This window comes from Modicisalibacter sp. MOD 31.J (assembly GCF_020147985.1).
Classification (GTDB): domain Bacteria; phylum Pseudomonadota; class Gammaproteobacteria; order Pseudomonadales; family Halomonadaceae; genus Modicisalibacter; species Modicisalibacter coralii.
On record NZ_JAGXFF010000001.1, the window covers coordinates 667,183 to 779,262 of the forward strand.

The following is a 112,080-nucleotide window of genomic DNA, read 5'->3' on the forward strand; positions in this document are numbered from 1 at the left end:
CACGAAGAAGGCGAGCTTGTACATGGCAGACTCCTTGTCATGACGATTTTCGCCACGGCACGACGGCCGTCGGCAAGTCGGCTGTCATGATGGCATAATGCGCTCCTTCGCCTCGACTGGAAGGGATGTCCCCCGATGCTCAAGTGGCTCGCCGTGGTCCTGGTCGCGCTGCTCGGCCTGCTGCAGTACAGCCTGTGGCTGGGTGAGGGCGGGGTGGGCGAACTCGCCCACATCCGCTCGCGCGCCGACGCCATGGCCGATCAGAATCAGACCCTGCGGGCGCGCAACCAGCGCCTGGCCGCCGAGGTCGTCGATCTCAAGAACGGTCTGGATGCGATCGAGGAGCGCGCGCGCAGCGACATCGGCATGGTCCGCCGGGACGAGCAGTTCTTCTGGGTGCCCGGCGTCGCGGTGCCCGACGGCGACGCCCCCTCGGGTGAGCGCCAGCCCGAGCCGGATACGGAGAGCGCGCCATGAGCGAGCGTCTCTGGCTGGTGGTACCGGCGGCCGGTCGCGGCCGGCGCATGGGGGGCGCGTGTCCCAAGCAGTATCTCACCCTGGGCGGGCGCACGATCATGGCCCGGACCCTGTCACGGCTGCACGCGGCCTTTCCCGAGGCCCGCCTGCTGCTCTGCCTGGACAGCGACGACAAGCGCGTCGACGCGGCGACGGTGCCCTTCGCCGGCTGGCGGCGGGTGGACGGTGGTGCCGAGCGCGCCGATACCGTCTCCCGGGCGCTGGCGGCGATCGCCGACGAGGCCGATGCCGAGGACCTGGTGCTGGTCCACGACGTCGCCCGTCCCTGTGTCCATCCCGACGACCTGACGCGGCTGCGCGAGGCGCTCGTCGACGAGCCGGTGGGCGCGCTGCTGGCGGCGCCGGTGGCCGACACCATGAAGCGTGCCGATGGCGTCGGGCGCGTCGCCGCCACCGAGCCCCGCGAGGGCCTGTGGCACGCACTGACCCCGCAGGGCTTCCGCTTCGGCCTGCTGCAGCGCGCCTTGGCGCATGCCCGCCGCGAGGGTCTGGCGGTCACCGACGAGTCCTCGGCCGTCGAGGCACTGGGCCTCTCGCCGCGACTGGTCGCCGGACGGCGCGACAATCTCAAGATCACCCATCCCGAAGACCTCGGCCTGGCGGCGCTGATTCTCGCCGCCCAGGATGACGAGGCCTCACGGACTCTCGGAGAGACCCCCGCATGATGCGAATCGGCCATGGCTTCGACGTGCACCGCTTCGGCGACGGCGACCATCTGATGATCGGCGGCGTGCGCATCCCCCACGCGCAGGGATTCGTCGCCCATTCCGACGGCGACGTGCTGCTGCACGCGCTGTGCGATGCGTTGCTCGGGGCCTGCGCGCTCGGCGACATCGGCCACCACTTTCCGGACGACGACCCACGCTGGGCCGGCGCCGACAGTCGCGAGCTGCTGCGCGACGTGCTCGGCCACGTCGCGGCCGCCGGCTATCGGGTGGGCAACGTCGATGCCACGGTGATCGCCCAGGCGCCCAGGCTCGCCGGGCACATCGCGGCGATGCGCGAGACCATCGCCGGCGATCTGGGCGTGACGCGCGACGCGGTCAACGTCAAGGCCACCACTACCGAGCGACTGGGCTTTACCGGACGTGGCGAGGGCATCGCCGCCGAAGCGGTGGTATTGCTCGAGCGGGAATCGGCGCATGACTGAAGCGCCCGCCATCGCCACGCCGGCCTGGCCCCCCGACTGGCCCCGCGCCCACGGCGCGCCGCTGGCCCCGGGCGACTACCGCGCCGCGGCCGAGGACTTTCTCGTCGAGGAGTGCCTGGGTTTCGAGCCGGAAGGGCAGGGCGAGCACCTGTGGCTGTGGGTGGAGAAGCGCGACCTGACCACCGTCGAGCTGGCGCGGCGGCTGGCCCGCGCCTGTGACGTATCGCCGCGGGACATCGGCTATGCCGGCATGAAGGATCGCCTCGCCGTCACCCGCCAGTGGCTGTCGGTCCACCTGCCGGGGCGCGAGGCGCCCGCCGATCTCGAGACCCGTCTGGGCGACACGCCGGCGCGTGTGCTGGCGATCTCGCGCCATCCGCGCAAGCTCAAGCGCGGCGTGCATCGCGGCAACCGCTTTCGCCTGCGCATCGGCGGGGCGGTCGTCGATCACCCGGGGTTGGCCGAGCGCTGGGCGGTGCTGTGCCGCGAGGGCGTACCCAACTATTTCGGCCCCCAGCGCTTCGGCCCCGAGGGCCGCAATCTGTTCCGGGCGTGTGGCATACTCGCCAGGGGCTGGCGCAAGCGCGACGACCGTCAGGGCGTGCTGTTGTCCTGCGCACGCAGCTACCTGTTCAACGAGCTGCTGGCCAGGCGCCTGCGGCAGGGCGACTGGCCCCGGGCCGTGCCGGGCGACGTGATGATGCTCGACGGCACGCGCAGCCAGTTCGTCGCCGACACGGTGGACGACCCGCTGCGTTCGCGGATCGCGCGACTCGACGTCCATCCCACCGGGGTGCTGTGGGGCGAGGGCCGGAGCGTCGCGGCGGATGACGCGGCGGCCTACGAGCGCTGGCTGGTCGAAACGCACCCGGGGCTCTGTGCGGCGCTGACGCGCAGCGGCGTGCGCCTGGCGCGACGGGCGTTGCGGGTGGCGCCCACCGAGGCATCGCTGGAGGTAGTGGATGATGGCGTGGTGCTGGGCTTCGCGCTGCCGCGCGGGGCCTTTGCCACCGCGGTGCTGCGTGAGCTGATCGCTCACCCGACGCTCTAGGCGCTTTCGACGGCCCCGGGAGCCGGGTTGCGGCTACCCCGGCCGCGGATGGACGAGTCTCGACCAACCAGGAGGAACGATGCGCAAACTGCTGCTCTCCAACGACGACGGCGTGCACGCGCCGGGGCTCGCCGCGCTCTACCAGGCGCTCAGCGTCCACGCCCGGCTGCGCGTGGTGGCCCCCGACCGCGACAAGAGCGGTGCCAGCAACTCGCTGACGCTGTCGCGCCCGCTGGCGCTGACCGCCCTCGACAACGGCTTTTACAGCGTCGACGGCACCCCGGCGGACTGCGTCTATCTGGGCGTCAACGGGGTCTGGGACGAGAAGCCCGACCTGGTGATCTCGGGCATCAACCACGGCGGCAACCTGGGCGACGACGTGCTCTATTCGGGGACCGTGGCCGCCGCCATGGAAGGGCGCAACCTGGGCATGCCGGCCATCGCCGTGTCGCTGGTCGGCACCCACCACTTCGAGACCGCCGGGCGCGTCGCCGCCAGCCTGGTGGGCGCGGCGGACTCGCTGTCCCTGCCGCCGCGCAGCCTGCTCAACGTCAACGTGCCCGACCTGCCCTGGGAATCGATCCGCGGCTTCCGGGTCACCCGCATGGGCTATCGCGGTCCGGCGCAGCGCCCGCTGGAGGTCAGGGATCCGCGCGGGCGCGTGCGCTACTGGATCGCCCCGGTCGGCGAGAACGCCGACGACGGGCCGGACACCGATTTCGCCGCGGTCGAGGCGGGTTACGTCTCGATCACCCCGCTGCACACCGACCTGACTCGCCACACGGCGCTGAACGATGTACAAGGCTGGCTGGATGCGCTGTCACGACTCGCATGAACTGAGCGGCATCGGCATGACCTCGCAGCGCACCCGCGACCGCATGGCGGGTCGGCTGGCCGAGGCGGGCATCACCGACGCCCGGGTGCTCGACGTGATGGCCCGCGAACCGCGCCATCTGTTCCTCGACGAGGCGCTGGCGCATCGTGCCTACGAAGACACCTCGCTGCCCATCGGCCACGGTCAGACCCTGTCGCAGCCGTGGATGGTCGCGCGGATGAGCGAGCTGGTGGTGGCCAGCGGGGCACGTCGGGTGCTGGAGATCGGCACCGGCTCCGGCTACCAGACGCTGGTCCTGTCGCGGCTGGTCGAGGCGGTGTGGTCGCTGGAGCGGATCCGGATCCTGCAGAACCGGGCGCGCATGCGACTGGCCCGGCTCGGGGTGCGCAACGTGCGCCTGCGACTGACCGACGGCGCTCACGGCTGGCCCGAGGCGGCGCCCTTCGACACCATCCTGCTGACCGCTTGTGCCAGTGAACTTCCCGTCGCGCTGTTGTCGCAATTGAGCGATTCGGGAACCCTGATCGCCCCGCTCGAGGACGCCGACGGCAACCAGTGGCTGACGCGGGTCGTGCGGCGTGGCGACGGGTACGATCATCAACGCCTCGAGCGCGTGCGTTTCGTGCCATTGCTCGAGGGCGTCATTCGATGAAAGGAATCATATCGGTGAAAGGAGTCGATCGTTGAAGCGAGGGCTGTCGCTGTTCTTCAAGGGCGCGGGCATGGGCGCCGCCGACGCCGTGCCGGGCGTTTCCGGAGGCACCATCGCCTTCGTCACCGGCATTTACGAGGAATTGATCCACTCCATTCGCCGCTTCGGCCCCGACGCCTGGGGCGCCTGGCGCGATGGCGGCTGGCGGGGGCTGGCGATCCACCTCAATCTGAGCTTTCTGCTGCCGCTGCTCGCGGGGATCGCCGCCAGTCTGGTCAGCGTCGCGCATCTGGTCACCTACCTGCTGGCGGCCTACCCGATGCTGCTCAACGCCTTCTTCTTCGGGCTGGTGGTCGCCTCGGCCGTGGTGGTGATGCGCCACATCAGCGGCTGGCGGCTCTGGCACGTACTGCCGCTGGCCGCCGGCATGCTGCTCGCCCAATGGCTGCCCGGACTGATGCCGGCGCTGGCGGGGCTGGGCGGGCTCAAGCTGACGGTGGCCGGGGCGATCGCGATCAGCGCCATGCTGCTGCCCGGCGTCTCGGGCAGTTTCCTGCTGCTGACCATGGGCCTCTACGGCACCGTGATGGAGGGCATCAAGGGGCTGGACCTGGCATTGATCGCCCAGTTCGGCATCGGCTGTCTGTTCGGGCTGATGACCTTCTCGCGGGTGCTGTCCTGGCTGTTTCGCCACTATCACGGCGCGACCCTGCAACTGTTGATCGGCTTCATCGTCGGCTCGTTGCCGCAACTCTGGCCCTGGCGGGAGATGACCCGCTATCAGTTGGGGCCCGATCAGCAGGTGATCCCCCTCGACTATCGCTATCTGCTGCCCGGCGACTACACCGCATTGACCGGCCAGCCCGCGCAGATCTGGGCCGTGATGGCGCTGATGGCCGTGGGCCTGGTGCTGGTGCTGGTCGTCAGCGAGCGTTCCACGACCTCTTTCAAGGAGCAATGAACATGCGCAAGGTCTTTCTGATTTCCGCGCTGTCGCTGGCAGTGGCGGGGTGCGCCTCCTCCGGCGGGGCGCCCCAGGTCAACGATCTGTCCATCAGCCGCAACCAGAACCCGCCCCAGACGGTCACCGTGGAAAAGGGCGATACCCTCTACGGTATCGCCTGGCGCAACAACATGGACTTTCGCGAGCTGGCGCGCCTCAACGGCATCACCCCGCCGTATCGCATCCAGCCCGGCGAGACCCTGCGGCTCGACCCCGATGCGGATGTCCGCCAGGCCGCCGGCACGAAGGCCAGCGCCATGGGTAACCAGGCCGCCGTGGCCACGACCGAGGATGGCGCCGCCACGGCGGGGACGCAGAATCCCGACTGGCTGGTGCCGGACAATCAGACGATCCAGCGCAACCAGCGCCTGACCGGCGATCAGCCGGGGGACGCCGGTACGCCCAGCGGCCAGTCGCTGGCGGCGGCCGCGACCGCCGGCGGCAGCGAAGGCCCGGGCCCGATCTACAATTACGGCAGCCCGGGCGCCGACGGCTCGCTCAGTGCGCACGATCGCGCCGAATCCAAGGCGCTCGCCGAACAGCGGGCCAAGACCCAGGCCGGGCAAGAGGCCGGCGCGGCGGAAGAACCCCGGGGCCAGTCATCGGCGGCGCAGCCGGCCCAGGAAACCGCCCCGACTGACACGGTTTCGTCATCGACGCCGAGCGACAATGCGCCCCAGGCGGGGGATGCCGACAAGACCGGTTCGAACACTCGATCGACCGATGCCGGTACCGCGGTGGCCGGCGGGGCGAGCGCGCCGACGCAGTCGCAGCGCACGTACAAGCCGGTGTCCGACATCCCCTGGCAGTGGCCGGTGGATGGCAAGGTCGTTGGACGTTTTAGTGATGAATCTAACCTCACGGCCGGCATTGATATCGCCGGACAAAAGGGGCAACCTGTCAGGGCGGCCGGGCCCGGGATCGTGGTCTACGCCGGAGACGGCGTCCGCGGCTACGGCAATCTCATCCTCCTCAAGCACAACGATCACTTCCTCAGTGCCTACGCCCACAACGACAGCCTGAGAGTCAAGGAAAACGATGTGGTCAAGGCCGGAGAAGTGATTGCCACGATGGGCAATTCCGATGCCGACAGCGTCAAATTGCATTTCGAGGTTCGCAAGGATGGCCAACCTCAGGACCCCCTCGATTACCTGCCATCGCGCTGATGAGAGCGGCTTCCGGGCTGACGCCTCGGAGCCGCCCTTCGAGGGGCCGATCGCTAGGGGAGTCGCGTTTCCGCCGTGCCACGTCTCGGCGGTTGGTGGATGACGTGTGCGGGAGCTGACGACTCGCCGATATTCAGGGACGGACGACCGACGCGTTCGGTCGCCCCAGACAGGTCGATAACAATAACTACGAGCCGGTCAACGGCTGCATTTTCGAGCAGCAGACTAACGGGGTAGCGATATGAGCATGCTTGAACGGGACCTTCAGGATGTGGATCTCAATGAGACCGACGACGGTGTCGAGGTCATTGACGATTCGGCGGATACCAAGGAAGAGGAAGCCTTCGAAAAGGCGCTGAACCGCGAGGAGAACAACTACCACCAGAGTCTGGATGCTACCCAGATCTATCTCAACGAGATCGGGTTCTCCCCCCTGCTGACGCCGGAAGAGGAAGTCCATTTCGGGCGTCTCGCCCAGAAGGGCGATCCGGCCGGACGCCAGCGAATGATCGAGTCCAACCTGCGACTGGTGGTCAAGATCGCCCGGCGCTATCTGAATCGCGGCCTGTCGCTGCTGGATTTGATCGAGGAGGGCAATCTCGGCCTGATCCGGGCGGTCGAGAAGTTCGATCCCGAGCGTGGGTTCCGTTTCTCCACCTACGCGACCTGGTGGATTCGCCAGACCATCGAGCGGGCGCTGATGAACCAGACGCGCACCATCCGCTTGCCGATCCACGTGGTCAAGGAACTCAACATCTACCTGCGCGCGGCACGGGAGTTGACCCAGAAGCTCGATCACGAGGCGACCGCCGAGGAGATCGCCGAATTCCTCGACAAGCCGGTGAACACGGTCAAAAAGATGCTGGGGCTCAACGAACGTATCTCCTCGGTCGACTATCCGCTGGGCGGCGAGAGCGACAAGCCGCTGATCGAGACCCTGGCCGACGAGAATGAAAGCGGTCCCGAGTCCTCGCTGGTGGATGTCGACGTCAAGCAGCACGTCGACGACTGGCTGGCCGAGTTGACCGACAAGCAGATGGAAGTGGTGATCCGCCGCTTCGGGCTGCGCGGGCACGAGGCGGCGACCCTGGAGGAGGTCGGCGAGGAGATCGGTCTGACCCGGGAGCGGGTGCGTCAGATCCAGGTCGAGGCGCTGAAGAAGCTGCGGCGCGTGCTCGAGAAGCAGGGCCTCTCGCTGGACGCCATATTCGAGTGAGACGGCTTCCGCGAGGTCGTACCCGCGCGCCAGGCGCGGGTATCTTTTAGACAGCGCACAACGCGGGCCGAGCGCCCGCGTTCGTCGTTGGGGCCTATACTCGGTTTTGCATTTGATTCGCAAGCTAACATGCGGCATCGTATGTATAATGCCTGCATCCCTGCTTGCCCGTAGAAAGGAAAATTCGATGTCGTCTCGAAACGCTATCCTGGCGGGTGCCCGCCGCGTACCGGGCGCTCGTTTGCGCCTCCTGCCGTTGCTGGTGGCCGCCGCGCTGTCCTCCCAGGCCCAGGCCGCCGATCTGTGGTCGATCGCCCGCGACGCCCTCGACAACAACGCCGATCTGGCGTCCTCCCGCGCCACCTACCAGAGCGTCGAGGAAGCCCGCAACGTCGAGCGTGGCGACCTGCTGCCGCAGATCGACGCCACCGCCACCGCCGCCAACCATCGAACCTTCGAGAGTCAGTCGAGTGCCGCGGGTGGTGGTGGCGGCGCCGCTGGCGGGATCAGCGACGACGACTACAACTCGGCGAGCATCGGTGTCGAGGCGACCCAGGCCTTGTTCGACGCCACCAACTGGTATCAGCTCAAGCGCAGCGAGAACCAGATCGACCAGCAGGCACTGACGCTGGAACAGACCCGGCAGCAGACGCTCTACGACGTCGCCAACGCCTATTTCCAGATCCTCCAGGCGCGTGACATCCTCGCCGCGCGAGTCGCCCAGGAAAAGGCCATCGGCCGCCAGCTCGAGCAGGCCAAGGAGCAGTTCCAGGTAGGCCTGATCGCGATCACCGACGTCCACGAGGCGCAGGCGTCCTTTGACCTGGCCCGTGCCCAGCGCATCGCCGCCGAGAGCGACCTGCAGGTCAGCTTCGAGGCCCTCGAGCGCCTCACCGGCAAGCGCTACGACTCCATCGAAGGGCTGTCCGACGATCTGCCCATCGAATCGCCCGAGCCCGGCAACCGTAACGCCTGGGTCTCGCTGGCCATGGAGAACAACCCCACTCTGCTGGCGACCCGCGAGGGCATCGACATCGCCCAGGACAGCGTCGACATCGCCCGCTCCGGGCACCTGCCGACCCTCGGCGCCTATGCCGACTACAACTACTCGGACAACGACGTCGATTACCTCGAGGGCCACAATTCCGGGGCGGAAATCGGCCTGCGCGCCAACCTGCCGATCTTCCACGGTGGCAGCACCAGCGCCCAGGTCCGCAGCAACAGCTATCAGCTCGAGGCCGCCCAGTACGACTTCGAGTCGCAACGCCGTCAGACCACCCAGCAGGTGCGTTCGCTCTATACCCAGGTGGTTAACGACGTGCAGAGCGTCGAGGCCCAGCGTCAGGCGATCGTCTCCAACCGCAGTGCTCTCGAGGCGACCCGCTCCGGTTACGAGGTGGGCACGCGCAACATCGTCGACGTGCTGCAGGCCGAGCAGAACCTCTACGACGCCCAGGCCAGCTACGCCGAATCGCGCTACACCTACGTCACCGACCTGCTCGCGCTGCGTCGCGAATCGGGGATCCTCGACATCGGCGCGCTGCGCACGCTCAACGACTGGCTCAAGGCCGACCAGACCGTGCGCCTCAACCTCCCCGAAGGGGCGGGCAGTGACGACGCCATGATGGATATCGGCGAGCCGCCGGTGCCGCCCTCCGAGCAATAACGGCGTTTCCCGCCGGCATTCCGGAAGACGTACCGCCAAGGCGTGTGAAACCAGTGGGTATTGCTGGTTTTGCGCGCCTTTTTGGTGGTTCCTTGGGTGAAATCGCCGGGCGTTTTGCCAATAATGGGCTTTTCATTCAGGGAGTCACCGACCATGGCCCGGCCGCTGGAAGCCGTCATCGATCTCGAGGCGTTGCGCCACAACTATCGTCTGGCCCGGGATCTCGCCCCGGCGAGCCGGGCGCTCGCCGTGATTAAGGCCGATGCCTACGGGCACGGCGCGGTTGCCTGCGCGCAAGCGCTCGAGGGTCTGGCGCCGGCCTTCGCCGTGGCCTGCCTCGAGGAGGCCGAGCGGCTGCGCGAGGCGGGAATCGCCACGCCGATCGTGCTGCTCGAGGGGATCTTCAGCGCCGACGAGCTGGCGCGCGTCGACGCGCTGGGCCTGTGGACCGCGGTGCACAGCGACTGGCAGGTCGAGGCGCTGCTCGCTCATCGCCCGCGTCGCCCCATCCCCACCTGGCTCAAGGTGGATACGGGCATGCATCGGTTGGGCTTTGCGCCCGAACGCGCTGCGGCGGTCTGGGAACGCCTGGCTGCCGCGCCGGCGCACGTCACCGACCTGCATCTGATGACCCATTTTGCCACCGCCGATGCCCTCGACCCCGACTATTTCGCCCGCCAGATGCGGGACGTCGACGGCCTGGCCGAGCGGCTCGGCGCGCCGACCTGCCTGGCCAACTCCCCCGCCACGCTGGCCTGGCCCCGGGCGCATGGCGCCTGGAACCGGCCCGGGGTGATGCTCTACGGCAGCAATCCGCTCGAGGGCGACAACGACGCCGCCCGGGAGCTGCAGCCGGTGATGACCCTGCGCTCGCAGATCATTGCCGTGCGCGAGATCGAACGCGGCGAACCGGTCGGCTATGGAGGGCGCTGGGTCGCGCCGCGGCGCTCGAGGATCGGCGTGATCGCGGTGGGCTACGGCGACGGTTACGACCGTCATGCCGCCGACGGCACGCCGGTACTGGTCGACGGGCAGCGCTGCGGCCTGGCCGGCAAGGTATCGATGGACATGGCGACCGTCGATCTCACCGACCTGCCCGAGGCGGGCATCGGTAGCCGGGTGGTATTGTGGGGCCGCGACGACGGCGGCGAGGTGCTGTCGGTGGACGAGGTCGCCACCCACTGCGACACCATCAGCTACACGCTGCTGACCGGCATCCTGCCGCGCGTGCCGCGCCACTATCGAGCAGTATGAAAGCCCAGCGCGGCGGGAGTGGCTGGCCCCGTCAGCGGGGCCGTGGGGCTGGTTCATCGCGAACGAGTTCGCTCCCACAGTAGCCAGCCAACCTGGCGGGAGGGAACTTGTTCCCGACGCCATCCCGCTGCGCTGACGCCTTTCGTCTCGATGGGTAAACTAGGCCTTTTTCCAGCAGGACATCCGCGTTTCCATGACCGATTCCACGTCACCGCCGTCGTTCGCCCACCCGCGTTACTGGCCCACCTGGCTGGCCATCGGCCTGATGCGTCTCGGCGCCTGGCTGCCGTGGCGGCTCAAGCTCGTGGTGGGGCGGACGATCGGCTGGCTGGCCTGGCGCTTCGGCAAGCGGCGCCGACAGATCACCGAGATCAATCTGCGGCTGTGCTTTCCCGAACTGAGCGAGGCCGAGCGCGACCGGCTGGTCAAGCGCACCTTCCTCGCCAACGGCATCGGCATCCTCGAGACGGCCACCGGCTGGTGTCGCGATCCCGAGCATCTGCGTCACCGGGTCACCTTTCGCGGCGAGGAGCACATGCACCAGGCGCTGGCCCGTGGCAAGGGCGCGCTGATCATCGGTATCCACTTCTCGACGCTCGATCTCGGCGGGGCGCTGCATTCGCTGTATTTCCCGGCCGACGTGGTCTATCGCCCCCACGACAACCCGCTCTTCGAGCGCTTCATGACCCGGGCGCGTTCGCACATCTTCGGTCGCGCCATCGATCGTCGCGACCTGCGTGGCGTGGTGCGACGCATCAAGGCCGGCCACGCGGTGTGGTATTCGCCGGATCAGGACTTCGGCCGCGAGGCCAGCGTCTTCGCGCCGTTCTTCGGCGTCGAGGCGGCGACCATCAAGCTCACCGCCAAGATCGCGCGGATGACCGGCGCCCCGGTGATGCCGCTGATTTTCCACCGCAATCCGGACGATCGCACCTACACCCTGGAATACCTGCCGGCGCTGGAAGACTTTCCCAGTGGCGACGAGGTCGCCGACGCCACGCGCATCAACGCGGTGATCGAGGCGGCGATCCGTCGTCATCCCGAGCAGTATCTGTGGCTGCACCGCCGCTTCAAGACCCGGCCGCGCGGCGAGGCCAAGTTCTACTGAAACGCCCATCGCCTTGACGTATCGGTATTTCCTGACGATTCTCATGTAGCGTGACCGGCCCTTTCGGTCACAGGGATCATCCACTCGCTACAAGGACGAACGAGCATGCTCAACTACGCGATCATCTTCCTGGTCATTGCCATCATCGCCGCCGTGCTGGGCTTCGGGGGTATCGCCGGCGCCGCCGCCACCATCGCCAAGGTCCTGTTCTTCGTGTTCCTGATCCTGTTCATCGTGTCGCTGATCCGCAGCCGGCGCTGACTGGCCTCACTCGGAGGGTGCCGACAACAAGGCCGGCAAGACCAGTCGATGGTCGCCGGCCTGCAGCCTTGTCGTGATGAAGTGACGGTCCAGCGCGTCCTTGGCGGCCGTTTCGAGAGCCAGGACGACGCGGTCCGCATGGGCCTGAATGGCCGCATGCTCCTTGTCTTCCGCAAACAGCGACAAGGTTTTCAAGGCCTTGAGCAGGGCGAGGCAGATACTCACGTCATCGCGACCGTAATGGAGGATCGGCGAGAACAGCCGGTACAGCAGGCTGTCGAAGGACTCGATCTCCCAGGTGACGAGCGCACGCCCCTCGGCGTTGGTCAGGGTATTGCAGGGCACCAGTTTCAGGCGCCGGCAGAGCAGTTCGGTCAATTGATGAAGACATAGCCGAGCTGTCCCGGGGTCATTGATGCCGGGCGACAGTGCCTTGATGGCGATCTCCATCAATTGTGTCAGACCATTGATATACAGATCCTTGACCGACTCCCCCTGCACATAGACCAGCTCGCCGAGCACCGCTTCGTCGAAGGCCTCGGAAGGCTGGGCGATATCGATCCGGAACAGTGGAAACGCCTCGACGGTGTAGTCGCCGAAGGTGAAGTTGAGGTGGATGCACGCGCCATGGCGATCGGCGAGCTTGGCAAGGGCCTCGAGATCGGCGTTCTGGATATAGCCGCTCTGGCGTGCCTGTATCCAGTGCCCGTGCGTGGCGACCGGCAGTCGCTCGCGATACTGCCAGTGCGATCTTTCCTGCAGTGTCTCCAAGCGCTGGAGGGAATGGCGCGTGGCCTGGTGCAGGCCCTGTAGGATGGCATTGATCTGCACCGACTGTGACGCGTTGTGGATGAAATACACGAACAGCGCCAGGCAGTGGATGACCATGGCCACACCCAGATAGGTCCCCATGGAGCGCCACAGGCTCGGCGTTTCTCCCTTGAAGGGCACCATCAGCAGAATCAGGATGAACAGAATGGTGCCGAGATAATGGCCCAGTACGCGCTGATGGTGGCGTTCGGTGATCAGGCCGAACACCAGCTTGTGGGAAAAGTTGCCCCCGGCCTGGGAGAGCACCGTCATGACCATCGAGAAGCTGAACACCATCATCGAGATCATGCCGGCGATGAGTGTCGAGAGCAGGGCGCGGGCGGTCTCCGGCTCCTTGAAGCCGAGCCATTCCAGGGCTTCGGGCAAGGCGGCCTCCGGCACCCTGGGGCCCACCGCGATGACCCCCAGCACCAGATAGATCAGGGCCAGCTGGCTCGGCAGGTAGGCGATGCTCTGTCGGAAGCGCATGAAGAGCCTGAAGGGCCCGGTGAGCATGGCATGCATCGGTACGTCCTTGCGGTAAGGGGCGGCCTGGTGGTGCCTCGTGGGCCCCCCGGCCAGTCAAAAAAGGCCCCGACGCGATGCGCCGGGGCCTGTTTCTCGGGGTCGAGCGTCTCTCAGGCGTCGATGCGCTTGTACTTCATGCGGTGCGGCGTGTCGTTGCCCACGCGCTTCTTGTGATCGGCCTCGTAGTCGCTGTAGTTGCCCTCGAAGAACACCACCTCGGATTCACCCTCGTAGGCGAGGATGTGGGTGGCGATACGGTCGAGGAACCAGCGATCGTGCGAGATCACCAGGGCGCAGCCGGGGAAGGCCAGCAGGGCCTCCTCGAGGGCGCGCAGGGTCTCGATGTCGAGATCGTTGGAGGGTTCGTCGAGCAGCAGCACGTTGGCGCCCTGCTTGAGGGTCTGGGCCAGCTGCAGGCGACCGCGCTCGCCGCCGGAAAGGTCCGCCAGGCGCTTCTGCTGGTCGTTGCCCTTGAAGTTGAAGCGGCCCACGTAGGCCCGCGACGACACCTCGTAGCCGTTGATGTTGAGGATGTCCTGGCCGTCGGACACCGCCTCCCAGACGGTCTGCTTGTTGTCGAGGGCGTCACGCAACTGCTCGACGTAGGCGATATCGACGGTGTCACCGATCACCACCTCGCCGCTGTCCGGCTGCTCGCTGCCGTTGATCATGCGGAACAGCGAGGACTTGCCGGCGCCGTTGCCGCCGATGATGCCGACGATCGCCCCCTTGGGGATCTGGAACGACAGGTTCTCGAACAGCAGCTTGTCGCCGTAACGCTTGGTGACGTCATGCAGCTCGATCACCTTGTCGCCGAGCCGCGGGCCGGGCGGAATGTAGATCTCGTTGGTCTCGTTGCGCTTCTGGAAATCGCCGGACTGCATCTCCTCGAAGCGGTTGAGGCGCGCCTTGCTCTTGGCCTGGCGGCCCTTGGCATTGCTGCGTACCCACTCGAGCTCCTGCTTGATCGCCTTCTGGCGGGAGGCTTCCTGCTTGGCTTCCTGCTCGAGGCGTTTCTCCTTGGCTTCCAGCCAGTTGGAGTAGTTGCCCTCGAAGGGGATGCCCTGGCCGCGGTCGAGCTCGAGGATCCAGCCGGCGACGTTGTCGAGGAAGTAGCGGTCGTGGGTGATCGCCACCACGGTGCCGGGGTAGTCGTGCAGGAAGCGCTCCAGCCAGGCCACCGATTCGGCGTCGAGGTGGTTGGTCGGCTCGTCGAGCAGCAGCATGTCGGGGTTGGACAGCAGCAGCCGGCAGAGTGCCACGCGGCGGCGCTCGCCCCCGGAGAGCACGCCCACGTTGGCGTCCCAGGGCGGCAGGCGCAGCGCTTCGGCGGCGACCTCGAGCTTGCGCTCCAGGTTGTGGGCGTCGGCGGCCTCGATCAGGTTTTCCAGGCGTGCCTGCTCGGCGGCCAGGGCGTCGAAGTCGGCGTCGGGCTCGGCGTAGGCGGCATAGACGCCATCCAGTTTTTCCTGGGCGTCCTTGATGGCGCTGACCGCTTCCTCGACGGTCTCGCGCACGCTCTTGCTGTCGTCGAGTTCCGGTTCCTGCGGCAGATAGCCGATGTTGAGTCCCGGCATCGGCCGGGCCTCGCCGGTGTACTCGGTGTCGACACCGGCCATGATCCGCAGCAGCGTCGACTTGCCCGCGCCGTTCAGGCCGAGCACGCCGATCTTCGCGCCGGGGAAGAAGGACAGCGAGATATCCTTGAGGATCTCGCGCTTGGGGGGCACGACCTTGCCCACCCGATTCATGGTGAAGACGTATTGCGCCATGGAAATCCGGTCAGTTGGGGATGAACGATGGTCCCCGATGATAGTGGGGGCAAACCGGAAAGGCCAGTGGTGGCTCGGGGAGGCATCCGTTGCCGCCCCGGTCCGGGAGGATTACTCCTCCTCTTCTTCCTCGTCGTCGACGAGCCAGTCGTCCTCGATGGCGCGTTTCAGGCGGCGCTCCTCGAGCAGTGCCTCGACCTGACGGCGGACGCGCAGCGTATCGCCGCGGCTGGCACGCGGACGGGAAAAGTGCTCGTCGTTGACGGCGTCCAGGAATTCCTGTTCTTCGATGAAGGATTCACGGCTCATGATGACCTCCCATGACCGCCGGGCTAGCGGAATGACATCTCGATGATGCCTGCTCGCTATATAGCGTCAGTCGCCGCTGGGTACAAGAGGGGAGGGCTATTTAATTCAGGGGGCCGCGAGGCCCCCTGAACGTCGGTCAGCCGGCGTCGCGCCCGCTTTTGAGTGCCTCGAGTTCGTCGAGTGTCTCGACGAGCTGGGTGACGTCCTTCTGAACGCCGATGAAGTAGGTCAACTGGTCCTGCTCGTCGAACATCGGGGTGATCGACAGCTCGTTGTAGAACAGCGAACCGTCCTTGCGGTAGTTGCGCAGGATCTCGCGGCAGGGGCGTCTTGCCGCCAGCGCCTCGCGGATGCGCCCCAGCGCCGGCTGGTCGCGGTCGTCGCTCTGCAGGAAGCGACAGTCACGGTAGAGGATCTCATCGGCGCTGTAGCCGGTGAGCCGCTCGAACCCCTGGTTGACGTAGATCAGGATGTTCTCGTCGCCCTCCTGCTCGGCGACCACGATGCCATCGGCCGAGGCATCGACGATCCGTTCGAGCAGTCTGGCGTCGATCATCGGGGGTCTTTTCATGCGTGGTGCTGTCCTTGGGCTGCTGGCGGGGGCGACTCGCCCCGATTCGAGTTTTTCACAATCATGGGCATAGCGCCGCGCGATTTCAACGCGCCAGGCTCGCCGACGCCGCTCTCTCAGGCGGCTTCGACCTCGGGCAGACGATGCGCGCAGAGACCGGCGGCCAGCGCGCACAGTGCCAGGATCGTCAGCAGGCCGTCGCTGCCCAGCCACTGGGCCAGCACGCCGAAGAGGCCGCCGACGATCAGCATCAGCACGCCGGTCAGGGTGTTGGACAGGGCCACGTAGAGCGCCCGGTTCTCGGCGCCGGCGAGATCGACCACATAGGTCTTGCGGCCCAGGCGGACTCCGTCATGAGCGATCACCAGCGCCCCGTAGGCCAGGGCATAGGGCCACACCGTCTCGCTCCATGCCCCCGGCGCCCAGGCGATCGCCGCGGCGGCCAGGCAGCACACGGCGGCGCCCAGCCCTGCGTCGCGCATCACCTGCCGGCTCGAGGCATCGGCGCGCTTGCCCCACACCGGGCTGGCCAGCATCCCGGCGATACCCGAGACCACGATCAGCACGCCCAGGCCGCCCAGGTCGGTGCCGCTCTGGCGCTGGCCGAGCAGGGCGATGTAGGGCAGCGCCAGGGCGCTCGACAGCAACAGTGCGCGGGCCAGGTTGAACTGCAGGAAGGCGCGATCCTGGCGCAGACGGGCGATCCCCTCGCCGAGACTCTTCCAGGCGTTCTTGCCGCCCTCGGTGGCGCCGAGTTCCTCGCGAATCATCGCCGCCGCGCCGGCGTTCACCAGCCAGCCCAGGGCGGCGACCGCCAGCAGCACGGCCAGCGCGGTCTGGCTGGGTCGGTCGTCGAACAGCATCAGTACCGCCCCGGCCAGCAGCGTGACGCCACCGGCGACGCTGCCGCTCCAGCCCATCAGGTTGCCGCGGCGCTGCTTGGCGATGGTCTTGCCCATCACGTCCTTGGTGGCGATGGAGGACAGCCCGCGAGCCAGTGACAGGGCGACCAGCACCGCCAGCACCAGCGCCCCGCCGAGCCCGCCCCGGCCGAGCAGTGCCAGCACGGCGAGCAGGGCCGCGCAGAAGGCCTGGAGCAAGGCGCCGATCACCCAGATCCATTTGCGCTGGGGCAGGCCCCGGGCGACCCCGGCGATCAGCACCTGCGGCAGCAGGGCGCCGGCCTCGCGGATCGGCACCAGCAGGCCGACCATCCACACCGGGGCGCCGATCGCCCCCAGCAGCCAGGGCAGCACCAGTCTGGCGCTGGCCAGTTCGTCGGCCAGCTTGTTGCCGAGCGACGCCAGCAGGTGGCGAAAGAAGTTGCCCGGCTGCTCCCGGCAGGCCGTGTCGGAAATGTCCTTGCACATCCGGCTGTCTTCGTCGCCGGTCAGCCATTCGTAGAGACGGGTCTGGCTGATGGGGGGTTCTGCCATGTCACGGTTCCCTCGTCCAAAGGATTCGTCGCGTCGTGGACGACGCTTGTTATCATCGGGCCATCGATCACACGGGAGTGCCACCATGGCCAGAATCCGCATCCATTATTGCACGCAATGCCACTGGCTTCTGCGCGCGGCCTGGTATGCCCAGGAACTGCTGTCCACCTTCGGCGAGGATCTCGAGGAAGTCGCTCTGGCGCCCAGCCACGGCGGGCATTTCGAGGTCCTCTACGACGACGCGACGCTCTGGGAGCGCAAGCGCGACGGCGGCTTCCCCGACATCAAGGAACTCAAGCGCCGGGTCCGCGACCGGCTCGATCCCGAGCGGGATCTAGGACATACCGATCGCCCCAGAAGCTGACAGATGTAAGCGTTGAGCGGTAAGAAAACGCCAAAACCCTAGGTTCGATTCTCTCCAAGCCGTTTGCGATCTGGCTTACGGCTTACGGCTTACGGCTTACGGCTGCTCTTACCACCACCGCTTGCGCTTGAGCAGCGCCATCACGCCGACGCCCAGGACCAGGGTGAGCAGGATGAACACCGCGAAGCCGTAGGGGCTGTTGGCGCCGGGGATGCCGCCGACGTTGACGCCGAGCAGGCCGGTCAGAAAGCTCAACGGCAGGAACACCGTGGTGATGATGGCGAGCATGTACATGCGCTGGTTGAGCTGTTCGTTGTGCTGGCTCCACAACTGCTCCTGGATGATCAGCGCCCGCTCCTGCATGGCGTTGAAGTCCTCGACGTAGCGCGACAACTGGTTGGCGCTCTCGCGGATCGAGACCTTGCTTTCCTCGTCGAGCCACAGTGGCCCCTGGGCGAGCTGCGCCAGGCAGTCGCGCTGCGGACCCATGAAGCGTCGCAGGGTGATCAGCGGCCGGCGGATGCGCGTCAGGTCGTCGGCGTTGAGGCTGTCATCGTCGGACAACTGGGTGTCCTCCAGCTCGGCCATGCGCTCCTCGAGCTGATGGGTGACGTCGCCCACCTGGTCGACCAGCGTCTCGACCAGCCAGGCGAGCAGGTCGGGGATCGATATGGCGCCTTCGCCGGCGTTGATCTGCTCGCGCACCACGTTGACCGCGTGCAGCGAGCGGCGGCGCAGGGTGATCAGCCGCTTGGGGGTCACCCAGACGCGCAGCGAAATCAGGTCGTCCGGGGCGGCGCCGGGATTGAAGTTGATGCCGCGCAGGGTGGTCACCACGCCGCGCCCGAAGCGGGCCACGCGCGGCCGGGTGTCGGCTTCGAGCAGCGCCTCGACTACCGCCTCCTCGAGCCCGGCCACCGCCTCCAGATAATCGGTGACATCGCCCTGGCGAAAGTCCAGGTGCATCCATAGCGGCGCGTTGTCGCTGTCCCAGGCACGCCGCAGGGCGTCATCGTCGAGTTGCTCGCCGCCACCACGGCCGTCGAGCCGGTAGGCGGTGACGAGCGCGCTGGCACTGGCGGGGACGGGGGGCGTCGATGTCGCCATGGGCACTCCTCTGGCCGGGGGCGAAGGGGTCGTCAGCGGCGAACGGCCCGGTTAGTCTGTCCGGCTCATCCTAATGGACATTCAGTCCTAGGCGGAACAGAGGAGTGGCCATGACCCGGGATCAACGAGCGATGCTCTACGGCGTGGGGGCGGTGGGCCTGTGGTCGACGGTGGCCACCGCCTTCAAGCTGGCGCTGGCGCGGATGACGCCGGCCGAGCTGATGTGGATCGCCGCGCTGGTCTCCTGGGCCTTGATCGGCGCACTGGTGATCCATCGCGGTCAGTTGATGACGGCGTTGCGTGGCGGCTGGCGCACCGCGCTGTGGGCCGGATTGATGAACCCGGTGGCCTACTACCTAGTGCTGTTCGCCGCCTACGACCGGCTGCCCGGTCAGGAGGCGATGGCGCTCAACTACACCTGGGCGCTCGCCATGGCGTTCCTCGCGGTGCCGATCCTCGGCCAGCGCCTGACCCGCCGCGACGTGCTCGCCGGGCTCGTCGCCTACGCCGGGGTGTGGACCATCGCCACCCGGGGGCGGGTACTCGACGTGGCCTTCGCCGACCCGCTGGGCGTACTGCTGGCACTGGCCTCGACGCTGCTCTGGGCGCTCTACTGGCTGCTCAACGCCCGCGACCACCGCGAGCCGCTGGTCGCCCAGTGGCAGAACTTCAGCGTCGGGCTGCCGGTACTCACCGCCGTGGTCGCGCTGGGGCCGGGCTTTGCCTGGCACGGCTGGGCCAGTCTCGGCGCCGGCGTCTACGTGGGGCTGTTCGAGATGGGCTTCGCCTTCGTGCTCTGGCAGATGGCGGTGCACCAGGTCTCGCGTACCGCCAAGGTCTCCAACCTGATCTTTCTCTCGCCGCCGGTGTCGCTGCTGCTGCTGCACCTGGTGGTCGGCGAACCGATCCTGATCTCGACCCTGGTCGGGCTGGTGCTGATCCTCGTCGGGCTGGGGCTGCAGCAGATGCAGCGTGCCCCCGCCGAGCCGTCGCCGGGCGAGCGTCAGTAGTGGTAGGCCACGAAGAACTCGAGCGCACTGAACGGATCGTCGTCGGCGAAGACGTCCCGCGCCCCGGCGCGCGGCGAGACCCGGCTGTAGGCCAGGGAGGCGTACCAGTGCGGGTCGGGCAGCCAGTCGAGATAGAGCGTGGTCTCGTCGGCGAAGCGCCGGTCCGCCACGGGCCGCCCCTGGTAGTTGGCCTCGTCGAGCCAGAACTGATAGTGAATGGCACCCAGGGTCCAGTGCGGGTCGAGCGCCAGCGTGGCCGAGAATTGCTGGACGTTCTCGTTGGTGTTGAACAGCAGGTAGTTGCCGACCACATCGCCCACCAGCCAGGTGCCCCAGTCGGTATAGCCCTTGCTCAGCGCGTCCCAGGCGCTGCGGGTGCCGTCGCCGGGGGTGGCGTCGCCGGAGAAGTGGGTGTAGCGGTAGCCCAGGGTCGGGGTCAGTGGCGCCGCGGCAAAGCGGTAATCCGCCTGCGCGTACCAGGCCGTGGCATCGTAGTCGACGCCATGGCCGTCGCCGAGCTGGCGGGCGTATTCGCCGGAGACGCGCAGTGATGGCAGGCCGGGGAAGGGGATGTCCATCGCGCGCAGGTTGTAGACGCGCATGCCGTCGCGATCGAGGCTGGCGGCGGGGCGATCCAGGGTCTCCACCGCCATGACCATGGCGCCCAGGGTGGCGCCGCTGGCGCCCAGGCGATAGTCGGCATTGATCCCGCGCAGCCGGTAGTCGCCCTGATCGTCGTCGCTCTCGAGGCTGAACAGCGCCGCCGACAACGGCTCGGCGTTCCAGCGCAGCACGGCGCTGTCGCGAAAGGCGGTGCGCGCGCCCATCCAGTAACCGCCGTCGTCGAACAGGTCCAGATTGCCGTCCATGACGATGAAGCCGTTGCCCACCCGGTAGTTCTGTCGGCCCAGCGTCAGGCGCCAGTCGCGCCATTCGACGCCGGCGTAGGCTTCTTCCACGGCGGTTCGGCCGTCGCCGCCATGGGTGAAACCACCGGCATCGCCGTCACCGAAGGTCCGGCTGCTCATCAGCGATCCGCTGGCCAGCAGCGCCCAGTCGCCATCGAGGGCGTAGCGCAGGCTCGCCCCGGGCTTGAGGTAGGCTTCCTGCCAGTCGGCGGCGTCGCCGGTGTTTTCCTGCCGGCGAAGGTCGACCCGGCCGTCGCCGAAGTTGACGTTGCGGCTCCACAGGGCGGCGCCGGCCGCGTCGAAGGTGACGTCGCCGCTCAATGCACCGCGTTCGAAAGTCGCGCCGGCCAGGGCACTGCTCACGGGCAGCGTCGTCAGCACAGCGGTGAAGGCCAGCCTGGTGGCCAGTGGGGTATCGATGGTCGTCATGTCGGTGGTCTCTCGGTGGTTGGCGTTGTTGTCGAAGACACGGGGGTTCGGCCCCGCTCCGGGGAGCGGGGAACATCGAATCGGCAGGGTTAAGAACCCTTTCATGACCGGTAGATGGAGTGAGATTCTCCGGCGGCAGGACGTCGCGAGGGCGCTGTAAACCCCTCCCTGGGCGCTACCTTTGCCATCCATGGCAAAGGACCCTCGCTTTGTCCTGCCACCGGCGCTCACCATCAGAGGGTTTGGAAATGAGCTCTTAGGAGCGTCGGTGCGCGAAGTCGGGGCGCTGGCCCGCCATGATCGGCGTGGGAGAGCGGGTTTCCAGCGCGGCGGCGATGCGAAACGCCACCGCGTCCGCGTAACGCGGCGCCACGATCTGCATGCCGATGGGCACGCCGTTGGCGGCCATGCCGATCGGCATGTTGAGCACCGGGTGACGATTGAGCACATTGAACGGGTAGGTCAGCGTGCACTGGGTCAGGCCCTGCCGGGCTCGCCCATCGACCGTCAGGGTGTCCCGGCTGTGGTCGTGGTCGGCGGGGATGTCGGCGGTGACCAGGGTGGGGCAGATCAGCGCCTCGAAGCCGGCGCCGTAGACCCGTTCGTGCAGCGTCGCGTGCAGGCGGTCGGCCTGATGCCAGTTGTCGAGTTCGTGGCCCATATCCAGTTCGTGGCCCTCGTCGAGCAGTTCCAGCAGGTAGGGCGAAATCGCCTCGCGCGGGATGTCGGCGTACAGCCGCCGCAGCAGGTGGCCCGACTGGTAGCGGTAGTGCTGCATGGCGATGTCGCCGATGGCCGCCGTGAAACCGATATCGACGCTTTCCACCTCGGCACCCAGGGCGCGCAGATCGTCGGCCGCGGTCGCCAGCGCGCGGCGCATCTCGGCGTCCACCTCGAGATAGCCCAGGTCCGGCGACAGCGCGATGCGCATGCCGGCGAGCCCCGCCTGGCGTTGCGGGATGGTGTAGGCGGGCAGGGCGTTCATGTCCTGCGGGTGGGGGCCGGCGAGCAGGTTCTGGATCAGGATCAGATCGTCCACGCTGCGGGCCAGGGCACCGCCCTGGGCATACTGCTCCTGGTTCCAGGGCGAGACTTCCGGCACCCGGCCCCAGGGTGGCTTGAAGCCCACGTTGCCGGTCATCGCCGAGGGAATGCGGATCGAACCGCCGATGTCGCTGCCGGTGGCCACCACCGTGGTGCCGGCGGCCAGCGCGGCGCCACTGCCCCCCGAGGAGCCGCCGGGGGTGATCGCCGGGTTCCACGGATTGCGGGTCACGCCCCATTGCTTCGACCAGGTGACGAAGGCCATCGACATCTCCGGCGTCGCCGTACGGGCGTGGATGATGGCGCCGGCATCGAGCAGCCGCTGCACCAGCGGGTCGGTGTAGTCGGCGACGAAGCCGTCGAGCGCGGGGGAGGCGTTGGAGGTGCGCTGACCCGCGACCATCTGTTCGTCCTTGACCGCCACCGGCAGGCCCTCGAGCGGCCGCGCGGTGCCGTCGCGCCAGGCGCGTTCGGCCTGCCGGGCCTGCTCGCGGGCCTCGTCGAAGTAGGTGAAGGTGAAGGCGTTGATCAGCGGCTCGACCTCCCGGGCGCGCTCGATCAGCGCGTCCAGCAGGGTCACCGGGGAGAGGCTGCCGTCGGCGAAGCGGGTCAGGCAGTCACGGGCCGAAAGGTAGTGGAGTTCGTCGTGCATTGGAATACCTGCGATCGGAAGGTGGATAAGCGGGCGGGTTAGACGTTACGGCGGCTGGGATCCAGCTCGCGCGTCGCCCAGGTGGTCGGCAGGGCGATGGCGAGACAGCCGGCGAAGGCGACCATGACCACCACCAGCCCCAGGTGCAGCCCGCCCGTGGCGATGCCGAACCCGATCAGTGAAGGGCCGAAGGAAAGGCTGCTCATGATCACCACGCCGCCGATGGTGGTCAGCTCGCCGTGCGGATCCATGCGCGCCAGCACCCCCTGCAGGTAGGGCAGCGTGAACGCCCACAGGAAGTTCAGGAGCAGGGTCGACAGGATGTAGGTCGTCGCCGAGTTCAGCGGCAGCAGCAGCGCGACGGCGGCCAGCGAGCCGAACAGGCCGATGCACAGTGGCTTGGTGTGGCCGAAGCGCGGCCCCAGCAGCATCACCGCCAGGGCGCCGGGCGCGCCGACGGCGCCGGTCAGGGCAATGACGTACTGGATGGTGTCCGCGCTGATGAGATGCTCGCCGAAGGGCTGCATGAACGCCCAGACGCCACCGTTGGCGAGTTCGAACAGGCCGATCGCCAGCAGCGCGCTCCATACCCGCCAGTCCGCGAACAGGGCCAGCATCGAGGTAGCCTTGCCGTCACCCGCATCGCCATCCGGCAGCGTCTGGTGCGCCATGAACGGCACCCCGAGCAGGGAGACCAGCGAACAGCCCACCAGGCACAGGTAGATGACTTCGGTGCCGTGGGCGGCCACCGGGTCGGCGAGCAGCGAGATCAGCCCGCCGGTGCCCAGGAACTGCATCATCAGCAGCATGGCGTAGCCGCGCTCGGGAAAGCGCTGCTTGGCCGACCACGCATAGGCCGTGCCCGCCAGCAACCCGGCACCGGCGCCGCCGACCCCCTGCACGATCATCAACCCGTGGAGGCTGTCGACGAACAACGAGACCAGATTGGCGATCAGCAGGATGGCGATGCCGGCCAGGGCGATCCGCACCCGGGACCGGCGTCGGATCAGCCAGGCCAGGAAGATCATGCCCACCGCCGTGCCCAGCAGGTTGAAGGATGCCACCTGACCGGCACTGGAAGGCGAATAGTGGCCGTTGTCGATCAGCGACGAGACCCACAGCGGCAGGACCGCCAGCAGGGTGAGTCCGGCGAAGCCGGAGAGCGCGACCATGAAGGTGGCGACGTAGCCGTCCACCTCGAGCTTGCGGCCGGGCCAGCGATCCGTGAAGGACAGATCACGCATGGTGAAACCTCACTGTTGTTATTGGCGTTCGCTCGAGGTTAGCAAGGGCGTCATGGGGAAAGTTCTGCGCGCGGCCAGAAGAGTTTTGCGATCGGACAGGCGCCGGATGCGTCCGGCGACCCGGGGGCGTGGCGGGAGATCAGCGGTGGCGGCGGCGATAGCTGGCGGGTGTCGTGCCCATCGAGCGCTTGAAGAAGGTGATGAAGTTGCCGGTGTGCTCGTAGCCGAGCTCGGCGGCGATCCGGTCGGTACTCAGATCGGTGAGGGTCAGCAGTGCCTCCGCGCGGCGGCACTTGAGGTGCTGGACGTGCTGCGAGATGGGCATCCCGTAACGGCGCTTGAACAGTGCCTTGAGCTTGCTTTCGCTCATCCCCGCCAGGCGGGCCAGTTCAGCCAATCGCGGCGGGTCGGCGACACGCTGTTCGAGATGCTCGCACAACCGTGCCAGCGCCTCCTCGTCGCGCTGGCGGAGGCCCGGCGTCAGCGGCAGGGCGGTGTCGAACGCGCCGATCGCCAGGCACAGGTACTCGACCGCCTTGGCGAACAGATAGGGGCGCAGCAGGTGCGGGGGCGTGGGCGGCTGCAGCATGTCGTTGACGCAGCGCCGGGTGCGCGCGTCGAGCGGCGCCGAGCACAGCGCGATGGGGTCGGCCTGATGCGTCATGCGTGCCATGAAGCCCGGAAGGGCGGTCGAGGCGCTGTCGTTCAGCAGGCGGGTCAGGGCCGCTTCGGTCATCACCAGTATCGCCATCACGTAGCGCTCGTGACTCGGGCAGGTATCGACGCAGGTCAGGGGCGCGGTGTGATAACTCAACACCAGCTGGTTGGGCGGCAGGGACTGGGTGCGTTCGCCGAGGGTGATCCGGTTGGCGCCCAGCAGCTTGCAACTGACGTAGAAATACCCCCCCGGCAGCGAGAAGGTTTCGCTGCCGGCCGACTCATCGAGGTTGATCAGTCGCAGCCAGACGCCCTGATCGAGGCGGTGCAGGGCCTCCCAGCCGCGATTGCCGGCCGTGTCCCAGCGCAACCGGAACGCCTCGTAGCGATGCTGCAACGTCCACCAGTCGTTGCCGCTGGTGCCGGTCAGCTCGGGAATCGCGGGCAGAGAGTGAGACATGGGCCTTCATCGCAGCGCAACCGAGTTCGATAGTGCGACGATAGCGTGGCGTGACGCAAGCCGGCAGGCTCGTCAATACAATAGCTGGTACTCGAACAGCAGTTGCTTGAAGTCCTGGCGCTGATGGGCGAAGAGATGAACGGCGACCTGGTTCTCGTCGGGCCGATAACGGTAGATGACGCGATAGCCGTCGATCAGCAGCTCACGGTAATGGCTGATGCCCATTTCCAGCGCCAGGCGACAGACGGGATAGGTGCCGGGCCGCTGAGATAACCGCTCCATGGTGGTCGTGAGCAATCTCAGGGAAAGCGCCTGCGCCTGCTCGAGGGGCATGTCCAATTGGTCGATCAAGAAGTGTTCGCAGGCTTCGAGAGAGGCTTCGGCCGTGGTCTCGAAGCTGACGACGACAGCAGTACTCACATCGACTCGCCTCGTTCGGCCGCGTGGCGAGCCTTGACTCGGGCCGTGAACTCCTCGGCGCTCAGGGTCTTGCCTTCCTCGCGGCTCTTCTCGCCGAGGCTCAGCAGCTTGAGCAGGGCGATGGCCTGTTCCCGGCGCTCGTGGGCGGCGTAGGATTCGACGACATAGGTCGGCTTGCCCTTCTGGGTGATGACCAGCGGCTCCTCGACGTCGAGGCTGGCGGCGTTCTGCTTCAGGTAGCTGATGGTTTCGGTGCGCATGGCTTGCCTCCGGATCGGGCTATGGCTCGGTGCAGTGGTCCAAGTTTGGTCCTTTTTTGGACTGCCGGCAATTCCCGAGGCCGCGATCACTCCTGGGCGGCGACAGCCGGCTTTGGCAACAGCGGCTCCAGCACCGGCCAGACATTGTCGAGCAGTCGCGGCTGAGCCTCGGCGGTGGGGTGGATGCCGTCGTCCTGCATCAGCGAGTCGTTCAGCGCGACGCCCTCGAGCAGGAAGGGCACCAGCGGCACGTCGTAGCGATCGGCCAGGCGGTGGTAGACCCGACGAAAGGCGTCGGCGTAGGCTTGACCGTAATTGGGTGGAATCTCGATGCCCAGCAGCGCCACCTTGGCGCCGGCCTGCTGGCTGGCCTCGATCATGCGCGCCAGATTGGTCTGCATCTGCTGCGGTGGCAGCCCGCGCAGGCCGTCGTTGCCGCCGAGTTCGAGCAGAACGATGTCCGGGTGGTGCTGTCGGAGCAGATCGGGCAGGCGCGTCGCGCCGCCGGCGGTGGTCTCGCCGCTGATGCTGGCGTTGACGACCTTGACCGAATCGTCGAGGCGCGCATCGAGCAGCGCCACCCAGCCCTGGTCGCGATCGATGCCGTAACCGGCGCTGATGCTGTCGCCCATTACCAGCACCGTGGTCGGGGCGTTCGCCGCAACCGCCTGGGCGGCCCCCAGCCACAACCCGAGCCACGCCAGCAGCACCAACCGTGAAACCACAGGGAAAGCATGTCTCATGTCCGACTCCCATGCGCGTGAATCCGCCTCGCAACAGTCCCCGATTCTACAGGCACGCGGGCTGTCCAAGCACGTCGCCAGCGGCGATCGCCGGCTGACCATTCTCGACGGGCTCGATCTGTCCGTCATGCCGGGCGAGAGCGTGGCGATCCTGGGCAGCTCCGGGGCCGGCAAGTCGACCCTGCTGGCGTTGCTGGCGGGGCTTGATGCCCCCAGCCACGGCGAACTCGAGCTGTTCGGATCCTCGCTGCCGTCGCTCGACGAGGACGGCCGGGCCGCGCTGCGTGCCGGCCGGGTCGGTTTCGTGTTCCAGAATTTCCAGCTGTTGCCCACGCTGACCGCGCAGGAAAACGTGCTGCTGCCGCTGGAGCTGCTGCCCGGCCGCGATCACCAGGAACGCGCCCGCGAATGGCTGACCCGGGTGGGGCTGGGCGAGCGTCTCGATCACCTGCCCAAGCAGCTCTCCGGCGGCGAACAGCAGCGGGTGGCCGTGGCGCGTGCCTTCGTCACCCGGCCCGAGCTGGTGTTCGCCGACGAGCCCACCGGCAACCTCGACCGCGACACCGGAGCCGCGATCATCGAACTGCTGTTCGAGATCAACCGCGAGGCCGGCACCACGCTGGTGCTGGTCACCCACGACCCCCATCTGGCGCGGCGCTGCGAGCGCTGCCTGCGTCTCGAGGGCGGTCGTCTCGAGGTGCTCGACCGCGACGAGGTGCAGGCATGACCTCGCCGGGGGCCATGCTGGCGCTGTCGCTCAAGGGGCTCAGGCGCGACCTGCGCGCCGGCGACGTGCGCGCGCTGTTCGTCGCCCTGGCCCTGGCCGTGGCCGCGACGACCATGATCGGCTTCTTCCTCGACCGCCTGGATCGCGGTCTGACGCGTCAGGCCGGGCAACTGATGGGCGGCGACATCAAGCTCGAACAGGGCAGCCCGTTCGGCGACGAGCTGCGCGACACCCTGCACGGGGCGGGGCTGACCCTCTCCGATCAGGTCGACACCGTGTCCATGGTCAGCCGTGGCGAGGCCTTCCAGCTCGCCAGCCTCAAGGTGGTCGACGGCGCCTACCCGCTCTATGGCCAGGTGCATGTCGATCTCGGCGACGGCATCACGCTGGTCTCGCGCGGCCCCGAGCCGGGCAGCGTGTGGATCGCGCCGCGGCTCGCGCAACTGCTCGACGTGGCGATCGGTGACCGCGTGCGGGTCGGCCAGAGCGAACTGACGGTTTCCGGCATCATCGACCGCGAGCCGGACCAGTCGGCGGGCTTTTCGAGCTTCAGCCCGCGGTTGATGATGCGTCTGGCCGATCTCGACGCTACCGGCCTGGTGCGCCCCGGCTCGCGCATCGAGTACGAACTGCTGGCCAAGGGCCCGCCCGAGGCGGTGAGCGCGATGGACGCCACGCTCGAACGATTGCGCGGCGAGGGCGTCGAGATCGAGAACGTCCGCGACGACCGCCCGCAACTGGGAAGCGCCCTGGAGCGCGCCGAGAAATACCTGAGCCTGGCGGGGCTGGCGGCGGTGCTGCTCGCCGGGGTCGCGGTGGCGATGGCCACCCGGCGTTACGTCGATCGTCACCTGGATACCGCCGCGCTGCTGCGCTGCTTCGGGGCCAGTCAGCGCCAGCTCGCCCGGCTGTTCGCCTGGCAGTTGCTGTGGCTGGCACTGGCGGCCTCGGTGACCGGCGCGCTGCTGGGACTGGCGGGCCAGGCCGGGCTGCTGGCGCTGTTGACCCGCTTTCTGCCGCTGGAACTGCCGCCGCCCGGCGTGCTGCCGCTGCTGCTCGGCGTGCTCACCGCGCTGGCGGTACTGGTGGGCTTCGCCGGGCCGACGCTGTTGCGGCTCAAGCGCGTCAGCGCGTTGAAGGTGCTGCGCCGCGAGCTCGATCCGCTGCCCGCCTCGGCGTGGCTGGTGGTGGCCGTGGCCAGCCTGGTGTTCGGCGCCTTGCTGTGGCTCTACTCGGGGGATTTCGGCCTCTCGGCGGCCTTGCTCGGCGGCGGGCTGATCGCCCTCGCGGCGCTCTGGGCCCTGGGCTGGGCGCTGCTCGCGCTGGTGCTGCGGCTGGCCGCGCGGGTCGGACGTGATGACGCCACCTCGCGCCCCGGCGGGCTGGCACAAGCCCTGCGCCTGGGCGCCAGCCAGCTGGCGCGTCGCCGTCACGCCAGTCTCGGCCAGTTGCTGGCCTTCTCGGTGACCTTCGCGGCCATGGCGATCATCACCCTGGTGCGCGGCGATCTGCTCACCACCTGGCAGACACAGCTGCCCGCCGATACGCCCAACTACTTCGCCATCAACATCCAGCCCGGCGAGCGCCAGGGCTTCGTCGACATCCTCGACGAGGTCGCCGAGACCCGCACCGCGCTCTACCCCATGGTGCGCGGGCGGATCACCGCCATCGACGGCCGGCCGCCGCGTCAGGCGGTTCCCGAGGAGCACCGCGGCGACAACGCCCTGCAACGCGAGCTCAACCTGACCTGGCGCGAGGAAGTGCCCGACGGCAACCGCGTGGTGGCCGGGCAGTGGTTCGACGCCGATACCCAGGTGGCGCCGGGCAGCGTGCCCATCTCCTTCGAGAGCGGCCTGGCCGAACGCCTCGGCGTGGGCCTCGGCGACACCCTGACCTTCACCATCGGCAGCGATACCGTCACCGGCGAGATCACCAGTCTGCGCGATCTCGACTGGGACAGCTTCCGGCCCAACTTCTTCGTGATCTTCCCGCCCGGGGTACTCGAAGGCTACGGCCACAGCTACATCACCGCCTTTCATCTCGACGCCGCCGCCCACGGCGACGTACTGGGGCGGCTGGTCTCGGCCTATCCCGGGGTGTCGCTGCTCAACGTCGACGCCATCCTCGGCCGGGTGCGCGATCTGCTCGCCCAGGTCACCCGCGCGGTGGAGCTGGTGCTGGGCTTCGTCCTGCTCGCCGGCATCAGCGTGCTCTACGCCGCGCTCACCGCCAGCCATACGCTGCGCACCCACGAAAGCGGCCTGCTGCGGGTGTTCGGCGCCGGCAACCGGCTGATCTCCCGGGTCCAGGGCGTGGAGTTCGCGCTGCTTGGCTTCACCAGCGGGCTGATGGGGGCGCTGCTCGCCGAACTCGCCGCGCTGGGCATCTATGCCGGCTTCCTGGATCTCGCGCCGCGCCTGCACCTCTGGTTGTGGCTGGTGTTGCCGCTCGGCGGCGCGCTGCTCATCGGCGTGATCGGCCATGGACTGTCCCGCGGCGTGCGGCGCCAGGCCCCGGTCGAGAGCCTCGGTCTGCTGGGGGAGGGCTAAGCCTGTGACCAGGCGCTGGCAAAATAGCCGTCCAAGTAATAACATAGTTATTACTTGGCATGTCTGGAGGAGCCATGAGAACGACACTACGCAAGATCGGCAATTCACGTGGCGTACTGATTCCCGCGCTATTGCTCGATGAGTGCGGTATCGATGGCGAGATCGAGCTGCACCAGGAAAACGGACGTATCGTCATCGAGCCGGTAAAACCGGCGCGACAGGGTTGGTTCGAGGGCTACCAGGCAGAGCACGATACCGATGCCTGGCAAGGCTTGCCCCCCGAAACCGATAGTGACGATTGGGAATGGTGAAGCGACCAAAATCCGTCCGGCGCGGCGATGTCTACTGGGTGAACCTGGACCCGACCCTGGGCAGCGAGATACGCAAGACTCGGCCCGCACTGGTCGTTTCTCCCGATGACATGAACGCCGCCTTGCCACGTGTCATCGTGGCGCCCATTACCAGCAAGGGCCAGCCGTTGGGTTGTCGGCCCGAGCTGACCTTCCAGGGTAAGCAAGCCCGCATCCTGCTGGATCAAGTGCGTTGTATCGATAAGGCCCGCTTGCTGGGCCGGCTGGGCGAGATCGACAAGGCGATATGGCATCCGCTGCTACTGGAAATGTTCGAATAGCGGGAGGCGGGCCTCCAGGCCTCTCAAAGCCAGTTTTCCACCCGTAATCCCTCGACACGATCGAACTCGCCAGTGTTGGCGGTGACCACGATGCGCTGTTCCGCCAGTGCCTGAGCGGCGATCAGCAGGTCGTTGGGGCCGATCGGCGTCCCGGCGCGTTCCAGTTGCCGGCGGATTCGGGCGTAATGTCGATCGGCGGGTGGCTCGAACGGGCGCACGTCCAACACATCGAGCAGTGTTTCCACCTGGCGCGTCAGACGCTCGGAGCCCCGCCTGCCGGCACCAAAGCGAAGCTCCGCCGCGACGATGACGCTGGTCGCGATGGCATCCTCACCGACCTCGGCGATCCGCCGTGCCACGGCACCGTGCGGGTCGCGAACGAGTGCGGAGACGATATTGGTATCCAGAAGATAGCCGTGGCGACTCATAACTCGACATCATCGAGCGGCATCATCCCCTCATCGACATCGCCCAGGGGCTCATCGACCGGCTCTAGACGCTGCAGGGTCTCCAGCAGCCCGGCCTTTTTGATCGGCTCGATGATCAGGGTGTCGCCCTCGCGGCGAATGATGGCCTCGTTTCCGGCCAGCTCGAATTCGCGGGGAATGCGCAGGGCCTGATTACGGCCATTGCGGAAGAGACGGACGTGACGTTCGCTCGACATGGCTACCTCGCTTTTGGCCTATGCTAAAGCATAGGTCTCGCATTGTGTCATGTCCACTCGCTGAGTTGTCTGATCCTGACTTCAGCCTCACTAAACCCCGCGTGAGAAATTCTCGGGCAGCCTTGACCGCCTTTCATGTGAAAGGGGGGAGGGGCTGGGGTATCATGCCGGCCTGGATTCACCCCTTGATCCGAGGATTCTCGCCGATGTTCACCCGTGATATGCAGATTGCCGGTTTCGATGACGCGCTCTGGAAAGCGATGCAGCAGGAAGACGCTCGCCAGGAAGCGCACATCGAGCTGATCGCCTCCGAGAATTACGCCAGCCCGCGCGTGATGCAGGCCCAGGGCACCCAACTGACCAACAAGTACGCGGAAGGCTACCCCGGCAAGCGCTATTACGGCGGCTGCGAGCACGTCGATGTCGTCGAGCAACTGGCGATCGACTACGCCAAGCAGCTGTTCAACGCCACCTACGCCAACGTCCAGCCGCACTCCGGCTCCCAGGCCAACGGCGCGGTCTTCCAGGCGCTGGTCAAGCCGGGCGACACCGTGCTGGGCATGAGTCTCGACGCCGGCGGTCACCTGACCCACGGCGCCAAGCCCAACTTCTCCGGCAAGCACTACAACGCCGTGCAGTACGGCATCGACGAGCGCGGCCACATCGATTACGACGACGTCGCCAAGCTGGCTCGCGAGCATAAGCCGAAGATGATCATCGCCGGCTTCTCCGCCTACTCGCAGATCATCGACTGGGCCCGGTTCCGCGAGATCGCCGACGAGGTGGGTGCCTACCTGCTGGTCGACATGGCGCACATCGCCGGGCTGGTCGCCGCCGGCGTCTATCCGAGCCCGCTGCCGCACGCCCACGTGGTCACCACCACCACCCACAAGACCCTGCGCGGCCCGCGTGGCGGCCTGATCCTCTCCGCCGAGGACGACGCCGACATCGAGAAGAAGCTGCAGTCCGCGGTCTTCCCCGGTGGCCAGGGCGGTCCGCTGATGCACGTCATCGCCGCCAAGGCGATCTGCTTCAAGGAAGCCATGGACCCCGCGTTCAAGAGCTACCAGCAGCAGGTGGTCAAGAATGCCCAGGCAATGGCCGGCGTGTTCCTCGAGCGCGGCTACGACGTGGTCTCCGGCGGCACCGAGGATCACCTCTTCCTGCTCTCGCTGATCAAGCAGGGCCTGACCGGCAAGGACGCGGACGCCGCCCTGGGCCGCGCCCACATCACCGTCAACAAGAACGCCGTGCCGGGCGACCCGCAGAGCCCGTTCGTCACCTCCGGCCTGCGCATCGGCACCCCGGCGGTCACCACCCGCGGCTTCGGTGAGGCCGAGTGTCGCGACCTGGCCGGCTGGATCTGCGACATCCTCGACGCCATGCAGCAGGGCGACTCCTCGAAAGCCGAGGCCGACGTCAAGGCCAAGGTCGAGGCCGTCTGCGCGCGCTTGCCGGTGTACCGCCAGGGTTGACCCCAAACGGCGGAATAGCTGCCGCCCGTAGAGGCTGATCGAGGCGCCGTCCAACGGCGCCTCGTTCTATTTTGTGAAGACGCCCCTCATGCTGGCGTCGCGATTCTGATATCCTTGGCGGCCTCGCTTAAGGAGCAGGACCGCCGAGCGAAGCGCCGACAGTTCGAGAGCCGTGAGCACGGACATCCAGGTGTCGCCCATCGGTGCCTGCAACCCCTTGTTACCCAACCATTTAGTGAGTGAGCGCATGGCCACCCGTCAAGAAGCCACCGACTTGCAACGTGCCTTGAAGGCATGTCGGGGATCGTTCGTTTCGGTGGGGTTCTTCAGCATGTTCATCAATCTTTTGATGCTGGTGCCCCCCCTCTACATGCTGCAGGTCTACGACCGCGTCATTTCCTCGCGCAGCGCTGACACCCTGCTCATGCTGACCCTGGTGGTGATCTTCCTGTTCGCCGTCATGGGGCTGCTCGAACTGGTGCGTTCGCGGATCCTGATCCGCGTCGGCAACCGCCTGGACACCATGGTCAACCAGCGCCTCTACAGCGCCATGTTCCGGCGCAGCGTCATGTCACAGGGCCAGCAGTCCGCCCAGCCGCTCAACGACCTGACCAGCCTGCGCCAGTTTCTCACCGGCAATGGCCTGTTCGCCTTCTTCGACGCGCCCTGGGTGCCCATCTACCTGGCCGTGCTGTTTCTCTTCCACCCCTGGCTGGGGGTCTTCGCCACCTGCGCGGGCATCGTCCTGCTGACCCTGGCGATCGCCAACGAAAAGGCCACCAAGGGGCTGCTCTCCGAAGCCAATTCGGAAAACATCAAGGCCCAGGAGCTGGCCAACTCCAACCTGCGCAACTCCGAAGTCCTGCACGCCATGGGCATGCTGCCCGGCATCATGGGCCGCTGGGCGAGCAAGCATCACGAATTCCTCGCCAAGCAGTCCCAGGCCAGCGATCGCGCCGGTGCGCTCGCCAACGCCTCCAAGGTGCTACGCATGCTGTTCCAGTCGATGATCCTCGGTCTGGGTGCCTTCCTGGTGCTCGAGGGCGAGATGACACCCGGCATGATGATCGCCGGCTCGATCCTCATGGGCCGGGCGCTGTCGCCGATCGACCAGATGATCGGCAGCTGGAAGGGCTTCGTCGCCTCGCGCAGCGCCTACAAGCGTCTCAACGAACTGCTCGAACAGATTCCCGAGGAGCAGCGGCGCATGTCGCTGCCGGCGCCCAAGGGCGACATCGACGTCGAGACGGTCGCCGCCGCGCCTCCGGGGGTACGCATGGCGACCATTCGCGGCATCAACTTCTCGGTGGGCAGCGGCGAGCACATCGGCATCATCGGCCCCAGTGCGGCCGGCAAGTCGACCCTGGCGCGCGTGCTGCTGGGCATCTGGCCCACCCAGGTCGGCAGCGTGCGCCTCGACGGCGCCGAGATCATTCACTGGAATCGTGACGAACTCGGCCCGCACATCGGCTATCTGCCCCAGGACATCGAACTCTTCGACGGTACCATCAGCGAGAACATCGCCCGCTTCGGCCAGGTCGATGCCCAGAAAGTCGTCGCCGCCGCCCAGAAGGCCGGCGTGCACGAGATGATCCTGCAATTGCCCAACGGCTACGACACCGTCATCAGCGGTTCCGGCGGGGCGCTCTCCGGCGGCCAGCGCCAGCGCATCGGCCTGGCCCGGGCGCTCTACGGCAACCCGGTACTGGTGGTGCTCGACGAGCCCAACTCCAACCTCGACGACAGCGGCGAGCGCGCACTGGGCGAAGCGATCCGCCAGCTCAAGGCCGAAGGCACCACGCTGTTCGTCATCAGCCATCGCCAGAGCGTGCTCAAGCACGTCGATCAGTTGCTGGTCCTCAAGGAAGGCCAGGTCAGCATGTTCGGCCCGCGCGATCAGGTGCTGGCGCAGTTCGCCAAGCCCGCCGGCAGCGGCCGGTCGAGCCTGGCCGGCAGCAGCAAGTCGGGCAGCCGTCTCACCGCCGTGCAGGGCGGTGGCAACCAACCGGGCAGCGATTCGCAATCCTCGGAGCAGAACTGAGCATGGCAGGCGACAACTCCACCAGTCACGACATCACCCCCTACGAGGAATCCATCGAAGGGGAATCGGTCTCCCGCGAACCGGGCAAGAAGACGCTGCCGATCAACGACCGCGGCTATCGGCGTCTGGGCCTGCTGATCCTGCTGATCGCCTTCGGCGGCTTCGGCGGCTGGGCGGCGACCGCCGACCTGGCCGTCTCCGTGGTCGCGCCGGGCTCGGTCTCGGTCGAATCGTTCAAGAAGACCGTGCAGCACCTGGAAGGCGGTATCGTCAAGGACATCCTCGTCGAGGACGGCGACCATGTCGACGCCGGCCAGACCCTGATGGTCCTCGACAAGACCCAGGCGCGCTCGCAGCTCGAGATCGCCCGCTCGCAGTACCTGATCAATCGCGCCGCCGAAGTGCGCCTGATGGCCGAGCAGAAGGGCGCCGATGCGCTCGACTTCCCCGAGGAACTGCTCGACAGCGACGCGCCGCGCGTCAAGGAAGTGCTCGCCGTGCAGCGCGCGCTGTTCCAGGCGCGCCGCGAATCGCTCCAGGGTACCCTCGACGCCCTCGACGAGCAGGCCAACCAGATGCGCGAACAGATCGACGGCCTGCAGAAGATGATCAAGGTCAACCAGTCGCGTATGGCCTCCCTGCAGAGCGAGGCGCGCGATTACCGGGCGCTGTTCAAGGAAGGCCTGGGCGACAACCAGCGCCTGCGCGAACTCGAGCGTCAGGTGCTGCAGTTCAAGGGCGAGATCGCCCAGCACCGTTCCGAGATCGCCAAGCTCAAGTCGCAGATCAGCGAGAACAAGGTCCAGCAGCAGGTCAAGCAGCAGGAGTTCCAGAAGGAGGTCGGCGAGCAGCTGCGCGAGGCCCAGGCCAACATCGCCGACGCCGAGGAGCGCATGACCGCGCTCAGCGACCAGGTCAAGCGCACCACCGTCACCGCGCCGGTCGCCGGCACCGTGGTCGGCATGACGATCCACACCATCGGCGCCGTCGTCAAACCCGGCGAGCCGATCATGAACATCGTGCCCTCCGGTGACGACTTCGTGGTCGAGGCCCGCATCCCCAGCAAGGACATCGACAACATCTATCCGGGGCAGTACGCCGAGATCCGCTTCAGCGCCTTCAATCAGCGCCTGACCAATGTCATCGAAGGCGAGGTGACCAACGTCAGCGCCGACACCTTCAAGGACGAGGCCACCGGTACCCAGTACTACAAGGCCCGGGTCAAGGTGACGCCGAAAGGCAAGCGCGAGATGACCGAGAACATGCAGTTGCTGGCCGGCATGCCCGCCGAAGTGATGATTCGCACCGGCGAGCGCACCTTCGCCAGCTACGTGGCCAAACCCATCACCGACATGCTGGCACGCGCCATGCGTGAGGAATGACCATGGTCAAGCGATTCAAGCGACTCCCCCTGTACGGCCTGCTGGTCTCGGCGCCACTGGCCGCCCCGCTGGCCATGGCCCAGGGCGATGGCGGCATGCACTGGACCGACGAGCTGCCGGTCATGAACGGCCAGCCGGCGCCGGGTGACGTGGCCAGCGTTGCCGTCGGCGAGGCCGGCGCGAGCGTCGCCGAGGGTGACGCGTCGGCGTTGGGCAACGAACACGCGCTGCCCTCGCTGCCACGGCTGTTCGAACTCGCGCTGAGCAACGACGCCAAGCTGGCCAGCCAGCGCTACAACGCCGAAGCCACCCAGCAGAACGTGCCGATGACCCAGGCCGGGCTCAAGCCGCAGGTCAGCGCCAGTGCCAGCTATCTCTATCAGCATTCGGACAACTACTACACCGACAATCCCGAGTACAACCCGGACAACGAGCTCAGTACCGTCAGCGACGACTACGAGGCGCGCTACCAGGGCGTGACCCGGGACAAGACCTGGCAGGTCCAGGTCACCCAGCCGCTGTTCAGCCTCGAGCGCTGGCGCAAGGTGGGCAAGGCGGAAGCGCAGAGCGACGCCGCCACCCTCAAGGTGGCGGTGGGCGAGCGCGATCTCGCCCTCGACGTCGCCAAGGCCTACCTGGACGCCTTTCTCGCCTCGCGCAAGCTCGGCCTACTCGACTCCAAGGAGAAGTCGCTGGAGTTGCAGGTCAAGCAGGCGCAGCGCGCCTACGATCTCGGCGTCGGCGACCGCATCAACCTGCTCGAGTCGCGTTCGCGGCTCGACCAGGCCGTCTCCGACAAGCTGCAGGCCGAGAACGAGCTGGACAACGCCCTGAGCGTGCTCGAGCGTTTCACCGGCCAACTGCCCGAATTCACCGGCAGCCGGCTCGGCGACCTGGGCACGGTCGACCTCACCGGCGATTTCGGCGATGAGCAAGAGTGGCTCGACCGCGTCGTCAACAACGTCGAGGTCAAGCTGGGCAAGCAGCAGGAAGCGGTCGCCAAGGCCGAAACCGGGGTGCGCCGCGCCGGCCACTACCCCGAGCTGAACCTGAGCATGTCCTATTCCGACCGCGACTCCAACGACCCCTACCGCGAGAGCAAGGACGCCTCGGCCAGCCTGCGGCTCAACGTGCCCATCTACGAGGGCGGCTATACCACCGCCAGCGTGCGCCAGGGCGAACTCTCGCTGAAGGCCAGCCGCTCCACCTACGTCAACGCCCTCAAGATGGCGCGTCAGGAAGTGCGAACGCGGCTGCGCAGCCTCAAGGGCGACGCCCGGCAGATCGAGGCCCTGCAGCGCTCCGTCGACTCCAGCAACCTGTTCCTGGAAGCGGCCGAGAAGGGCGAGAAACTCGGGCTGCGCGATCTCGTCGACGTGCTCGACGCCCGCGCCGATCTCTACGACCAGCGCATCAAGCTCGTCGAGACCATTCGTCAGTACCTGCTCGATCGCCTCAACCTCAAGGCCGCGGTGGGCGACCTGGACACCCAGGATCTCGTCGATACCATGCAGGTACTGCGTCAGGTGACCGGGTGAGCGCCGGCCGCGCGGCGCAGCGTGCCGGGTCGTGCCGGCCCGGCCACGCCGCGGCGTGACGGCCGCGACGACACGGACGCGCCACCCACGAGGCAAGCACGCCGATGATGCCAAGACGGCCCGGTAACGACCTCCTGCGCATGGTCATGCGCGGCTTCGACGCCGCCACCGCCATGCTGGTCAGCGCCTTCTACTTCTGGTGCCTGCCCGATCTCGCCTTCGGTTTCGGCACCGAATACCCGCTGCTGATCGTTGCCGGCTCCCTGCTGCTGCCCGCCACCGGCGAGATATTCGGGCTCTACGAGCCCTGGCGCGGACGCAGCGTGTTCAGCATGTTCGGCACCTACTTCGCCAGCTGGCTGACCACCGTGCTGCTGATCAGCGCCTTCCTGGTCGTCACCCAGAGCGGCTATATCTATTCCCGGCTGTGGATGGGGCTCTCCGCGCTCAGCGTGCTGGCGGTCGGCCTGCTCGCCCGCGGCCTGCTCTACGGCTACCTGCGGCGGCTGCGTGCCCGCGGCCGCAACATCAAGTCGATCCTGTTCATCGGCCCCGCCGCCAACGCCGAGCAGACCCGCCAGCGCCTCGCCGGCATGCCCTACATCGGCTATCGCATCGACCGCACCATCGACTACGACCGCGACGACCAGGTCCTCGAGGCAGTCGTGCAACTGGCCAGGGAATCGGTCTTTCAGCGCGACTTCGACGAGATCTGGCTGAGCTTTCCGCTCAGTTGCGGGAACACCGTCAAGGCACTGGCCGACCGGCTGATCGGCGTGCCGGTCAACGTGCGCTACTTCCCCGATCTTTCCGACGTGCGCCTGCTCAACCACCGTGCCGCCCAGGTCGCCGACATGTTCTCCATCGACCTCAACTACAGTCCGCTCCACGGCCCGGCACGCATCGTCAAGAGCATCGAGGACTACCTGCTCGGCACCTTGCTGTTCGTCGGCTTTCTGCCGGTCATGCTGCTCGTCGCGCTGGCCGTCCGGCTGTCGATGGGGCGGCCGGTGCTGTTCAAGCAGTATCGCCACGGCCTCGACGGCAAACGCTTCAAGATCTACAAGTTCCGCACCATGCGCGCTCATTCCGCGACGGACGGCACCCGCCAGGCTCAACGCAACGACCCGCGCATCACCCCGCTGGGCCGCTGGCTGCGCCGCACCAGCCTCGACGAGCTGCCGCAGCTCTACAACGTGCTCCAGGGGCGCATGTCGCTGGTCGGGCCGCGCCCCCACGCCCTGGATCACAACGCCTTCTACAAGGACATGATCGTCAAGTACATGCAGCGCCACCGGGTCAAGCCCGGGATCACCGGCTGGGCGCAGATCTACGGCCTGCGCGGCGAGACCCGCGATGTCGGCGACATGGAACGGCGGGTCGACCACGACCTCTACTACATCAACAACTGGACGCTGGGCATGGACCTCAAGATCCTCGCGCTCACCGTCAAGCGCGGCTTCTTCAACCCCCAGCCCTGAACCGCGGCGCGCGTCAGGCGTTGCGGCGCCAGTAGCCGGCGTGCATCGACAGCCCCGGCTTGCAGCGCTTGGGCAGCCGTTGGTGATGGCGGCCCAGCGAATAGCCCAGGTACTTCAAGCCGTTGCGCACGGTAGCCATGGGCAGCAGCCAAGGCGCGCGGTGCAGCAGATAGCGGGCCTCGGAGGCCACGAAGCGCCGCCCCTCGCCCTCGGCGCGGCCTGTCATCTCCAGCAGCCACGGCTCGTTGGCGTGCAGCACGCCGATATCGAAGTAGCGGCGGAACTCCTGGAACAGCGAATAGTTGTGCGAGTGATAGACTTGCGCCTCGGCGCAGTAGTGCAGCCGCCAGCCGTTCTTCAACAGCCGCGCGCCGGCGATCATGTCCTCGCTGAGGATGGTCCCGCAGGGGAAGCCGCCGGCCGCGATCAGCGCCTCGCGCCGGTAGGCGGTGAACGAGTTGGACAGGAAGGCCGCACGAATGCCGTAGCGTGTGACATCCTCGGCGGCCATGGTGTGCGAGTGGGGCGGGTAGTTGAACAGTCGGGCGTGGGCGGCCACCGGCGTCGCCCAGTCATAGGGCAACTGGCGACCGTAGGCGGCGCCGATGCTCGGGTCGTCGAAGGCCGCGACCAGTCGCGTGAACGCTTCCGGCGAGGCGACCAGCGCATCCTGGGTGACGAAGATCACGATGTCGCAATCCGCCAACAGCTCCAGCGCCCAGCCACGGGTACCGCCGTGGTCGAAGTCACCGCGCGCGATGCGCCGCACCTCGCAGCCCTCGGCCTCGGCCAGCGTCGCCGTGGCATCGTCGGACATCGAATCGATGACCAGCAAGCGATAGCCGTTCGCCGCCTGCCGCGTCGCCGCCAGCCATGCCGCCCAGTCGGCGCCCGCATTCAGGGTTGGTACACAGATACCGACTCGACGCAACGCTGTTCTCCCTCGTTCATCCATGACCTGTCGCTTACCGGCGACACTGCAGGGCCGCCGGCGCACCTCCGGTGCCACGACCCGCGTCAGCCGGCGGCCCCGCGCCGGGTTCCGGATCGGCGACAATTCTCAACATAACCCGACTACTGTAATATGCCCGACCAAATGGCCGTCAGCGGCACGGATGTCGATCATACACGGCTCGAGTCGTAGTTGATAAAGAGGGACGATGAATCCTCACGCTTACCAATCGGTTTCGCTTCCGGCGATGCTACAGCGCCTGTGGCGCTACCGGAACCTGACACGGCAGATGATTCAGCGGGACGTCGTCGGGCGCTACAAGGGCTCGGTGCTGGGTCTCGCCTGGTCGTTCTTCAATCCCATCATCATGCTGGGTGTCTACACCTTCGTCTTCACCGTGGTGTTCGAGGCGCGCTGGGGCATGACCCCGGAAGGCGGCCAGGCGCACTTCGCCCTGCAACTGTTCGCCGGGCTGATCGTGCACAGCCTGTTCGCCGAAGTGCTCAACCGCGCCCCGGGACTGATCCTGGCCAACGAGAACTACGTCAAGAAGGTGGTCTTCCCGCTGGAGATCCTGCCCCTGGTGCCGCTCGGTTCGGCGCTGTTCCACGCCATGGTCAGCCTCGTCGTGCTGGTGCTGGCGCAGCTCGCGATCGACCACGACATACCCGCGACCCTGCCGCTCGCGCCGCTGGTCGCCTTGCCGCTGTGCCTGCTGGCGCTGGGCCTGGGCTGGATGCTGGCCTCGCTGGGTGTCTTCCTGCGCGACATCGGCCAGACCATGTCGCTGGTCACCACCATGCTGCTGTTCCTCTCGCCGGTGTTCTACCCGCTCTCCGCGCTGCCCGAGACGTTCCGCCCGTTCATTCTCGCCAACCCGCTGACCTTCATCATCGAACAGATGCGCCGGGTGGTGATCGCCGGGCAGATGCCCGACTGGCTGGGGCTGACGGCCTACGGCCTGGCGGCACTGGTCGTCGCCTGGCTGGGCTTCGCCTGGTTCCAGAAGACACGCAAGGGGTTCGCCGATGTGCTCTGACAGCGTGCACGCCGCCGAGCGCGTGGCAGCGGAAAGCGCCGGAGCCGGGGAGGGCGCCGCCCGCGGCGACGTGGCCATTCGGGTCGCCGACGTCGCCAAGTACTACCGGGTCTACGCCACCCCCCGCGACCGGCTCAAGCAGTTCATCGTGCCGCGCCTGCAGCGCCTGATCGGTCGGCCGCCGCGCGAATACGGCCGCGACTTCCACGCCCTCGACGGCATCAGCTTCGAGATCGCCCGGGGCGAGACGGTCGGCATCATCGGCCGCAATGGCTCCGGCAAGTCGACCCTGCTGCAGATGATCTGCGGCACGCTCGCGCCGACCCGCGGCGAGGTCGGCACCCGCGGGCGCGTCGCCGCGCTGCTCGAACTCGGCGCCGGTTTCGACCCCGAGTTCACCGGCCGCGAGAACGTCTACATGAACGCCACGGTGCTCGGCCTGAGCCGCGAGGAGATCGACGCGCGCTTCGACGACATCCTGGCCTTCTCCGAGATCGGCGATTTCATCGACCAGCCGGTCAAGACCTACTCCAGTGGCATGTACGTGCGTCTGGCGTTCGCCGTCATCGCCCACGTCGACGCCGACATCCTGGTCATCGACGAAGCGCTCGCCGTGGGCGACGCCTTCTTCGTCCAGAAGTGCATGCGCTTTCTGCGCGACTTCATGAAGCGCGGCACCGTGCTGTTCGTCAGCCACGACACCGCCGCGGTGCTCAATCTCTGCCAGCGGGCCATCTGGCTCGACGGCGGCAAGGTGGTCGCCGAGGGTGAGCCCAAGGATGTCGCCGACGCCTACCTGCAGGCCTTCTTCGAGTCCAACCAGGGCAGCGGTAGCGCCGGGCGCGCCTCGGCCGGCACTCGCCAGGCCGAGCCGGCGCCCCGCGAACGCCGCGACATGCGCCAGGACCTGATCAACGCCTCGCCGTATCGCAACGACCTGGAAATCTTCGAGTTCGACCCCTCCGCCAGCGGTTTCGGCAAGGGGCACGCCACCATCGAGCACGTCGAACTCACCGACGCCGACGGCCAGCCGCTGTCGTGGATCGTCGGCGGCGAGACCGTCACGCTGCGGATTCGCGCCCGCGCCCAGAGCGGCGAGCCGCTGACACGCCCGATCATCGGCTTCTACGTCAAGGACCGCCTGGGCCAGACCCTGTTCGGCGACAACAGCTTCCTGACGTACCGCGACGACCCCGTCGGCACCGCGCCCGGCCAGGCGCTGAATGCCGCCTTCACCTTCCGCATGCCGATTCTGCCCCGGGGCGACTACAGCATCAGCACCGCCATTGCCGACGGCACCCAGGACGAGCACGTGCAGCATCACTGGATCCATGATGCGCTGTTCTTCAAGTCGCACTCCAGCAGCCAGAGCCACGGCCTCGTCGGCATTCCCATGCACGCCATTTCGCTAGAGGTTGATAGCCCGCATGAAGTCCAGTGATTCCAACGCCTTGCCCACGACGGGAGAACGTTTCCTGCCGGAGTTCGATGGCGGCATCGTCGCCGAGCACCAGCATCGCTACCGCCTGGCGCAACGCTATGTCGAGGATCGGGTCGTGCTGGATATCGCCTGCGGCGAGGGCTACGGCTCGCATCTGCTGGCCGAGAGCGCGGCGCGGGTCATCGGCGTCGACATCGACGCCGACACCGTGGCCCATGCTCGGGCCGCCTACCCGGGCGACAACCTCGAATTCCTCATCGGCGACTGCGCCGCGATCCCCCTGGACGACGCCTCGGTGGATGTGGTGGTCAGCTTCGAGACCATCGAGCACCACGACCGCCATCAGGAGATGCTCGCCGAGATCCGCCGCGTGCTGCGCCCCGGCGGCCTGCTGATCATCTCCAGCCCTGACCATCACGAATACAGCGTGGTGCGCGATTTCGACAACCCCTACCACGTGCGCGAACTGAGCCGCGACGAGTTCGCGACCCTGCTCGGCGAACACTTCGCCCACCACGCCCTGTTCGGGCAGCGCGTGGTCTACGGCTCGCTGGTGGTGCCCGAAAGCCGCGAGCCCACCGCCATGGTCACCTACGGCGGCGAGCGTGGTGGCAACGCCGGTGGTGCCGTCATCAACGGCCTCGACGACCCCATGTACTGGATCGCCCTGGCCAGCGACGCCGAACTGCCGACGCTGCCGGCGAGCTGCTACCGCCAGGACATCGCCCACGCCGACGCCGTGATCGAACGCCAGCAGGCCCTGGATGCCGCCCGTGCCGCCCTGGAAGGCTACCAGGCCGCCGTCGACGAGCGCGATGCGCGCATCGCCGGCATGAACGAGGCCATCGACGAGCAATCCCGCGCGATCGAGGCCCGCGATGTCCAGCTCGAGACCCTACAGGCCGAGCGTGAGCGCCTCATCGCCGAGTGTGAGCGCCTCATCGCCGAACGCGACGGCTTGAGCGCCGAACAGGCCCGCCTGGAAGACGAGATCGCCCGACTTGCCGATGACCTCGCCGAGGCCCGGGCCGAGCGCGACCGCGCCGTCGACGAGCGCCAGACCCTGGAAAGCCAGCTGGTCGACCTCAACGGCCACTACTTCCGGCTGCAGGCCCGCGCCCAGTCGCCTGGCTGGCTGCTCAAGCGCCTGGTCAAGCGTGCCTGGCAATGGCCGAGCGAGGCCCGCCGCGCCCGTGACGAACGCCGTCAGATCGCCGAATCCGGCCTGTTCGACGCCGAGTGGTACCGCCAGCACAACCCCGACGTGCACAGCCGCGGCCTCGACCCGCTGGCGCATTACCAGCGACACGGCGGCTACGAAGGGCGTGCCGCCTCGGCGGATTTCGACACCGCCAGCTACCTGCGCCAGCACCCCGAGCTGATCGACCGCCGCGAACACCCGCTGCTACATTACCTGCGCAGCCGGCCGGGGCAGGGCGGCGAAGCCACGCACCACGCGGCCAGCGGCGACCGGCTGTTCCCGATCCTCTTCGAGGGCGCCGCCAAGCCCAGCGAACAGTATGTCGCGCCCACCGAGTACGCCCTCGACGGCGATACCCGCATGCGCGCCATCGCCTTCTACCTGCCGCAGTTCCACCCCATCGCCGAGAACGACCGCTGGTGGGGCAAGGGCTTCACCGAGTGGACCAACGTCAGCAAGGCGGTGCCGCAGTTCGTCGGCCACGAACAGCCGCGCCTGCCCGGCGAACTGGGCTTCTACGACCTGCGCATCCCCGAGGTCCAGGAACGCCAGGTCGAACTGGCCCGCCAGCACGGCATCGAAGCCTTCTGCTTTCACTACTACTGGTTCAGCGGCCGCAAGCGCCTGCTCGAACGGCCCATCGACCAGTACGTCGCCAACCCCAACATCGACTTCCCGTTCTGCCTGTGCTGGGCCAACGAGAACTGGACGCGGCGCTGGGACGGCCAGGAAAACGACGTGCTCATGGAGCAGCGTCACGAGCCCCAGGACGACCTGGAGTTCATCGAGGACATCGCCCCGCTGCTCGAGGACCCGCGCTACCTGCGTGTTGACGGCAAGCCCGTGCTGATCGTCTACCGGGTCGACATCATCCCCGACGCCGCGCGCACCGCGCGCACCTGGCGCGAGTTCTGCCGCGAGCGCGGCATCGGCGAGCTGCACCTGGTCTGTGCCCAGAGCTTCGGCATCGGCGACCCCGAGCCCTACGGCTTCGACGCCGCCGTGGAATTCCCCCCGCACGCCCTGCAGGCCCGCCAGATCGAAGGCGAGCTGGAATTCCTCAACCCCGAGTTCGCCGGGCGCGTCTACGATTACCGCGACGTGGTCGCCAGCCAGATCGCCAAGCCCCGCCCCGAATACCGCCTCTACCCGACGGTCTTCCCCGCCTGGGACAACGAGGCCAGAAAGCCCGGCCGCGGGCACATCTTCCACGGCGCCAACCCCGGCGACTACCGGCGCTGGCTCGACGACGCCTGCCGCCGCAGCGACGCCAACGCCGGCGACGGCCAACTGGTGTTCATCAACGCCTGGAACGAATGGGCCGAGGGCGCCTACCTGGAGCCCGACCGTCGCCACGGCTACGCCTTCCTGCGCGCCACCCAGGAAGTGCTCGCCCACTACCCGGCGGCCCACGCAGCGCCCCGGGGCATCGCCGACATGGCCGCCACGCCGCGCGCCCATGACACCGCCGTGATTCTGCATCTGTACTACCCCGAAATGTGGCAGACGGTACTGCCCTGGCTCCGACACATACCCGACGGCCATGACCTCTTCGTGACGCTGGCCGAGGATGCCCCTGCCGACACCGAGCAGCGCCTCGCCGCCGACGTGCCCGGCGTGCGCACCGCCCGGGTGCCCAACCGCGGCCGCGACATCGCCCCCTTCCTGGAAGTGCTGCGCGCGATCCGCCCGCTCGGCTACGCGGCGGTGTGCAAGGTCCACGCCAAGAAGAGCCTGCACCGCAGCGACGGCGAAGGCTGGCGCGACGAGATGTTCCAGGCCTTGCTGGGTGACGCCGGGCGCATCGCCGAGATCCAGCGTGCCTTCGCCGACAACCCCGAGCTGGGGCTGGTCGGCCCCGCCGGCCACTGGCTGGCCTACCCGCGCTACTGGGGCATTCATCCGGAAAGCCCGGCCCATGTTCACCGCCTGCTCGAGACCCTGGGCGACGCCGAGCCGCTGGACACCATGCACTTCTTCGCCGGCTCGATGTTCTGGTGCCGCCCCGAGGCCCTGGACCCGCTGCTGAAGGCCGTGCACTGGGGCGACTTCGAACACGAGCTGGCGCAGACCGACGGCGCCCTCGGCCACGCCGTGGAGCGCATCCTCGCCCGTGCCGTGCAGACCGCGGGCTTCCGCGTCACCGACAGCGACGCCCCGGCGCGGCTCGACCGCGCGCCCAGGGTGAATGACCGCTACGGCTACGCCGCCCCGTGCCCGCCGCCGGCGGACACCAGCGCCGACTATGCCCCGCGCCAGTGGTCGGGGGCCAAGGCTCGGCTGCGACAAATTGCCCGGCAGAGCCCTTTGGCCCGACGTTTGCGGCGGGAAATCCTCAGCCGAATCGGTTGAATTGCGCTAGTAAATCCTCACTATTCTCGGCCAACGCCACCCGCCCAGGGTGGCGTTTTCATGACAGATACCGAAATATCAGGCTTTCCTTGATAGTGAGCATTAACTTACATTCAGAAAGGTGTCGTAAAGCGTTGGTGGGCAACGCTGACCCGCCCTTTACTGACGCTTGCATTGCGCATGCGAAGTATCTAGCATCCAGCAGGGTGAAGCTCATGCTCATTAGAAATGAGCCTTGCGGTAATATCCGGGACGACGGTCTCGGAGACCGGTTTCACCGGCATTGGGAACAACGGCACGAATAACGTCAGAGCCCCATGTCGCAGCGCTGAGCGCCACCGTTGCCTGTGTGCACGGGTGCGCAGGCGACAGCGCAAGGCGCCGAATTGGAAACATGTTGGATCCAATAGCGGTGTTTTTACCGCAACCCATGGAAAAAAAGCCGCATATGCAAGGAGATTGCCAGTATGGCAACGATTAATTTCGATTCGCAGTTCTATCTCGAACAAAAGCTGGCACAGCTTCAGAAGCAGGACAGCGCCGAGTACGGCGACTGGACCACTGAAAACGTGCAGCAGGCGTTCGACGATGCCGGCCTGACCGCCGAACAGCACTACGAAATGTACGGCTACATCGAAGGTCTGAGCCCGAACATCGAGTTCGATAGCACCGAATACCTGAAGGACAAGCTGGCCCAACTGCAGGAATCCGGCGCGACCCAGGCCAACGGCGAAGCTTACGAAACCATCGCCGACGTCGCCAACGCCTTCCAGGCGGCTGGTCTTTCTCCGCTCGAGCATTACAACCAGTACGGCCAGGACGAAGGGCTGACCGCCACGCCCGTTACCGTCAATCCGCCGCCGCCCCGTCCGGATTACACCATCGACTTCGATTCTTCCGAGAAGGACGGCACCGTCGTTACCGTTGACGACAGTGGCAACCTGCAGTTGACTCAGGAAGACCAGGGCGACCTCGTCAAGCACGTCGGCAAGGCGCAATATGACGAGACCGGCAGCTACAACACCACGGCCGACTACCAGTTCACCCTGAGCAACCAGCTCAACTACGGTGTGGACGATACTACTGGTGAAACTGTCCCCGACCTCTACCAGGCGACCTTCCTGAGCCCGCTGATGGTCGAGAGCGGTGGTCAGGATCAGGGTTCCGTACTGGACCTGCGCTTCGCCGATCGTCTGGCCCCGGCCGACGACACCACCGAAACGCTGAACAACACCCAGATCAACTACTTCGAGTTCACCGTCAACGGAACCAAGTACCAGATCAACGACGAGGTCACCGACGGTGCACTGAGCCAGGCCCGTGATTATCCGGAACTGCTCCAGGCCATCCAGGCCGGTGTCGCCAGCCTGAAAGCCGCCAATCCGGACCTCTCCGGCCTGAGCGTGCGTCAGGGCAACACCTTCTCCGTCGACCAGTACGACGAAGCCGATAACCTGACCGGCGAACAGGTCAAGGGTATCTCCGTCGTCCTGAGCCTCCAGGAAGGCGAACTCGGCGGCTTCACCGCCAACGTCTCCAGCGCCGATGAAGGCGGTGTCGACTCCTACGCCCGTGCCTTCAACGAAATCACCGATGGCGTGGACGGCATGATCCAGACCTCCCTGGCGCTGGACAACGTCGGTTACGGCTCTCAGGGTGGCAGCGTCAACCTCGCCGGTGAGTCCAACACCAACGTGGGCATCGAGAAGTTCGTCGTCACCACCAAGAACGGTGCCTGGCTGACCGAGCTGTCCTCTTCTGACACCGACAACAACGGTGAGTACAACCACCTGAAGGTTGTCGAAGTCACCGGCAGCAGCTACTTCCGCGTCGGCCAGCAGAGCGCGACCTGGGGTCACAGCACCACTGCCGGTGAATACTTCACCGCCAATGGCCAGACCGCCAACTGGGTCAGCCCGTTCGTTGCCGACGAGACCGGTGGTAACCAGGGTCTGAACGACGTTCAGGACCTCGACCTGACCGGCGTTAGCGGCAGCTCCGCGATCAACGCCGCCATCTCTGATGCCGTCATCGACCGCGACCTCAACCTGGTCGACGTCAACGGCGACCCGGCCGACGACAACGTCGTCTACGAGTACGACCTGACCGGCGGCGACGACGTGCTGAACCTGAACGTCTCTGCCAACGTCCTCGAGCATGAAGATTTCGAACTCGAAATCGACACCGGTACCGGCAACGACGTCGTTCACTTCAGCAACGGTCTGGCCGACGGCGCTTCCAGCGCGCTGGTCAACCAGCAGCTCAACGACAACGTCTCCATCGAGACGGGCGCTGGCAACGACCGCGTGTGGAGCGAAGGTGCCGGTAACGCCAACATCTCTACCGGTGTGGGCGACGACCTGGTGCTGGCCGACAACAGCGGTGCACAACTGCTGACAGGTGACATTACCGACGCTGAAGGTAACGTCATTGCGGCAACTGGTTCTGCTGCTGGCTTGAATGAAGGTCGTGCTCAGTTCGTCTTCAACAACGCGACGACGAACATTCGCGATCTCGAGTCCAACAGCGACGCGGATCTGTCCGACGGCGCCAACGGCAACGCCCAGAGCTTCACCGTGGGTGGCTTCGCTGCTAACGCTAGCTCCAACACGTTCAGCATCGCCGTCAACTTCATGGGCTATGAAGCCACCACCGATATCAACATCGCGACTAGCAACATCAATGGCGGCAATGCCACCATCACCGCGCTGCAGATCAATCAGGCGATCAAGGAAGCCATCAACGGCGACGACGTCCTGAAGGAACTGCTGCTGGCGAAGGATGGCAACGGCAACTCGCTGATCGTCGATTCCAAGATCGACGGTGCCATGGAACTGAGCGATCTGAACATCGAGTTCACCAGCACCAATGTGGTCAACGGTACCTCTACCGAGACCGCGATCACGCTGGCCGCGCAAGCTGATACTGATGGTTACTACGAGACTCAGTTCGCAACAGATGACCTGAATGGTGACGGCACCGTTGCCACTGATGGTTCTGAGGATCTGACTGGCGCCGACAGCGGTGCGGAAAGCGACAACGTTATCAACGTGGGCGCTGGCACCGACGAGATCGTTCTCGGTACTGGTGCGGTGAGCAACGATACCGTCGAGTTCACTGGCTACAACAACGGTGTCAACACCATCGTCAACTTCACTGATGGTGTGGTTGAGGGCGGTTCAGGCTCTACTGCGGCCACTCCCGAACAGCAGACCATCGACTTCACCGGCGTCACTGTTGCTGCAACAGGTGGCGGCGGCGACATTACTGTTGGCGGTGTCAACGTGACTGTTGCCGATGGTGATAACGCCGCGACTATCGCTGGCAAAGTCCAGGCGGCAGTGAATGGCGCGATTACAGACAACGCTACTCAGCCTGTTACAGCTACCGTCAACAACAATGTCGTGACGATTGAATACGACACCGATGATGGCAATGCTGCTCAGATTGCTCTGGCTGACGGCACTGCGACCTTTGATAACGCTGGTGGCGTAGGTGACGCAAGCGTTACCGATAATGCCCAGGCGTACAACGCCGGTGGCGGTGCCAACGCGGGTAACGATGGTGATATCCTCGACTTCACCAGCTACCTGGGTGGAGATGCAGGCACAGTCACCACGGCTGTCGGCGCTTATGCTAATGATGGTGATGTCAGCGTGATCAGCGACTTCAACACCGTTGGTACTGGGGATAATGCAGTCTCCTTCGACGATCTGAGCGGCAGCAACATGCTGGCGGCCCTCAACGGCGATAACTCTACGCCGCTGGGTACAGCGTTCTCCGGCTTCAGTGCTGTTAACGGTGCAGCTGGTGATGGTGCCACCGACTACATCCTGATGGTCGAGAATGGTGCCAATGACGGCGAATACAAGGCGTTCCATCTGACGTCCAACGCCGAAAGCACGGATTTCTCTTCCGTGCAACTGATCGGTACTCTGGACTTTGGTGCTGAGCAGACCTTCGACGCTACCAACTTTGCCTAATCATCTGATTCAGGTAGAGAGCTAAGCTCGACTTAACCCCTCGGCCTTCGGGCCGGGGGGTTTCTCGTTGGTGGGGTATCGCTGGCGATGCCAGGGCCGGTTCGCCGGCCCGATCCGGCACCTTGCCTGGCACCGGGCGCGTTGGTGGCCTGGCAGCCGGTCAACGGGGCGTCGCGGTAGCATGAGGCGTTGTGGCGCCGAGGGGGTGCCATCCAGGCCAGCAAGCACGCTACACAAGTAAAGGAGGGAACATGACCAGCCCGATCAACATCGACTTCGACAAGCCTTATTACCTCCAGCAGAAGCTGGAACAGCTTCGTTGGGAGAATCCCGATCAGTATGGTGACTGGACCACCGAGGACGTCGAGCAGGCCTTCGACGATGCGGGTCTGTCCGCCTGGGAGCATTACGGGACCTATGGCTTCCTGGAAGGCATCGATCCGAGCCCCGAGTTCGACACCTTCGGCTATCTCGACGCGAAGCTGGATCAGCTCCAGGAAATCGGCGAAACCCAGGCCAATGGCGAGCCCTACGAGCACATCGGGGATGTCGGCAGCGCCTTCATCGCCGCTGGGCTGTCTCCACTCGAGCATTTCAACTATTACGGCGTTTTCGAGGGGATCACCCCGCCCGAGTCCGATGGGTTCGTCGACATCATTGTGGATCCTGCCGAGCCGTATGGCAGCGAGGTTTCCGAGACCTATGTGTTCCCCACCGAGTCCAGTGGCGAAGGTGCGGAGCAGCCCGCCCCGACGCTTGCCGAGCCGGCGAATGACGCCGTGGCCCTGGTGGGTGTCGCCGGTTCCCCGGCGGTGAGTCTAGACGATGGCAATATCGCCTGATTGTGGGCACTGAAGGCGTTCCTGTCGTTGACGCCCCTCGGCCCCCGGGCCGGGGGGCGTCTCGTTTGGTAGGATGGGCACCGGCCAACGATTCGAGAGGAGTGTCATGCCACGCTTTATTCCCCTGAGTACCGAACGTCACCGCGCCGATGGCTGGGCGAAGACGCCGGATTACGCCTTCGCCGTCGACCGGCCGGTCGCCGAGCTGGTGGCCGAGGAGATTCCCCGCGCGCTGCCCACGCTGCCGCTGGCCTTCATGCCCGAGGGGGAGCAGTGGGCGCTGGTCGCGCTGCTCTCGCTGGACTCGCAACGCAACCTGTTCGTGCACCCGGACGGGCGCTGGATGGGCGGCTACATTCCCGCCGCGTTTCGCGGCTATCCGTTCGCGTTGCTGCACGACACCGAGGGCGGTCGCCGCATGCTGGGCTTCGATGCGGACAGCGGCCTGTGGGTGGAAGGCGCCGAGGAGGAGCGCCGCTTCTTCGATGACGAGGGCAAGCTGACCCAGCCGGTGGAGCGGGTGATGACCTTCCTGCGCCAGTACGACGATCAGCGCCGCGCCACGCGGCGTGCCGTCACCGCGCTGGCCGAGGCCGGGGTGGTGGTGCCCTGGGCGTTCTCGGTCAAGGACGAGGCGGGCAATGCCCGGCGTGTCGATGGGGTCTACCGCATCGACGAGGCGGCGCTCAAGGCGCTGCCCGGCGAGACCCTGAGCGAGCTGGCCGCCAGCGGCGCCCTGGCCATCGCCTACGCCCAGCTCTATGCCCAGCATCGCCTGCCCGGGCTGACGCGGCTGGCCGAGCTGCAGGCCAAGGTGGGCGAACACCGCCAGACCGGCGAGTCGGTGGACGTGGAGCGGCTGTTCGACGGCGACGACGAGGAACTGACCTTCGATTTCGGCGACTGAACGTAGCGACCGGCGCCCGCCGAGGCGGCCGGTCGTCGCTCGCCTAGGAAGACAGGCCCACAACGGCTAGAATACCGGCTCGATTTACCAGTACCCAAGGATCGATCGACCATGGCCGACAACGACCAGACCGTCACCATCGACGGCAAGGATTATCAGCTGGACCAGCTCAGCGAGGAGGCTCGCAAGCAGTTGGCCAACCTGCGCCTCTGCGACGAGGAAATCGCCCGCATCCAGCGTCAGTACGGCATCGCCCAGGCGGCGCGGGTCACCTACTCCAACCTGCTAGAGCGTGCGCTGCCCGATGACAAGGCGCCCGCCAAGCGCGCCACCAAGAGCACGGCACGCAACGGCACGGCCAAGAAGACGACCGCCAGCCGGAGCAAGAAAAGCGGCGAGTGAACCGACGCGCGGCGTCTCAGCGAACCGGCCCATGTGGCCGGTTTTTTTGTCCGTGCGGTGCCGCGCCGGGGTGGATCGGGCGCCCGACGTGTCAGCCAGAACCTCGATCCTTGTCAGCGATATCGGACATTGTCTGTCAGCGAAACCTGCGACTTTGGTCGGTTTTTTTACGTTTCATTGCGTTTTTATAACCTGGGTTACTTTGTTTACAGAATGATACTGCTAGGGTGATGCCGCGAACGGGATGTTCGCCCTCCTTTGGCCAGCGGGCAGGAGTGCCCGACGGCCAAGACGAGGATACATGGCCAACGGCCGATCGCGGCAACACCAAAGGAGCAGGACAGATGGCCTTACAGGGTTTCGATAAGGACTATTACCTCAACGCCAAACTCGACGCGCTTCAGAATGATCCCGATGCCGATGCGGCATGGCAGGGACGCACCACCGCCGATCTGGAGAACATCCTCCAGGACGATTACGGCCTCACCCCGGAACAGCACTACGCCCGTTACGGGTATCAGGAAGACCTGGCCCCCAACGCCTATTTCAACGCCGAGGAATACGTTCAGGCCAAGGCACGCGACATGGTCGACAAGACCGACCTCACCACCGTGACCGAGGCCCGTGGTGAATTCGAGGCGCGCTGGCAGGGCAACCCCTACGAACATTATCTCCAGTACGGTGCCAGCGAAGGCATCAACCCCTCCAATGCCTTCGATGCCTCCGCCTACTACGCGGAAAAGCTGGACGCGCTCCAGAACGACCCCGAAACGGCCGACGAATGGTCCGGCAAGAGCGTTGACGACGTTCAGCAGGCGTTCGCCGATGCCGGGCTGACGCCGCTGGGCCATTTCGTCGCTTATGGTGACGAGGAGAACCTGACCGCGCCGGAAGTGCCGGCGGGCGAGGATGTGCCGGGCGAGGGCGATGAGCAGCCGCCCACGGACGGCGGCGGCGAAGAACCGCCCACGGACGGCGGTGGCGAGGAGCCGCCCACGGACGGCGGCGGCGAAGAACCGCCCACGGACGGCGGTGGCGAAGAACCGCCCACGGATGGCGGCGGCGAGGAACCGCCCACCGACGGCGGCGATGACACCATCACCGACGACGAGATCCTCGAGGTCGATGGCCAGAATCTCGCAAGCTCCTACGATTTCAATGCCGCCGAGCTGGATGGCTACCGCGCGATCCGCTTCTCCAATGTCGACACGACCGACACGGTCAACATCGACAACCTGGGCGCCGACAATCGCCTGTATACCGTCGACAGTGCCCTGGCGCTGAATATCGCTGCCGCGTCGGCCGCGCAACTGGACCTCACCAACAGCGACGTGACCCTGTTCGGTCAGCAGGACACACCGGTGCTCGAGACCCTGGATGTCGTCACCCAGGCGGGCGATGACTCGGGTTCGACGCTGGATCTGGGTGGCTCGGCGGCGGATGCCCTGACGGGCATGACCCTGTCGGGGGCCGGTGATCTGACCCTGGCGGGTAGCACGATCGGCTCGCAGGCCGCTGAAGCGAGCGCCATCGACGCCTCGGCGATGACCGGCTCGCTGACCGCGGGTGACGGCATTCTGGACGCGGTGGCCAGCGTTCAGGCGGGCAGCGGCGACGACGCCCTGACGGTCGACAGCGTGGCGGCGCCCGTCGATGGCACGGCGCCGATGCTCGACGGCGGCGCCGGCAACGATACGCTGACCGTGACCGGTAGCGACGACATCGGTACCAGCGATGTCAGCGGCTTCGAGACGCTCGAACTCGGCAGCTATGTCGATGTCGATGCCAACGCCGTCGACGGCGTCACGAACTTCGTCGTCGGTGCCGCGGGCAGCGAGGTCCAGAACCTGGCCGCCGACCAGACCGTCACCTCGCGGGTCGACCAGGCGCCCGGTGAGGCTCCCGAGCTGAACCTGCGTGACGCGGCGGAGAGCGTTTCGGTGGTCACGGACTTTGCCGGACCGGCCCAGGGCGAGACACTGCAACTGGGGGTCTATACCACCGACACCGGTGTCGAGGGCGGCACGCTGTCCCTCTCGGGTAACGGTGGCGTGGCCTACACCGAGGCCGGGCGCAAGTTCGACAGTGTCGATGCGTCGTCGCTGGATGCCGGCCTGGACTTCACCGGGGCGGATTACGTGCAGGAAACCGTCACGCTGGGTGAAGGCGATGCGGCCGACACCATCGCGGTGAGCGCGACCAACTCCACGGGTGAGACCATCCCGACGTCCTCCTACGGCGAAGAGGACATGGATGCCATCGTCAACTTCGATGTCGCCAGCGACCAGATCGTGAACGGCGATGGCACCTCGGCCGTGGACTTCACGGCGGACTACCTGGATGTCTCCGCTGCCGGCGACCTGACCGGCGCCTTCGAGGCGGCGGCCACCGAATCCACCCGCGAAGACGACTATGTCGCCTTCCAGTTCCAGGACAACGCCTACGTCTATGCCGACAGCGAAGCGGCGGTCGACGGCGGCCCCGAGCTGTCGGATGGCGACTTCGCCATCGAGCTGACCGGCATCACGCTGCCCGCCTCGGAAGAGACGCAGCCGACGGTCTGACGCCATGCGCACCGGGCGCCGCCCGGTGCGAAGGTGTCTGTGGCTGTTGATAGAGAAGCGCCGGCGCAAGCCGGCGCTTTTTTCGTCGTGAGGACGAGGCGCCGAGCGCCGCCGCTAGTCGACGCTGAAAGGCAGCCAGCCGCGATGCTCGCCCAGCTTGACGATCATCACCCCGTCGTGGCGCTGGATGGCATTGGGGTTGGGCCAGGTGGGCATGGCCTCGACGTGACTCAGGGCGCGGCGGGTCTCGTCGCGGTCGGCGTTGCGCCACTCGCCGATGCCGTAGTAGCGGAAGAACAGCCGCAGGCGGATGTTGTTGCCGCCGTCCCAGGCGAAGAAGGAGCTGCCGAAGACGTCCGAGTCGGGCAGCTTGTGCACGCTGTCGTTGGCGATGCCGCCGTGGAAGTAGACCGGCGTGCGGCTCGGGTCGAAGTCCGGGTATTGCTGATACAGCGTGGTGGCGATGCGATTGGCCATCAGCACGTCGGCCTGGCGGACGGCGGCGTCGGAGGCGAACAGCTGCGAGACCCGAGCGCCGTGCACCAACAGCAGTAGCGCGGCAAGCCCCGCCAGCCAGCGCGGGTCGCAGCGGCGCAGCGCCAGCGTCACCAGCAGCGCCAGAGCCAGGTTGGTGCCGACCAGGATGCGTGGCGGCAGGGCGTAGCGGCTGGTCAGGCAGAAGGCGAACGGCAGCAGCAGGATGCCCAGTATCAGCAGCACCCGGTAGCCGGTCCGGGCCGGGCCGAGCGTGCCCAGGCGGGCCAGGGCCAGCACGACGAGCAGGGCGCTCGCGGCACTGGCCAGCGCGAAGCTGCCCAGGCCGAAGTTCTGCCGGCCGGTGAGGCCGAGAGCGAACTGCCCGGCCACTGCGTGCAGGTAGTCCTGCAGGCCGATGTCGAGATTGACGAAGCCGGCCAGGTAGCTCGACCCATCGACCGCGAAGTGGGCCTGGGTCCAACGGGTGACGAGCAGGTACACGCCGACGGCGCATACCGCGATCAGGGCGAAACCGGCCAACTGCGCCAGGCCCTGGCGCGGGGTGGCGTCGGGATCGCTCTCGGCGGCGAACGCCAGCCTGCCCAGCAGCATTAGCGGCGGCACCACCACCAGGCTCTGATAGATGCCGATGGCATAGGCGTAGCAGCCGGTGGCCAGCACCAGAGCGGCCCAGCGTGGCGCCCCCCGCCGCGCCACGGCATGCACGAACAGCCCGGTGGCGGCGATCGCCAGCAGGTAGCCGATGGCCAGGGTGTCGGCCTGGTTGATGAACTCGAACTGGTAGGCCAGTTGCGGGAAGCCGACCATCAGCGAGGTGAAGGCCAGCGCGGGCAACCCGGCGAGATCGAGCAGCCGGGCGGCCAGCACCGCCGCGAGACTCAGCGCCAGCAGCGCCACCAGCAGGGTGAAGAAGGGCACGAAGGGTTCGGGCAGCAGCCAGGCCCGCAGCAGGCTGTGTCCCCAGCGGCCGAAGGCGATGGTCTGGTCGAAGTTGTCGGGGAACTCGCCGTCGATGGGCAGGCTGAAGTGCGTCAGCGGGTAGCCGTAGACGAGCAGGCCGGCCACGACGGTCAACAGCAGCAAGCGGCCGGACTCGCCGAGCGACAGCGGCCAGGCACCGGGGGTGTGATCAACGCGGGTCATCAGGGCCTCGTGAAAAGCGATACACCGGGCAGGGCGGGCGTCGTGGCGGGGGCTGTGCCGGCACCACCGCGGCGTGGCGATGGGCCGGCGCGGGCGTCACTCCTCGCAGGTCTCGCCGACCCATTCACCCTCGGTGGTCATGGCCAACTCGGTGTCGTTGCCGACGTAGCTGGAGGTCATGGTGGAACTCAGGTGGCGCGAGTCCTGGATGGTCGTCGAACCCCGGGCCTCCATGGCGCCGCCCTGACCCTGGCAGCTGAATTGGTAGCTGATGGTGTCGCCGTCCCGTGATGACTGCACGACTTCGCATCCTTCATCGGTAAAGTTCTGACGCACGGCCGCTTCCAGGTCCCGGGCCTCTTCGGCGGTGAAGCACTGGGTCTCGGTCCTCTCGCGCGGCATGCCCGGCGGTATGTTGTCGCCCTGGATGGTGGTCGTGGTCTTCCACTGGCCGGGCTCGATGTCGCCGGCCCAGGCCGGGACGGCCGTCATGCCCAGCATGGCGGCAATCAGCAGGTGGCGTGTTTGCATGCCGTGTCTCCCTTGAGGTGGTGTGTGGGTATCAGCCGCCGTCTAACCGGCGTCGCGGGACCTAAGAAAACACTGCATAAATGGCTGTGCGGGCAAAGCACTTCGTTGTGCGGTGCTCGGAATCCTCACCTATACCCCATAGGCTCCGGTTCCTGTGCTCCGTACGCCTCGTGCTTTACGCCGCTCGCCGATTTATTCAGCGCTTCCCTAAGAACGCCTTTTACAACTGGTAGATGAAATGGGCTTCTCCGGCGGCAGGGCGTCGCGAGGGCGCTGTAAACCCCTCCTTGGGCGCTACCTTTGCCATCCATGGCAAAGGACCCTCGCTTTGCCCTGCCTCCGGCGCCCATCATCAGAGGGTTTGAAAATGAACTCTAACACCTGATCAGCCCTCGCAGGTGTCGTCGATCCAGCGGGCCTCGGTAGTGACGTGAGTGGCGTCTTCGCCTTCGCCGATGTGGGTCTCGCTGGTGAAATGACGCGCGTCGTGAAGCGTCATCGATCCCTCGACGCTGGCCATGCCGCGTCCGGCCCTGGGGCAACTCGCGCTGTGGGTGATGGTGTCGCCGTCACGGGAGACCTGCGAGTCCTGACAGTCGTCCTCTTCCGCGGTGGATTTCAGCGTTCGTACCAGGTCGCGGCTATCCTCGGGCGTGAAGCAGCGTGTCCGCGTGACTTCCTGCGTCTTTCCCGACGCCAGGGGGCCGCCTTCCAGGGTTATCGTCAGTTCCCACTGGCCGGGTTCGATGTCGCCGGCGAAGGCGGGGCTGGCGATGCTGCCTGCCAGGGCGGCAACGATGATGGCTGCTGTTTTCATGATCATGACTCTTCGGGCAATGTATTGACGATCCGGGCCTCAGTTTACCGAGCCATGGCATGAAAGCCAGTCGTCGCGGCATGGCGCCGCCCTGTCGGCATTTGTCGACTGGTGTGTCTGGGACGTAAGTCGTATCCTTCGTCGCCTGACCATACACCAGGGGGGGCACGTGGCCAGTCTTCGTCGGGTCTATCAGGGCGTCTTCGTCGCTTGCGCGGCGCTGAGCGTGGCCGTCTATGCGGCGGTTTTCTGGCGCATGCCGCTGATGGGCGAGGACTTTGCCTTTCCCCGCCATTACGGCGAGGTCGGCTGGGGCGAGCGGCTGGCGTGGATCGCTCACAAGATCCCCGAGCAGACGGCGAGCTGGAACGCCCGCCTGGGCGAGCAACTGGCCATCGTCTGGCTGAACCTGCCGGCGTGGCTGTTCTGGCTGGTGGCGTTGGCGGCCTTCGTGGCCTTCTGCACGTTGATCGCCCTGGTCTGGTCGGGGCGGCGCGATCTGCCGCTCAAGCTGACCCTGACGCTGGGGTTGATGTTCGCCCTGTGGCCGGGGCTGGAAATCTTCTTCTGGAAGACGGCCAACGCCGGCTATCTGCAGCCGATCGTGCTGTCGCTGGTCTGCATCGTGGCCTATCGCAGCGACGCCTCGGTAACGGCACTGGCCGGGCGCCCGTGGCGGCTGGCCGGGCTGTGCCTGGTGGCGGCGGGTGCGGGCTACTCGTTCGAGAACGTGCCGATGGCACTGGCGCTCTACATGGCCCTGGCGTGGTGGTTGTCGCCGCGCCGACGCGTCGCGTGGCCGGCGCTGTTGCCGGTGGGCGCGATGCTGGCCGGCTGGGCGACGCTGATGGCGATGCCCTCGACCGCGCACCGGCGCGCCTTCTATCTCGACGCCAACGATGTCCACGACATGGGGCCGGCCTATTACTGGCAGCGGGCGGGGGAGGTCACCGATACCTTCTTCGATACCACGGGCCTGCTGTTCGCGCTGGTGGTGGTGTCGCTGGTGTTCCTGGCGGTTCAGCAACGTCGTGGCCGGCTCGCCTACGATCGGCGGGTATGGTGGACCATCCTGCCGGCGGTGCTGGTGGTGGGGTCGATGCTGGCCGCGCCCTATACCGAACCGCGTGCCTTCTCGCTGGCCTGGGCGCTGATGTTCGCCGTGGTCATCGAGGCCGCCGGCGTGGCCTGCCGTCGCTGGCGCTGGGCAGGTGCCCTGTGTGCGCTGGCGCTGCTGGTGTCGGCGGGGCTGGCGATCAAGACCCTGACGATCTACGAAGACGTGTCGCGCAGCTTCGATGCGCGCGAGGCACGTATCCTCGAGCGCCTGGGCACCCCGGCCTGCGAGACTGGCGTGGCAGTGCGGGAGCGCCATTTCGATTATCCGTACCGTTATTTCAACAACCGCGACGACTGGTATCGGTGGTCGCTGTGGCACGTCGGCAACTATTACGGCTGCAAGCTGGTGCCGGCCGACGGCCAATGAGTGATCATTGGAGCAAGTGATGAAGGGATTCACGACGAGCGGCCCCAGGCCCGAACATCGCCCGGCTTCGGTCGTCATCGCCGGCACCGCGCTGCTGCTCGGCTTTCTCGCCTATCTGTTGGTGCAGCACTGGCAGGTGTTCCCCTACAACGACGATTGGGGCTACGCCACGCTGACCTATATCAGCGAGCAGAAGGGCTTTCATGGTCAGGGATTCAGCCAGTGGCAACTGGTGAGCTTTCTGCATGACGAGTACCTGCGTTGGTCGGGTCGTTTCTTTCCGTTCTTCCTGCAGATCAATCTGTTCAAGCTGGGGCTGGATGCGGTGCGTCTGGTGCAGGCCTTCGTGATCCTGCTCATCGTCTGCCTGAGCGTGAAACTGACCCCGGTCGGGCGCTTGCGCACGCCCTGGCTGCTGGTGCCGATGCTCTATTTCATGGCGCTGCCGGAGTTCAGCGTGCTCGGCGGCCTCTACTGGTTTTCGGCATCGATCGCCTATGTCTGGGGGATCGCGGTATTCATGCTGGCGCTGTGGCGTCTGCGCGTCGCGGGCCGCCTGGATGGGATGGCCGGCCTTCTGCTGGGTATCGCGGCGCTGTTTCACGAACAGATGGCTGTCGCCATGGTCGCCTTCGCCGGCGGGCTGGCGCTACTGGCGCTGTGGGACGCGGAACGTCCGCGCGCCCTGCTGCTGCTGCTGGCGCTGCGCTGTGTGCCGGTGCTGGTCGGGGCGTGCCTGGTGATTCTGGCGCCGGGCAATTTTGCCCGAAAGGCACAGTCGTCCTATATCTCGGACGATATGCTGACCAATGTGCTGACCAGTGCACGGTCCCTGGCGCATTTCCTGCTCGACGAGAACGGCGGCCACTGGGTGTTGGGCTTCATGGCGGTGTCGCTGCTGGTGTTCGCCGGGCAGGGCATGGCCCGGGCGGGCTGGAGCGGCCGGGCCCGGCTCGCCGCCTGGCTGGGCGTGCCGCTGGTACTGGGTGTGGCCTGGCTGGTCTCCTTCCTGCTGTTCACGCTGCTGCTGATGGCACTGTACGGCGTGGTGCTGCTGCTCAGCCGGCGCCAGCGCGACGACGGCGACCTGCTGGTCTGTACCTATCTGGCGGCGCTGGCTTCGCTGGTATTGCTGCTGCTGGCGCCGGTAGTGGCCGGGCGCTCGCTGTTGATCTTCTATTTCCTGATGATGTGGCCGGTGACCCGGGCCTTCGTGGCGCTGGCCGATCTGCCCCGGGGCAGGACTCTGGTCGTCCTGGCGCTGCTGGTGGCCGCCCCGGCGGCGCTGGACAACGCCGCGGATATCCTCGCCGGCTATCTCGCCAATCGCGAGGCGAACCTGGCCAATGACGCCAAGCTACGCGCCTACCACAACGACCTGTATGCGGGCCGCAATCCCGGGGAAAGCGTGGTGCTTGAGAAGCTGCCGGCCCCGCGCTATGCCGAGACGATGCCCTATGATCGCCCGCTGATCGAAACCTGGATGAAGAAGTATTACGACATCCCGCTGGAGACGCGTTTCGTGTGGGAAAACAGCGGTAACTGACCGGGCCGCTCGTCAAGGTCTGTCAGAGCGAAGTTTGGGTGGGATCCAGGTGTGAAGGGCGTTCTTGGTTGCTGGCGTTGCCCGTGTTTGGCGGGGCGTTTTTCGATTTCTCGATTTTCACGCTTCAGATGTCACCACCGCTGCCGATACCCTTAATTATAGTTATGTATTGGTAGCGTGGCTCCTGCATGGCGTGTGCGGGGTTATCGCTCGCATGAGTCGCTTTGCTGATGCATGGACGGTGTCTCGCTGTCGGTCGCCGGCGTTTGGCCAGTGTTCCGCAATACGTGATCGACGAACAATAGTCAGCATCGAGTCGGGGAAGACATGTCATTTTTGGGCTATGAAGAAAAAACGGGCACACACGGCGACGATCATATTTCGGCGGCCGGTTATGTGATCGCTTACGGTCTCGACGGCGACGATACGTTTTTCGCCGAGTCGTATACAGAGCAAAACTTCCTGTTGGGCGGCCGGGGTGACGACGTCTATCGGCTCGAGACTCACGGCATCATGTCGATCATCGACGAGGGCGGGCAAGACCGTATCGATGCGCCGAGCATCGACCTGGATAGCGCGCTGACCTATATCTTCACGCTGGAAGAGCGGTATCTCTGGGTTTATGACAGCGCCACCCGCGGGCAATTCTTCATCAGTGACTGGGAGAGCCAGGAGGGCCGAATCGAGGAGTACCGGGTTGCCGACGGGACCCTGGATTTCTCCCGGTTCCGCGACGAGATCCATGAGAGCCCTGGCTATCAGGGCAATCTCTCGAGTGATGAATTCGCAGATCTGGTTCGCTCTCCCGTGTTCGATACTGACGCTATCGACAGCCTCGTCGAGGGGATGCGCGAGCGCTCGGTCGAGCGAGCCGACGAGATCAAGGGCTTGGACGACGCCTATTATCTGGCCCATAACCCGGATCTGGTCGCGGCAGGTGTCGACCCCGTCGAGCACTACGCGAACTATGGCTGGAAAGAAGGCCGAGCCCCCAATACCTGGTTCGATCGCGATTTCTATCTCGACCAGAACCCGTCGCTGCGCGATTCGGGCGCCATTCCCGTGGAGCAGTATGCGACCTCTGGCTGGCAGGAGGGGCAAGACCCCAACCCCTGGTTCGATGTCGACTGGTATCTCGAGCATAACCGCGATATCGCTGCGGCAGGTATCGAGCCGGTTAGCCATTTCGTCGACCATGGCTGGAAGGAAGGACGCGACCCCAACCCGTGGTTCGATGTCGACTGGTACCTGAGCCAGAACCCGGATATCGCCAGCGCGGGGATCGAGCCGGTGGAGCACTACTGGGATTACGGTTGGCAGGAGGGGCGCCAGCCGTCCGAAGCGTTCGACCCCGGCGCCTATCTGGCGGCCAACCCGGATGTTGCACTGGCCGGCGTCAATCCCCTGGAGCACTGGATGCTCTACGGCCAGGACGAAGGGTGTCTTATCGGCTAGACGCACATGCTGCTTTTTTCTTCGCGCTCGAGAGAGGTGTCCCTTCCCCTCAGGCGCGGGAATGGCCATCATGGCGCTGGTAGTAATAAAGCGTAATGTAGCGTCATCTTGAGTAAGAGCGGTGAGCCGGTGGCCGCTGTGTCGAGTCAAGACGATGCCCGACCAGGGGCGAGTATGCGAGGGTACATCACTCCAGGGCGGACGATACCGTGGCTTGCGGCGTCGTTCGCCCTGGTCGTTTATGGCGTCATCTTCTGGATGGCGCCATTGCAGGGGGAGGATTTCGCTTTCGCGCGGCGCTTCGCGGAAGGTGACTTCGGGGCGCGGCTGGCGTGGATGCTGCAGAAATGGCCGGATCAGTTCCTGCACTGGAATGCCCGGCTGGGCGAGCAGATGACCATCCTCTGGCTGAACGTGCCCCCCTTGGCGTATCTGGTGGCGGCGTGCCTGGCATTCGTCGGCCTGCATGCCCTGGTAGCGGCGCTGTTTCCGCTGCGGCCGGGCTGGCGCCTGCGCCTGGCGTTGTCGGCGGGGCTGACGTTCCTGTTATGGCCGGCATTCGAGGTCTTCTTCTGGAAGACCGCCAATGCCGGCTATCTGCATCCCTTGTTGCTCAATCTGCTGTGCGTGGCCGCCTTCACATCGGCCGCCCGCGTACGCCGGGTGGCCGTTCGTGGTGGCTATTGCGCGGGGCTGTGCCTGGCGGGATTGCTGGCCGGCTTCTCGTTCGAGAACGTGCCCTTGGCGGTGGCCGCGTACATGCTGGTCAGCTGGGCGCTGCTGCCGGATCGTCGGCACCACTGGCGGGCCTTGTTGCCGGTGGCGGCGGTGGTCGTAGGCTGGGTCGCGCTGATGCTGGTGCCGTCCACGGCCTACCGGCGCTCGGTGTATCGCCAGATCTACAGCGTCGGCGACACCGACCTGGCCTACTACCTGGGGCGTGCTTCCGAGGTCTCGCTGACGTTCCTCGAGACCGCCTGGCCGCTGCTGGTCGCCTCGCTGGTGGCGCTGGCGCTGCTGGTTCACTGGCATCGTCGCTCACGGGTGCGCCAGGACCCGCGAGTCTGGTGGCTGATTCTGCCGGCGGTGCTTGTGGTCGGCTCGGTGTCCGCGGCGCCCTATACCGAACCACGCGCCTTCCTGCTGGCCTGGGTGCTGATGCTGGCGATCGTGGTCGAGGCGGCCTATCGGCTGTGGTGTGGCGGCGTCCTGGGGCGGGTGCTGGTGGCCGTCCTTCTGGCGGGGTCGCTGGGCATGGCGCTCAAGACCCTGAGTATCTACCGGGACGTCGCCGCGCAGTTCGACACCCGGGAACAGCGCATTCTCGACCACCTGGGTACCAGCGAATGCGGCAGCAAGCCGGGCTTGACCATCGAGCCGGTGACGCCAGGCTATTCGGCCCGCTATTTCAACGGGCGCGATGCCTGGACGATGCAGAACATGCTGGTCTTCGAGAGCTATTACGGCTGCTGGTTGACGCTCGACGGCGCGGATGGCTGAGCCGGGGACTCGTGGCGCTGGCCGCTGCGGTTCAGGCGCTTGGCGGTGTCGGACCGGCGTCATTTTGACATGCGTAACGTTACGCATTACGCTGTTGATATGCAGAATAGTGCAGGGCCCGAAGAATGCGATGATAAAGAAGATAAAAAACAAGAAACTCAAAGCGCTCTATGAGGGGGGAAACGGCCGAGGCTTGAATCCGAACCATGTAGAAGATCTCGAGGAGATACTGCAGGCCCTGGACGAAGCCACCGCGCCACAGCAAATGGATTTACCAGGCTTCGGTTTCCACGAGTTGAGCGGTGATCGAAGAGGCTACTATTCGGTCCACGTTAATGGTCCTTGGTGCGTGACTTTCACTTTCGATGGTGCTGATGCCGATCAGGTGAACTATGAGCAGTATCACGACAAGAAAGTGAAGCGCTAGAAGGCTGAAAGCGTCACCGGGAGTGTGTTGCGATGCACAGTCCCGGGGCACCGAGCCGGTCCCTAACCCATGTATCGAATCAAGCATGAGGCTTTCTTATGGCGATGAAGAACCCACCGCATCCGGGCAGGATGCTGAGGCGCCGCATCGTACCTGCCCTGAATCTGAGCGTAACGGAGCTGGCCGAGAAACTGGGCATGTCTCGAAACTCCGTGTCCCGCGTGCTGAACGAGCACGCGGCGATCTCTCCGGATTTTGCCGTGCGCCTGGAATTTGGCGGTATTGGCGAGGCTGCGCACTGGCTTCGCATGCAGGCAGCACATGACTTGGCCGAAGCCCAGTCCAAGGCACAGAATCATATTGAGCGGTTCGTAACTCCAGCCTGACCCGCCTGAACAGCGAAGCCGCATCGAGTAAGGCCATAGCGTATGGTGACGCTGGGGCCTTCTTGCCAGGCAAGCTGTTCCGGCAGGCACGGGAGTCGAGCTTCGTGTCGGGGCCTCGTTGCAAGGCTCGATACCGGGTGACTGCGAATGCGGCAGCAAGCCGGGCTTGACCATCGAGCCGGTGACGCCAGGCTATCCGGCTCGCTATTTTAACGCGCGCGATGCCTGGACGATGCAGAACATGCTGGTCTTCGAGAGCTATTACGGCTGCTGGTTGACGCTCGACGGCGCGGATGGCTGAGCCGGGGACTCGTGGCGCTGGCCGCCGCGGGTCAGGCGCTTGACGATGTAGCGCGGGCGCTGCTTGCTCTCCATGTAGATGCGGCCGATGTATTCGCCGAGCACGCCGATGCCCATGAGCTGGACGCCGCCCAGGAAGAGGATCGCCGTCATCAGCGAGGGGTAGCCCGGCACCGGGTTGCCCCAGGCCAGCTTGTCGATGATCAGCCAGGCGGCATAGGCGAAGGCGAAGGCGGCGACGCCGAAGCCCAGATAGGTCCAGATGCGCAGCGGTACGGTCGAGAACGAGGTGATCCCTTCAAGGGCCAGGTTCCAGAGCTTCCAGCCGTTGAACTTGCTCTTGCCGGCCGAACGTTCCACACGGGTGTATTCGACGACGGCGGTTTCGAAACCCACCCAACTGAGAATGCCCTTCATGAACAGCTTGCGTTCCGGCATGCGGATGATGGCGTCCACCACGCGCCGTGACATCAGCCGGAAGTCGCCGACGTTTTCCTCGATGGTGGTCTCGCTGATCCAGTTGTTGAGCTTGTAGAACCATTCGGCGGAGCGCCGCTTGAGGTAGCCGTCGCTGCCCCGGTCGCTGCGCTTGGCCAGCACCACGTCGTAACCTTCCTGCCATTTCTCGATCAACTGTGGGATCACCTCGATGGGGTCCTGAAGGTCCACGTCGATGGGGATCACCGCATCGCCCCGGGCGTGTTCCAGGCCGGCGAACAGGGCGGGTTCCTTGCCGAAGTTGCGCGAGAAGTCGATGCTCGTGACCAGGGGGTCGGAAATGGCCAGCGCGGCGATGATCTCGGCGGTACGGTCGCGGCTGCCGTCATTGACGAACAGGATCTCGATGCTGTGCGCCGCGAGCGCCGGATGCTCGCGCACCCGCTGGTAGAACAGGGCGATGGTGTCTTCCTCGTTGAAGACCGGCACGACGAGTGAAAGATTCACGAGTGACTCCTGAACACGCAGAAACGGGAATAGACGAAGCCCAGCACCAGGCTGAGGGCCGAGAAACCGATCAGCGTGACGATCGGTGGCAGGGCGACCAGGTCGGCGAGCTTGCCGACCAGCCAGCTCAACAGCCCCATGAAGGCGACGAAGGCGGCATAGCGCCGGGCCGAGGCGTCGGAGCGGAAGGTCCAGCGGGCATTGGCGAAGAACGAGAACGTCACCGCGACGGCAAAGGCGATCAGATTGCTCAGCGACTGGCTGTCCAGCCAGTGGTAGGCGAGGGCGAAGATCGACCAGTGCAGCAGGGTGTTGATCACGCCGACCGAGGCGTAGCGGGAAAACAGCTTGAGCATGACGAGGGCATTGACCGTGTGGCGAGCGGCGGGGCGTGCCGCCGATAAAATCGCCTCAGTCTACAGGGCCGGCCGGCCGAGATAAACGCTGCCGTCGTGGGCGTCACGATTGCCATCGGTGCGGCGATGGGCATACTGACGACTCCGACATACGAAACTATCAACGTCGCCAGCGAGGCAGGCATGACTATCGTCACATACTATACGCAGATCGGCGCTCTGGGCTTGTATACTCTTTGTGACGATAGTTTAGCAAGCTGATATCTAGGAGGTTACATGGCTTACTGGAATGATCCTCGAGTCAGGATTTTGAGGAAGTACGGGATTCTTATCGATGCAGAGCCTGAGGTGCTGGATAGCCTCCCGGGAAAACTGCCGCCAGTAGATGGCGATATGACATTTAATAAGTGGAAATTGAGTGTTTTTGGTGAAGCCGTCGATGTGGGAATCTTCTCACTGGAGTGGCCTTACGGAAATACCAAGATGAAAACCCTGAGCGGTTGGGGTGGAGAATACGTCAAGGAGGTGCTCAATCACCAAACAAAACTCACCAGGCAGCGCAAGCAGGAAGAGTTGGAGGCATTGCAACTGGAGCTTGCCGAAGCAGCGGGCCAGGCTCATGTGCCCAAGGGGCTGCTGGAAGAACAGGTGGATGATCTGGAGGATACCCTGCAACCATCGGTCAAGGAGTTCTTCGCTCGCGAGCTGAAAAACGTGGAGGATGATGTCTCTGTTCAACAATTACTGCAGAAGATGCTCTTGTTCATGAACTCGGCAGCAGCGGGTTTTGCACAATGCCAACAGCAGGTGGAGACGCTGCAGAAACGGTTGGATGGAATGGATCCAGATGAGGGCTGATACGTGGTCGGCGCTCTCAAGGATTGCCCGTCGTCTAGACTTCTGTCATCGGCCATGTGTGAGTTACCTTACCGCTTACCAAGGTTCCCTTTGTAGCAAGGAAATATCACGTCACTGACGTAATGCTGAACCAGCGTTGCAAATGGCCGACTCATCGCGAACAAGTTCGCTCCCACAGCCCGATACCGATAAGCTTGCGCCTGCAGATATTGCCTTGCCATCGATGCTCCGATGGGCATACTGACGACTCTGACATACGAAACTATCAACGTCGCCAGCGAGGCAGGCATGACTACCGTCACACGCTATACGAACAGTTTCACGTCAACTCCCGGGGATGGCTATGACGGCGTCGGCGAGGTACTGACCAGCGCTGCCCTGGGCACCGGCACCCTGCTCGCCAATGGGCGGGCGGTGCTCACCGCCGCGCACGTGGTCGAGAACAACGTCGGCCCAATCCGCGTGGATTTCACCGGCGTCGACGGCGCTTACTCCGCGACGGTCTCGGACTACTGGATCAATCCCGGTTATTCGACGACGGGGTATCGCGACGACCTGGCGCTGCTGTGGCTGGACGAGACCGCGCCGGCGTCCATTCCGCGCTATGAACTCTACCGGGACCAGGACGAGCTGGGCCGGGTCGCCACCCTGGTGGGCTATGGGGCCACCGGCTCCGGTTACCTGGGCTACGACAGCGATTCCGGCGGGCAGCGCTCCGTGGTGCAGAACCGCCTGGAAACCACCTGGGATGCGGTCGACGATGCCCTCTACGGCAATAGCTGGTACACGCCCCCCGGTTCGCAGTTGGTCGCCGACTTCGACAGCGGCAGCGCCCGTTACGACACCCTGGGCAACCTGATGGGCCTCGACGATACCGGGCTGGGGTCCGTCGAGGGCATGATCGCGCCCGGCGACAGTGGCGGGCCGGCCTTCATCGACGGCAAGCTGGCCGGGGTGGCGAGCTACTCGGCCTCGCTGATCGGCGCTTACGGTCAGTCGCTGGATGCCACCGACGACATCGACAGCAGCTACGGCGAGGTGGGTGCCTGGCAGCGGGTCAGTCATTACCAGGACTGGATCGATAGCACGCTGGCCGGCGTCTCCGACACGTGGCGGGGCGATTACTATGAAAATACTGTCACCATCATGGGCAGCCCGGGGCCCGATCTGCTCGAGGGTTACGGGTTCGATGATGAACTGAGCGGCGCCGGCGGCAACGACCGCCTGTATGGCAAGGCGGGGGACGACCGCCTGGACGGCGGTGCCGGGGTGGATGTCGCGCGTTTCGACGTGCGTGCCGACGAGGCGAGCCTGGCCCAGGGCGGCGACGACTCGCTGGTCGTCGCGTCCGAGGCGTCCGGCCGGGATACCCTGACCGACATCGAGCTGCTGCGCTTCGACGATCGGATCCTGCTGACCGAGGCTCCCGGCCTGAGCGGCCCGGCGGATCTGGTGTTCGACGAACGGCTCTATCTGGATGCCAATCCGGACATCGCCGCCGCCGCGGCGCGGGGCGAGATCACCGCGCTCGATCACTACCGGGACTACGGCGCTCACGAGGGTCGCGACCCCAATGCGCTGTTCGACGAGCGCGGCTACCGCGCGGCCAACCCGGACGTCGACGCGGCGATCCAGCGCGGCGAGCTGGACAGCGGCTATCAGCACTACCAGGCCTGGGGCTGGCAGGAAGGGCGCGACCCCTCGGCATGGTTCGATCTGGACGCCTATTTCGACGCCAACCCGGACATCGCCCAGGCCGGCGTCGAGCCGCTGGGCCACTACCTGCGCTACGGCTACGACGAAGGCCGGGTGATCCCCACCGCCGATGATGGGATGTGGGGGTGAGCCATGGGGTGCCCGCTCTCGGCGGGCGCCCCGGCTCGGGTCAGGGCCGATCACCAAGCCGTGATGCTTTCGACATGAGTCCGTCATGTGCAATTGACAGAGTAGCGACCGAAGTCCTTCCACCCGAGGAGATGCCAGCATGCCGGTCGATACCCTGTCCATGGCCAACGAGAATGTCGTTCGCGTCGCCACGTACAATGCCTCGCTGAATCGCGCCAGCGAGGGAGAATTGCTCACCGATCTTTCCACTGCGGACGATGCCCAGGCACAGCGGGTTGCCGAGGTCATCCAGCGCACCCGCCCCGATATTCTGCTGATCAACGAGTTCGATTATTCGCCGCAGGCGGTCGAGGCGTTCAAGGCCAACTATCTCGGTGTCGCGCAGAACGGCCAGGCGCCGGTCGATTACGCCTATAGCTTCAGCGCGCCGGTCAATACCGGTGTCGCCTCGGGTGTCGATTTGAACGGTGATGGCCAGGTGGTGACCCAGCCCGGTGCCGAGGGCTACGCCGACGACGCCCTGGGCTTCGGCCAGTTCCCCGGCCAGTACGGCATGCTGGTCTTGTCACGCTACCCCATCGACGAGTCGGCGGTGCGCACCTTCCGCGACTTTCTGTGGAAGGACATGCCCGGCGCGCGCTTGCCCGACGATCCGCAGACGGCGGCACCGGGTGATTACTACTCGCCGGAAGCCCTCGACGTGCTGCCGCTATCGTCGAAGAGTCACTGGGACGTGCCGATCCAGGTCGACGGCGAGACCCTGCATCTGCTGGCCTCGCACCCCACGCCGCCGACCTTCGATGGCGCCGAGGATCGCAACGGCCTGCGCAACGCCGACGAGATTCGTTTCTGGTCCGACTATGTCAGCCCGGGCAAGGGCGACTATATCGTCGATGATCAGGGGCAGGCCGGAGGGCTCGCCGGGGATGCCCGCTTCGTGGTGGTGGGCGATCAGAACGTCGACCCGCTGGATGGCGACAGCCTCGACGGTAGCGCCCAGCAACTGCTCGATAATGCCCGCATCGCGGCCGGGTTGGCACCGCAGAGCGAGGGCGCGGTGGTGGCTGCCCAGGAACAAGGTGGCGCCAATGCCGACCAGCAGGGCGACCCTGCTTACGACACGGCCGATTTCAATGACCAGGCGCCGGGCAACCTGCGCGTGGACTATGTACTGCCGTCGCAGGCGGGGCTGACCCGGCTCGATGGTGGCGTCTTCTGGCCCGAGCCGGGTCAGCCGGGCAGTGCCGCGGTTGAGGCTTCCGACCATCGGCTGGTGTATGCCGATCTCGCCTTGACCGATGAGACGCCACGTGTCGCCGGCGCGGATTTCCTTGGCCTGGTGGCGCTGCCTGATGGCCTGACGTTCCAGCAGACCCCGCTGGGGGGCCTTTCCGGGCTGACCCGGGATGGCAGTGGCGGCTATCTGGCGATCTCCGACGACCGCTCCGACCTGGCCCCGGCGCGCTTCTACAGCCTGCGGCTCGACCTCGACGATGGCCGGCTCGACGACGGTGGCGTGCGGTTCACCGACGTCACCACGCTGTGGCAGGCGCAGGGCGAGGCCTTCGCCAGCGGCACCATCGATCCCGAGGGGATCGCCTATGGCGACGATGGCACGCTGTTCATCTCGTCCGAGGGTGACAGCGACCAGGGAATTGCGCCTTTCGTGGGGCATTTCGGCCGCGATGGCCAACTGCTGTCCATGCTGGAGATGCCCGCGGCGCTGGTTCCCGATGGCAGCGGCGAGTCTGGCGTGCGCAACAACCTGGCGCTGGAAAGCCTGACGCTGACGCCGGACGGCGAGACGCTGTTCACCGCCACCGAGAACGCACTGGTTCAGGATGGCCCCGGGCCCGGCATCGACAGCGGCAGCCCGTCGCGCATTCTGCAGTACGACGTCCACAGCGGTGAGGTCGAACACCAGTATGTCTATCCGACGGAGCCGGGCAATTTCGGTCTGGTGGAGATGCTGGCGCTGGATGACGGCCATCTGTTGGCCCTGGAGCGCAACTACTTCGCCGATGTCGGCAATACCATTCGTCTCTATGAAATCGACCTCGGCGCGGCCACCGATATCAATGGCGTGGAGAGCCTCGAGGAGACGTCAGGCGTACGCCCGGTCGACAAGCGTCTGGTGGCGGATCTCGGGGAGCTGGGCATCGACCCGGACAACGTCGAGGGCATGTCGCTGGGGCCGCGCCTGGCGGATGGCCGCCAGAGCTTGATACTGGTTTCCGACAACAATTTCAACGACAGCCAGGACACGCAGTTCATCGCCCTGGGCTTGACGCTCAACGAGCAGGCGACCGGCGGCGCAGGTAGCGACCGTTTCGTCGCCGGCCCGGGGGCGGATCGCCTGGTGGGTGGCGCCGGTGTCGATGTGGTGCGCTTCAGCGGCGACGCGGCGGCGGCGAGCATCGCGCACGCCGACGATGGCAGCCTGACGGTGACCTCGGAACTCGGTGGCACGGACAGCCTCTCCGGCATCGAGCTGCTGCGCTTCGACGATCGGGTGTTGCTGGCCGAGGCGCCCAGCCTCAGCGGCCCGGCGGATCTGGCCTTCGACGAACGGCTCTATCTGGATGCCAATCCGGACATCGCCGCGGCGGCGGCGCGGGGCGAGGTCACCGCGCTCGATCACTACCGGGACTACGGCGCTCACGAGGGGCGCGACCCCAATGCGTTGTTCGACGAGCGCGGCTACCGCGCGGCCAACCCGGACGTCGACGCGGCGATCCAGCGCGGCGAGCTGGACAGCGGCTACCAGCACTATCAGGCGTGGGGTTGGCAGGAGGGGCGCGATCCGTCGGCGTGGTTCGATCTGGACGCCTATTTCGACGCCAACCCGGACATCGCTGAGGCCGGCGTGGAGCCGCTGGGCCACTACCTGCGCTACGGCTACGACGAGGGCCGGGTGATCCCCACCGCCGATGACGGGATGTGGGGGTGAGATCAGAATCGTCCGGCGGGTAGTGTGATATCAGCACACGGTATTTCAACGCCATTGTCTCAATGAATGCCGTCGTGGGCCGATAGAAGAGGCGTAGCCCGTGCTTTCGAGGTGGGTCATTGCCTCGACCTACGGGGCCGGTTCATCGCGGGATGAGCCGATTTCAGGGCGCGTGTGCCGGTGCGGGTGGCCGGGCACGCGCCTCAACGACTCTATCGGGATAACGACACAATGGCTCCTCCGACTGGCACCACCGGCAATGACACCCTGACCGGCTCGGCCGGCAACGACTCCCTGTTCGGCGACGCCGGCGACGATCTCTTCGTCTTCCCCGGCAGCAACACGTTCAACGCCGACGACACCATCGACGGGGGAGACGGCACGGACACGCTGGATATCAGCGGCGCCCAGGGGACCGTGGACTTTACCGCCACCACGCTGACTCATGTCGAGATCGTCAAGGTGGCGGGAATTTCGACGACGCGGTTCAACGCGGTCGATGCCACCGTGGCGGCCGGCGAGACGCTGACCGTGGACGCCTCGGGCATGACCGCCACCTTTATCTGGGATGGCTACAGTGAGACGGATGGCCAATTCCACCTCATCGGCGGTGACGTCAACGATACGCTCTACGGGGGCGATGGCAACGATACCCTGAGCGGGGCGGAGGGCAATGACTTCCTCTACGGCGATGATGGCGACGACGTGCTGTATGGCAATGCCGGCAACGATGGCCTCAGTGGCGGCAAGGGCAACGACACGATCTGGGGCGGCACCGGTAACGATACCTTCATCGCGTCCGATGGCGACGACGTGTTGTGGGGTGGCGATGGCAAAGACTGGATGTGGGGGCAGAACGACAACGATACCCTTTACGGTGGCGCCGGCGGCGACACTCTGAGTGGCAATGGCGGCAACGACTGGCTGTGGGGTGAGGCCGACGACGATACCCTGAGCGGCGGGAGTGGCGATGACGTGCTCTGGGGCGGGGAGGGCAATGACAGGCTGATGGGCGAGGCGGGCAGCGATGTCCTCCATGGCGGCGCGGGGCAGGATACCTTTTATGACAGCGTGTCGGGATTCGATGGCGATACCCTCGGTGACTTCTCCGAGGAGGACGTCATCGTCGTTACCAATGTCGACCTGTCGGCCCTCGATGGCACGACGGCCGGCGAGACTCTCGACCTGGGAGGCGGCGCCAGCCTGACCCTGACCGGCATCACTGCCGATAGCGGCACCTTCGTCGCCAGCTACGATGGCTTCCACACCACCATTACCCTCGATCCGGTAGTGTCGTTGACGCTTGACGTCGATGCGCCCGCTTTCACCGCCGGTGACGACACCGTCGTGGCCCGTGCCGTCGGCGTGCTCAACACCACGGATACCCTGAACGGCGGCGCGGGCAACGACACGCTGACGCTGGCGGCGGCGCAGACAGTCACGCTGGGTGCCGCGACCCTCACGCAGTTCGAGAACATCGTCGTCAAAGATGGTGTGCAGGCCATCGTCAGCCACGATGCCACGGTGGCGGCGGGCGAGACACTGACCGTGGATGCTTCGGCCAGCGACGCGGCCCTGACCTGGGACGGGCGCGCCGAGACCGATGGTACCTTCGCACTCATCGGCGGCGGTGCAGGCGACGCTCTGACCGGTGGCGCTGGCGCGGACACCCTGCGCGGCGGTGCTGGGGCCGATACCCTGGCCGGCGGGGCGGGCAAGGACACCTTCCAGGGCTCGGTCGCGGAGCTCGATGGCGATACCCTGGCCGACTTCTCGGTGGCCGATGTCATCATCGTCGTCGACAGCGATCTGTCGGCCCTGGATGGCGCGACGGCCGGCGGCACGCTCGATCTGGGTAACGGCGCCAGTCTGACCCTGAATGGCCTCGGTGCCGGCAGCGGGCGCTTCGCCGCCAGCTATGACGACGTGGAAAACGCCACGCGCATCACACTCGTTGCGCCGACTCCCGGTGGCGGCTCCAAGGACGAAGCGCCGGACGACGACCTCTTCCAGGGCAACGATGGTTCCGTGGTGGACGATGCCGTCGACACCGGCCTCGAACCGACCGACGACTATCTCGATACCACCATCGACGGCGTTCGCGCGCTGCGCACCACAACACAGGATCGCTACAGCGGCGAGACGGTCGAGGTGATCGCAGTGAATGCCGCCGACGACTCGCGCCTCGATGACGACCCCACCAGCGAGGGCGTCGATGTCACCCTGGGGAGTGTCGGCGTCAGCCTTCTCGACGGCAGTGGCCTGCTGATGACCCAGCGCGAGAGTGACACGGTCGGATCTCTCGTCGATCGTGTGCTGGGCGGTGCGTTCGACGCTCAGGATCGCGCCGATCGCGATGCTTTCCTGAGCGATATCGTCGGCACGACGCCGGTCACCCAGGTGACACCCGTCTCCAGTACGGGCTCGCAGCGGATGGTCATCGACAATACCGCTTCCGACACGGGGCTGCTTGTCGTCGATGCCCGTCGGTTCGGCGGTGACGACGCCGATATCACCATCAATGGCCGCGGCCACCTGGTGATCCGGGGCCCGGGCTTTTTTCATGGTGACGATACCGTCGTCGGTGGTAGTGGTTTCGACGACATCGACAACGTGCTGGGTGACGACAGCGCTCAAACGCTGTTCTTCGGCCCCGGCGACGACATCGACAACGTGCTGGGTGACGACAGCGCTCAGACGCTGTTCTTCGGCCCCGGTGACGACATCATTCGCGGCCAGGGTGGCGACGACGTGGTGGCCTCCGACGGCGGCAAGGACCTGCTGTTCGGCGGGCGCGGCAACGACACGGTCTCGGGCGGCGTCGACGACGACCGCCTGGTGGGCGGCAGCGGCAACGACACCCTGGACGGCGGTTCCGGGGTCGACGTGGCGCGCTTCACCCTCGACCGCGATCAGGTCACGCTGACCCGCGACGCCGAGGGCCGCCTGGTGGTGAGCGAGGCGAACGGCGAGCACGACACCCTGAGCGGGGTCGAGCTGCTGCGCTTCGACGACCGGGTCGAACTGGTCGCGGCGCCGTCGCTGGTCACGGCGAGCGGCTTCGACGAGGCCTTCTACCTGGCCGACAACCCCGACGTGGCGGCGGCGGTGTCCCGTGGCGACTTCGCCAGCGGCTACGAGCACTATGAACGCTACGGCGCCGACGAAGGGCGCGAGGGCAACGCCGGGGTGACCGGCTTCGACGAGGCCTTCTATCTGTCGCAGAACGCCGATGTCGCCGCCGCCGTGGCGCGGGGCGAGATCACCGCGCTCGATCACTACCGCGACTACGGCGCCCACGAGGGCCGCGACCCGAACGCGCTGTTCGACGAACGCGTCTACCGCGCGGCCAACCCGGACGTCGACGCGGCGATCCAGCGTGGCGAGCTGGACAGCGGCTACCAGCATTACCAGGCCTGGGGCTGGCAGGAGGGGCGCGATCCGTCGGCTTGGTTCGATCTGGATACCTACCTCGAAACCAATCCGGACATCGCCGAGGCCGGCGTGGAGCCGCTGGGGCATTACCTGCGGCATGGTTACGACGAGGGCCGGGTGGTGACGGCCGCCGACGATGGCCTGTGGGGCTGAGCGAGGCGAATCGACGTCCGGACCGCGACGGGGTGCCCGGTGGCGGGCGACGGGTGTTGCTGGCCTGGGAGATGGGGGAAGGACTGGGGCATGCCCGGCGATTGCTGACGATCGCCGAGGCGCTGCTCGCCATGGGCTGGCGGCCCGTAGTCGCGGCGCGTGAGCCCGCTGCTCTGGCGGCGCACTACAGGGCGGTGGGGATCGAAGTGATCGCCGCCCCCGCGCATCGCAGTTGCTTCCCTGGGCCGGGGCGGTTTCGTGCCGCCACCTATGCCGATGTCATGGGGGTCTGCGGTTATGCCGACCGCGAGCAATTGGCGATGCGGGTCGCGGCCTGGGAGTCGCTGCTCGATGCCTGGGCGCCGGCGGTGGTCATCGCCGACTATGCGCCGTTGCTTTCCCTGGCGGCCTTCGGGCGTTGCCCGCTGATCGCTGTCGGCGATGGTTTCGTGACGCCGCCGGCCATGCCGGATGGCGGTTTCCCGCCGCTCGATGTCGCCATGTCCCCGGTGTGGGATCCGGCGCTGTTGCTGGCTTCGGCCCGGGCGGTCCAGGTTGCTCGGGGGTTGCCATGCCCGGAGACGCTGGCGGAAATCGTCACCGGGCTCGGGCAAGTCGTGATGCTGCCGCCGGAGCTGGATATCTATCATGCACAGCGTTCGTCCTGCGCCGACGGGCCCTGGTGTCGTCCCGATCCGCCCCAGTCCATGCCATACGGCCGTCGGGTATTCGCCTACCTGCGCCCCGGCGATCCCCTGGCGCGGCGTGTCCTGGTGGCATTGACCGATTGCGCCGATGGCGTGGCCGGGTATTTCCCCGACGCGACACCGGACTGGCTCGCCGAGGCGGCCCGGCATGGCGTGGTCGTGCACAAGACGCCGCCGCCGCTGTCTCGGGTGCTCGGCGATACCTCGCTGCTTGTCCATCACGGCGGCATCGGTTCGATGACGGAAGCGGCGCTGGCCGGGCGGCCGCAGTTGCTGTTGCCGCGTCACCGCGAGCAGCGGCTCAATGCGCGGCGTGCCCTCGAGGCGCTGCCCGGTGCGTTCGTGGTCAAGGCCGATGCCGAGCTGGCCGGGCTGCGTCGACGCCTGCCAGGCCTGCTGGACGATGAACGGCCGGCACGGGCCGCCCACGCCATGGCGATGCGCCTGGCGCGCCGGGAGGCGACCGCGAGAGGGGCGCTAGACGCGCTGCTGGCAGTGCTCCCGTAGGGCATTCGCGACGCGCGCGACGACCTCCGCCCAGTCGCCGGCGGCCGATTGGCGGAACAGGCGCAGCGAGGGGTACCAGGGGGTGTCGGTGCGTTCCGTCATCCAGCGCCAGTCGGGACGGTGGCTGAGTACCACCCAGCAGGGGCGGTTCAGTAGCCCGGCCATGTGAACGACGGAGGTGCAGGAGGTGATCACCAGGTCGCAGCTTTCCAGCACCGCCAGGGTGTCCAGCACGTGGCGTCCCGCGGTGTCGAGCGGGCCGCCGATATCGACCAGTTGGCCGTCGAGTGCCAGTTCGCCGATCTCGTGCCGGCCGCGCCCGGTTTGCAGCGCGACGAAGCGCGGTCCTTCCACGTCCAATAGCGGTGCCATCGCCGCCAGGCCCGGGGAACGGCTGGCGTCGTTGGCGAAGTCGGGGTTGCCGCGCCAGCACAGGCCGACCACGGGGCGTCTGACGTCGTCGTCGCGTATCCGCGAACGCCAGCGGGCCACTCGCGTCGCGTCGACCGGCCGATGGTCGGTGGGGTTGGGTGGGGGCAATTGCCCGGGGCTTGTGATTCCCAGGCGCGCGGGCAGCGACATCAGGGCGACCCAGGCGTCCGAATGCGGCAAGGGGCCGCTCCAGTCGACGGCGTCGATATCGGGGAGGAGGTGCCGCACCACGGGAAGCGTGGCCGGCTTGCCGGCGAATACCACGCGGCCGTTCTGGCGTGGCACGTCGGCGAGAAAACGCAGGAACTGCAGAGTGTCGCCAAGCCCTTGTTCGTCGACGACCAGCAGGGTCCGCGTGCCGAGTGGTTCACCGTTCCAGCGGGGTTTCGAGGGATGCGGTGCGCGCAGCCCGAGAGCGGCGTGGCGATGCTCGAAATGCGGCCAGGCGGCTGCGTAGCGGCCCAGCAGCAGCAACGTGAAGGCCAGTTCCCAGTGAGTGAGCGGGGCGGGCTCGCTGGCCAGCGCTCGCCGCAGACAGTCGACGGCGTCCTCCGGCCGGCCGGCGAGGCGCAGCAGCGTGCCCAGGCTCCGCCAGGCCCGGGCGTGGGAGGGCAGGGCGTTGACGATATGCCGGAAATCGGCCTCGGCGCCGGCCAGATCGCCCTGGTCGCGCCGGGCATTGCCGCGATCGCCGCGTGCCGCGATGTGCCCCGGGGCATGGCGAAGGATCCCGTCGTAGATCGCTTCCGCCTCGGCCAGGCGCCCCGCCTTGTGCAGGGTCAGCCCCCAGGCGTAGCGCTCGGAGAGGGTCGTTGGTGGCGTCGGTTCGCCGTCGGTGGCCCGCTCGATGGCGGCCAGCAGACGGTCGTGACGCCGAGCATGCGAGCGTTCGGCGGCGAAGCCCGCCGCGGCCTGGCTCTGTCGCTCGGCTTCCTCGGGGTGTTCGAGGGCGTGCTCCAGGGCGTTCAGCAGGGCATCCTCCATGCCGGCGCGTGCCGACGCCGGCGGCATGGAACCGGCCAGCACCGCGGGCCAGGGGGCCTTCATCAGGTGCGCGTGTTCGCCGATGAGATCGAGGTGACCGCCGGTACCGGTCAGCACGCAGGGCAGGCCGCAGGCCATGGCCGCCAGCGCGAGCGGGTCGCCATCGTCGTTGCGACGCGCGGGAAAAACCGCCAGGTGGCATTCGCGCAGCAGGGCCGGTAGTTGATCGAGAGTAGCGTCGCGGGCATCGATCACGGCGTCGGGCGGGATGCCGTGGCGGGCCAGTTGGGCTGACGCGGCGTCGCTGTCGTCGGTCGTTCGGGAACGGGCTGGAGCGATCGGGGTGTCATATGGTGGCGGCGTGTCGAGGCGCACCAGCAGGGCCTGTGAATGGCGATGCCGAAAGCGTGCGAAGGCCGCCAGCAGGATGTCGAGTCCGTCGTGTTCGTCCGGGGACGTACCGGCCAGGACCACGAAGCGGTCGGGGAAGAGGCCGACGCGCGGCGCGGGATGGAACCGGCCGGTATCGACACCGGGGGGCAGGGCGATGACGTTGTTCAGGCCGGCATCACGCAGCGCCCATGCCGTCCACGATGTCGCGGTGACGATGAGCCGGGCATGGGCGAGCCGGCGCCATGTCGCCGCCGATGATTTGCCGGGATGACCTTCGAACAGGACGATGGCGGGCGCGTCCGTGGTAGCGTCGTCGGCGGAGGCCGGTGCCTCGTCGTCGCCGAGCAGGTGAAGCACGGGAAAGGTGGCCTGGTCCGGATCGTACCCGGTTGCATTGGCTGTCATGATTGCGCGCAGCCGGTGGCGGCGCAGCGGGTCGAGCACCTGACAGTCGAGGGGGGCGAAGGGGTAGGGGCGAATGCCGTGCGCCTCGATGGCCAGCAGCAGATCCACCCGCGCTTCGTAGGCCCATGGCGTGGTCGGTGGCCGTCGCCAATGAATACCGAGCCGTTTCATCGTGCCGTTCGACCCGTGTCGGACGGCGCCAGGCATCCAGGGGAGGGGGCGTGACCCAGCGCAAGGCCAGGATTCTGTTTCTGCATGTCAATTTTCCCGGTCAGTTTCGTCATCTGGCGCCGGCCCTGCATCGTGCCGGCCATGACGTGCGTGCCGTGACGCTGAACTCCCCGCCTCAGGCGCCGTTTCCGGTGACCCGGGCGCCCTTGCCGCGGGGCAACGCCCAGGGCATCGATCCGTTGCTTCGCCAACTGGACAGCAAGATCGTGCGCGGGCGGGCCGCGCAACGCGTCCTGACGGCCTGGCGGGATGCGGGTTGGCGGCCCGACCTGGTCGTCGGCCATGCCGGCTGGGGGGACATGATGGCGGTGCGCGAGCTGTTTCCGCAATGCCGGTGCCTCGGCTGGTTCGAGTTCTTCTACCATGTGACCGGGTACGACGCGGGGTTCGACGCGGAATTTCCCGCCGGTGAGGAACAGCGCCTGCGTACGCGGCTCAATAACCTGTGGCCCTTGTGGATGCTGGAACAGGTGGACCTGGGCGTCTGCGCGACCCGCTTCCAGAAGACGACGCACCCCGCCGCCTACCACGACAAGCTGCGGGTCGTTCACGAAGGCATCGACACGCAGCACTTCGTGCCCGACGCGACGGTGCGCGTGAAGGTGGGCAAGCATCTGACCCTGGATCGCGGCACGCCGGTGGTGACCTTCGTCAATCGTGACCTCGAACCCTATCGCGGTTATCACGTCTTCATGCGCGCCTTGCCCGACATACTGGCGCGCAACCCCGAGGCGCATGTGTTGATCGTCGGTGGCGATGGCGTGAGCTATGGCGCTGCGCCCCCCGAGGGGCGCAGTTGGAAATCTATCTTCCTCGAGGAAGTGGCCCCGCGCATCGATAGCCGCCGCGTGCATTTCCTGGGGCGCGTGCCGCACGCCACCCTGAGAGCGTTGATGCAATTGTCGCGCGCCCATGTCTATCTGACCTACCCCTTCGTGCTCTCCTGGTCGCTGCTCGAGGCGATGAGCTGCGCGGCGCCGATCGTCGCGTCCGACACCGCGCCGGTGCGTGAGGTGATCACCCCGGACGAGAACGGCCATCTGGTGGACTTCTTCGACCGCGAGGCCCTGGTCGAGGCCGTCGGCGAGGCCCTGAGCCAGCCCGCCGAGCGGATGACGCCGTGGCGGGCGAATGCACGACGCACCATCGTCGACGGTTACGATCTCCACGGGCGCTGCCTGCCGGCGCAGATCGCCCTGGTCGATGAGTTGTTGCGCTCGGGACTCTCGTGTGGCGTATCAACTAGTTAGTGGATAGTGGTTGTTTGATTCGGCAGCTAATTTTTTTCTGTAGAATATTGAGCGTGATCTTTTATTGTTGTGGTCTCAAGCCACGATATGCCTACAAAAAAGCCCGCTTTTCGCCGTCGATATGGCTGTCATTCTCCGGCATTAGTGTCTAATATTCATTGCATGGGAAAACTGGTCATCAGCTAGTGAGATCTTCCGGTTCGGGAAGAGGCTTTACATGAAAAGTGATAGTTGTTGATCGCTGTGACAGGCAGTCGAGGGTGTCTGTAAATCCTGAGCTCGTCTGGTGAATCTGATAAAGCCGCTGATACTCGGCAAGGGGTGCGCCGATAAACGGATGCGCATGAGCGTCTGTGCAGTCAGTTTTACGAGAACTTAATGTAAGTTGATTTATTATTATAAGCAAGGGGGCGGGTATGAATAACAAATATTCTGTAAAAAGCGGGGTTGTGTTCCGGGCGTCCTTAGTGTTGCTGACCGTTGCCGGCACTCTTGGAAGTGTCTCCCAGGCTCAGGCTACCTGTGGTCCGCCGGATTCAGTCTATATAGGGTCGGTCTGCACGACGGCTGCTAACTTTTGTCCGCGTGGCTATACCCTGATGGCAGGCCAATTGCTGGCCATCTCGGATAACACAGCCCTATTTTCGTTGCTGGGGTGTAATTGGGGAGGCGACTGTAGAACGTCTTTCGCTGTTCCTGACATGCGCGGGCGCTCGCCCGTGGGGACGGGGAAAGGCCCGGGGTTGACACTAATGCAGCTTGGGCAATATCAGGGTTGGGAAACGCATACACTGTCGGTTTCTGAAATGCCAACACACAACCACACGGCAGTTCTCTCCTCGGCAGCCATCAGTGCTTCGCTGATCGCTTATAACGGCAATGGCGCGTCGCCAACACCTTCGGATACGAATTCCCATTTTCAGACGGTGGCGAAAAACTCGTTTCAAGTTGCCAATGAGGCCAACATTTACGGCTCTGGAACGGGTAGCCCAGTCACGATGGATGGGCTGGATGTGACTCTTGGTGGCGGCAATGTCAATGTCGGCCTCACCGGCAACTCGCAGGCTTTCAATATTCGCGGGCCGGTCACGCCGCTGACCCATTGCATGGCGACCGATGGGATTTATCCGCCCAGATCTTGATGCTTTTTTCCCAAGACTAATCGCCACTCGCCGTCGTGGCTAACGACGGCGAGTGGCGTCGTAGTATCCAAGACAAAGTTGCCCGCCATTGCCGCGCTGGTGACTTATAGTAGATAAAGGTGACAGAAATGAGTATCGCGACTCTTGTGCAGGGCGGTCACGTTTTCGATGCTCCAGAGGCAAGGGCCACCGGAGCGTGCATGGTATTCGGTGGTATCTCGCAGAAGGGCACCATCAGCGATATCCGCCGGGTCGTCTTCATCGACAGAGGGGTGGCGGAGTATCAGACACTGCTACCCGGTTTGGACGAGGATACCGCCGTTCATATCGTGCCGGGGTCGCGGATGTCGATCCCGTGGATGGCCGAGGTTCTGTCGCGATACTCGTCTCTGGATAGCCTGCATATCGTCTGCCATGGCAGCGAAGGACAACTTACCCTGGGTCAAGCCGTGCTGACCCGAGAGACGTTGCATGCCTTCGCTCAGGCACTCGCCGCCTGGGGAAAAGCCCTGTCGGAGTCGGCTGACATACTGCTGTACGGCTGTCGTGTCGCTGCCGGCCAGTCGGGAATCGATTTTCTCTCCACGCTCGCCGAACTGACGGGGACAAATGTGGCGGGCTCGACGAGCGTCATCGGTGCGTCGGGGGGCTGGTCGTTGGATCATCGTATCGGTGCGGTGACGGCCGGTCCGGCGTTTTCCGAAGCCGCCATGGCAGACTATGGCCACGATCTGGCCACGGTCATCGAGAATAATCCTGGCAATGCCTACAACAGTGCATTGACGAATGCCACGGGTGTGACATTCGCCCAGTCCTTCACGGCCACCGCCAGTGGTGACCTGACGAGTATCGCGATCGTTGCCGGAGAGACTGGTGGCAGCGTGACGCTCAACGTCTATTCGGGCGAGGGCACTGGCGGTGTTCTTCAGACCACCCAGACGTTCACGGTCACCGAAGACTCCGAGAATCAGGATTATCGCTTTCAGACCGTGACACTGGACACTCCGGTCAGTGTCACGAACGGTTCCGTGTATACGTTCGAGCTACTGCATGACTCGGGGGCTTACCCGGCTTGGGGGATGGAGCAGAACGGTGCCACCGGCTCGGATGGCGATTATCCCGGCGGCATCATGTATGCGGATGGGAATACTCAAAACAACTTCGATCTCTACTTTCAGGCCACCATCACAGCCTCCAACACGCCACCCACCTTGTCCGGTCTGGATGCCACGCCCAGCTACGTCGAGGACGCGGCGGCGGTGGTGCTCGATGCGGACGCCACCGTTGCCGATGACGAGTTGGATGCGCTCAACGGGGGCAATGGCGATTACAGCGGAGCCTCGCTGACCGTTGCCCGTAACGGCGGCGCCAATGCCGAGGATATCCTGAGCTTCGACACCAGTGGTGCCTTGTTCACGGTATCCGGTAGCAACCTGCAATCAGGCGGTCTGACGTTTGCGACCTTTACCCAGAATAACGGCACCTTGGCGGTCAATTTTACCTCGTCAGGTACCACGGCGACGACCTCGCTGGTCAATGACGTTCTGCAGCGGCTGACCTATCAGAACGGCTCCGATGCCCCGCCGGCCTCGGTAACGCTCGACTATACATTCAATGACGGCACGACCGATTCGATCGGCACCAATCAGGTCACGGTGGGTATCACGCCGACCAACGACGCCCCGACGGCTAGCGGCGTGCCCACCAATGTCACGGTCACCGAGGATGCCGCCAGCGATTTCGATCTCTCGGCATTGACCCTGACGGACGTCGATGGTGACAGCCTGACGGTGACGCTGGCGGCGAGTGCCGGCAGCTTTGCGGCCACAAGCGGCGGTGGCGTGACCGTCGGCGGCTCGGGCACGGGGTCACTGACCCTGGCCGGCACGGCCGCCGATATCAACACCTATCTGGATACCGCCAGCAACGTTAAATACACCGGCGCTTCAGACGTCAACGGCAACGGTGCCGCAAGCTTCACGCTCAATGCCAACGATGGCTCGGTGAATCCCCAGGTCGGCGGCGGCAGCATCGACATCACCGCCGTCAACGATGCGCCGGTTCTGAGCGATGCAGCGCCGACGTTGACGACGGTTGCCGAAGATCCCGGCGTGCCGTCGAACGGCTCGACGGCGAATTCTACGCTGGTCTCCGCCTTGATCGACAACGGTGGATCGCTCGACAACTTCAGCGACGTGGACGGCGACTCGGCCGGCATTGCGGTGGTGGGCGTCAATCAGGGCACGCTCTACTATTCCACCGACGGCGGTACAAACTGGAGCCAGTTGACCGGAACGGTTTCCGCGTCGTCGGCGTTGCTCTTGAACGCAGACGCGAACACGCGGGTCTACTTCCAGCCGGACGCGAACGTGAACGGTTCGATCTCGGACGCGATCACTTTCAAGGCCTGGGACCGGAGTAGCGGCGCGAATGGGGGGACGGGGGCCGACACGACGGCGGGCTCCGCCTTCTCGACGGCCACGGACACGGCCGCGATCACGGTCACGGCAGTCAACGACGTGCCGACGGTGACGGCCTCGGGGGGCACCACGGCCTTTACCGAGGATGCGGGCGCGGTCGCCGTCGATGCCGGCGTCACGCTCGGCGATATCGATAATGCGACCCTGGCGAGTGCCACCGTCTCGATCACCGGGAACTACGCGAGCGGTTCGGACGTGCTCGCCTTCACCAACGACGATGCGAGCAATTTCGGCAATATCACGGCCAGCTTCGACCCGGGTACGGGCGTTCTCACGCTGACTTCCGCCGGTGCCACGGCCTCGGTGGCGCAGTTCCAGAACGCGATGCGTGCCGTCACTTTCGACAGCACCAGCGACACGCCAAGCACGGCCAACCGCACGATCACCTTCATCGCCAACGATGGTACGGGCAATAGCAGCGGGTCGACCCAGACCGTTTCAGTCGCGGCGGTGAATGACGCGCCCGTTCTGACCGGATTGGACGGAACCCCCAGCTATACCGAGGGTGCCTCGGCGGTTATCCTCGACGCCGATGTGACGGTCACGGATCCGGAACTTGCCAGTCTCAACGGCGGCAACGGTGATTTCAGCGGGGCGACGCTGAACATCGCCCGCCACGGCGGGGCGAATGCGGTGGATCAGTTCTCCATCGCCACCGGGGGCAACCTGACCGTCGCGGGCTCGTCCATCTCCGCCGGCAGCAACCAGATCGCCAGCTTCGACACCGGTTCGGCCGGCCAGGTGACCATCACCTTCGCCGACAACGGCACGACCCCGACCACCGCCTTGGTCAACGAGGTGATGCAGGCGGTCCGCTACGCGAACAATGCGAACGACCCGGCGGGCTCGTTGCAGCTCGACTGGACCCTCAGCGACGCCAATGGCGGCACGCAGGGAAGCGGCGGGACGCAAACGGCGACCGGCTCGACCACCGTTGCCATCACCAACGTCAACGACGCGCCGACGCTGACCGCGACCGGGCAGGACCCGACCTATATCGAAGGTGCCGCGGCGGCCGATCTCTTCTCCGGCGTGACGGCCGATACGGTGGAGACGACCAACACCGCCGACCGCTTCGCCTCGATGACTTTGACCGTTACCAACGTTCAGGACGGGGCGAGCGAAATTCTTCGCTTCGACGGCTCCGACGTGGCGCTCACCGACGGCAATTCCGTGACCACGGCGACCAACGGCCTGACGGTCACGGTTTCCGTGTCCGGCGCGACCGCGACGGTCGGCTTTACCGGCGCCAGCCTGACCAATGCGCAGATGCAGACGCTGGTCGACGCCATGGGTTATCGCAACACCAGCGACAACCCGACGACGGCCGGGAACCGCGTCGTCACCATCACCGGTATCCAGGATGACGGCGGTGTCGCCAACGGCGGCGCCAACAGCGCCACGCCCAATCTGGTGAGCACGGTGAGTCTGACGGCCGTGAATGATGCACCGGTGCTCGGCAACGTCGCTGGCGATACCAGCCAGATCACGGCCGGTAGCGGCGCGCTCAACGTCACCGGTCTCGACGATGCGACCCTCGCCAACGTCGACTCGGCGGATTACAACGGCGGCACCCTGGTGTTGGCACAGACCGCCGGCACGACCAACGGTAGCTGGGGGCTGGATGGCAGCATCGCCACCGCCGGGGGCGACGGGGCGATCGCCGCGGGCGAGACAATCAGCATCGGTGGCACGGCCATCGGCACGGTCGATGGCAGTAACGACGGGCAGGGCGGGAATACGCTGACCATCGCGTTCAATGGCAACGCGACGAATGCGGCCGTCCAGCAACTGGTTCGTGCCCTGACCTACGACGCGCCCTCCGGGCTCGGCAACCGCATCTTCATGCTGGATCTGGACGATGGGGATGGCACGGCCGATGGCGGTGACGCCGATGCCTCGGGGAGTTTCACGATTTCGGTCACCCCCAATCCGCCCGTGTTGAGCGGGCTGGATGGCGATTCGGTGACCTTCACCGAGGGCGGTTCGCCCGTGCTGCTGGATCTGTCGGGTAATGCCACGGTCACCGACGCGGACAGTGCGGACTTCAACAACGGTGCGTTGACGGTGAGCATCGCCGATGGTGGCGATGCCGCCGATGACGTGCTGTCGCTGTCGACGGCCGGTAATGTCTCGCTCGCCGGGACGGCCGCGGGTTCCAGTGTCTCGGTGGGAGGGACGGTCGTCGGCACGCTCGCCAACAACATCGCGGCGGGTAACGACCTGGTCGTGAACCTGGATAGCGATGCCACGCCGGCGCGTATGCAGGAGCTGATGCGCGCCTTGACCTACAGCAACACGGATAGCGCCACCCCCGACACCACCAGCCGAAGCGTGACCGTCACACTGAACGATGGCAGCGGCGCCGTTTCCACCGCCTCGACCGTGACGGTGGCGGTGGAGGCCGTCAACGATGCGCCTGTCTTCACCGGCGTCGATGCCACGCCGAGCTTCACCGAGGGCGGGGCCGCCGTGGTGCTGGATGGCGACGCCACGATCGCGGACCCCGAACTCGATGCCATGAACGGGGGCGCGGGCAATTATGCCGGCGCCAGCCTGACGCTGGCCCGCCAGGGCGGGGCGAATGCCGACGACGAATTCTCCGCCACCGGCACGCTGGGGGCGCTGACTGAGGGGGCGAGTCTGACCCTGGGTGGCAACCCCATCGGCACCGTGACCACCAACGGCGGCGGTACTCTGACGCTGACCTTCGACGCCAATGCCTCCACGGCGCAGGTGTCGAGCGCGCTGCAGCAGATCACCTATGCCAATGCCAGCGACGCGCCGCCGGCCAGCGTCGAGATCGCCTATCGCTTCAGCGACGGCAACAGTGGCGCGCAAGGCAGTGGCGGAGCACTGGCCGATGCCGACGATTCGGTGACCGTGACACTCACGGGCGTCAACGACGCACCGGTGTTCACCACGCCCACGGCGTTGAGTGTGGCCGAGAACGCCACGGCGGTCACCACCCTGGCCGCCAGCGACGCCGACGGCGATCCGCTGCTCTACAGCATCACCGGGGGTGCCGATGCGGCGCTGTTCTCGCTGGATGCCAACAGCGGGGCGCTGACGTTCACCGGCGCGCCGGACTTCGAAACGCCGAAGGACCAGGACGGCGACAACGTCTACGAGGTGACCGTCCAGGCCGACGATGGTCAGGCCCCGGTGACGCAGACGCTGGCGATCACGGTGACCGACGTCGACGAGACACCGCCGTCTCCGCCTACGCCGCCTTCCCCGCCGACGCCGCCCGTCGAGGACGATGGCGACCTGTTCACTGGTGACGATGGCTCACCCGTGGACGATGGCATCGACACGGGCCTGACGCCCACCGATACCTTTACCCGCACCACCATCGACGGGGCGCCGGCCATCCGTGCCACCACCACCGACCGGGACACCGGCGAAAGCGTGGACGTGATCTCGATCGACCCGGTGACCGACGGCTCCCGGGAGGATGACGACGCCACCACCGGCGACGTCGACGTCGAGGGCGGCAATGGCGTCAGGGTCAGCGTCTCGGAGAATACCGGTTTGCTGCTCTTCCAGCGGATCAGCACCCGTTCCGACGCCTTGCGGACGGTGATCGACCGTGACGGCACGGCGGATGGCGATGCCGAGGATCGCGACGGGCTCGATGGTTTCCTGTCGGGTGTCGGCGGCTCCGGTGGCGATGGCTTAGGTGGCGGCTTGGGGGGTAGCGGTGTCGGTGTGACCGAGGTCCGGCCGATCACGTCCACGGGCGGTAGTCATCGCATCGGCATCGATATCGGTAACGACAAGAACGTGGTGGTGGTCGATACCACCGGTCTCAGCGGGGCGGGCGGGGAGTCGATCTCGATCACCGGGTCGGGGAGCATCGTGGTGCGCGGTAGCGGTTCGTTCGACGGCACGGAGGAACTAGCCGAGGGCGCCGCGCCGGATGTGGACAACGTGCTCGGCGACAACAGCGCCCAGAGTCTGTTCTTCGGCCCCGGCGACGACATCATCCGCGGCCAGGGCGGCGACGACGTGGTGGCCTCCGACGGGGGCAAGGACCTGCTGTTCGGCGGACGCGGCAATGACACGGTCTCGGGCGGCGTCGACGACGACCGGCTGGTGGGCGGCAGCGGTAACGACACCCTGGATGGCGGTACCGGGGTCGACGTGGCGCGCTTCACCCTCGAGCGCGATCAGGTCACGCTGACCCGCGACGCCGAGGGCCGCCTGATGGTGAACGAGGCGAACGGCGAGCACGACACCCTGAGCGGGGCCGAACTGCTGCGCTTCGACGACCGGGTCGAACTGGTCGAGGCGCCGGTGCTGGTCACGGTGACCGGCTTCGATGAAGCCTTCTACCTGGCACAAAATCCTGATGTCGCCGCCGCTGTGGCGCGGGGCGAGATCACTGCGCTCGATCACTACCTCGGCTATGGAGTCCATGAGGGGCGCGAGGGCAACGGCGGGGTGACCGGTTTCGATGAAGCCTTCTATCTGTCGCAGAACGCCGATGTTGCCGCCGCCGTGGCGCGGGGCGAGATCACCGCACTCGATCACTACCGCGACTACGGTGCCCACGAGGGCCGCGATCCCAATGCGCTGTTCGACGAACGCGTCTACCGCGACGCCAACCCGGACGTCGCTGCGGCGATCCAGCGCGGCGAGCTGGACAGCGGCTACCAGCATTACCAGGCCTGGGGCTGGCAGGAGGGGCGCGACCCGTCCGCCTGGTTCGATCTGGACGTCTATCTCGAGAGCCATGCGGACATCGCCGAGGCCGGCGTCGAGCCGCTGGGGCATTACCTGCGCTACGGCTACGAAGAAGGCCGGGTGGTGACGGCTGACGACGCCGGGCTGTGGGGCTGATGCCGTCGTGGAGGTTGGGTAGGTTGTGGAGGTTGGGTAGATCATGGAGATAGTGCCGCTGTGGCCGTGAAGGTAGCCCAGCGGCATCCCGTGAGCGGTGCTGCCGAACCGGCTCTGCTGCCCAACGAGCCTCGTGTCCTTGATGCGGTGCGTCAGCAGGCCCTGACCGAGCAGCACCTGCTGGCGTTTTCCGGCGATCTCGAGGCGTTGTTCCTCACCCTGCGTCGCAGGGTCGATGAACCGTTGCGCCAGGCCTGCCCGGTCAAGCGGGGAAAAGCCTACCCCCTGGGTCAGTGCCTGGAAATCTCGCAGGCGGTGATCCAGCATCTGGCGGGGCTGGAACCGGCCGGACTGGCGCTGGAGGCCCGGCACGGGCTGCGGCGACTCCAGGCCTTTCACCAGGCAGGGGGTGTCCTGCGTCAGGTGTGGGGCGACCTGCGCGGTGACTATTTCCAGAATGCCCTCCTGGCCGGCACGCTGTATGTCGATGTCGCCAACGATACCGTCGATCGTGCCAAGCCGTCGGTGGAGATCCTTCCCTTCGCCGAATCCGGCCTGCAGGCCATTGCCGACTATCGTCATTTCGCCCGGGTGGCGGCGGGTTACTGGCGTGGCCGGACCTTTGCCAACCATGCGTTGCCGGCGCTGGCCGCCTACTTCCCGCTGCTGATCGTCACCGAGGATGGCTTCCTGCAGTGTCAGTCGGCCTGCGACTACATGCTGGCTCTCAACGCACGCGCTGGTTTTCGGCCTGCCGAGGCGGTGCTGCGGGATGCGCCGATGAACGCGTCGCTGTTCTCGACACTGCGCCGGATACTGGAGCCGCTGGCGCTGGCGCTGGCGCTGGCGCTGGCGTGGCCGGCGGATGCCGAGGCGGGACGCCAGGCGGCCTTGTTGCATTGCCGGCGGGCCCGTGAAGGCAGCGCCGCCATGGGCCGCGACGCGGCGGTCAGGGCGGTTCTGGCGGTCAATCGACAATTGGCGAGGCACCGGGTGGTGCTGCGTCACTGACAACGCTGCTGCCCGGCGCATAAGGTTGTATCATCGACAGGAGTGGAGTGTGCCTTTTCCCATTTTAGGATAGGCCGTAGACTGTGGCCGATTTTTTACAATGGATGAGGCAATGAAAATACTGGTCACGGGTGGCGCCGGTTTCATCGGTTCGGCGGTGGTGCGCCATGTCATTGGCGACACGCAGCACCGTGTCGTCAACGTCGACAAGCTGACCTACGCGGGCAACCTGGCCTCCCTGGGGGAGGCGGCGCGCAGTGATCGCTATGCCTTCGAGCAGGTCGACATCTGCGATGCCGATGCCCTGCGTGGGGTGTTCGAGCGGCACCAGCCCGACGCGGTGATGCACCTGGCGGCGGAGTCCCATGTGGATCGCTCGATTCACGGGCCGGCGGATTTCATCCAGACCAACCTGGTCGGCACGGGAGTCCTGCTGGAAGCGGCACGCAACTACTACGAGGCCCTGCCGGAAGAGCGGCGCGCGGTGTTCCGCTTTCATCATGTCTCCACCGACGAGGTATACGGCGATCTCGACGGCCCGCACGGGCTGTTCACCGAAGACACGGCCTATGCCCCCAGCTCGCCCTATTCGGCCAGCAAGGCGGGTTCGGACCATCTGGTGCGCGCCTGGCACCGGACGTTCGGGCTGCCCGTCGTGGTGACCAACTGCTCGAACAACTATGGCCCCTACCATTTTCCCGAAAAACTCATCCCCCTGATGATCCTCAATGCCCGGGCGGGCAAGCCGTTACCCGTGTATGGTGATGGGAGTCAGGTGCGTGACTGGCTCTACGTGGAGGATCATGCCCGGGCACTGGTCACGGTGCTGACCTCCGGGGCGATCGGGGAAACCTACAACATCGGTGGGCACAACGAACATCGCAACCTCGAGGTGGTCGAGCGTATCTGCACGCTGCTCGATGAGCTGGCTCCCGAGCATCCGGCCGGGGTGTCGCGTTACGCGGAGCTGATTACCTACGTCAAGGACCGGCCCGGTCACGATCTGCGCTATGCCATCGATGCCGGCAAGATCGAACGCGACCTCGGCTGGCGGCCCCTCGAGACGTTCGAGTCCGGGTTGCGCAAGACGGTGCAGTGGTATCTGGAGAACGACGACTGGGTGGAGGGTGTCACCAGCGGTGCCTATCGTGAGTGGACCTCGCATCACTACGGAATGGATTGAAACGAGTCAGGAAGAGACGCCATGAAGCGCAAGGGTATCATTCTCGCCGGTGGGTCCGGCACTCGCCTGCATCCGGTGACGATATCGGTTTCCAAGCAATTGCTGCCGGTCTACGACAAGCCGATGATCTACTACCCGCTGGCGACGCTGATGCTCGCGGGTATCGACGAGATTCTGGTCATCTCCACGCCTCAGGACACGCCACGTTTCAAGCAGTTGCTGGGTGATGGCAGTCAGTGGGGCATCGCCCTCGATTATGCGGTACAGCCCTCCCCGGACGGGCTGGCTCAGGCCTTCATCATTGCCGAGGAATTTCTCGACGGTGCGCCGAGCTGCCTGGTACTGGGCGACAACATCTTCCATGGTCATGACCTGAAACCGCTGCTCGACAACGCCATGGGGCGGGAGCAGGGGGCCAGCGTGTTCGCCTATCACGTGCATGATCCGGAACGCTACGGCGTGGTCGACTTCGATGCCGAGGGCCGGGCGACCTCTCTCGAGGAGAAACCCGCCGAGCCGAAATCGCCGTTCGCCGTGACCGGGCTCTATTTCTATGACGGCGATGTGGTCGAGATGGCCAAGTCTCTGACGCCGTCGGAACGTGGCGAGCTGGAGATCACCGACATCAACCGTCTGTATCTCGAGCGTGGCGATCTCAACGTCGAGATCATGGGCCGCGGCTTCGCCTGGCTGGATACCGGCACCCATGAGTCGTTGATGGAAGCCTCGCATTTCGTGGCCACCATCGAGCATCGCCAGGGGCTGAAACTGTGCTGTCCCGAGGAAATCGCCTGGCGGCACGGCTGGATCGACGACGACCAGCTCCTGAAGCTGGCCGAGCCGCTGGCGAAGAGCGGCTATGGGCAGTATCTGCGCCGTGTGATCAAGGAAAAGGGAGTGTATCGATGAAGGCGGTAGCGACCGACCTGCCCGAGGTGGTGATCCTCGAACCCAAGGTGTTCGGCGACGCGCGAGGCTTCTTCATGGAGAGCTTCAATCAGCGCGCCTTCGAGGAGGCCACCGGCTGCCGGCGTGACTTCGTGCAGGACAATCACTCCCGCTCACGTCAGGGCGTGCTGCGTGGGCTGCACTACCAGCTCGAGCATACCCAGGGCAAACTGGTACGCGTGACGCATGGCCGTGTCTACGATGTCGCCGTCGACCTGCGTCGCTCCTCGCCCCACTTCGGCCAGTGGGTGGGAGTGGAACTCTCGGCCGACAACCATCGCCAGCTGTGGGTGCCGGAAGGCTTCGGACATGGCTTCGTGGTGTTGTCCGAGAGTGCCGATTTCCTCTACAAGACCACCGATTATTATCATCCGGCCTCGGAGCGCAGCATCCGTTACGACGATCCCGAACTGGGCATCGAGTGGCCGGACGTGCCCAACCTGACCCTGTCCGACAAGGACCTGGCCGGCGCGACGCTGCGCGAGGCGGAGGTCTTCGAATGAGCGACACGCGGCTGGATTATCTGATCCTGGGCGCCAACGGTCAGGTGGGGCGTGAGCTGGAACGCGCCATGCAGCCGTTCGGACGCGGCCTGACCCTGGGGCGTGGCGATTGCGATCTGGCCGAGCCGGGTGCGGTGGCCGCCACGCTGGCGCGACACGCGCCGGGCGTGGTGATCAACGCCGCCGCCTACACGGCCGTCGACCGTGCCGAGAGCGAGCCCGAGCTGGCCCGGCGCATCAATGCCGAAGCCGTGGCGGAGCTGGCGGCGGCCTGCGCAGAGCGCGATATCCCGTTGGTGCATTACTCCACCGACTACGTCTTCGCCGGCGAGGGCGAATCGGCGTACCGGCCGGACGCTTCGACGGCGCCGGCGTCCGTCTACGGGCAGACCAAGCGCGAGGGGGAACGGGCCATCCTGGCGTCGGGGGCCAAGGCGCTGGTGCTGCGCACGAGCTGGGTCTATGCCGCGCACGGCCACAATTTCGTCAAGACCATGCTGCGCCTGGCGACCACGCACGAGCGATTGACGGTCATCGACGATCAGATTGGCGCGCCGACCTGGGCGGCCACCATCGCTGACGTGACGGCCCTGGCGTTGCATGACTGGCGGCGTGAGGGCTGGTCTTCGGAGAAGGCGGGGGTCCATCACCTGACGGCCGCCGGCGCGACCAGCTGGCATGGCTTTGCAACGGCCGTCTTCGAGGAGGCGGTCGGTCTGGGATTGCTGGATGCGGCGCGTATCCCGACCGTCGAACCGATACCTTCCAGTGACTACCCCCAGCCGGCGCCACGCCCCAGGAACTCCCGGCTGGATACCTCGACGCTGCAGGACGCCTTTGCTGTCCGTCTGCCGGACTGGAGAGACGCCTTGAGAAGCTGCTTGCGTTCCATGCAATGAGCGGGTTCTTGCAAAAATCGGGAAGGTGAGGCCCGCCACGTACGCGACAGTCAGCGTCGAATGGCGGTCACTTCCGCCAGTGTGGTGAATCCGGGGCGAGTCCGCTTCTTCACGGGACCACACTCCCGGCGGGCCCGAATGAACAGCGGGACAGGTGCTGACCCGGGTTTCGCTTCATCATTCGGGCCCTTGTCGACAGGCTATGAGAACAGCATCGAAAAGTAGCCTCCGATCAATGCCAGTACCGTCGTCAACGCATAACTGACCGGATAAGGCACGGCAGCCACCGAACTCCCCGACTCTTCGATGATCGCATTCAAGCCCGGCGTACTGTTTCGAGCCCCCGTGGCGGCACCATCGGCAATGATCGAGTTGAGACCAAAGAACTTGAAGCCTATCCAGAAGGCGATGAGAGGGGGGACGAGCGCGCCCAGCGTACCGATCAATGCCAACCACACCAGGGTATCGCCGCCCAGCGCGGAAATGACCTTGGGACCCACATTCGCAGACAGCACCACGACGAACGCATTCAAGCCAAAGTCCTGAAGAAAGCTTCGCGCCCCTTCATGAACCGGACCACCGAACTCGGGGTTGCGGCTTCGGAAATAACTCACGCCGACCCCGGCGAGAATGCAGCCTGCTGACGTGCCCAGGGAAAAGGGGATCCCCGAGATCGTGACGCTGGCAATGCCAACCAGATAGCCTGCCAACATGGCCAGCGCCAGATAAAGCACCTCGGATTTCATGGTCGGCAGGATCGCGCGTCCCCCCAGCTTCCCCGCCGCGGCCTTGATGGCTGCATCGGGCCCGGTCAAACGCAATACGTCGCCAAAGGAAACGGCACTATCAGGCCCGAGCGGCAATTCGTTGCCGGCCCGGAAAAGCGCCTGTACGACAACGCCTCGCAGTCCATGGCTTTCCAGCTCCTGAAGGGTCTTCCCGGAGACGGCGTGAGAACCGACATGCACATCAGCCACTTCTAGAGGGAGGTTCCGGGCAAGCGCTTCATCGGACTCGGGCCCTATCAACTCGCCGTCCTCGAAGATGAGGTCGTGTACATTCTCGCGAACCGTGACAATGTCATTCATGGCAAGCACGAGATCACCGGACAACTCGAGAACCTCATGGTTTCTCACGACCCGCAATATCGGCACTTGCGGGTAGTCGTTGGCCAACTGGGCAAGACTACGGTCGATGAGCTTTTCGTGGGTCACGCGAAAGGCGCGCAGGTCATAGGGCGAAAATCCCATGACTAGTGCGCCAGGTGCCCCGGGGACGGGGTGTGTCGCCCCGCCACTGTAGTCGGCTTCGGCCAGTTTCGCGTCCGCCTTGGCATCGCGACCGAAAATCCGTGGCAGATATCGGATTAGCAGAATGATTCCGACACTCGATAGTACATAGCTAATGGCATAGGCGGCGGCCATGTTGGCGCCGACCTCTTCCACCGTCATTCCTGAAGGGGGCGTATAAGCGCCGCTCGACAAGGCGCTCTGACCGACGCCGAGAATCGCCGTGATGGTATAGCTTCCCGAGATCAGGCCGGTCGCATAGCCAGGTGCCAATCCCGCCCAGTCGGCGCCGAAATAGCAGATGACCCAATTCAGCGCCCAAACAATGACGCCGATACCAATAAAGGCGATGCCCCCCTTGCGCAGTCCAGAAAAGAACTGAGGTCCCACTTTCAAGCCCAGGGCATACATGAATAACAAGAGCATGAAGGAGGACAATACGCCAGGAATGGCGTAGGTGATCCCGAAGAAGGCTTGCGCCATCATCGAGATGATGACGCCAACCAGCAGTGAGCCGGCTGTCGAGCCAAGCGAAACGCCCTTGATGTTGACCTTTCCGATCAAGTTGCCCAGCGCCAATGCGAGCAGGATGAACGCAATTGGCTGGTTTCCGAGTAGCTCGAAGAAGCCATGCAGCCCGGTTTCTGTAACGGGTTCTATGCGGTCGAAGATTTGGCCAATGACGCGCTCACCGCCATGGGTCGCGCCATCCTGAGCGATGGCGGGGCCGGCAAACAATAGGGCCAGCAAGCCCGAGTAATGCAGCCCGCCAGCTGACATCGACTGAAAACCGCGACGTGTCTCAGCCATGATGGAACCCCGGTTTGGCCGTCGAATGCGGTACGGGGTTCTCCGATAGATGCTTGATGGCACGCTTGATGTCTTCGATCAGTAACAGTACCAGGTCGCGACTCACGCCATGCCGAACCAGGATACGCTGTACGACGGTTTTCTCACGGTTGGAAGGCAACGGATAAGAGGCGATTTGCCATCCCCGCATCCGAAGCCGCTCGGAAAGGTCATAGAGGTTGAATCCATGATCAGCGTCGGTCAACTTGTAGGCCACCGCTGGCAGCCCGCCATGACCGTCGTAAACCATGTCGAACGGCCCAATCTTCGGCAACGCCTTGCCGAGCCACTGAGCCGTATCGGCACAGGCCTGCTGGATATCCGTGTAACCATCACGACCCAGGCGCAGGAAGTTGTAGTACTGGGCGATGATCTCGCCTCCCGGGCGGGAGAAGTTGAGTGCAAAGGTCGGCATGTTGCCGCCGAGATAGTCGACATAGAAGATCAAGTCGTCGGGGAGGTCTTCTTTTGACGCCCAGACGATCCAGCCCACCCCCAGCGGCGCTAGTCCGTACTTGTGGCCCGAGGCATTGATGGAACGCACTCGTTGAATCTGAAAATCCCACACCAGGTCGCGCTGGATGAACGGGGCGATGAAACCGCCGGAGGCGGCATCGACGTGGATCGGAATGTCCAACCCCAGGTCGCGCTCGATAGAATCGAGCTCTCTGGCCAGGGCCTCCACGGGTTCATAGATACCCGTAAACGTTACCCCCAGCGTTGCAACGACCCCTATCGTGTTCTCATCGCAGTACTTGCGAAGATCCGAAGGCTGTAATCCCAGGGCATCCCCTTCCAGAGGGACTTCTCTGATTTCGACATCGAAGTATCGCGCAAATTTTTTCCAGCAAATCTGCACGGGGCCAGTCACGATATTGGGCTTGCTGGTGTCTTTCCCCTCGGCTTCACGGCGTTGGCGCCATTTCCATTTCAAGGCAAGCCCGCCGAGCATGGCCGCTTCGCTGGATCCTGTCGTCGAGCAGCCGATCGTTTCCCAGGACTTCTGTGCATGCCACAAATCGGCAAGAATATGCACACAGCGATTCTCGATCTCGGCCGTCTGGGGATACTCGTCCTTGTCGATCATGTTTTTATCGACGGCATCCGCCATCAACTGCTTGACCTCGTCCTCCACCCAGGTGGTACAGAAAGTCGCAAGGTTCTGGCGTGCATTACCGTCAAGCAAAAGTTCGTCACGAACGAGAGAGTAGGCCGCGTGAGGCTCTGTTCGGCCCTGCGGTAGACGAAGCTTGGGCAGGCTGGCTTCCGAGGCATCGGTCGTGTAGATATCACGGATGCTGGACTGATCATCGGCGTCGACATGGTGAATGGGCATGATGTAATCCTCGCGGTGAGTGAAAGATACACAAACGACCGCGCACCGATGTTTCCATCAGGCCCTTCATTGTTCAGTCTCGGGATTGGTACGGAAAGTTGGCGAGTGCAGGCCGTTTCCGTACAAACCTAAACCGCGTTAGCGAGACAGAAACCCGTGCCAGACCAGGAGTCCTAGGGTTTGTAAGAAAAGTCGGCGAGCGAAGGCAAGACAAGGCAAAAATTGGCGAAAAAAGCGGAGTTTACGGGGTGTAAATGAGCATTTTGAGCCAATTTTTAACGCCGTATTGCCGAGCGCAGACAGTTTTCGTACAGAGCCTAGCTGTGCGGTCCCGCGGAGTAATGGTCTATCTTACGAGCCACTATCGGAGGAGGACCCATGGCTCAGATTCTTCATCAACGCGCCACGACCACGCACGCCATCCGAGCAGAGATACAGCGATCGACGGATTCGGTCGCGGTGTTGAGCCGTCGCTACGGCATCAACCCCAAGACGGTTCGCAAGTGGCGCAACCGGGATACCGTCGAAGACACCCGGATGGGCCCCAAGGCGGTCCGTTCCACCTCACTGACGCCGCTGGAAGAAGCGGCAGCCGTCACCTTCCGGCAGAAGACCTTGCTGCCCCTCGATGACTGTCTGCATGCCCTGCAACGAGAGATCCCTTCGCTGACCCGATCGAGCCTGCACCGCCTTTACCAGCGCCACGGCATCAGTCAATTACCCAGAGCTGGCGGCCCAAAGCGCGAGAGAAAGACATTCAAGCGTTACCCGATTGGCTACCTGCACATCGACATCAGTGAAATACGCACCGGCGAGGGCAAGGCCTATCTGTTCGTCGCTGTGGACCGGACCTCCAAGTTCGTCCATGCCCAGCTATACCGGAAGATGACGAGACAGATCGCCGCTGACTTCCTCGAAGATACGCTGAGAGCGCTGCCTTACCGCGCCCACACCGTGCTGACGGATAACGGGGTACAGTTCGCGAAGAAAGCCGGGACAGAAGCCTACAAACCCCATGTCTTCGACGCCGTTTGTTATCGCCACGGCATCGAGCACCGGCTGACGAAACCCTTCCACCCCTGGACCAACGGGCAGGTGGAACGCATGAACCGCACCATCAAGGAGGCAACGACCCGAGCTTTCCATTACACCTCGCTGGATCAGCTACAATCCCACCTGACTGATTACCTATGGGCCTATAACAGTGCTCGGCCACTCAGGGCGCTGAGGGGCAAGACACCGATTGCATTTATTCTGGAGCAATGGCAGAAAGAGCCCGAACGGTTCCATGACAACCCGAACCACTACTTCTCGGGACCAAACACCTAGCATTGAGCATTGCCAGGCCGCACTAAGCATCCTCGGTCAGCCATCGAGAACCTATCGTTCTCGGTGTGCGCATGTGGTCCACTGACAGGTTAACATTTGTCGACTAATGATTGGTAGGGTAATGGCCGATTTCTCCTGGCCAGCCGATATGGCCACTTCGTCGAGACGTCACTCAGAGACGGCCCATGACCAGGCAAGCGCGACACCAGCGGTGGAAAAGGCTCTTGCCGCGGCTCTCGCGACTGCAAGGACGAGGCCTCGATGCTGGGCGGCCGTATCGGCAACTGTGACGCTGCCCGGCTTGGTCTCAAACCCCGTTTCGATGTCCTTTGCAGGATGAGCCGATATGTTCAAAAGTATGTCGCTTGGGTGGGGAAATGATTAGGGGAGCCATACCTTCAAACCGTGACGACTGAATTGTCGCAGATACAAGACGGATTTTTGTCCATGGTCACAAATTTCAACGGCGTTGTGCTAGAGCCTTTCAGGACTCGGTAATAGACTGACTCGAACCTCTCGGCAGGTTACTCGTTGTTTCCTGCCGAGACATGTCGTTAACGGAAGTGGCGGCAGGGTGTCAGTCGGGTCTTGGGAATTCACCCGGAACAATCCCCGGGCGGTAGCGTGCTTTCAAGAGGTCTCTATGGAATCACTGCATAAATGCCTGCACGAGCGAATGACTGCGTTACGCGGTACTCGAAAGCTCGCCTAACCTCATGTTATGTCTCGCTTTCTGCGTTCCGGGCGCCTTGTCCTTCATCTCGTTCGGCGATTTATTCAGCGTTTCCCTATGGATCTGCTGGTCATCGCCATTTCAGACCTCAAGCTATGGGCAGAGCCGCCGATGGGAAAGGTGAGTGATTTGACGCTGATGGCATGTAAGGGGCCTCCTTGACCGATTTCGTTCCCCCAGAGATGTGTGATCATTTGCTCGAGGCCGTTCGTGAGGCGGGGCAGCGCGTGCTGGCCATCTACGAGCGCGACTTCGACGTCGACACCAAGGCCGATGACAGCCCGCTGACCGAGGCCGACATGACCGCGCATCATGCGCTGACCGACTGCCTCTCGCGGCTCACGCCCGATTGGCCGGTACTCTCCGAGGAGTCCGGCAAGATCCCCTATGCCGAGCGCCGCCAGTGGACGCGTTACTGGTTGGTCGATCCGCTGGACGGCACCAAGGAGTTCATCAAGCGCAACGGCGAGTTCACCCTCAACGTTGCGCTCGTCGAGAAGGGCGTGCCGGTGTTCGGTATCGTTCATGCGCCGGTCCTCGAGACCACCTGGTGGGGGCAGCAGGGCGCCGGCGCCTGGAAGCAGGTCGGCGCTTCCGACCCTGAGTCGATTCGTGTGCGCCCGCTACCGGACCCGGCGCGGGAAGCCTGGCAGATCGTGGGCAGTCGCTCTCACGGTAGCGCGGCGTTCGAGGCCTTCTGCACGCGGTTGCCGGCCCACGAACGGGTCTCGATGGGCAGCTCGATCAAGCTGTGCCGGGTGGCGGAAGGCGAGGCCGATCTCTACCCGCGCCTCGCCCCCACCTGCGAATGGGACACTGCCGCCGCTCAGGCCGTGGTGACCGCGGCCGGTGGCCTGGTGCTCGATGTCGATACGCTCGAGCCGTTGCGCTGTAACCAGCAGGAGAGCCTGCTGAATCCCTTCTTCATCGTCTGCGGCCAGCGCGATGTGCGGTGGGAAGTGGCGCTACGCGAGTGTCTGGCCATCGGCGTCGGCGAAGACGCGGCGTCTGCCACGTATGAAACGCCTCGTGAGGTTCGAGATCACGGCAGCAACGCGGATGTGACCTGGAATGTCACCAGCGTGACACCGGCGATGCGTGCGCAGCTCAAGGGCCACGCCGGCAAGTGCATCTGGTTCACCGGGTTGTCCGGCTCCGGCAAGTCAACGCTGGCCAATGCGCTGGAAGTCGAACTCAACCGTCGCGGTTATCACACCATGCTGCTGGACGGCGACAATATCCGCCACGGTCTGTGCAAGGATCTGGGCATGGGCGAGGCGGACCGCACCGAGAACATCCGCCGGCTGGGGGAGATCGCCAAGCTGTTCGCGGATGCCGGCATTGTCGTCATCACCGCCTTCATCTCGCCGTTTCGATCGGACCGCGACGCGGCACGCCAACGGTTCCCGGCGGGGGATTTCGTCGAGGTCCACGTCAGTACGCCGCTGGACGTCTGCGAAAAGCGTGACCCCAAGGGGCTCTACGCAAAGGCACGCCAGGGCCGGATCAAGGATTTCACCGGCATCAACAGCCCCTATGAGCCGCCCGAGGCGGCTGAACTGGTGATCGATACCACCGTTTACTCGCCGCAGGACATCATCGACCAACTGCTGAACGCCATTTGAAGCGGCGGTTTTCCCGGCACGGGCTCTCGCTCGTGCCTTCTGCCCCGTATACGTCATGCTGTGCCTGCCCGCTCGAAGGCTGCACGGTGCACCAGAGTCAGAGGCGCCACCCTGCATTGCCCGCACAGGCCGGGCGATCCATGCAGTCCCTGTTGTCCGAGCCTCCCATTCGTCATCGCCATGACGTGCCGTGACCTGTGATCCGGGCGTCGGCGGCCGTTGCCTTCGTGCTTTCCCTGATCGTCCGCCCCGTTCTCCCGGTGGTCGCCCCGCTCCAGCAACGAGTTTGTGAATCGCTTCAGGCGCGATAAGATCATGTCGGCCATGGCTGACGATACCGTGAGCGCGCTGAACGTCAGGAACGAGGAGACCGTGGCGTCGCTGCAACTTGCCGTATTTCCTGATGTCCGGTTGTCTATGAACCACAGTTCCATCGCGTTTTCCGAGCGTTACCCCGCCAAGCTGATCGTACCCGTGGTGGATGTCCTGGCCCTGGCCGTCGCCGGACTGCTGGCCTTCCGGTTGCGCTTCGGGTTCTTCGATATTCACGACCGCTATGTGCTGGCCATCATCGTCATGGCGTTGCTGGTCATCCTGTTGAACATCATGCAGGGCGCCTACACGCGCTGGCGCATCACCCGCGTTTCGACGCTACTGGGGCGGCTGTGCGTTGTCTGGGCCACCGTGGCGATCCTGGCGACGTCGCTCATCTTTTTCGCGCATGCCGCGGATCGCTACTCACGCTTATGGGTCAGCTATACGCTGGTCATATCATTCGTCATGGCGGGCGGTCTGCGCTTGGTCGCCCAGTTGTTGCTGCGCCATGCGCGACGACAGGGGCTCGCCCGGCGCTCGGTCTTTCTCGTCGGACCCGGTCAGCAACTGGTGCGAGTCGCTCGGGGGATGCGTTCGACACCGGCGGAGGGGTACTCCATCGCCGGAATCGAGCGCCTTGCGGGTACCCTTGCGCCGGAGCGCATCGAGCGGCTGTGCCAGCGAGTCGTGCACAGCGGCGCTCGAGAGGTCTGGATCTGCGTCCCCCTGGAGATGGGCAGCGTCGTGCGCGGTATTCTCTACGGCTTGCGCAACCAGATGGCAGAAGTCCGCTTCATCCCCGATTTTCAGGACATGCAGTTGCTCAATCATCGGGTGAGTGAAGTGGCCGGTCAGTTCGCGATCGATCTCAGCGTCACGCCCATGACGGAGACGGCGCGCTTTTTCAAGCGTGTCGAGGACATCGTTCTGGGAACCCTGTTCCTGCTGCTGTCGTTGCCCGTGTGTGCCGTTATCGCCCTTGTTCTCAAATGGCAGTGTCCCGGGCCCATCGTGTTCAAGCAGTATCGTACCGGGGTCAACGGCAAGCGGTTCAAGGTCTACAAGTTCCGCTCCATGGAGGTGCATGACGAGCCGAGCGGGCGGGTGACGCAGGCATGTCGTGGCGACCCGCGAGTAACCCGCCTGGGCGCCTTCCTGCGTCGCACGTCACTGGACGAATTGCCGCAATTCTACAACGTGCTTCAAGGCCGGATGTCGATCGTCGGGCCAAGGCCCCACGCCCTTGCGCACAACGACCACTACAAGGAGTTGATCGAATCCTACATGAAACGGCACAAGGTGAAGCCCGGGATTACCGGCTGGGCTCAGGTCAATGGTTTTCGTGGTGTGACGGATACGATCGACAAGATGGAAAGGCGGGTCGAGCATGATCTCTGGTATATCGATAACTGGTCGCTATGGCTGGATCTGCGCATTATCGCGCTGACCATCATCAAGGGCTTCAAGGGGCCTAACGCCTTTTGAAGCCGACCGTTTAGGAAGCGCTGAACAAATAGGCGAGCGGGACGAAGCGCAAGGCGCCCGGAGCACAGGAACCGCAGCATATGGGGTATATGTGAGGATTCCGAGCACCGCGCAACGCAGCGATTCACCCGCGCAGGCATTTGTGCAGTGTTTCCTTTACACTCCGACTCCGCTGGAAGCTCGAAGACTATGAAGGATCTCGTTTCGTGATCGATTGGCGACGGCAACTATGGCATCAACCGCAATTCTGGCGTTGTCCTCGAGGGGTGTGGTGGGCCGGTGTCGGTGTCCTGCTTCTGTATGGCACCTTTCAGGTGTTGTGGCCGCAAGTCGGGAGTATCGGTGAGTCGTTGACGGCCCTGCTGGGGCTGGTATGCGTGCTCGTCTATGGCAAGGGAATTCGGAATTCGGCGGCATTGTGGCTGCTGCTCGCGGTCATAGCCGTGCAGGTCATCGCCTGGACGTTCGGCTATTTTCATCATCCGCAATGGGTGAAGAGCAATCCGCAGGTCGATCGGCTCGCCAAACTCTTCATCTTCATCGCCGTGGCCTGGTGGCTGGGCGGAAGTACCCGCAACACGCTAGTGCTATGGGGCCTGGCGCTGATCGGGTATCTGATGGCGTCATTCGTGCTGCCCGGACCGGATGAGTGGTTGAGGGGGCTGCAGGGGCAACGTATCGGTTTCGGGATTCGTAACAACCAGCACGGTTCCATGCTGTTCGGGGTGGCATTACTCGGGACCGTCATCTTCTCGCGACGCTTCATGGCGCCGGAAGACCGCTGGATCGTCTGGCGCATCGCCGTGTGGAGCGTGGTGTTCGCCATTTGTACCACGGCCGTGGCCATCGGGCAGACGCGCGCCATCTGGCTGGCACTGGTCGTCGCCTTGCCGGTGGCGGGTATCATCATGCTGCTGTGGGCAGGCTACCGCGGCATGGGGCGTCGTCTGCTCAAGCCGGTGATGGCGGGGCTGGTGGCGGGGCTGGTTCTGGCCCTCGTGGCCGGCTGGCTGTTCGGCGGCGTGCTGGTCGAGCGTATCACCACCGAGTCTTCCGTCATCGAACAGCTCATGGCCGGCAATATCCAGGACGTGCCGTATTCGAGCATCGGCATCCGGATCCATAGTTGGGTCGCCGCCTTTCAGTGGATCGCCGAGCGTCCGCTGGTCGGTTGGGGCGGAGGAGGGCGCAGCCTGGTGATCGAGCACACCCCCTGGCTGCCGGATGTCGTCAAGCAGCATTTCGGTCACTTGCACAACTTCTTCATCGAAATCTGGGTGGCTTACGGCCTGCTGGGGGTAGCGGCCATCGCCGCCCTGGCCGTCTGGATCGGCAGGGCGACCTGGCTGGCCTGGCGCGGCGGTGCCATGCCCAACGATGTCGCGCTGTTCGGCGCGACCTTCTTCGTCTATTGGATCATCGTCAATCAGTTCGAGTCCTACGACTCGTTCTGGACCGGGGTCTATGTCCACAATCTAGTCGTCGGCGGCCTGGTGACCCATTACTGGCGGTGGCGCTACGGCGAGCGCCGGGCCTGATACGAGAAGACTCAGTCCGCCGGCCCGGCGTCCTCGCCGCTTGCCAGGGCGCTCACGAAGGCCGCCCCCGAGACCTCGATGAAGGGTTCCTGACAGCGGACATGGCTGCGGAAGTAGTCGTGATCGCCGTAGCGCTTGCCCCGCGTGCCCCTGATGGTCTCGGCGATCAAGCGCTTGAGGCGTTTCTCGGGGCTCGTCCGGGTGCGCAGGTCGTGCATGGTGTCCAGACTGACGGCTTTCTCGCGCTGGACCTCCGCGTCGATGACCTCGCTGTAAAAGCGCCACCCGCCGAAGGCCGACTGCGGGTAATGGCCGGGCCAGATCGAGGCGCCGGCATGGGCGGGGCCGGGCGGAAATCCCCGGTGGCCTCGCAGGTGATTGGCGTAGAGCAGGACGCGGCGGGGCGTGTGTCCCGCCCGCCGCAGACCCAGCGCACAGGCGCGAGCCGCGGCGATGTGATCCCGGTGCGGGTCGACTTCGGGATGAGTCACCACCAGCGTGGCGGGGCGGATGGCGTCGACGAGAAAGGCCAGGTCGGCAACCAGGCCGGCGCCGTCGTTGGCCGCCTCGGCGTCGGTCGGCAGGGCCATTCGATTCCAGCACCGGAAGTCGCTCGGGCGGAGCGACGATTCCGGGGACGCGGCGTCGGCTGTCCCGTCTGCGGTCAGTGCGGCAAGGGTGTCGTTGAAATAGCCCAGCATGACCAGGCGCTCCGGCGGGATGCCGGCAAGCATCGGGGTCGTGGCGCTGTTCCAGGCGCGAATCCACCCCTTGCGACGTTGCGCCGCTTCCGGGGCCGTGTCCAGGGCGGGCCAGTATTGCTTGTCCAGTCGCTTGAGTGTTTCCCCGGCGCTGAGGGTGACGATCCAGGTCCGCTCGGCGTTGCGGCGATAGAGCCCGTACCCCGCCAGTTCGGCGTCATCGGGATGCGGGGCGACGAACAGCACGGGGCCGTCATCGAGCTCGGCGCGGGAAAACCCGTGCAGCGTGCCCTGGCTGGCGAGCGAGCAGTGCAATGGATGCACGACCAGGCCGTGCCAGACGTCGATCCCGGTCAGGTTGAGCCAGCGCCGCCCCTGCTCGCCGTTTTCCAGATAATGCGTCACCAGGTGCCGGCCCCCCGCATGGATGTCGATGCGCGGCTGGCGCGGGCCGCGGTGGGCGCGATAGTCGATCTGCCACAGCCAGTTCCAGTGTCGCGGGGAGTCCGGGGGCGTTTCGGCCAGGCTCAATTCGCCGCCGACGGCATGGGTCGTGGTCAGGCTGATGTCAGGGTCGAGCGGGTAGTCGTCGTCGCGGGTTTGCACGGGTCACGCTCATCGGGTTGGCGGTCAATGAAAACTCGGCTCACTGGGGTTTGTACGAAAAGTCGGCGAGCGAAGGCAAGACAAGGCAAAAATTGGCGAAGAAGCGGAGTTTACGGGGGTGTAAATGAGCATTTTGAGCCGATTTTTAACGCCGTATTGCCGAGCGCAGACAGTTTTCGTATAGAGCCTAGGAGGAAAGCAGGGCCAGGAGGTCTTGGGCGATGCCGCGCTCGTCGAAACGTGCGGCCCACTCGGGATCGACCGTGACGGGGTGCTCCAGGGCCTCGCGCATCTTGTCGGCCAGCGATTCCACGCTGGGCCGGGCAATGAGTCGTGTCTGCGCCGCCGGCAGCACCTCGCGGATACCGCCGGGGGCGTCCGTCACGACGCACTGGGTCCCCAGGGCGAGCGATTCGATGAGCACCAGGCCCAGGCCTTCGACCTTGGAACTCAACACGAAGGCGCGGGCGTTGGCCATCCAGGGGTAGGGATTCGTCTGCTGGCCCAGGAAGTGCACACGCTCGGCAACGCCCAGCTCCCGGGCCAGTTGCTCCAGCGACTGACGCTTGTCGCCATCGCCGATGATGACCAGCTCCACGGGCAGGTCGGCACGGGCGAAGGCCTGTAGCAGCAGGGCCTGGTTCTTGACCGACGAGAGCCGGCCCACGTGGACGAAGTAGGGCGTCGTCGGCAGCGGCGTGGCGGGCGTTTCCTCGCTCAGGGCCGCGAGCGATTGCAGGGGGACGGCATTGGGGATGACCGTCACCCGCTGGGGCCTGACATGGTGTCGTTCCAGGCGCTTGGCCAGCAGGTCGGCGATACCTCGCGAGACCGCGATGACGCGCTTGTTTTCGTAGAGCTTGCGATAGAGCCAGCGCGCCAGCCGGTGGTTGCCGGGACCGCCGACCGGGCCCTCCACCACCTGCCAGCAGCGGGGGTCGTGGTAGTTCCAGAGTAGCTCGAAGGCGCCCTGGCCACGGATCAGGATCAAGTCGAAGGCGCCGTGGCGACTCTCTAGAGCCTGCACGTGGCGCTTGAAGCGCCGGCTGACCGACCATCCCGGCCAGATGAAGCCGGTGCCCGGCAACGCGGGTTTCAACACCAGCCGAGCCAGCAGATGATAGGCCAGCCCCGTGGGGGTCTGCCTTGCCTGACGCTCGAAATCGACGAGATGCACCTGGGTTCCGGCGGGTGGCGTGAGTTCCGGCCGTCCCTTGAGAACCAGGAGGTGAACGTCATGCCCTTCTTGCAACAAGCCGCGCGCCAGGCTCAACGCCGCCTTCTGGATGCCCCCCATGTTGAGACGTCGGACGACGATGAGTATCCGTCTTTTGGGAGGGGCTGGCGCGTTCATGGACTCGATAATCCGTTGATAGAGTAAGTGCGCTCCGACGGGGCCTCGCGCTGGACCGGAGGCTCGCGATGACACGGCGCGGCAAGACCCGTGTCGGGCAGCGGGTGAGGGTAACCATTATTGGCGGGCGGGTCACTATCGAGACGGCGCGCTACAGCCACCGGCGCAACCCGTAGACCAACCGCCCCAACCATTCATGCAGCGCGCGCGTGCTCTGGCGCAGGTAGTAGGCCCGGGGCACGAAGGCCAGCGGGCCGAGGTGGGGCTTGCCGGCGAACTCCGTGGGGGCGGGGATCGCTTCCAGCCCGGCGTGCTCGAAGGCGGCGACGGCACGCGGCAGGTGCCAGGCCTGGCTGACCAGCAGCACGCGCTGAATACCCGTGCCCTGGAGGACGCGGGCCGTTTCACTGGCGTTCTCGGCGGTGTTGCGGCTCTGCGTCTCGAGCCAGGTGGGGCGGATATCGAACACCTGACGCATCGCCCTGGCCATCAATTGCGATTCGGCCAGGGGTTCGTCATGGACCCGTCCGCCGCTGAGCAGTATCGGCAGGTCGTACTGCCGGGTCAGGAACACCCCGTAGGCTAGCCGGCGCCAGGTGGTATTGGAGGGCGCGTCGCCCCAGCCGAATTCCGGCGAGTGGTAGTTGCGCCCCCCGCCCAGGATCACGATCGCCTGACCGCGTCTGGCCTCGGCTGCCGTGAGCGGCGGGTAGATCTCCAGGCCGTGACGCAGCCAATAGCTGACCAGCGGCGTCGAGATCACCAGCAATGACACCAGGCCGCCGATCACCAGGGTCAGGCCCAGCCCACGCGAGCTGCGCCATATCGCGAACCCCGCCAGCATCAGCAGGACGTTGCCCACGGGCGGCAGGACGAGATATTGCAGGTAACTCGGCGACATCGGGCGACGTCCTTGTATCGGGATCTCGCAGGCGATAGTAGCGCCGATCATCCGGTGGCGCTCAAGGAAAAGGTGGTCCGGCTTCCCGTCGGCCTCACCAGGCGCTACGCTGCAGATACGAATCGACACACGGAAGCTCGATAATGGCTCGCTCGCATCTGGCCTTTCTCGTTCTGGTGCCCTCGTCGGGCAATACCTCGCTGACCAGCCAGGGGGGCAAGGATTACACGCTCAGCCTGGGGACGGTCGACAGCATCGACGCCGCGGCGCGCCTGGCCAGGGAGCTGGCGGAGCAGGGCGTTGAGGCGATCGAACTCAGTGCGAGTTTCGGCGATGCCGGGGTGGCGCGAATTCGCGAGGCCGTGGGGCCCTCGGTCAAGGTGGGGCGGGTACACTACGAGACCCCCTGAGCGCCTGGGTCGGACGCGCTCCCGACGGCGGTGCCTGTTTCATCGCGAACAAGTTCGCTCCCACGCCCCGGTCCGGTTTCGGTGATGTTGGTGGGAGGGAACTCGTTCCCGACGGCGGAGCCTGTTCATCGCGAATACTTTCGTTCCCTTCGTTCCCCTCGCCGTCCCGATCCCGGACGCCGTTCTGGCTATCCGCCTTTCTTTCTTCTTCCCCCTTCTTTCTTCTCTCTTCCCTCTTCTTTCTTCGCTCTCTTATCCCCCTCCCGCCTGGTGTATGACCAAAGTCTAAAGGCATTTTGTCCGTTCTTGCTCGATCCTATGTCCGACATAGCCCGGTTCGGGTCTTACAAGGCAACGCGGAACTGCCATGAGCCAAGCTTCTCCCCAGACAGGGCGCGCGCCGCGTCCCGACATCGCCGAATACCTCGCCGAGGCCATCTTCAGCGGCCGGTACGCGCCGGGGGATTTCGTGCCCAAGGAGCTGGATCTCTGCGAGCAGTTCGGCGTCAGCCGCAGCACGGTGCGCAGTGCCCTGCAGACCCTGGTCGCCGCCGGGCTGCTCAAGCGTATCTCGGGGCAGGGCACGCGCGTGCGGGTGCTGCAGGAATGGCACCTGCTCGATCCGCAGGTCAGCGCCTGGATGGCGCGCTTCGCGCAGCCCAATCCGCGCATCCAGCGCGAGATCTTTGCCTTTCGCGTCGCCGTGGAGCCCTTCGTCGCCCGGCTTGCCGCCGAGAACGCCACGGCCGCCGACCTGCTGGCGATCGAGACGGCCTACGAAGGAATGATTCGTGCCCTCGAGCACGACGACCTATGTTGGCAAGGGCGGACCCACGACGAGTATGACGTGGCGTTCCACGAGGCCGTCTTCGATGCCTCGCACAACCTGGTCTGGGCGCAGATCAGCCATGTGCTCAAGCCGGCCATCGCGTTGCTGGTCGAGCGCTCCAATCACAGCGCCGACGAACTCAACGACAGCATGGAGCGCCATCGCCGTGTCATGGAGGCGATACGCCTGCGTCAGCCCGATCAGGCCGCCCAGGCGGCACTGGCGGTCCTCGACCGCACCGGGCGGGATCTCGGCCTTCCCGGCCTGACCCGCCAACTTCCCGTTCTTGAACCGCATACAACAAGTGACCCAGAGGAAACCCAGTCATGATCTCACGCACTCCGCTCAAGGTACTGACCGCCGCGATCCTCGCGACCACCGCGCTCAGCGCCCAGGCCGCCGAGTACGATTGGACCTTCCAGACGTCCGAGACCGCCGGTGAGCCGCAGTTCGACATGAAGAAACAGTGGGCCCAGAACGTCGAGACCATGTCCGACGGCCGGATCCATATCGAGATCCTGCCGACGGGCGCCGTGGTGCCGCCCAACCAGACCCTGCAGGCGGTCAAGGCCGGCATCCTTCAGGGCCACCTGACCGACCCCAGCTACTTCTCCGGCGAGAACCCGGCGTTCGGCATGATCGGTAACCTGGTGGGCGCCTGGAGCGACCCCTACAACTTCCTCGACTACATGAACAACGGCGGCGGCGAGGAGATCTACAACGAGCTGGCCGAGCCCTATGGCGTGCACCTGATCGGTGCCGCCGCGACCGGTCTCGAGTCGCTGCCCTCCACCCGCCCGATCAAGACCGTCGATGACCTCAAGGGGCTCAAGCTGCGTACTCCTGAAGGCATGGTCTCCAACGTCTTCAAGCGTGCGGGCGCCACGCCGGTCAACCTGCCGGGCTCCGAGGTCTACACCTCGCTGCAGAAGGGCGTGATCGACGCCGCCGACTACACGGTGTTCGCCACCAACCAGTCGCAGGGTCTGCACGAGTTCGCCAAGTACCCGAACTACCCGGGCTTCCACTCGCTGCCGATGGTCGCCGTGTCCCTCAACAAGGAGATCTGGGACGGCCTGCCGGACGATCTCAAGGCGATCCTCACGACCTCCGTCGACGCCATGGCCTACCAGATGGTCGGTCAGCTCAAGACCCGCGATCTCAAGGCGGTTCGCGAAGCGCGCCAGGATCCCGATATCCACATCATCAACATGTCCGACGAAGAGCGCGCCAAGTTCCGCGCCATCGCGCAGAAGGAGTGGAAGGACTGGTCGGACAAGAACGACGTCACCCAGGAGTTCTACAAGTCCGTCGTGAGCTACCTCCAGGACCATAACCTGCTCAAGGCAGAGGACGAGTCCGGTGCCGACGACGCGGCGTCCGCCGAGAAGACGTCCAGCGACCAGTCCTGATCGAGCGGTCGGCGGACCGCACGACGAACGGCGGGGCCTGCGGGCCTCGTCGCTCGTCATGACGGCCGCCATCGCTTCCCGTGTGCCGAGGAAATCCCATGTCTTCCCAATCCCGTAACGACGATCAAAAAGCGGCGCCGGGTGCCGCCGCGCCGGGCGACGACGAACTGGCCCCGGCGACCAGCGGCGCGCCGGAGCCGGCCAAGGACCCGGTGCGCAGCACCTTCGACCGCGGCGTGGTGGCCTGCGCCCGCGTCGCCGCCTGGCTGGTGGCGATCTCGATGGCGATCAGCGTCTTCGAGGTGATCATGCGCTACGGCTTCAACTCGCCGACCTCCTGGGTCCACGAGACCACCGTGATGCTGGTCGCGGTGACCTTCGCGCTGGGCGGCCCGGCGGCGCTGGCCAGCAACCGCCACATCCGCGTGCGGGTGCTCTACGACAGCGCCGGCCCGCGGCTGCGACTGTGGCTCGACCGCTTCAACGACCTGGTCACCTTCGGCTTCTGCCTGGCGATGAGCTACGCCGCCTACACCATGTTCTGGGAGTCCTCCCACAACCCGCTCGGCGAGTGGTCGCTGGAGCGCTCCGGGACCGCCTGGAACCCGCCGTTCCCGGCACTGATCAAGGGCATCATCATGGTCGCGCTGATGATCATGTGCATTCAGGCGTTCATCCACCTGATCCAGTCGCTGCGCGGCAAGCCGGCCCCCGTGGCCGCCGACACGGAAGGAACCGCGTAATGAGTATCGCCGACGGAACCCTGTTGATGGTCGGGGCGATCTTCGCCCTGCTGGTCACCGGCCTGCCGCTGGCCTTCATCACCGGCCTGGTGGCGCTGTGCTTCACCTTCGGCTGGTTCGGCCCCAACGCCCTGCCGCTGGTCACCACCCGGGTCTACGGCTTCGTCACCGAGTACTCGCTGGTGGCGGTGCCGATGTTCGTGCTGATGGCCTCGCTGCTCGACCGATCGGGGATCGCCAAGGACCTCTTCAACGCCATGCGTGTGTTCGCCGGGCGCCTGCCCGGCGGGGTGGCGATCCAGACCGTGGTGGTGGCGTTCTTCCTCGCCGCGCTGTCGGGCATCATCGGCGGCGAGATCGTGCTGCTGGGGATCCTCGCCCTGCCGCAGATGCTGCGCCTGGGCTACGACAAGCACCTGTCGATCGGCGTGGTGTGCGCCGGCGGCTCGCTGGGCACCATGATGCCGCCGTCGATCGTGCTGATCATCTACGGGCTGATCGCCAGCCAGTCGATCGCCGACCTGTTCACCGCGGCGATCACCCCGGCGCTGCTGCTGATGGGCAGCTACATCGCCTATGTGCTGGTGCGCTGTTTGAAGAACCCCAAGCTCGGCCCGCCGCTGACCGACGCCGACCGTGACGAGGGCTTCTCGAGCCGCGGCCAGGCGCTCAAGGCGATCGTCGTCCCGGGGCTGATCGCCTTCCTGGTGCTGGGCTCGATCTACGGCGGCGTGGCCTCGGTCACCGAAGCCGCGGCGATGGGCGTGTTCGGCGTGCTGCTGGCGGTGATCGGGCGCGGCGAGTTCTCGTTCAAGACGTTGCACGCGAGCCTCGGCCAGACGCTGATGACCTGCGGCATGATCATCTGGATCGGCATCGGCGCGGCGACCCTGGTCGGGGTCTACAACCTGATGGGTGGCAACCGCTTCATCTCGCAGCTGATCCTCGGCCTCGACGTGCCGCCGATCGCCATCCTGCTGGTGATGATGGCGATCCTGCTGGTGCTGGGGATGTTCCTCGACTGGATCGGCGTGGCGATGCTGACGCTGCCGATCTTCGTGCCGATCGTCGACCAGCTGGGCTACAGCCCGATCTGGTTCGGCATCCTGTTCGCGGTCAACATGCAGGTGTCGTTCCTGTCGCCGCCGTTCGGCCCGGCCGCCTTCTACCTGAAGGGGGTGGCGCCACCGAGCGTGAGTCTCAAGGACATCTTCGTCTCGCTGTTGCCGTTCATCGCCATCCAGCTGGTGGTGCTGTTCGCGCTGCTGTTCTTCCCCGAG

The 112,080-nt window shown here is 65.5% G+C and carries 88 protein-coding genes (1 of these 88 only partly in view); 60 read left to right on the forward strand and 28 right to left on the reverse strand.

Annotated features, from left to right (window positions below; all coding sequences use genetic code 11):
* On the reverse strand, positions 1–24 hold the start of the coding sequence (locus KGR00_RS03000) for an NGG1p interacting factor NIF3 (protein WP_224417713.1). Its footprint begins 288 nt before the window's first position; the window shows 24 of its 312 coding nt (coding positions 1–24); its start codon is at positions 22–24; the stop codon falls past the left edge of the window.
* A 111-nt stretch (positions 25–135) separates the two neighbouring features.
* Here KGR00_RS03000 and ftsB point away from each other — a divergent pair, with 111 nt between their 5' ends.
* The 13 genes from ftsB (at position 136) to KGR00_RS03065 (ending at position 11,899) form a co-directional block, all read left to right on the forward strand.
* Complete coding sequence (ftsB, locus tag KGR00_RS03005) at positions 136–477, forward strand: cell division protein FtsB (protein WP_129139112.1); 342 nt, start codon at positions 136–138, stop codon at positions 475–477.
* Complete coding sequence (gene ispD / locus KGR00_RS03010) at positions 474–1,202, forward strand: 2-C-methyl-D-erythritol 4-phosphate cytidylyltransferase (protein WP_224417712.1); 729 nt, start codon at positions 474–476, stop codon at positions 1,200–1,202. Before ftsB ends, ispD begins: the two co-directional genes overlap by 4 nt.
* On the forward strand, positions 1,202–1,687 hold the full coding sequence (gene ispF, locus KGR00_RS03015; protein ID WP_275423112.1) for a 2-C-methyl-D-erythritol 2,4-cyclodiphosphate synthase: 486 nt from the start codon (positions 1,202–1,204) through the stop codon (positions 1,685–1,687). The genes ispD and ispF overlap by 1 nt, the downstream gene beginning before the upstream one ends.
* A complete protein-coding gene (locus KGR00_RS03020; RefSeq protein ID WP_224417710.1) occupies positions 1,680–2,738 on the forward strand; it encodes a tRNA pseudouridine(13) synthase TruD in 1,059 nt (352 codons plus the stop codon). Before ispF ends, KGR00_RS03020 begins: the two co-directional genes overlap by 8 nt.
* 79 nt (positions 2,739–2,817) lie before the next feature.
* Entirely contained in the window at positions 2,818–3,573 is a 756-nt protein-coding gene (gene surE, locus KGR00_RS03025) for a 5'/3'-nucleotidase SurE (RefSeq protein ID WP_129139115.1), read from the forward strand.
* A complete protein-coding gene (locus KGR00_RS03030) occupies positions 3,533–4,225 on the forward strand; it encodes a protein-L-isoaspartate(D-aspartate) O-methyltransferase (protein WP_224417709.1) in 693 nt (230 codons plus the stop codon). The genes surE and KGR00_RS03030 overlap by 41 nt, the downstream gene beginning before the upstream one ends.
* Before the next feature lie 31 nt (positions 4,226–4,256).
* The gene (locus tag KGR00_RS03035; RefSeq protein ID WP_224417708.1) at positions 4,257–5,186 is read left to right on the forward strand and encodes a DUF368 domain-containing protein; all 930 of its coding nucleotides are present in this window, start codon (positions 4,257–4,259) and stop codon (positions 5,184–5,186) included.
* 2 nt (positions 5,187–5,188) lie between these two features.
* Positions 5,189–6,394 (forward strand): peptidoglycan DD-metalloendopeptidase family protein, encoded by a 1,206-nt coding sequence (locus tag KGR00_RS03040; protein WP_224417707.1) that lies wholly within the window; start codon positions 5,189–5,191, stop codon positions 6,392–6,394.
* 241 nt (positions 6,395–6,635) lie between these two features.
* Positions 6,636–7,610 (forward strand): RNA polymerase sigma factor RpoS, encoded by a 975-nt coding sequence (gene rpoS / locus KGR00_RS03045; protein ID WP_129139118.1) that lies wholly within the window; start codon positions 6,636–6,638, stop codon positions 7,608–7,610.
* Positions 7,611–7,797: 187 nt separating this feature from the next.
* Positions 7,798–9,276 (forward strand): TolC family outer membrane protein, encoded by a 1,479-nt coding sequence (locus KGR00_RS03050; RefSeq protein ID WP_224417706.1) that lies wholly within the window; start codon positions 7,798–7,800, stop codon positions 9,274–9,276.
* 153 nt (positions 9,277–9,429) lie between these two features.
* The gene (gene alr, locus KGR00_RS03055; protein WP_129139120.1) at positions 9,430–10,530 is read left to right on the forward strand and encodes an alanine racemase; all 1,101 of its coding nucleotides are present in this window, start codon (positions 9,430–9,432) and stop codon (positions 10,528–10,530) included.
* A 193-nt stretch (positions 10,531–10,723) separates the two neighbouring features.
* Positions 10,724–11,638, forward strand: a complete 915-nt coding sequence (lpxL, locus tag KGR00_RS03060; protein ID WP_224417705.1) for an LpxL/LpxP family Kdo(2)-lipid IV(A) lauroyl/palmitoleoyl acyltransferase — start codon at positions 10,724–10,726, stop codon at positions 11,636–11,638.
* Positions 11,639–11,743: 105 nt separating this feature from the next.
* Positions 11,744–11,899: a DUF1328 domain-containing protein gene (locus KGR00_RS03065; RefSeq protein WP_129139122.1), complete on the forward strand. Its 156-nt coding sequence runs from the start codon at positions 11,744–11,746 to the stop codon at positions 11,897–11,899.
* A gap of 6 nt (positions 11,900–11,905) precedes the next feature.
* Here KGR00_RS03065 and KGR00_RS03070 read toward each other — a convergent pair whose 3' ends face one another.
* The 5 genes from KGR00_RS03070 to KGR00_RS03090 all read right to left on the reverse strand — a co-directional run bounded on the left by KGR00_RS03070 (position 11,906) and on the right by KGR00_RS03090 (position 17,325).
* Complete coding sequence (locus tag KGR00_RS03070) at positions 11,906–13,234, reverse strand: DUF2254 domain-containing protein (protein WP_129139123.1); 1,329 nt, start codon at positions 13,232–13,234, stop codon at positions 11,906–11,908.
* Between the two features lie 113 nt (positions 13,235–13,347).
* Positions 13,348–15,009, reverse strand: a complete 1,662-nt coding sequence (gene ettA, locus KGR00_RS03075; RefSeq protein ID WP_129139124.1) for an energy-dependent translational throttle protein EttA — start codon at positions 15,007–15,009, stop codon at positions 13,348–13,350.
* A gap of 111 nt (positions 15,010–15,120) precedes the next feature.
* Complete coding sequence (locus KGR00_RS03080) at positions 15,121–15,318, reverse strand: hypothetical protein (RefSeq protein ID WP_129139125.1); 198 nt, start codon at positions 15,316–15,318, stop codon at positions 15,121–15,123.
* A 136-nt stretch (positions 15,319–15,454) separates the two neighbouring features.
* Positions 15,455–15,889: a PAS domain-containing protein gene (locus KGR00_RS03085; protein ID WP_129139126.1), complete on the reverse strand. Its 435-nt coding sequence runs from the start codon at positions 15,887–15,889 to the stop codon at positions 15,455–15,457.
* A 116-nt stretch (positions 15,890–16,005) separates the two neighbouring features.
* On the reverse strand, positions 16,006–17,325 hold the full coding sequence (locus KGR00_RS03090; RefSeq protein WP_224424114.1) for an MFS transporter: 1,320 nt from the start codon (positions 17,323–17,325) through the stop codon (positions 16,006–16,008).
* A gap of 85 nt (positions 17,326–17,410) precedes the next feature.
* Between KGR00_RS03090 and KGR00_RS03095 the strand changes: the two genes are divergently transcribed.
* Positions 17,411–17,689, forward strand: coding sequence for a SelT/SelW/SelH family protein (locus KGR00_RS03095; RefSeq protein ID WP_224417703.1), 279 nt, complete (start codon positions 17,411–17,413; stop codon positions 17,687–17,689).
* Between the two features lie 108 nt (positions 17,690–17,797).
* On the opposite strand, the gene KGR00_RS03100 is transcribed toward KGR00_RS03095, so the two are convergent.
* Positions 17,798–18,796, reverse strand: coding sequence for a zinc transporter ZntB (locus tag KGR00_RS03100; RefSeq protein ID WP_129139129.1), 999 nt, complete (start codon positions 18,794–18,796; stop codon positions 17,798–17,800).
* A 110-nt stretch (positions 18,797–18,906) separates the two neighbouring features.
* Here KGR00_RS03100 and KGR00_RS03105 point away from each other — a divergent pair, with 110 nt between their 5' ends.
* The gene (locus tag KGR00_RS03105) at positions 18,907–19,806 is read left to right on the forward strand and encodes a DMT family transporter (RefSeq protein WP_224417702.1); all 900 of its coding nucleotides are present in this window, start codon (positions 18,907–18,909) and stop codon (positions 19,804–19,806) included.
* Here the strand turns inward: KGR00_RS03105 and KGR00_RS03110 are convergent.
* The 7 genes from KGR00_RS03110 to KGR00_RS03140 form a co-directional block, all read right to left on the reverse strand.
* Entirely contained in the window at positions 19,800–21,143 is a 1,344-nt protein-coding gene (locus KGR00_RS03110) for an alginate export family protein (protein ID WP_224417701.1), read from the reverse strand. The two genes, KGR00_RS03105 and KGR00_RS03110, sit on opposite strands and share 7 nt — an antisense overlap.
* A gap of 256 nt (positions 21,144–21,399) precedes the next feature.
* Positions 21,400–22,839, reverse strand: coding sequence for an amidase family protein (locus KGR00_RS03115; protein ID WP_224417700.1), 1,440 nt, complete (start codon positions 22,837–22,839; stop codon positions 21,400–21,402).
* A 38-nt stretch (positions 22,840–22,877) separates the two neighbouring features.
* Positions 22,878–24,083 (reverse strand): MFS transporter, encoded by a 1,206-nt coding sequence (locus KGR00_RS03120; RefSeq protein ID WP_224417699.1) that lies wholly within the window; start codon positions 24,081–24,083, stop codon positions 22,878–22,880.
* Between the two features lie 139 nt (positions 24,084–24,222).
* Positions 24,223–25,200: an AraC family transcriptional regulator gene (locus tag KGR00_RS03125; protein ID WP_224417698.1), complete on the reverse strand. Its 978-nt coding sequence runs from the start codon at positions 25,198–25,200 to the stop codon at positions 24,223–24,225.
* 72 nt (positions 25,201–25,272) lie between these two features.
* A complete protein-coding gene (locus KGR00_RS03130) occupies positions 25,273–25,620 on the reverse strand; it encodes a type II toxin-antitoxin system RelE/ParE family toxin (RefSeq protein WP_224417697.1) in 348 nt (115 codons plus the stop codon).
* Positions 25,617–25,880, reverse strand: a complete 264-nt coding sequence (locus KGR00_RS03135; protein WP_129139136.1) for a type II toxin-antitoxin system Phd/YefM family antitoxin — start codon at positions 25,878–25,880, stop codon at positions 25,617–25,619. Before KGR00_RS03135 ends, KGR00_RS03130 begins: the two co-directional genes overlap by 4 nt.
* An 86-nt stretch (positions 25,881–25,966) precedes the next feature.
* Entirely contained in the window at positions 25,967–26,623 is a 657-nt protein-coding gene (locus KGR00_RS03140) for an arylesterase (RefSeq protein ID WP_275423107.1), read from the reverse strand.
* Between KGR00_RS03140 and KGR00_RS03145 the strand changes: the two genes are divergently transcribed.
* From KGR00_RS03145 to KGR00_RS03160, 4 genes are all read left to right on the forward strand, one after another.
* Positions 26,622–27,350: an ATP-binding cassette domain-containing protein gene (locus KGR00_RS03145; RefSeq protein ID WP_224417696.1), complete on the forward strand. Its 729-nt coding sequence runs from the start codon at positions 26,622–26,624 to the stop codon at positions 27,348–27,350. The two genes, KGR00_RS03140 and KGR00_RS03145, sit on opposite strands and share 2 nt — an antisense overlap.
* Positions 27,347–29,899 (forward strand): FtsX-like permease family protein, encoded by a 2,553-nt coding sequence (locus KGR00_RS03150; RefSeq protein WP_224417695.1) that lies wholly within the window; start codon positions 27,347–27,349, stop codon positions 29,897–29,899. Before KGR00_RS03145 ends, KGR00_RS03150 begins: the two co-directional genes overlap by 4 nt.
* A 74-nt stretch (positions 29,900–29,973) precedes the next feature.
* Complete coding sequence (locus tag KGR00_RS03155; RefSeq protein ID WP_129139139.1) at positions 29,974–30,210, forward strand: AbrB/MazE/SpoVT family DNA-binding domain-containing protein; 237 nt, start codon at positions 29,974–29,976, stop codon at positions 30,208–30,210.
* A complete protein-coding gene (locus KGR00_RS03160) occupies positions 30,204–30,530 on the forward strand; it encodes a type II toxin-antitoxin system PemK/MazF family toxin (protein WP_129139140.1) in 327 nt (108 codons plus the stop codon). Before KGR00_RS03155 ends, KGR00_RS03160 begins: the two co-directional genes overlap by 7 nt.
* Before the next feature lie 23 nt (positions 30,531–30,553).
* Here KGR00_RS03160 and KGR00_RS03165 read toward each other — a convergent pair whose 3' ends face one another.
* Both KGR00_RS03165 and KGR00_RS03170 read right to left on the reverse strand, forming a co-directional pair.
* Positions 30,554–30,958: a type II toxin-antitoxin system VapC family toxin gene (locus KGR00_RS03165; RefSeq protein WP_224417694.1), complete on the reverse strand. Its 405-nt coding sequence runs from the start codon at positions 30,956–30,958 to the stop codon at positions 30,554–30,556.
* Positions 30,955–31,194 carry an AbrB/MazE/SpoVT family DNA-binding domain-containing protein gene (locus KGR00_RS03170; RefSeq protein ID WP_224417693.1) on the reverse strand — a complete coding sequence of 80 codons (240 nt, stop codon included), beginning with the start codon at positions 31,192–31,194 and terminating at the stop codon, positions 30,955–30,957. Before KGR00_RS03170 ends, KGR00_RS03165 begins: the two co-directional genes overlap by 4 nt.
* Positions 31,195–31,400: 206 nt before the next feature.
* On the opposite strand from KGR00_RS03170, the gene glyA reads away from it, so the two are divergent.
* The 5 genes from glyA (at position 31,401) to KGR00_RS03195 (ending at position 39,111) form a co-directional block, all read left to right on the forward strand.
* Complete coding sequence (gene glyA / locus KGR00_RS03175; RefSeq protein WP_224417692.1) at positions 31,401–32,669, forward strand: serine hydroxymethyltransferase; 1,269 nt, start codon at positions 31,401–31,403, stop codon at positions 32,667–32,669.
* 247 nt (positions 32,670–32,916) lie between these two features.
* Positions 32,917–34,710 carry a type I secretion system permease/ATPase gene (locus KGR00_RS03180; RefSeq protein WP_224417691.1) on the forward strand — a complete coding sequence of 598 codons (1,794 nt, stop codon included), beginning with the start codon at positions 32,917–32,919 and terminating at the stop codon, positions 34,708–34,710.
* 2 nt (positions 34,711–34,712) lie between these two features.
* Positions 34,713–36,092, forward strand: coding sequence for an HlyD family type I secretion periplasmic adaptor subunit (locus KGR00_RS03185; RefSeq protein ID WP_224417690.1), 1,380 nt, complete (start codon positions 34,713–34,715; stop codon positions 36,090–36,092).
* 2 nt (positions 36,093–36,094) lie between these two features.
* Complete coding sequence (locus tag KGR00_RS03190) at positions 36,095–37,630, forward strand: TolC family outer membrane protein (protein WP_224417689.1); 1,536 nt, start codon at positions 36,095–36,097, stop codon at positions 37,628–37,630.
* Between the two features lie 104 nt (positions 37,631–37,734).
* Positions 37,735–39,111, forward strand: coding sequence for an undecaprenyl-phosphate glucose phosphotransferase (locus KGR00_RS03195; protein ID WP_224424115.1), 1,377 nt, complete (start codon positions 37,735–37,737; stop codon positions 39,109–39,111).
* A gap of 13 nt (positions 39,112–39,124) precedes the next feature.
* On the opposite strand, the gene KGR00_RS03200 is transcribed toward KGR00_RS03195, so the two are convergent.
* Positions 39,125–40,042 carry a glycosyltransferase gene (locus KGR00_RS03200; protein WP_224417687.1) on the reverse strand — a complete coding sequence of 306 codons (918 nt, stop codon included), beginning with the start codon at positions 40,040–40,042 and terminating at the stop codon, positions 39,125–39,127.
* Between the two features lie 229 nt (positions 40,043–40,271).
* Between KGR00_RS03200 and KGR00_RS03205 the strand changes: the two genes are divergently transcribed.
* The 8 genes from KGR00_RS03205 (at position 40,272) to KGR00_RS03240 (ending at position 54,794) form a co-directional block, all read left to right on the forward strand.
* Entirely contained in the window at positions 40,272–41,102 is an 831-nt protein-coding gene (locus KGR00_RS03205) for an ABC transporter permease (RefSeq protein ID WP_129139147.1), read from the forward strand.
* Positions 41,092–42,543 (forward strand): ABC transporter ATP-binding protein, encoded by a 1,452-nt coding sequence (locus KGR00_RS03210; protein WP_224424116.1) that lies wholly within the window; start codon positions 41,092–41,094, stop codon positions 42,541–42,543. The genes KGR00_RS03205 and KGR00_RS03210 overlap by 11 nt, the downstream gene beginning before the upstream one ends.
* The gene (locus KGR00_RS03215) at positions 42,530–46,096 is read left to right on the forward strand and encodes a glycoside hydrolase family 99-like domain-containing protein (protein WP_224424117.1); all 3,567 of its coding nucleotides are present in this window, start codon (positions 42,530–42,532) and stop codon (positions 46,094–46,096) included. Before KGR00_RS03210 ends, KGR00_RS03215 begins: the two co-directional genes overlap by 14 nt.
* Before the next feature lie 467 nt (positions 46,097–46,563).
* Positions 46,564–50,079 carry a hypothetical protein gene (locus KGR00_RS03220; protein ID WP_224424118.1) on the forward strand — a complete coding sequence of 1,172 codons (3,516 nt, stop codon included), beginning with the start codon at positions 46,564–46,566 and terminating at the stop codon, positions 50,077–50,079.
* 251 nt (positions 50,080–50,330) lie between these two features.
* Positions 50,331–50,921 carry a hypothetical protein gene (locus KGR00_RS03225; protein WP_224424119.1) on the forward strand — a complete coding sequence of 197 codons (591 nt, stop codon included), beginning with the start codon at positions 50,331–50,333 and terminating at the stop codon, positions 50,919–50,921.
* A gap of 106 nt (positions 50,922–51,027) precedes the next feature.
* Positions 51,028–51,828, forward strand: coding sequence for a SapC family protein (locus KGR00_RS03230; protein WP_224424120.1), 801 nt, complete (start codon positions 51,028–51,030; stop codon positions 51,826–51,828).
* A gap of 111 nt (positions 51,829–51,939) precedes the next feature.
* Positions 51,940–52,230, forward strand: a complete 291-nt coding sequence (locus KGR00_RS03235; RefSeq protein ID WP_203234790.1) for a DUF6447 family protein — start codon at positions 51,940–51,942, stop codon at positions 52,228–52,230.
* A 344-nt stretch (positions 52,231–52,574) separates the two neighbouring features.
* The gene (locus KGR00_RS03240) at positions 52,575–54,794 is read left to right on the forward strand and encodes a hypothetical protein (protein ID WP_224424121.1); all 2,220 of its coding nucleotides are present in this window, start codon (positions 52,575–52,577) and stop codon (positions 54,792–54,794) included.
* Positions 54,795–54,908: 114 nt separating this feature from the next.
* Here the strand turns inward: KGR00_RS03240 and KGR00_RS03245 are convergent, their stop codons facing one another.
* The 3 genes from KGR00_RS03245 to KGR00_RS03255 form a co-directional block, all read right to left on the reverse strand.
* Complete coding sequence (locus tag KGR00_RS03245) at positions 54,909–56,435, reverse strand: glucosyltransferase domain-containing protein (RefSeq protein WP_224424122.1); 1,527 nt, start codon at positions 56,433–56,435, stop codon at positions 54,909–54,911.
* A 96-nt stretch (positions 56,436–56,531) separates the two neighbouring features.
* Positions 56,532–56,966 (reverse strand): DUF3617 domain-containing protein, encoded by a 435-nt coding sequence (locus KGR00_RS03250; RefSeq protein ID WP_224424123.1) that lies wholly within the window; start codon positions 56,964–56,966, stop codon positions 56,532–56,534.
* A 385-nt stretch (positions 56,967–57,351) separates the two neighbouring features.
* Positions 57,352–57,783, reverse strand: coding sequence for a DUF3617 family protein (locus KGR00_RS03255; RefSeq protein WP_224424124.1), 432 nt, complete (start codon positions 57,781–57,783; stop codon positions 57,352–57,354).
* Between the two features lie 169 nt (positions 57,784–57,952).
* Here KGR00_RS03255 and KGR00_RS03260 point away from each other — a divergent pair, with 169 nt between their 5' ends.
* From KGR00_RS03260 to KGR00_RS03285, 6 genes are all read left to right on the forward strand, one after another.
* Positions 57,953–59,269: a DUF6056 family protein gene (locus tag KGR00_RS03260; protein ID WP_224424125.1), complete on the forward strand. Its 1,317-nt coding sequence runs from the start codon at positions 57,953–57,955 to the stop codon at positions 59,267–59,269.
* Positions 59,270–59,288: 19 nt separating this feature from the next.
* Entirely contained in the window at positions 59,289–60,815 is a 1,527-nt protein-coding gene (locus tag KGR00_RS03265) for a DUF6056 family protein (protein WP_224424126.1), read from the forward strand.
* 327 nt (positions 60,816–61,142) lie between these two features.
* Complete coding sequence (locus KGR00_RS03270) at positions 61,143–62,270, forward strand: hypothetical protein (protein ID WP_224424127.1); 1,128 nt, start codon at positions 61,143–61,145, stop codon at positions 62,268–62,270.
* A gap of 174 nt (positions 62,271–62,444) precedes the next feature.
* Positions 62,445–63,770: a DUF6056 family protein gene (locus KGR00_RS03275; protein ID WP_224424128.1), complete on the forward strand. Its 1,326-nt coding sequence runs from the start codon at positions 62,445–62,447 to the stop codon at positions 63,768–63,770.
* Between the two features lie 130 nt (positions 63,771–63,900).
* Entirely contained in the window at positions 63,901–64,197 is a 297-nt protein-coding gene (locus KGR00_RS03280) for a type II toxin-antitoxin system RelE/ParE family toxin (RefSeq protein ID WP_224417674.1), read from the forward strand.
* 98 nt (positions 64,198–64,295) lie between these two features.
* Positions 64,296–64,583 (forward strand): HigA family addiction module antitoxin, encoded by a 288-nt coding sequence (locus tag KGR00_RS03285; RefSeq protein ID WP_224417673.1) that lies wholly within the window; start codon positions 64,296–64,298, stop codon positions 64,581–64,583.
* 261 nt (positions 64,584–64,844) lie between these two features.
* On the opposite strand, the gene KGR00_RS03290 is transcribed toward KGR00_RS03285, so the two are convergent.
* Together KGR00_RS03290 and KGR00_RS03295 are read right to left on the reverse strand one after the other, a co-directional pair.
* The gene (locus KGR00_RS03290; protein WP_129139161.1) at positions 64,845–65,828 is read right to left on the reverse strand and encodes a glycosyltransferase family 2 protein; all 984 of its coding nucleotides are present in this window, start codon (positions 65,826–65,828) and stop codon (positions 64,845–64,847) included.
* A complete protein-coding gene (locus KGR00_RS03295) occupies positions 65,825–66,184 on the reverse strand; it encodes a GtrA family protein (RefSeq protein ID WP_224424129.1) in 360 nt (119 codons plus the stop codon). The genes KGR00_RS03290 and KGR00_RS03295 overlap by 4 nt, the downstream gene beginning before the upstream one ends.
* A gap of 276 nt (positions 66,185–66,460) precedes the next feature.
* Between KGR00_RS03295 and KGR00_RS03300 the strand changes: the two genes are divergently transcribed.
* From KGR00_RS03300 to KGR00_RS03320, 5 genes are all read left to right on the forward strand, one after another.
* Entirely contained in the window at positions 66,461–67,042 is a 582-nt protein-coding gene (locus tag KGR00_RS03300; RefSeq protein ID WP_224424130.1) for a hypothetical protein, read from the forward strand.
* A gap of 288 nt (positions 67,043–67,330) precedes the next feature.
* Entirely contained in the window at positions 67,331–68,887 is a 1,557-nt protein-coding gene (locus KGR00_RS03305; protein WP_224424131.1) for a trypsin-like serine protease, read from the forward strand.
* 139 nt (positions 68,888–69,026) lie between these two features.
* Positions 69,027–71,837 carry an esterase-like activity of phytase family protein gene (locus tag KGR00_RS03310; protein WP_224424132.1) on the forward strand — a complete coding sequence of 937 codons (2,811 nt, stop codon included), beginning with the start codon at positions 69,027–69,029 and terminating at the stop codon, positions 71,835–71,837.
* 231 nt (positions 71,838–72,068) lie between these two features.
* Positions 72,069–75,425 (forward strand): calcium-binding protein, encoded by a 3,357-nt coding sequence (locus KGR00_RS03315; RefSeq protein ID WP_224424133.1) that lies wholly within the window; start codon positions 72,069–72,071, stop codon positions 75,423–75,425.
* Positions 75,416–76,639: a nucleotide disphospho-sugar-binding domain-containing protein gene (locus KGR00_RS03320; protein WP_224424134.1), complete on the forward strand. Its 1,224-nt coding sequence runs from the start codon at positions 75,416–75,418 to the stop codon at positions 76,637–76,639. The genes KGR00_RS03315 and KGR00_RS03320 overlap by 10 nt, the downstream gene beginning before the upstream one ends.
* Here KGR00_RS03320 and KGR00_RS03325 read toward each other — a convergent pair.
* The gene (locus KGR00_RS03325; protein WP_224424135.1) at positions 76,610–79,024 is read right to left on the reverse strand and encodes a tetratricopeptide repeat protein; all 2,415 of its coding nucleotides are present in this window, start codon (positions 79,022–79,024) and stop codon (positions 76,610–76,612) included. The two genes, KGR00_RS03320 and KGR00_RS03325, sit on opposite strands and share 30 nt — an antisense overlap.
* Positions 79,025–79,074: 50 nt before the next feature.
* Between KGR00_RS03325 and KGR00_RS03330 the strand changes: the two genes are divergently transcribed.
* The 8 genes from KGR00_RS03330 (at position 79,075) to rfbD (ending at position 93,345) form a co-directional block, all read left to right on the forward strand.
* The gene (locus KGR00_RS03330) at positions 79,075–80,334 is read left to right on the forward strand and encodes a glycosyltransferase (protein WP_224424136.1); all 1,260 of its coding nucleotides are present in this window, start codon (positions 79,075–79,077) and stop codon (positions 80,332–80,334) included.
* Between the two features lie 416 nt (positions 80,335–80,750).
* Complete coding sequence (locus KGR00_RS03335; protein WP_224424137.1) at positions 80,751–81,476, forward strand: tail fiber protein; 726 nt, start codon at positions 80,751–80,753, stop codon at positions 81,474–81,476.
* Positions 81,477–81,676: 200 nt separating this feature from the next.
* Entirely contained in the window at positions 81,677–88,801 is a 7,125-nt protein-coding gene (locus KGR00_RS03340) for a DUF4347 domain-containing protein (RefSeq protein WP_224424138.1), read from the forward strand.
* A 60-nt stretch (positions 88,802–88,861) separates the two neighbouring features.
* Entirely contained in the window at positions 88,862–89,812 is a 951-nt protein-coding gene (locus KGR00_RS03345; protein WP_224424139.1) for a hypothetical protein, read from the forward strand.
* A gap of 112 nt (positions 89,813–89,924) precedes the next feature.
* Complete coding sequence (gene rfbB / locus KGR00_RS03350) at positions 89,925–90,995, forward strand: dTDP-glucose 4,6-dehydratase (RefSeq protein WP_224424140.1); 1,071 nt, start codon at positions 89,925–89,927, stop codon at positions 90,993–90,995.
* 21 nt (positions 90,996–91,016) lie between these two features.
* Positions 91,017–91,904, forward strand: coding sequence for a glucose-1-phosphate thymidylyltransferase RfbA (gene rfbA / locus KGR00_RS03355; RefSeq protein WP_129139172.1), 888 nt, complete (start codon positions 91,017–91,019; stop codon positions 91,902–91,904).
* Positions 91,901–92,446, forward strand: coding sequence for a dTDP-4-dehydrorhamnose 3,5-epimerase (gene rfbC, locus KGR00_RS03360; RefSeq protein ID WP_129139173.1), 546 nt, complete (start codon positions 91,901–91,903; stop codon positions 92,444–92,446). Before rfbA ends, rfbC begins: the two co-directional genes overlap by 4 nt.
* Positions 92,443–93,345 (forward strand): dTDP-4-dehydrorhamnose reductase, encoded by a 903-nt coding sequence (gene rfbD / locus KGR00_RS03365; protein WP_224424141.1) that lies wholly within the window; start codon positions 92,443–92,445, stop codon positions 93,343–93,345. The genes rfbC and rfbD overlap by 4 nt, the downstream gene beginning before the upstream one ends.
* A 200-nt stretch (positions 93,346–93,545) precedes the next feature.
* Here the strand turns inward: rfbD and KGR00_RS03370 are convergent, their stop codons facing one another.
* Both KGR00_RS03370 and KGR00_RS03375 read right to left on the reverse strand, forming a co-directional pair.
* Positions 93,546–95,444 carry a transporter gene (locus KGR00_RS03370; protein ID WP_224424142.1) on the reverse strand — a complete coding sequence of 633 codons (1,899 nt, stop codon included), beginning with the start codon at positions 95,442–95,444 and terminating at the stop codon, positions 93,546–93,548.
* A complete protein-coding gene (locus KGR00_RS03375) occupies positions 95,437–96,819 on the reverse strand; it encodes a glutamate decarboxylase (protein ID WP_224424143.1) in 1,383 nt (460 codons plus the stop codon). The genes KGR00_RS03370 and KGR00_RS03375 overlap by 8 nt, the downstream gene beginning before the upstream one ends.
* Positions 96,820–97,197: 378 nt before the next feature.
* Here KGR00_RS03375 and KGR00_RS03380 point away from each other — a divergent pair, with 378 nt between their 5' ends.
* The 4 genes from KGR00_RS03380 to KGR00_RS03400 all read left to right on the forward strand — a co-directional run bounded on the left by KGR00_RS03380 (position 97,198) and on the right by KGR00_RS03400 (position 103,844).
* Positions 97,198–98,148: an IS481 family transposase gene (locus KGR00_RS03380; protein WP_224424144.1), complete on the forward strand. Its 951-nt coding sequence runs from the start codon at positions 97,198–97,200 to the stop codon at positions 98,146–98,148.
* A gap of 915 nt (positions 98,149–99,063) precedes the next feature.
* Positions 99,064–100,506 carry a 3'(2'),5'-bisphosphate nucleotidase CysQ gene (gene cysQ / locus KGR00_RS22480; RefSeq protein WP_343232823.1) on the forward strand — a complete coding sequence of 481 codons (1,443 nt, stop codon included), beginning with the start codon at positions 99,064–99,066 and terminating at the stop codon, positions 100,504–100,506.
* A 324-nt stretch (positions 100,507–100,830) separates the two neighbouring features.
* Positions 100,831–102,306, forward strand: coding sequence for an undecaprenyl-phosphate glucose phosphotransferase (locus KGR00_RS03395; protein ID WP_343232824.1), 1,476 nt, complete (start codon positions 100,831–100,833; stop codon positions 102,304–102,306).
* Positions 102,307–102,656: 350 nt separating this feature from the next.
* Positions 102,657–103,844: an O-antigen ligase family protein gene (locus tag KGR00_RS03400; protein ID WP_224424145.1), complete on the forward strand. Its 1,188-nt coding sequence runs from the start codon at positions 102,657–102,659 to the stop codon at positions 103,842–103,844.
* An 11-nt stretch (positions 103,845–103,855) separates the two neighbouring features.
* Here KGR00_RS03400 and KGR00_RS03405 read toward each other — a convergent pair whose 3' ends face one another.
* The 3 genes from KGR00_RS03405 to KGR00_RS03415 all read right to left on the reverse strand — a co-directional run bounded on the left by KGR00_RS03405 (position 103,856) and on the right by KGR00_RS03415 (position 107,406).
* Positions 103,856–105,151 carry a PIG-L family deacetylase gene (locus tag KGR00_RS03405; RefSeq protein ID WP_224424146.1) on the reverse strand — a complete coding sequence of 432 codons (1,296 nt, stop codon included), beginning with the start codon at positions 105,149–105,151 and terminating at the stop codon, positions 103,856–103,858.
* 187 nt (positions 105,152–105,338) lie between these two features.
* Positions 105,339–106,448 (reverse strand): glycosyltransferase, encoded by a 1,110-nt coding sequence (locus tag KGR00_RS03410; RefSeq protein WP_224424147.1) that lies wholly within the window; start codon positions 106,446–106,448, stop codon positions 105,339–105,341.
* Between the two features lie 208 nt (positions 106,449–106,656).
* Complete coding sequence (locus KGR00_RS03415) at positions 106,657–107,406, reverse strand: YdcF family protein (RefSeq protein ID WP_224424148.1); 750 nt, start codon at positions 107,404–107,406, stop codon at positions 106,657–106,659.
* A 143-nt stretch (positions 107,407–107,549) separates the two neighbouring features.
* Between KGR00_RS03415 and KGR00_RS03420 the strand changes: the two genes are divergently transcribed.
* From KGR00_RS03420 to KGR00_RS03440, 5 genes are all read left to right on the forward strand, one after another.
* A complete protein-coding gene (locus KGR00_RS03420; RefSeq protein WP_224424149.1) occupies positions 107,550–107,816 on the forward strand; it encodes a DUF6506 family protein in 267 nt (88 codons plus the stop codon).
* A 367-nt stretch (positions 107,817–108,183) separates the two neighbouring features.
* Complete coding sequence (locus KGR00_RS03425) at positions 108,184–108,975, forward strand: FadR/GntR family transcriptional regulator (protein WP_129139182.1); 792 nt, start codon at positions 108,184–108,186, stop codon at positions 108,973–108,975.
* Complete coding sequence (locus KGR00_RS03430; RefSeq protein ID WP_224424150.1) at positions 108,972–110,057, forward strand: TRAP transporter substrate-binding protein; 1,086 nt, start codon at positions 108,972–108,974, stop codon at positions 110,055–110,057. The genes KGR00_RS03425 and KGR00_RS03430 overlap by 4 nt, the downstream gene beginning before the upstream one ends.
* A 98-nt stretch (positions 110,058–110,155) precedes the next feature.
* Positions 110,156–110,800 carry a TRAP transporter small permease subunit gene (locus KGR00_RS03435; RefSeq protein WP_224424151.1) on the forward strand — a complete coding sequence of 215 codons (645 nt, stop codon included), beginning with the start codon at positions 110,156–110,158 and terminating at the stop codon, positions 110,798–110,800.
* On the forward strand, positions 110,800–112,080 hold a 1,281-nt coding region (locus KGR00_RS03440), incomplete at its 3' end, for a TRAP transporter large permease subunit (RefSeq protein WP_224424152.1). The genes KGR00_RS03435 and KGR00_RS03440, both read left to right, overlap by 1 nt.

Bases quoted from the DNA above. Each gene is read 5' to 3' on its own strand.
- KGR00_RS03415 (WP_224424148.1), bottom strand. From the start codon at position 107,406: ATGTCGCCGAGTTACCTGCAATATCTCGTCCTGCCGCCCGTGGGCAAC.
- KGR00_RS03255 (WP_224424124.1), bottom strand. From the start codon at position 57,783: ATGAAAACAGCAGCCATCATCGTTGCCGCCCTGGCAGGCAGCATCGCC.
- KGR00_RS03205 (WP_129139147.1), top strand. From the start codon at position 40,272: ATGAATCCTCACGCTTACCAATCGGTTTCGCTTCCGGCGATGCTACAG.
- KGR00_RS03230 (WP_224424120.1), top strand. From the start codon at position 51,028: ATGCCACGCTTTATTCCCCTGAGTACCGAACGTCACCGCGCCGATGGC.
- lpxL (WP_224417705.1), top strand. From the start codon at position 10,724: ATGACCGATTCCACGTCACCGCCGTCGTTCGCCCACCCGCGTTACTGG.
- KGR00_RS03265 (WP_224424126.1), top strand. From the start codon at position 59,289: ATGAAGGGATTCACGACGAGCGGCCCCAGGCCCGAACATCGCCCGGCT.
- KGR00_RS03090 (WP_224424114.1), bottom strand. From the start codon at position 17,325: ATGGCAGAACCCCCCATCAGCCAGACCCGTCTCTACGAATGGCTGACC.
- rfbD (WP_224424141.1), top strand. From the start codon at position 92,443: ATGAGCGACACGCGGCTGGATTATCTGATCCTGGGCGCCAACGGTCAG.
- surE (WP_129139115.1), top strand. From the start codon at position 2,818: ATGCGCAAACTGCTGCTCTCCAACGACGACGGCGTGCACGCGCCGGGG.
- KGR00_RS03435 (WP_224424151.1), top strand. From the start codon at position 110,156: ATGTCTTCCCAATCCCGTAACGACGATCAAAAAGCGGCGCCGGGTGCC.
- KGR00_RS03420 (WP_224424149.1), top strand. From the start codon at position 107,550: ATGGCTCGCTCGCATCTGGCCTTTCTCGTTCTGGTGCCCTCGTCGGGC.
- KGR00_RS03425 (WP_129139182.1), top strand. From the start codon at position 108,184: ATGAGCCAAGCTTCTCCCCAGACAGGGCGCGCGCCGCGTCCCGACATC.
- KGR00_RS03310 (WP_224424132.1), top strand. From the start codon at position 69,027: ATGCCGGTCGATACCCTGTCCATGGCCAACGAGAATGTCGTTCGCGTC.
- ftsB (WP_129139112.1), top strand. From the start codon at position 136: ATGCTCAAGTGGCTCGCCGTGGTCCTGGTCGCGCTGCTCGGCCTGCTG.
- KGR00_RS03080 (WP_129139125.1), bottom strand. From the start codon at position 15,318: ATGAGCCGTGAATCCTTCATCGAAGAACAGGAATTCCTGGACGCCGTC.
- KGR00_RS03295 (WP_224424129.1), bottom strand. From the start codon at position 66,184: ATGCTCAAGCTGTTTTCCCGCTACGCCTCGGTCGGCGTGATCAACACC.
- KGR00_RS03270 (WP_224424127.1), top strand. From the start codon at position 61,143: ATGTCATTTTTGGGCTATGAAGAAAAAACGGGCACACACGGCGACGAT.
- KGR00_RS03020 (WP_224417710.1), top strand. From the start codon at position 1,680: ATGACTGAAGCGCCCGCCATCGCCACGCCGGCCTGGCCCCCCGACTGG.
- KGR00_RS03155 (WP_129139139.1), top strand. From the start codon at position 29,974: ATGAGAACGACACTACGCAAGATCGGCAATTCACGTGGCGTACTGATT.
- cysQ (WP_343232823.1), top strand. From the start codon at position 99,064: ATGTGTGATCATTTGCTCGAGGCCGTTCGTGAGGCGGGGCAGCGCGTG.
- KGR00_RS03245 (WP_224424122.1), bottom strand. From the start codon at position 56,435: ATGACCCGCGTTGATCACACCCCCGGTGCCTGGCCGCTGTCGCTCGGC.
- KGR00_RS03325 (WP_224424135.1), bottom strand. From the start codon at position 79,024: ATGAAACGGCTCGGTATTCATTGGCGACGGCCACCGACCACGCCATGG.
- KGR00_RS03105 (WP_224417702.1), top strand. From the start codon at position 18,907: ATGACCCGGGATCAACGAGCGATGCTCTACGGCGTGGGGGCGGTGGGC.
- KGR00_RS03300 (WP_224424130.1), top strand. From the start codon at position 66,461: ATGGCTTACTGGAATGATCCTCGAGTCAGGATTTTGAGGAAGTACGGG.
- KGR00_RS03235 (WP_203234790.1), top strand. From the start codon at position 51,940: ATGGCCGACAACGACCAGACCGTCACCATCGACGGCAAGGATTATCAG.
- KGR00_RS03430 (WP_224424150.1), top strand. From the start codon at position 108,972: ATGATCTCACGCACTCCGCTCAAGGTACTGACCGCCGCGATCCTCGCG.
- KGR00_RS03210 (WP_224424116.1), top strand. From the start codon at position 41,092: ATGTGCTCTGACAGCGTGCACGCCGCCGAGCGCGTGGCAGCGGAAAGC.
- KGR00_RS03160 (WP_129139140.1), top strand. From the start codon at position 30,204: ATGGTGAAGCGACCAAAATCCGTCCGGCGCGGCGATGTCTACTGGGTG.
- glyA (WP_224417692.1), top strand. From the start codon at position 31,401: ATGTTCACCCGTGATATGCAGATTGCCGGTTTCGATGACGCGCTCTGG.
- KGR00_RS03195 (WP_224424115.1), top strand. From the start codon at position 37,735: ATGATGCCAAGACGGCCCGGTAACGACCTCCTGCGCATGGTCATGCGC.
- KGR00_RS03070 (WP_129139123.1), bottom strand. From the start codon at position 13,234: ATGCATGCCATGCTCACCGGGCCCTTCAGGCTCTTCATGCGCTTCCGA.
- rfbA (WP_129139172.1), top strand. From the start codon at position 91,017: ATGAAGCGCAAGGGTATCATTCTCGCCGGTGGGTCCGGCACTCGCCTG.
- KGR00_RS03340 (WP_224424138.1), top strand. From the start codon at position 81,677: ATGGTATTCGGTGGTATCTCGCAGAAGGGCACCATCAGCGATATCCGC.
- rfbB (WP_224424140.1), top strand. From the start codon at position 89,925: ATGAAAATACTGGTCACGGGTGGCGCCGGTTTCATCGGTTCGGCGGTG.
- KGR00_RS03185 (WP_224417690.1), top strand. From the start codon at position 34,713: ATGGCAGGCGACAACTCCACCAGTCACGACATCACCCCCTACGAGGAA.
- KGR00_RS03110 (WP_224417701.1), bottom strand. From the start codon at position 21,143: ATGACGACCATCGATACCCCACTGGCCACCAGGCTGGCCTTCACCGCT.
- KGR00_RS03315 (WP_224424133.1), top strand. From the start codon at position 72,069: ATGGCTCCTCCGACTGGCACCACCGGCAATGACACCCTGACCGGCTCG.
- KGR00_RS03125 (WP_224417698.1), bottom strand. From the start codon at position 25,200: ATGTCTCACTCTCTGCCCGCGATTCCCGAGCTGACCGGCACCAGCGGC.
- KGR00_RS03050 (WP_224417706.1), top strand. From the start codon at position 7,798: ATGTCGTCTCGAAACGCTATCCTGGCGGGTGCCCGCCGCGTACCGGGC.
- KGR00_RS03140 (WP_275423107.1), bottom strand. From the start codon at position 26,623: ATGAGACATGCTTTCCCTGTGGTTTCACGGTTGGTGCTGCTGGCGTGG.
- KGR00_RS03145 (WP_224417696.1), top strand. From the start codon at position 26,622: ATGTCCGACTCCCATGCGCGTGAATCCGCCTCGCAACAGTCCCCGATT.
- KGR00_RS03225 (WP_224424119.1), top strand. From the start codon at position 50,331: ATGACCAGCCCGATCAACATCGACTTCGACAAGCCTTATTACCTCCAG.
- KGR00_RS03285 (WP_224417673.1), top strand. From the start codon at position 64,296: ATGGCGATGAAGAACCCACCGCATCCGGGCAGGATGCTGAGGCGCCGC.
- KGR00_RS03095 (WP_224417703.1), top strand. From the start codon at position 17,411: ATGGCCAGAATCCGCATCCATTATTGCACGCAATGCCACTGGCTTCTG.
- KGR00_RS03395 (WP_343232824.1), top strand. From the start codon at position 100,831: ATGGCTGACGATACCGTGAGCGCGCTGAACGTCAGGAACGAGGAGACC.
- KGR00_RS03410 (WP_224424147.1), bottom strand. From the start codon at position 106,448: ATGGGGGGCATCCAGAAGGCGGCGTTGAGCCTGGCGCGCGGCTTGTTG.
- KGR00_RS03100 (WP_129139129.1), bottom strand. From the start codon at position 18,796: ATGGCGACATCGACGCCCCCCGTCCCCGCCAGTGCCAGCGCGCTCGTC.
- KGR00_RS03135 (WP_129139136.1), bottom strand. From the start codon at position 25,880: ATGCGCACCGAAACCATCAGCTACCTGAAGCAGAACGCCGCCAGCCTC.
- KGR00_RS03220 (WP_224424118.1), top strand. From the start codon at position 46,564: ATGGCAACGATTAATTTCGATTCGCAGTTCTATCTCGAACAAAAGCTG.
- KGR00_RS03280 (WP_224417674.1), top strand. From the start codon at position 63,901: ATGATAAAGAAGATAAAAAACAAGAAACTCAAAGCGCTCTATGAGGGG.
- KGR00_RS03275 (WP_224424128.1), top strand. From the start codon at position 62,445: ATGCGAGGGTACATCACTCCAGGGCGGACGATACCGTGGCTTGCGGCG.
- KGR00_RS03215 (WP_224424117.1), top strand. From the start codon at position 42,530: ATGAAGTCCAGTGATTCCAACGCCTTGCCCACGACGGGAGAACGTTTC.
- ettA (WP_129139124.1), bottom strand. From the start codon at position 15,009: ATGGCGCAATACGTCTTCACCATGAATCGGGTGGGCAAGGTCGTGCCC.
- ispD (WP_224417712.1), top strand. From the start codon at position 474: ATGAGCGAGCGTCTCTGGCTGGTGGTACCGGCGGCCGGTCGCGGCCGG.
- alr (WP_129139120.1), top strand. From the start codon at position 9,430: ATGGCCCGGCCGCTGGAAGCCGTCATCGATCTCGAGGCGTTGCGCCAC.
- KGR00_RS03115 (WP_224417700.1), bottom strand. From the start codon at position 22,839: ATGCACGACGAACTCCACTACCTTTCGGCCCGTGACTGCCTGACCCGC.
- KGR00_RS03380 (WP_224424144.1), top strand. From the start codon at position 97,198: ATGGCTCAGATTCTTCATCAACGCGCCACGACCACGCACGCCATCCGA.
- KGR00_RS03030 (WP_224417709.1), top strand. From the start codon at position 3,533: ATGTACAAGGCTGGCTGGATGCGCTGTCACGACTCGCATGAACTGAGC.
- KGR00_RS03165 (WP_224417694.1), bottom strand. From the start codon at position 30,958: ATGAGTCGCCACGGCTATCTTCTGGATACCAATATCGTCTCCGCACTC.
- KGR00_RS03180 (WP_224417691.1), top strand. From the start codon at position 32,917: ATGGCCACCCGTCAAGAAGCCACCGACTTGCAACGTGCCTTGAAGGCA.
- KGR00_RS03120 (WP_224417699.1), bottom strand. From the start codon at position 24,083: ATGCGTGATCTGTCCTTCACGGATCGCTGGCCCGGCCGCAAGCTCGAG.
- KGR00_RS03170 (WP_224417693.1), bottom strand. From the start codon at position 31,194: ATGTCGAGCGAACGTCACGTCCGTCTCTTCCGCAATGGCCGTAATCAG.
- KGR00_RS03040 (WP_224417707.1), top strand. From the start codon at position 5,189: ATGCGCAAGGTCTTTCTGATTTCCGCGCTGTCGCTGGCAGTGGCGGGG.
- KGR00_RS03375 (WP_224424143.1), bottom strand. From the start codon at position 96,819: ATGCCCATTCACCATGTCGACGCCGATGATCAGTCCAGCATCCGTGAT.
- KGR00_RS03250 (WP_224424123.1), bottom strand. From the start codon at position 56,966: ATGCAAACACGCCACCTGCTGATTGCCGCCATGCTGGGCATGACGGCC.
- KGR00_RS03065 (WP_129139122.1), top strand. From the start codon at position 11,744: ATGCTCAACTACGCGATCATCTTCCTGGTCATTGCCATCATCGCCGCC.
- rpoS (WP_129139118.1), top strand. From the start codon at position 6,636: ATGAGCATGCTTGAACGGGACCTTCAGGATGTGGATCTCAATGAGACC.
- KGR00_RS03335 (WP_224424137.1), top strand. From the start codon at position 80,751: ATGAATAACAAATATTCTGTAAAAAGCGGGGTTGTGTTCCGGGCGTCC.
- KGR00_RS03190 (WP_224417689.1), top strand. From the start codon at position 36,095: ATGGTCAAGCGATTCAAGCGACTCCCCCTGTACGGCCTGCTGGTCTCG.
- KGR00_RS03370 (WP_224424142.1), bottom strand. From the start codon at position 95,444: ATGGCTGAGACACGTCGCGGTTTTCAGTCGATGTCAGCTGGCGGGCTG.
- rfbC (WP_129139173.1), top strand. From the start codon at position 91,901: ATGAAGGCGGTAGCGACCGACCTGCCCGAGGTGGTGATCCTCGAACCC.
- KGR00_RS03085 (WP_129139126.1), bottom strand. From the start codon at position 15,889: ATGAAAAGACCCCCGATGATCGACGCCAGACTGCTCGAACGGATCGTC.
- ispF (WP_275423112.1), top strand. From the start codon at position 1,202: ATGCGAATCGGCCATGGCTTCGACGTGCACCGCTTCGGCGACGGCGAC.
- KGR00_RS03240 (WP_224424121.1), top strand. From the start codon at position 52,575: ATGGCCTTACAGGGTTTCGATAAGGACTATTACCTCAACGCCAAACTC.
- KGR00_RS03305 (WP_224424131.1), top strand. From the start codon at position 67,331: ATGACTACCGTCACACGCTATACGAACAGTTTCACGTCAACTCCCGGG.
- KGR00_RS03150 (WP_224417695.1), top strand. From the start codon at position 27,347: ATGACCTCGCCGGGGGCCATGCTGGCGCTGTCGCTCAAGGGGCTCAGG.